The organism is Aurantiacibacter spongiae (assembly GCF_003815535.1).
GTDB classification, from domain to species: domain Bacteria; phylum Pseudomonadota; class Alphaproteobacteria; order Sphingomonadales; family Sphingomonadaceae; genus Alteraurantiacibacter; species Alteraurantiacibacter spongiae.
This window is the reverse complement of record NZ_RPFZ01000001.1, coordinates 1,751,218-1,866,018: the sequence shown is the minus strand read 5'-3', so window position 1 is coordinate 1,866,018 and position 114,801 is coordinate 1,751,218. Positions and strand designations below refer to the sequence as shown.

Sequence of the window (114,801 nt, the reverse complement as noted above, 5' to 3'; positions counted from 1 at the left end):
GCGGCATTTTCGCGGATCGTCCGGCTGTCACCGTGGCAGCTCGTCTCAGCGGGCGGAGCGAGAGTATCGGGAGACGCATTTTCGCTCATGCCAGCAAGGCCTCGTAGACGACCTCGAGCGACGACTTGGCCGGAACAGGGCGTCCGTGCATGTCCTCCTGCGAAGCCGGGACGAGAGTCACGTTGCCGCCGGTATCATCCGGACTGAAAAGACCCAGCAGACCGTCCTGATCGAGCGGAGTGGGGGCGACAGGCGGCGCGGTTGCCACGTTTTCGGAAAGCTGTTCGAACAGCGGCGCCCAGCGCGTGCCGGGCTTGCCGATGATCTGGTAATTCGCGCTCTTGCGGCGAATATCCTCATCGGCCGGTATGGCAGCCAGCACCGGGATGCCCGCCGCTTCGGCAAAAGCTGCGGCCTCGCCGGTACCATCGTCCTTGTTCACCACCATGCCGGCCACCCCGACATTGCCGCCGAGCTTGGAAAAATAGTCGACCGCAGAGCAGACGTTGTTGGCGACATAGAGCGATTGCAGGTCGTTCGATCCGACGACGATCACCTTCTGGCAAAGGTCGCGCGCGATCGGCAGGCCGAAGCCGCCGCACACCACGTCGCCGAGAAAATCGAGCAGCACGTAGTCGAAGCCCCAGTCGTGAAAGCCCAGCTTCTCGAGCGTTTCGAACCCATGGATGATACCGCGCCCGCCGCAGCCCCGCCCCACTTCCGGACCGCCCAGCTCCATCGCAAAGACGCCGTCGCGCTTGAAGCAGACGTCCTCGATGCGAACTTCGTCACCGGCCGCCTTCTTCTGGCTCGAGGTTTCGATGATGGTCGGACATGCCTTGCCGCCGAACAGCAGGCTGGTGGTGTCGCTTTTCGGATCGCAGCCCAGCAACAGCACGCGCTTGCCCTGCTGAGCCATCATGTAGCTGAGGTTCGACAGGGTAAAGCTCTTGCCGATACCGCCCTTGCCGTAGATCGCGATGATCTGCGTTTCCTTCGTGGCCGGGGTGGCGGAAGTGTCCTTGTCGAAGTCCAGCGTATCGCGGGAACGGGCGGGGGTATCGAGCATCAGCAATCGCTCCAATCGAGAACGATCTTGCGGCATGCGGGATCGGTAAAGGCCTGGGGGTAGGCGTCGGACATCTCGCAGGCGGAGCGCCGGTGAGTGACGAGCCCGTCGAAGGCAAGACGCCCATCGGCCAGCAGTCGCCGCACGGCAGCCATGTCGGGCGCAGACCATTCGGCGGCGATCCGCAGCCGCGCCTCGCGCATGAACGCGGGCGCGAAGGGAAACGCGATCGTGCCGCTGTAGAATCCGGCCAGCACGAGTTCGCCGCCCTTCTCAAGCCGATCGATGAGGCCGGGCACGAGCGTTGCATCGCCGGTACAGTCGTAGATCGCGCGGTAGGTCGCCCCTTCATCCTCGTGAGGCGCGATGACGGGATAATCATGGCTTCCCTCGCGGCGACCGGCATCGATTTCCCAGACCCGCGGCGGCGTCATTCCGCGCGCCACCGCTATGCGGGCAAGCAGGCGACCGAGAGTTCCGTGCCCGATGATCAGGTCCGGTGCCCGCGCGCCGTCGGCGCCCAGCGCATGATGCGCCGTAGCAGCCAACGCCAGCAGCACGCCGCGTTCGTCACCCAGAATGTCGTTGCGCACCAGTCGATCTTCGGGGACGAACAGATGCCGGGCGTTCGCACCGAAGAAGCTCCGCGCGTCAGTAAAGGCATGGGCGCCGGGGACGAAGACCTTGTCATTTTCGGTAAAAGAGGAGGAGCCACGGGCATCGACGACGCGTCCGACCGATTCGTAACCCGGCACCAGTGGATAGCCGAAACCGGGAAAGGCGGGCATCGCCCCGTCCCAAAGCAGTTTCTCGGTACCGGCGGAAATGCCGGCATAGTCGATCTCCACCAGCAGATCGCCATCTTTGGGTTCGCGAAGCTGCAGGGTCCGTGTGACGATCCGGCCTGGCCGTTCCAGAACTGCGGCAATGGCGTCCATCGGATCCTCCTGGCGGTGGTTCGAGGTAGCCAGTTGCCACTATAAAAGCGAATTGTCAAACCTATCTGACAGTCGTCAATGTCCAGTTTTCAGGACAGAACACGATGGATAGTGGAGCCAGCGCGGTTTCTCGTCTTTCCATCCGGCTGCTTTGCACAATGCCATGATTTCATCTGGACGGCGCAATCGCCCCGATCCCATCGCGGCGAAATAGGCGGTAAAGTACGCGGTCTGGGTGTCGCGCCCCTCCTTCGCGAGCGGCTCGGCAATCACCAGGCTCGCTCGGGGTGCCGCGAGTTCCCTGCCCCGGGCCAGGAGCGCGATCGCGGCATCATCGTCGAGATCGTGGAGGAGCCGGGATGCCATGACACAATCGAATGTGCCCCGCGCCGCGTCGGAAATGGTGCACGCGGAAAGACGACCATCGAGGCCCGCTTGCGCGATAGCAGCTCTCGCGAAGGGAAGAACATCGGGCAACTCGACAAGGGTAATATCCAGACGCGGGTGGCGGCGGGCGAGCGCGATCGCCAGGGCGCCGTTGCCGCCCCCGATTTCGCAGCAATGCCGCAAACGGGAGAAATCGACGGCTCGCAAGATCGGCTCGAGCGTGAACGGCAGCGATCTTCGCATGAGTTCGCCGTAGTCGCCGGGCAGTCCCGCATCTCCCCGATAAGGCCAGTATTTCGCAACAAGCCCGACTTCGTCGCCAGCAATCAGCGCCAGTGGGTCGCGCATGTCGGCGTAGAGCAGGTCGCCGTGCTCGATCATCGCCCTGACACCATCATCGTCGGCCACGACCAGGCCCTCCACGGTCAGGGCAAACGTATCGTCTGACAGACGCTCGATCAGTCCGGTCGCGACCAGCCAGGAAAGCAGGCGTGCCGTGACCGCAGTATTGAGCCCGGTAGCGCGCTCCACCTCTGCGGCGTTGCGCGGCTGCCCGGCCAAGGCATCGAAGATGCCGGCCCGCAATCCCGCGAGAAGGGCCTGCTGGCGCGCGGCACCTGCGACGATGTCGAACAACGCCTCTCGGTGATGGGCGGCGATTCGCGAACCGAACGGCAGTCGCTCCCACAGGCGGCGCTTCGCGGCCGATCCGAGAAAGCGATAGCGTAGTCGGGCTGAAAGTTTCGACACCAACACCGTTCCATCATGCCCCGCTGTCAATTGCAATGGACATCCAGGCTTCGCGTGATAGTCTAATCAAATGGACAAGTGCGAACTCGCCGTTATCGGGGCCGGCATTGCCGGGCTGACGACGGCGATAGCATGCGCCGGCCGCGGGCTCGATGTCGCGGTAGTCGAGATGGCTTCGGGTCCGGGCGGGAAGGTTTCCGCATCCTATCCCGCCGGACGACCTGTGGATGCCGGCCCAACCGTCCTCACCATGCTGGATGTGTTCGAGCGGATCTTCGACGAGGCGGGGCTTGCCTTCGCCGACTACGTCCGCACCAGTCGGTCCGACGTTCTCGCCCATCACTTCTGGCCGGACGGGTCGAGCCTTGCCCTCTACGCCGATCCGGAAGCCAGTGCCGCAGCGATCCGCGCCCTTGCCGGCCCTGCGGCCGAGCAGGGCTTTCGCGATTTCACCCGCGCTTCCGCAACGATCTTCCGGGCGCTCGACAGGAACTTCATGAGGGGGGACAAGCCGGCAAACCCGCTCGCGATGATGTGGCGCGGCGGCGTTTCGGGTTTGCCGGGCTTCCTCAAGCTCGATCCCTACCGATCGCTGCATCGCATGGTTTCGCAGCATTTCGCCGACCCCCGCCTGAGGCAGCTTTTCGGACGCTACAGCACGTATGCCGGCAGCTCTCCCTTCGCGACGCCCGCTACGCTTTCCCTGATCGCCGAAGTGGAACGGCGGGGCGTCTGGCAGGTCGAAGGCGGGATGACCGCCTTGGCCGAAGGTCTTGCGGCAGCCGCGAGAGATCTCGGCGCGCGGCTGCATTACGATCGCCGGATTACGCGCGTTCTCGTCGAGCGGGGCGAACTTCGAGGTATCGAGACCGCCGACGGTGACGTAATTCGAACAGGTCAATGCGTCTTCAACGGCGATCACGCGGCACTCGAAGCCGGGTGGCTCGGGGCGCCGACCGCACGGCGCACCCGCCGCCTTTATGGGGGAGCGCGAAGCTTTTCGGCTTTCACCATCGCCTTCGACGCACCGCTTTCCTTCGCCGCTGCCGGACATCACAACGTATTCTTCTCCAACGATGAGGCGGCGGAGTTCGCCGCCCTGGCGCGCGGTGAGATGCCCGATGATCCCACTGTCTATGCCTGTCTGCAGGATCGGGCGGCGGGCGGCGACGCGCCGAACGGGGCGGAGCGTGCGCTGCTGGTCTGCAATGCGCCCGCGCGCGGCGACACCCATCCCATGACGCAAGAGGAGATCGAATGGTGCCTGACGAAAGCCTGTCGCACGCTGGAACGGGCGGGCCTCAGCATCCCGTCGAATGCGCCCCATTCGATATCGACACCTTCGGATTTCGCACGCCGTTTTCCTGCGACCGGCGGGGCGCTCTACGGCCGGGCTTCGCATGGGTGGATGGCTTCGTTCCTGAGGCCCGGCGCCCGCACACGGATACCGGGCCTCTACTGCGCGGGTGGCAGCGTCCACCCCGGGGCGGGCCTGCCCATGGCGGCGCTGTCCGGCCAGACGGCGGCGCGTGCGGTTCTGCAGGACCGCGCTTCGACATCGCGCTTCCGCAGGGTGGCTATGCCTGGTGGTATGTCGACGCGTTCAGTCAGGACAAGCGCCACGGGCTGACCATCATTTGCTTCCTGGGAAGCGTTTTCTCGCCCTACTACGCTAGCGGATACCGGGCGGAACCGTGTGATCACGCGGCGCTCAACGTCGCGCTCTACGGGCCGGGAGCGCGCTGGACCATGACCGAACGCGGGGAGGAATGCGTCGAGCGCGACGAACGATCGCTATCCATCGGGCCGAGCGCGATGTGCTGGGCCGGGGATCATTTCGTCATCGACATCGCGGAGAGCACGCCCTGGCTGCGGCGCCGCGTCTCGGGCACGGTGCGGGTGTGGCCGGAGGCCCTCGTCGACCGGCCGCTTGCGCTCGGGCGCAGCGAACGACACTTCTGGTGGCCCCTGGCCCCCTGCGCCCGGGTGGAAGTGGAACTGAAGGAGCCTTTCACATCATGGTCGGGCAGCGGCTACTGCGACATGAATGTCGGAGCCGAACCGATCGAGAATGGTTTTTCCGAATGGGACTGGAGCCGGGCGACGCTGGCCGACGGGCGGACGGTCGTGCTTTACGACCTTTATCCGCGCGACGGCGCGCCGACCAGCCTAGCCGTGCAATTCGATCCCGATGCCGAGGTCAGCGAGATCGAACTGCCCTCCGCCGCCGACCTGCCCCGCACTCTGTGGCAGATGCCGCGTCGCACGCGTGCCGATTCCGGGGCCCGCCCGCGCGTGGTGCGTACGCTGGAAGACACCCCATTCTACGCTCGTACACAGCTCGCCACGCGCCTGTTCGGAGAGGAAGTTGAAGCCATGCACGAAAGCCTCTCGCTCGACCGACTGCGCTCCTCCGCGGTGCAGTTCATGCTGCCCTACCGCATGCCGCGCGTCGCGCAGCGGCGCACGAGACCGCGAGTGCCCTGGCCGATCGTCAATCGCCCTGGCTGGGATCGCTGATACCGGCGAGGTGGCGGATCACCCGGGCGACTCGCTCCGGCGCTTCCTCGTGCGCCAGATGACCCACGCCTTCGAGCCTGGTAATGCTGCTGCCGTGAACCAACGCAGCGACGCGGCGCGCGACGTCTGGTGCCACCATCGCATCCTTGTCGGCAAACACCAGATCGAGCGGCACCGGCAGGTCCGGCAGGTCCGCCGCCAGCGTATCCAGATCCCAGTTCGCCATCAGGGCGAGCGACGCGTCGACATGGGAGGAGTGGCGAAACAACCGGGCGTAGATCTCGCGCTGGGCGACCGGAAGGGTCGATCCCGTCTGCTCGAGCATCCTTTCCACCATGCCCTCTCCCCGGGCGCCCCAGGCCAGGAGCGATGGCACGAACGGGTTCAGAAAGAGAAGTTTCGCCGCGGCGGGAAACAGGCGGTTCGCCGCTCCACCGAAAGGTAGCAAGGCGCCTGCCAGAGATACGATCCGCTCCGGCACCGCGATCCCGTCGAGCGCCATCCGCACAGCGATGGCGGCCCCGGCGGAATGTCCGACGATCACCGCCGGGCGCATGTCGCAGGTCTCCAGCAATGCCCCGACCGCGCGGGCGACGAACGGCAGCGTTGCCCGTCCCCCGGCCCTTTGCGAGGAAAAACCGTGCCCGGGCAGGTCGGGTGCTACGAGGGTCCAGTCCGGGGCGAGGAAGGGCCGGAGGGGTGCCCAGCTGTGCGTTGAGGCGCCCGTCCCGTGAAGCAGCAGCATTACCGGCCCGCCCCCGTCTATCTGGAGGTGCCATTCGATACCGCCCGCGCGCACGAACCGGCTGCTCTCGCGCGCCGGCCAGTCGCGTCCGTCGACTTCCCAGCGCGGCCGGGTCATGGCGTTCTTGCCGCCCTGGCAGCCTGCGAAAGCGAGCCGCGATCCATGCGCGGCAAGGCGAAGTGACGGGCGTTCATCGCCGTTGCCAGTTCACGCGTGAACCCGCGCGGACGCGCAGCACAGTCGACGACGATGGCAGACAGGGACAGGCTGGCGATTTCCCGCGCGGCGACGAGCGCTTCACGCTTGGCCTCAGTGCGGTCGGTGGTCCCGGAAGTGGTCTGGTTCGCATCGCCGTCCGTGACCACGACCAGCAGGGGAGAGCGGCCGGCGGCGCGGGCGAGCAAAGCCTCCCTGGTCGCACGGCCGATCCCTTCGGCCAGCGGAGTCCCGCCTCCGCCGACAAGTCCGGACAGCAATCGGCTGGCACGTGCCAGCGATCGGGTGCGTGGCAAGACCAGTTCGGCGCCGGCATTGCGAAAGGCGATGAGCGCCGCTTCGTCGCGACGGACATAGCTTTCCGCAAGCAGGCTCTCGACCGCGCCCTTGACCTCCGCGAGCCGCGCCAGGGCGGCCGAGCCGGAAGCGTCGATGGCGAAGATCGTCGCCTGCCGCCGGCGCGGCTCGCGCGCGGCGACGCGAAGGTGGCGCGCGGCGATACGCAGGGGCGGTCCACCGCCAGACTGCTGATCCGGTGCGGCGGCGATCAGCGTGGCGACAAGGTCGAGCCGCATCCCGCCGCCCGGCCTGCCCCGCCGCGTCCGCAACTTGCGGCCGCGCTGGCCCGAACCGTTCTTCGCCCGCGCGCTCCCCCCACCGCCCTTCCCGCCCCTCGCGCGGTCCTGGCGCAACAGGGCCGGATCGATGAACGCGCGGGCGGCCTTGATCACGATTTCCGTATCCCCGGGCCGGGTTTCTTCCGATGCCGGACTTTCCGGGGAATTGTGTTCGGGTTCGGGAGGACTATCGCCGGGATCCGGCAACTGCACGGCGCGCGGTGCCAGCACCCGGCGCGCGACGAAAGCCAGAGCTTCCTCGCGGCCGAGCAGACCAGCCGCGACCCTGGCAGTCCTCAACGCGCCAAGGGCGATGCGGGGATCGGCGATGCCAAGATGCGCGGCGGCCTCGACGAGGGTCGGCAGGTCACCATCTGCAAGATTATCGGTTTCGATCCGATCGAAATGCATCCCGCGGCAAGACGCGAGCGTCAGGCCGTCGAGGTCCAGCACCAGTGGCAGTCGATGGTCGAGGGCGGATGGGATGCCGCGACCTTCCTCGCTTTCGTCGACCAGGACGATCGCGGAGTTTTCGGGCGGATTTTCGATCAGGTCCGCGATGATCGCGCCCAGTTCGGCTCCGATCCGTTCCGCACCGGGTACGAGCAGTACCCGTCCCGCACACCGTTCTCGCAGCTCTGCATGGTGAACGACGCGTTGCCTGGCCAGCGAGGCGAGCAGGTCGCGCGAACCGCGTAGCGGGGCCGCCTCGCTTTCGGGAGAAAGCCGGTAGATCGGACGCGCCGCATTGGCGAGCTGGCCGAGGAACCGTTCCAGCACCGGACCATGCCGCGCCCGAACGACGATCCCCGTCGGGGCCCGGGCCAGACAGGCGAGCGCCAGTTCGGCATCCTCCCAGGCAACGCAATCAGGCGCATTCATGCGAGGATTTCGGCGACCGCCCTTTCGACGCGCGCACCCTCCTGCCCACTCTCCAGCGGATCGCGCCGGAGGCGATGGCCGAGCGCCATGGGAGCGGCTTCGCGCAGGTCGTTCGTGTCGACCTCGTCGCGTCCGGCGAGGGCGGCGATCGCGCGTGCGGTCCGCATGAGTACGAGTTCGCCGCGCAGCCCGTCAGTCCCGAGCGAAAGGCACAGCCTGGCAACGCGTTCCAGCATCGCATCGCCGACCTCGACCTCCCCGATCCTGTCGCGCGCTGCCACGACCTTGCGTCGTACGGCGAGGTCGCGCCGCCGCCAGGCCTTTGCGAAGCCCTGCGGATCGCGGTCGTAGGAATCGCGGCGCCGCACGATCTCGATGCGCTGCGGCAGATCCTCCGGAGTCGACACATCCACCGACAGTCCGAACCGGTCGAGAAATTGCGGGCGGAGCTCGCCTTCCTCGGGGTTGCCGCTGCCGACAAGGACGAACCGCGCCGGATGGCGGACGGACAGTCCGTCCCTCTCGACGACGTTGGTACCCGATGCCGCCACATCGAGCAGGAGATCGACCAGATGGTCCTCGAGCAGGTTGACTTCGTCGATGTAGAGAAAGCCCCCGTTGGCGCGTGCCAGCAGGCCGGGTTCGAACGCCTTTTCCCCCTTGCCGAGCGCCCGCTCGAGATCCAGCGCACCGGTCACGCGCTCCTCTCCCGCGCCAAGCGGCAGATCGACCATCGGTACCGTCCGCCGGATCGTCTCGGGATCGGACATGGCGGCGCACCGCTCGCACTGGCTGGCGCCGTCGTCCTGTCGGCAACCGTAGGCGCAACCCGCAATGACGGAGATTTCCGGCAACAGGGCGGCCAGACCGCGGATGGCGGTGGATTTGCCGGCTCCGCGGTCGCCCATCACCAGTACCCCGCCGATGCTCGGGTCGACCGCCACGCACAGCAACGCCTGCTTCAGTCTTTCCTGGCCTACGATCGCGGAAAAGGGAAAGGGCAAGAATGCGGCTCCTGCGAGAGGGGAAGGTGCGCAATTCTCACATGCACGTGGCGAAAGGCAAGCCTCCCCTTCGCTCTACAGGCTGGCCCGGCGCGGGGCGAACGGGCCGTTGCGACGTACGATGGCGAGGTTGAGGATGGCAGCGAAGCTGACCCAGACGAGATAGGGGACGATCAGCCAGCTCGCGAGGACGGACATGGGACGAAGCGCGATGGCGAGCGCGAGTACCGAAGCCCACAGAAACGCCACCTCGACCAGCGCCCAGTCCGGTCGTTTCCATTTGAAGAAGAGCGGCGACCACAGCAGGTGAAAGACGCCGTTTATCGCATAGAGACCCAGCAGCAGGCCTTTCCCGCTCTCGTCAGTCCCGCGCCAGGCAAGGACGAAGGCCCACGCCGCAAGCCCGAGAATGACGGTCCATGCGGGACCGAACAGCCAGTCCGGCGGCTGCCAGGACGGCTTGCGCAGACCCGCATACCAGTCACCCACGTCGGTCAGCAGACCGCCGACCAGCCCAAGGGCCAGCGCCCATCCAACCGCGATGGCAACTTCCATGTGGCGTTCACTCCAGCGAGACGAACCGAACAAAGCACAAGACCGGCTTTACGGAAAGGGCAGAGGGCCCACGATACCCTGTTCAGATGGTGAGAACCGAGCCGGAAGATACGCTGCTTTCCGGCCAGGCACGGATCATCCGCGCGCAATCGGTCCGAGCCTTCGCGCGCAATATGATGGGGATGGAAAGAAGTGGTGCCAGAAGAGGCATCACATTCGAAATAATTTTTTACGTCTTATCAGATAGCTAGGAATTCGGTCGTCTCCAAAAAGCCCTCAAAAGGCCCTCAAAAGCCGTCTAATGCATTGGTTCGATGCCTTTTTCGGGACTCCAAATTCAATTTCTCCCTATGCGAGTTGGGCGATATCAATGTCAGCTTTACGCCCGTATTGTGTTGAAAAAGTCGGCCCCGCCGCGCCGGAGGTTAATTTCGGGCAACAAAAATTCAGAGTGAGCTTGCCGCTTGAATCATTGTTACACTACGAGGCGTGCCAAAGTTCTAGTGTTACCGACCAAAACGGGTGGCAGAGTTTTTCAACACAATACGCCCGGATTCTGGACGTAGCCCGCGCATAGCAAGGTGCCCGAAAGCGGACCGCTTGCTTTTCTGCTCTGGCAGGCTGAGTCAATTGTGAGTGTTGGATGGAACGTTGGTCCGTAGCTTGGATCTGCTGGATTAGCCTTCGCCGGCTAAGCTTTCCAATACCGGGCACCGATCATCACTGGTAGTGCCACACTGCCTGATCAATTTTGTCAGAGCAGTTTCCATGCGCGCGAGGTCCGCCAGCTTGGCGCGGACGTTCCCGAGATGCTGTTCCGCGATTGATTGCACTTGATCGCAATGCACATCGGGCCCCGGTGTGAGGTCGAGCAGCGCCCGCACCTCTTCAAGGGAGAAGCCGAGTTCGCGCGCACGCCGAACGAAACGCAGCCGCTCGATGTCCCGAGGACCGTAGTCGCGGTAAGCGCCCCTTCGTGGAGGCGGGTCGATGACTCCTATCCGCTCATAATATCGGATTGTCTCGATTTTGCATCCGGTCTGTTTCGATACATCACCGATTTTCACACGAAACCCCTTGAGTCTGTAGTTGCTACAGACTGTAAATAATTGCGGGAATCGGGTTTTGGAAAGGGACGACTGGTGCGCAGCTTCAGCACATGGTGGAACGGATTAGCGGCGGGCAGCGGTGTCTTTGCTGCCTTCGGAGCAGCTGCTTGCTGTGCACTCCCATTGACGCTTACGTCAGTTGGTGTGGGTTCCGCGTGGCTTGGCAGCATCTCGCCTGTCGTAGCCCCCTATCGCCTCCCCCTGCTGACCCTCGCGTCGGCTCTTCTCCTCGCTGCGACCCTCCGTTTGCTCTGGCAGTTTAGGCAGGCACAAACATGCCCGGCGGACAGTGCATGCGGATCACCGACCTATCAAGCGCTGACCGCCATAGGGATTGCCATCGGTGCTGCGCTGCTGACAGGTGCCTTCCTCTATGGCTGATCCGATCCTGATCTCGCGCTTGCGCTGCCCCGAATGCGGTCATGAAGAAGACATGGAAATGCCGACCAACGCCTGCATGTTCTTCTACACTTGCACGGGCTGCGGCGTGCGTCTCAAGCCGCTCCACGGCGATTGCTGCGTGTTCTGCTCCTACGGCACAGTTCGCTGTCCTCCGATACAGGAAGGGGACTGCTGCAATGGCTGAGGCTTTCGATTTCATTGCGATCGGATCGGGAACGGCTGCGCAGGTCGCGGTCCACCAGATGGCCGACGCCGGGAAGCGTTGCGCGGTTATCGATTACAGGCCCTACGGTGGCACATGCGCGCTCCGAGGGTGCGATCCGAAAAAGATGATGGTGAGTGGAGAGGAAGCGCTCGCTGCACACAGGCGATTGAAGGGGAAGGGTATCGAAGGTTCTGTTTCGATTGACTGGGGTGACCTCCAGGCATTCAAGCGCAGCTTCACCGACCCCGTCCCTGAAAAGCAGGAAGCTCGCTACGAGCGAAAGGGCGTCGCGACCTTCCACGGCACGGCTCGCTTCGCTGGCCCCGGCCGGATCGTGATAGGCGAGACCGAACTGTGTTTTTCCCACGCTCTTATCGCGACGGGGGCGGAGCCTCGATCACTTGGCATCGAAGGCGAGCCGTTGCTGACCCACAGCGATGCATTCCTAGAACTCGAATCCCTTCCAGATCGGATCGTATTCGTCGGCGGTGGATACATAGCTGCGGAATTTGCCCACCTCGCGGCGCGGGCAGGTGCAAAGGTGACCATCATCCAACGAGGCCGCATTCTGAAAGCCTTCGACCCTGACACGGTCGATTGGCTCATGCCGAGTTTCGACGATCTCGGCATTGAAATCGTGGACGCCGAGGTGAACAGCGTAGCGAAGAGAGGCGGCGTTCTGACCGTCCATGCTGGCGACCGCAGGATCGAAGGGGACTTGGTGGTGCACGCTGCCGGAAGAGTCCCTGCGATCGGTTCGCTCGATCTGGGGGCGGGAGACGTCGCCTGTGACGAGGGTCGCTTGGTGCTTACCGCTCAACTACGAAGCCAAAGCAACCCCAAAGTCTTCGCGGCGGGTGACGCTGCTGCAAATGGTCCGCCACTGACTCCGGTCTCCAGTCATGATGCCAAAGTGGTTCTTGAGAACATACTCGAAGATAGCGGCCGAGCTCCGAACTATTGTGGGGTTCCTAGTGCACTTTTCACGGAGCCGCCGGCGGCGCGGGTCGGAATGCTGGAAAGCGAGGCGCACGAGGCAGGTTTGGATTTCACGGTGAATGCTGGATCGCACCCAGGTTGGTTTTCGGCAAGGCGGCTGAACGAAGAGATCTACGGCCACAAGGTGCTGGTCGAAACTGGAACAGGACGCATCCTTGGGGCTCACCTGGTCGGCCCTGACGCTGACGAACTGATCAATATCTTCGGCTTAGCCATCCGACATGGGCTTAATGCGGACGATATTAAATCGACTATGTTTGCTTACCCTACAGCTGCCTCCGACGCCGGATCTATGTTGGGTTGAGCAGCACCCGATCGCCGGAGTTCTCTCCATTCCAACCCAACGACTGCTTTCACACAGCGGTGTAATGCGACCAATGTCCGCTCACGGGTCGCAAGCCGAATGTCCGCTATCTGCGCCTTGTCGACCAGGACCGGACTGACCACTAGCGGCCCCATCGCAGCCCAACTTAGAAGTCGGCAGAGATGCTGGCTTTGATTGTGCGCGGGGTTCCTTGCAGCAGTGCGGCAGAAAAGACGTCGAACGCGCTGGCCCAGTACTTTTCGTTCGTGATATTATCGGCCGAAAGGCGGAGCGTGACCGGCGTGTCGTCCGCCGCGAAGACGTAGCGCGCACCGAGATCGATACGCGTCCAGCTATCGAGTTCGAGCGTGTTGGCGGCATCGACCCACTGCGGACCCGTGTGCACTGCACGCGCTGTGATCGTCGCGCCAGGCACAAAGCCCAAGTCCCACTCCAAGTCTGCATTGGCGGTGTATTCGGAAACGCCAGGTACCTCGTTGCCGCTGACGAGCTTCGCATCGGTCAGAGCTGCGCCGCCGATCAGCCTCAGGCTGGGTGTCAGATCGCCGTTGACCGTGAACTCGATGCCTTGGTGCGTCTGATCCCCGAGGTATCCGAAGCTGCCGTCGGCAAGCACACCCTCTCCCGGTCGCTCAAGGCGGTAGGCGCCGAGACCGACGAAGACATCGCCCAGTGCCAGCTTGCCTCCAACCTCGTACTGCAGCGACTTGCGGGGCGCGAGCACCTCTCCCGGATTGCTGACGAGCGCCGGATCGAGGGGCGCTGTCGGACCTTGCTGGAGCGCCTCGATCCGGTTGCCATATAGCGACAGGCCATCGAAGGGCTTGAGGACCACGCCGATTACGGGCGTGACTGCGCTTTCATCGTATTCGGTCGCCAGGTCGCCGCCGAAATAGCTGTAGCTCTTCACATTGATGGATTGCAGGCGCAGGCCCGCCGTGACCTGCAAACGGTCTTCGATCATCCCGATCGTGTCCGATGCGAAAGCACTCCAGAGCCGCGTCCGCGAAATCGGGAAGGGATCCTCAAGGTCGCCGCCGACGAGGGCCGAAGACGGCAGTTCGACCTGCGGGGCGTCGTAGATATTGGTGGCGTAGCCGGCAAAACCAGGCCCGTAACGGAAATCATAGGCGTTGCGGTTCACCTGCCAGCTGGCATTGCCGCCGAAATTGAACTCGTGGGTGATCGCTTCGCCCAACTTCACGCGGATGCCAGCTTCGACCGCTTCGTTATTGTCGGTCCGCGGGACGAACAGCGCCGTGCCGCTGGCAGCACCGCTACCGGCATCGAGAACGGTAATGCCGCCGTAAATGCCTTCCTCGCGCCCGTCGCGCGCACCGGCCCTGAAGTATGCCAATGCATTGTCGGCAAGATCGTATTCCACGGCCAGCGCGCCGAAAACATCGCGCAGTTCGGTGTAGGTGAAATCCTGCGCATAGTTCGCATCGCCATCGGGAACGGCGGGGATCGTTGCGCTTCCGACGGTGACCTTCGGCCGCAAGGCGTCGATCCGGACATTCTGGAACGCCAGGTCGAGAGCTGCCCGTAGCGGGCCACTGTCATAATCGATCGCACCGCCCACGACCTGAGTGCGGCGATCTTCACGGTCGATCGACGTTTCGCCGTCACGATAGGCTGCATTCAGGCGAACGCCCCATTCGCCGTTCTGGCCAAAGCGGCGAGCGACATCGAAGCTGCCGCCGAAGTGGGCATTCTCGCTGGCTGAAACGGTTACGCGATTGAGGTCGGTGTCTCCGGCCCTCTTGAGCTGCAGATTGACGCTTCCGCCAAGTCCCGATCCGCCCGGTGCTGCACCGTTCAGGAAGGCGCTGGCGCCGTTGAGGACCTGGACGCTTTCAAACAGTTTTGGAGGGCGGTGCGCTTCTGCTCGTCGATATCCGTACAAGTGCCGATCCAGCGCTGTATCTCACCCTGCTCGTTGAGGATCGGCAGCGCACGACCGATCATCCAGCGATAATCACCGCTGTGATGCCTCAGGCGATATTCAACCTCGTACGGTTCGCCGGTAGCGAGGCTGTGGTTCCATTTATTCCATGCATCGGCCTGGTCATCCTCATGAAACATCCCGGCCCATCCTTCGCCGTCGGTTGATCCGACAGGGACACCCGAGAATTCATACCAGCGCGCATTGTAATAATCGTGGGAGCCGTCGGGAAGAGTCGACCAAACCATCTGCGGCATGGTGTCGGCGAGCGCATGGAAAGCAGCTCCGGCGGATTGCAGCGCATGCTCTGTAGCCAAGGGCAAGACATCCGGCGCCGAGGAGGATTCGCGGCTGCCAAGCTGGAAATTCGTGATGATTTTTGCATTCATGGCCAGCTTGTGACCTTCCCGGGATGAACAGAATCGGACCGATAGGATACCTGTCGTATCTTGTTGATTTTCAAACGCTGACGCTCATCGCACAGGTAGGATTGAGAGTAAATGCAGCGGATATCGCGAGAAGTGAGGTCCTACTTTTCGCAATACCAGATTCTCGGTCTGACTGACGGGAAGGAATTACTAGGTCCGAAATTCACCTCGGTCTCGGAGTCGAACGCTCCATTCAGGTTTCGCCCTTCCGTAATACCGATTATCAGCCTCGCATGCACCACGCCGTCTCTAAACCGCTCGCCCATGATCACAACTTTCTGAGCGCTTCGCACGACGCGCATGAGCAGCGCACGCGCTATGTTGTCGCGTTGACCGCCGCGATGATGGTGATCGAAATTGTTGCGGGGCTGTGGACTGGATCGATGGCGCTTCTCGCCGATGGTATCCACATGGCGACCCATGCAGGTGCCTTGGGCGTCGCGGCCTTCGTCTACTGGTTTGCCAAGCGCCATGCGAACAACCCGCGTTTCACATTCGGTACCGGCAAGGTGGGCGACCTCGCCGGCTTCGCGAGCGCGCTTGTCCTCGCCATCTTCGCAATCGGGATCGCGGTTGAATCGGCTCAAAGGTTCGTCAGTCCGCTCACGATTGCCTATACCGAGGCTATCTGGATCGCCGTGCTCGGCCTCGTGGTGAACCTCGCGAGTGCCTGGCTGCTTGGTGCCGATCATCACCATGGGCATGATCACGACCATCATCATCACCACGACCATGCGCATGCCGATAACAATCTGCGCTCCGCCTATTTCCACGTGCTTGCCGATGCCCTGACCTCCGTCCTGGCTATCGTGGCCCTTCTCGCCGGCATGTACCTCGGCTGGGCATGGATGGACGCGGCAATGGGGCTGGTGGGTGCTTTCGTGATCGGGCGCTGGTCATGGTCACTGCTGCGCGATACCGCTGCCGTGCTTGTCGACGCCGAAGCGGCCTCTGAACGGTACACAGAGGTGCGCGAGGCGCTCGAGGACCGGGACGCCGCGATCGGCGATCTGCACATCTGGCGGATCGGTCCTGGCAAGTATGCAGTCATCGCCTCGCTCATCGCCGATGATCCGCTCGCGCCCGACAATTATGCCAGCCGACTTTCAGAGCATGCAGAATATGTGCACGTCACGATCGAAGTTCATCGCTGCGAGCATCCGCATCCCGAGCTTCGCGCGGCCTGATCGCGCCGTTCTAAAAGACCGAAACAGTATTCGAGGACTGTTATACTGTAACAAAAGACTTATACTTCATCGTGTTACGGAACTTGCAATCTTGATGCGGTTTGCTAGGAGCCGTTGGAATCCATGACTACAAGCTATCGTCGCCTTGTGCTGCACCCTTTCGTCGTCCTGCTCATGCTGGTCGCGATGGTGTTCGTGACGGCGGCGGATGCTGCTGCTTGCGGTGCCGAAGTGGCGCCCGGAAGCACGCCCGTTCTGGCTTCGCTCGATAGCGCGTCTGCGTCATCCGCAGCCGCCGATGAAGTGCCGGGCGATCCGGATGCGCCGGCCGAGCAACACGGCGTGTGTGGACACGGCCATTGCCATCACGGGGCGAGCTTTGCCGGCACCGTGCAGAAGAATTCGGTCCCTCACTTGGTCGTGGTTCCCGATGCGCCTCCCGCCGAAGCGCTCGCTTCCGAAATTGCCGACCGACTGAAGCGCCCCCCTCGCGCCTGACGACCGTCACCGCGCTGCATGCCGCAGCGCAGTTCGGATCGTCAGCAGAGGAATTTTCGAAAAATGTCAGCCATTCATTGGCGAGGGGTCCTCCTTGGAGGGCTGTTCCTCGCCGCTCAAGCCACGACCGTGGCGGCGCAGGAGCGTGAGCTTCTGACGCTCGAAGCTGCGCTCGCTCGTGCGGGCATCGTCGACAGCGCAGATGAGCCCCCAGAAAATCCGCGCCTGATCGGACCGCGGGCCGAAGCCGACGCGGCGCGGGCCCTGGTCGACCAGGCGCGGCTGCGGCCCAACCCCGAAATTGCTTTCGAAGCCGAAAACATTGCCGGAAGCGGCGCATTTTCGGGATTGCAGGCCACCGAGTACACTTTGTCCCTGAGCCAGCGGCTCGAATTGGGCGGCAAACGGAGAGCGCGCGTCCGCGCCGCCCAGGCGGAAGCGCGCGTCGCGGCCCTTTCAGGAGCGCTCTCGGTTGCTCAGCTAGGGCGATCGGTACGCGAACGCTATGTCGAAGCCGTCTCCGCGGCAGCCCGATTGGAACTCGCGCGGGACATAGTCGAGCGCAATCGCGAGCTTGCCAGGATCGCAGGCGTACTGGTCGATGTCGGACGGGAGCCTCCCCTGCGCTCGCTTCGTGCCGAAGCGGCACTTGCGGAGGCGCTCGCGGAGCTTGAAGCGGCCCTGGCCGCCGACAGTGCGGCGAGGACTGCGCTCGCCGCGCTTTGGGGCGAGGCAACACCTGCTACGGACGTGCCTTCGGTGTTCCCCGAGATCGAACCTCCGGCGACGCTGCTCGCCTCGCCTTCGGCCTTACGTCTTCAGGTCGCCCGTGCCGAACGCGAGGCTGCAGATGCCGCGATCGCCCGGGAACGCTCTTTAGGCATTCCGGATCCGGCGATATCCGCCGGTGTCCGACGGTTCGAGGAAAGCAGAGACCAGGCGTTCCTCGTAGGCGTTTCGATCCCGTTTCCGTTCAGTAATCGCAACCAAGGAAACATCGCTGCTGCCGAGGCGCGGCTTCGCGCCGCGACGGCACGGGAGGCGATTGCCCGCACCGATTTCGAACTCGAAGTCACGCAGGCTCGCGGACAATTTCTGGCAGCCGAAGCGCGGGTCGAGACCCTCGCGGAGACGTCCTTGCCCCAAGCCGAGGAAGCCTTGCGCCTCGTTCGGATTGGCTACCGCAACGGCAGATTTCCGCTGATCGAAGTTCTGGCTGCGGCCGAAGCGCGCGACACCATCCGTGAAGCATTGATTCAAGCCCAGGAAGATCGTGGCCGCCTGGCGGCGACGCTGATCTGGCTCGGCGCACAATGAGGTATTTCCAAATGAACCGTAGACGTCTGGCCGTTTTTATCGGCGTGATCGTTTCAATCGCCGCTGCAGTGTTTATGCTGTGGCCAAGTGGCAGTGCCGACCAGCACATTGAGGAAACGAGCGAGGAGGCCGAGCTTCCCGAAGGGCTTGTCCTGCTTGGCGCCGAACAAATCGAAGCGTCCCAGATAGAGGTCGAAACCGTCGGTCAGGGATCGGCGGTCGAGCTGGTCTTTCCGGCCACCGTCGCGGCAAGCCCGACGGCAAGTGCCCGCATCGATGCCCGCGCAGCGGGCGTAGTCCGCAGTGTCGGCAAAACGCTGGGTGATTACGTGAGGCAGGGAGAGACGATTGCCCGCATCGAGAGCGCCGACGCCGCTGCTCTTGCGGCGCAACTCAGCGCAGCGGGCGCGCGGGTCAACGAATTGTCTGCTGCCTACGATCGAGAGCGCCGCCTTTTCGAAGCCAATGTCACCGCGCGGCAGGATCTCGAGGCCGCCCGAGCCAATCTGCAGGTTGCTCAATCGGAACTTGCGCGTGCCCAAGCGGCAGTCTCGGCGGCGGGTGTTAGCGGCGACGGGCGCTCCCTCGCGGTTACGAGCCCGCTCGCGGGCCGAGTGACCTCGGCGCCTATCGTTCTCGGGTCCTTCGTCGAGGCCGGAGAAGAACTCTACCAGGTCGTGAACCCGAGCGGCATGCAGGTCGAGGTTGCCCTCCCGTCGGCTGAAGCAAGCCGCATCCAGCCTGGCGACGAGGCCACGCTGGAAATCGCGGACAACCGGGAAGTGGGTGCGCGCGTGCGATCCGTCACTCCCTCGCTCGATCCCGAAAGCCGCAGCGCTACGGCGGTCCTGTCGCTGGCAAGGCCGATCCCCGGCCTGCAACCCGGTGCCTTCTTGCAGGCACGTATCCGCCCCTCGGGTGAGGTCGATACAGGCCGCATGTCGGTGCCGGAAAGTGCCGTCCAGACAATCGATGGCGCAGAGGTGGTCTTCGTTCGCACGCGCCGCGGGTTTCAAACCCGTCGAGTGGTCACCGGTGCGCGTTCGGGAGGACGGGTGGTCATCGAGTCCGGTCTCGAAGCAAATTGGCGGATAGCCACCGCCAACGCCTTCTTGCTGAAGGCTGAACTCGAGAAGGAGGAGGCCGAGCATGGACACTGATCACATGCAGGACGCGGATCGCCCCCACCGCCATGGCCTGATCGGCATGATCCTCGACGTCGCCGTGCGCTTTCGCTGGGCGATGGTCGTGCTGACCCTCGGTGTGGCAATCTTTGGCGTGGTGAATTTGCTCCGCCTGCCCATCGATGCTGTGCCCGATATCACCAACGTACAGGTGCAGATCAACACCGAGGCACCAGCCCTTTCGCCCTCGCAAGTCGAGACGCAGGTCACCTATCCTGTCGAAACCGGGCTTGCTGGCATCGAGGGTCTGGAAATGACACGCTCGATATCGCGCAACGGGTTCAGCCAGGTGACCGCGATTTTCGAGGAAGGGACCGACATCTATTTCGCGCGTCAGCAGGTCAACGAACGGCTGACGCCCATAAGCGCTTCGCTGCCCGAGGGTGCCGAACCGGTGATGGGACCCATCTCGACCGGCTTGGGCGAAGTGCTCATGTATACCATCGAGTACGAATATCCTGACGGCAAGGAAGCGCCGCGGGGCGGAGCGGTCGGATGGCAGTCCGACGGGAGCTTCGTGACCGAACGTGGCGACCGGCTCGACAGCGATGTTGCCAAGGCTGCCTATCTGCGAACCATTCAGGACTGGGTGGTTGCACCGCTCATGCGGTCGGTCGACGGTGTGGCAGGTGTCGACTCCATCGGCGGCTTCGAAAAGCAATATCTCGTCCAACCCGATCCCGCACGATTGACCGGTTACGGTTTGTCGTTCGACGAGGTGATCGACGCGCTGGAAGCGGCCAATCTCGCCGAAGGGGCCAATTTCGTCGAACGGGCCGGTGAAGCCCTCCTCGCCCGGGTCGATGCGCGCCTCGGCAGCGTCGAGGATATCGAGCAGGCGGTCGTTTCCACCCGCGAGGGAGTGCCTATTCGCGTAGGGGACATCGCCACGGTCAGCATCGGCGGTGACCTTCGAACTGGCGCGGCGTCGCTGAAGGGCGATGAAGCGGTCGTGGGCACCGTGCTCATGCGCGCGGGCGAGAATAGCCGCACCGTTTCGGCCCAGGCGGCCGAACGGCTTGAGGAAGTCCGCAGCTCCCTGCCGGAAGGAATTGTCGCGGAGATCGTCTACAACCGGTCTTCCCTGGTCGATGCGACGATCGCGACCGTCGAGAAGAACCTTGTCGAGGGCGCGCTTCTGGTCATTGCGATCCTGTTCTTGCTGCTGGGCAACATCCGGGCAGCGATCATCGCGGCGCTGGTCATCCCCTTTTCCATGCTGATGGCATCGATCGGAATGAACCGGCTCGGCGTTTCGGGCAATCTCATGAGCCTGGGTGCGCTGGACTTCGGCCTGATCGTCGATGGTGCCGTCATCATCGTCGAGAACAGCGTCGCGAGGCTCGCGGCTCGACAGGAACACGAGGGCCGACTTCTTACACTTGGTGAGAGGTTGACGGAAACGCGGCTTGCCGCGCAGGAAATGATCAAGCCAACCGTGTACGGCCAGGCGATCATTCTTCTCGTCTTCGCACCGCTTCTCACCTTTACCGGCGTCGAAGGCAAAACCTTTTCACCCATGGCGATCACGGTCATGCTCGCGCTCGCCTCGGCGTTCGTGTTGTCGCTGACCTTCGTCCCGGCAATGATCGCCATCCTGCTCAACAAAAAGCTGACCGAAAAGGAGGTCAAGCCGATCCGGATCGCCAAGGAGCGATACGGACCGCTGGTCCGCAGGGCGATCACCCGCCCCTGGCCGGTCATCGGCGTCGGCGTCGGCATCTTCGCCTTTGCGGCCTTCGTGTTCAGCTTCCTCGGGAGCGAGTTCACACCGCAATTGGACGAGCGCGACATCGCCGTGCAATCGCTGCGTATTCCTTCGACATCGCTCGAACGTTCGCTCGCGATGCAAAGGCGGGTAGAGGACCGGCTCGAGCAATTTCCGCAAGTCGAGCTTGTCTTTTCGCGGACGGGCACGGCGGAAGTGGCCAGTGACCCGATGCCGCCGAACGCTTCCGATGCGTACGTGATCCTCAAACCCCGTGAGGAATGGCCCGATCCCGACCTCGCCAAGGACGAGTTGGTCGCGCAAATGGAGAGCGCCCTCAGCAGTCTCGTCGGCAACCTTTACGAGTTCAGCCAACCGATCGAATTGCGGTTCAACGAATTGATCGCAGGCGTTCGCGGAGATGTTGCCGTCAAGATCTACGGAGACGATCTCAGCGCCATGACCTCAGCGGCAAACGAGGTTGCGGGCGTGCTGCGCAATGTCGACGGCGCCGCGGACGTCAAGGTCCAGCAAGTGACCGGGTTCCCCACCCTCGATATTGCCTTCGATCGGCCAGCGATTGCCCGTTACGGGCTGAAGGTCGAAGACGTTGCGCAATCGGTGGCGATCGCACTGGGCGGTCGGCCTGCGGGCCTCGTTTTCGAAGGCGATCGCCGCTTCGATGTGGTTGTGCGGTTGTCGGACGCGACCCGCGACGATTTCGACCAGTTGGGTGCTTTGCCGGTGCTGCTCCCGAACGGGGCAACCATACCGCTACGCTCGGTTGCCGAGTTCCGTGTGGTGGATGGTCTCGCGGAGGTTCGCCGGGAACAGGGACGCAGACTGGTGATCGTCTCGTCCAACGTGCGAGAACGCGACCTCGGGTCTTTTGTAGAAGAGGCCCAGGAAAGGGTTGCGGCGCAGGTCGAACTGCCCGCTGCCGCGTTTATCGAGTGGGGCGGTCAATACCAGAACCTCCAGGCTGCTCAGGAAAGACTTCAGATAGTCATTCCTATCGCTTTCGCGGTCATTCTCTTGCTGCTTTACATGGCGGTTGGGGGCTGGGTGCCGGCGCTCGCCGTATTCAGCGCGATCCCGTTGGCCCTGGCAGGCGGGATTTTCTCCTTGGCTCTACGCGGGATGCCATTCTCGGTATCTGCGGCGGTAGGCTTTATCGCCCTGTCGGGTGTGGCGACCTTGAATGGCCTCGTGATGGTGACTGCGATCCGTCAGCGGCTCGACAGGGGCATGGCGCTCGATGACGCCATCGTCGATGGTGGATTGGCGCGCCTAAGGCCGGTTCTCATGACCGCGCTCGTTGCATCGCTCGGCTTCGTGCCGATGGCCATTGCGACCGGGACCGGCGCGGAAGTGCAACGTCCCTTGGCGACAGTCGTCATTGGAGGGTTGATCACCGCCACCGCGCTGACCCTTTTCGTCTTGCCCGCAATCTTGAAGCTGGTTTTCGGGACCAGAGAAGATGACCGGACCTGGCGACAGCGTTGGTGGGACAGGCTGCGGCGCAATGTGACAAGCGATGAGCAGCGCGAGCTGAAGGACATCACATGACCGATCGGGAAAGGAGAATACGGTGCTGGCACTGAAGGAAAAGAACGGACTGCTCTGGATACGTGCCGGAGGCAGGCAGGGGGATGAAGCTTATGACCGCTTTGTTCCCCAATTCGAACATATCGCAGAGCGCGAGGCCGGTACCGTCCCGATGGTGATCGAGCTCGCGCCTGACTTTTCGGGTTGGAACTTCGGAGGTCTCTGGCGCGATCTTAAGTTCGACATCCGGCATAAGGATTGTTTCGGCCGGATCGCCATAATCGGCGACAGCGAATGGGAAGAGTGGGGCACGAAATTGTCATCCTCACTCTTCCGCGCCGAAATGAAGTTTTTCCGGCCATCACAGCGTAGTCATGCGGAAAGCTGGGTACAAACCGAGGAGGACGCAGCATGAGTGGCGGACATGAGGTCGATGTCGGGTCGCCTGAAAAGCGCAAGACCCTGTGGGTTGTCCTGTGGCTTAACGTGGCCATCGCGATCGGCTTTTTCGCGGTCGGGTATTTTGCCGATTCTAATGCGCTGTTGGCGAACGGCCTCGATAATTCATCCGATGCCATCGTTTATGCGCTCAGCCTGCTCGCGCTGACCCGCTCACGGACCTGGAAACGCGGGGCCGCACGTTTCTCCGGCATCATGCTGCTGATCTTCTCTGCTGGGGTTATCTTCGATGCTTACCGACGGTTTGTGGAAGGGTCCGATCCGGGCGGGATATTGATGATGGCGATGGCGTTCATCGCGGGGATGGTCAATCTCTATTGCCTGCGCCTGCTGCAGAAGATGGAGAACAAGGACGTCAATATGCGGGCGGCGACCACCTTCAGCTTCAACGACTTTATCTCTAATGGCGGGATCATTATCGCCGGCATCATTGTGATGCTGACCGGAACCAACTGGCCCGACCTCGTTGTGGGCATCGCGGTAGCTTGCATCGCTCTCTATGGCGGCATCGAGATTCTGCGCGACGCTCACATGGATAGCCACGACGATGCGGGAACCAAACACGGCGAGAAGAGGAATTGACCCTATTCGATCTTCCTGCACAATGTGTCCGATGCGCTGGCTTCGGCCGGTGTGATCGTGGCTGGCGTGCTCATTCTGCGATACGAACTTTATATCGCCGATCTGACCATCACGGTGGTCATTGGTGACTTTGTGATCTGGCAGGGCGTTACTTTGTTGCCTCGCACGGTGCGTCTCTTGATGGGCGCGGTGCCGGACGAAAGCGAGTTCGATCGCATTGTGAGCGACCTGCGTGACGCAGAAGGCGTGGCCGACGTCCATCACGTCCAAGTCTGGAGCATCAGCGAGCATTATCGCGCGCTTGAGGCGCATGTCGTTCCTGCCGAATCTTCGTTGCAGGCTTTCGAGGATGTGAAGGCGTGGGCTCGCGGTATGCTCGAGACGCGGCACGCCATCACCCATGCAACGTTCGAAGCCTGCCTCGCTGCCAACTGTGATCCGGTTATGGTCCCGGGCCATCAGGTCGAAAAGAACCAATGCCAAGACCATGATCACGACCATTGACAAGCGCGGCGATCAGGTCGGCCGCTGCAAGCAAGCAGTTTGGTAGCGCACGGCATGAACCGCCCTGCAACTCGTAAAAGAGGACCGACGAATGAAAGCTTCCGATCTTATGGTCGCCGCGCTCGAGGCCGAGGGCGTCGAATATGTTTTCGCCGTTCCAGGCGAAGAGAACCTGGATCTCCTGGAATCGCTGCGAACTTCCGCCATCACGCTGGTTCTGGCCCGTCACGAACAGGGCGCTGGCTTCATGGCGGCGACCTATGGCCGCCTGACCGGCAAGGCAGGTGTGTGCCTGGCAACGCTCGGGCCTGGTGCCACGAACCTGACCGCACCGGCGGCCTATGCCGCGCTCGGGGCCTTTCCGCTCGTCATTATTACTGGGCAGAAACCGATCAAGACATCGAAACAGGCCCAGTTCCAGATTGTCGACGTCGTTTCCCTGTTTACGCCGCTCTGCAAGGCTTCGACCCAGATCGTGAACGGCAATCGCATTCCCTCGCTCGTTCGCGAAGGTTTCCGTCTGGCGCAGGAAGAAAGGCCGGGCGCTGTACTGCTCGAGCTGCCGGAAGATATCGCTGAAGAGGAAACGATCGAACCGGTCATACCTCCGCATTACAGGCGTTATGCGGTCGCCGGAGATGCTGCGCTCGACGAAGCGGCCGAGCGCATCATCGCGGCTGAGCGGCCATTGCTCCTGATCGGTGCCGGAGCGAACCGCCGCCGCGCTTCGAAAGCGTTGCGCAAATTCGTGTCTGATACCGGCTTTCCATTCTTCGACACCCAGATGGGCAAGGGCGTGGTCGATGAAGATAGCGAGCTCTATCTGGGCACCGCGGCGCTATCGTCGGGCGATTATGTTCACTGCGCAATCGAAAAGGCCGATCTGATCGTCAATATCGGTCACGACGTGGTGGAGAAGCCGCCCTTCTTCATGGAGCCGGGCGGGCAGACCGTCATCCATATCAATTACAAGGCAGCCGAAGTCGATCAGGTCTACTTCCCGCAGCTCGAGGTCATCGGCGACATCGCCGGATCGGTCGAGCGGCTGGGAAACCGCCTGGATGGCAAGCTGCAGTGCGACCGCAGCTATTATACCGCCCTGCATCACGAGATTGCATCGCACATCTCCGAGACCAGCGACGACGAACGTTTTCCAATGGTCCCCCAGCGCGTGGTTGCCGACGTACGCAGCGTAATGGCGCGCGATGATATCGTTGCGCTCGACAACGGCATCTACAAGATCTGGTTCGCCAGAAACTACATCGCCCACGAGCCTGGCACCATCCTGCTCGACAATGCATTGGCGACGATGGGTGCTGGCCTTCCATCCGCCATGATGGCTGCGATGCTGGCGCCGGGGCGCAGAGTGCTCGCGGTATGCGGCGATGGCGGGTTCATGATGAACTCGCAGGAACTGGAAACGGCCGTCAGGCTTGGACTGAACCTTGTCGTTCTCGTTCTGAACGATGCAGCATACGGCATGATCCGCTGGAAGCAGGACCAGCTCGGCTTTCCGGACTACGGCCTGACCTTTTCCAATCCCGACTTCGTCACCTACGCACAAAGCTATGGAGCGACCGGTCACCGGGTCGAACGGAGCGCAGATCTTGTGGCGGTCCTGAACGACGCATTCGAGGCTGGCGGCGTGCATCTCGTCGATCTGCCCGTCGACTATTCCGAAAACAAGAAGGTGCTGATTGATGAACTCGGCGCAAAGGTGTGTGAGCTATGAAGACGATCGTTCACAATCCGTTCGACCGCGAGCCGGTTGCAGAAGTGCCGCTAATCGACTGGCCTCAAATCGATGAATGGCTGAGTGAAGCGCAGTTGCTCCACCGCGACCGCCATGGCTGGCTTGCCGTGCACGAGCGTATCGCCATCCTCCGGCGGGCTGCGGATATCATGCGCGAACGAGCCCAGGATCTGGCTCTCCAGATCGTCAGGGAGGGCGGCAAACCCCTGATCGATGCGCGCGTGGAAGCCGGTCGCGCGATCAGCAGCGTCGACTTGTGCGTTCAGGCGCTCAGCGATGGCGGCGGCCACGAGATCCCCATGGACCTGACAGAAGCGGGTGCGGGAAGGACGGCATATACCTTCCGCGAGCCGATCGGTCCTGTCGTGGCGATCTCGGCATTCAATCACCCCCTCAACCTGATCGTCCATCAGGTTGCACCGGCGGTAGCAGCCGGGTGCCCCGTTCTCATCAAGCCTGCGCTGGAAACGCCTCTGTCATGCCAGAGCTTCGTGAGCATTCTCCATGAAGCCGGCCTGCCCGAGGCCTGGTGCCGGTTCGCACCTTGCGGCAACGATATCGCCGAAAGAATGGTAACCGATCCGCGCACGGCGTTCTTCTCATTCATCGGTTCTGCGAAAATCGGCTGGATGCTTCGCTCGAAGCTGGCGCCGGGGACCCGCATTGCTCTCGAGCACGGCGGCGCGGCGCCGGTAATCGTGGACAACGGCGTGGAGCGCGCAGCAGTGATCGCCTCGTTGCTTAAAGGCGGGTTCTATCATTCGGGTCAGGTCTGCGTTTCCGTACAGCGCGTATTCGTCCCTGCTGCAGAATTGAAAGACTTCGCCAATGACCTAGGGCGAGCTGCCGAAAAGCTGGTCGTGGGCGATCCCGCCGATGCTCAGACCCAATGCGGACCCCTGATCCGAACGGAGGAAGTTGACCGCGTCGAACGCTGGGTCGATGAAGCCATCGCAGCAGGCGGCACCCTGGTGTGCGGGGGAAGCCGTCTGAGTGATACTCTTTTCTCCCCGACCGTCATTGTCGATCCTCCCGAAAGTTCCAAGGTATCCCAGGAAGAAATCTTCGGCCCCGTGATCTGCGTGTATGGCTATGACGATATCGACCTGGCTATCAAGCAGGCCAATGCCCTGCCTTACGCCTTTCAGGCCGCTGTATTCACGGATCGCCTGTCAATCGCCAATCATTGCATACAGTCTCTGGCGGGATCGGCTGTGATGGTGAACGACCATACGGCATTCCGCGTCGACTGGATGCCTTTTGCAGGGCTGCGCCGCTCCGGGCTTGGCGTCGGCGGGATCCCCTACACTATGGCGGATATGAGCATTGAAAAAATGGCCGTCTGGAACTGGCCGACAGCAGCATCATAACCCGTTCGACAGACCCGGGATGGCGACACGGGCAGCTTCGCACCCGTCGGCCTTTCCCGAAGTTAAGTCTCTTAGGGGCGGCGGACAAAAGCCGTGCATCGGCGAGCCTGACCGAACTGGCGCACGAGGCGCGGGCATCAAGGCTCGGTGGTACCGGCAAGTACATCGATGATGCGACAATCGCCTACCGTGTCTTGCTCGCAGGCAGCGATCATGCGCCCAAGCTCCGTCCGCAACGCCTCCAGGCTGGCGATCTTGCGCTCGACTTCGCCGAGATGGCTTCTGGCCAGAGCGTCAATGCCCGCGCAGGACCGGTCGGCATCATCGGAGAGATCGAGCAATTCCCTGATGCGTGCCATCGAGAAGCCGAGATCACGCGCGCGCCGTATGAAGTTAAGGCGCGCTTCCTCTGCAGGTCCATAGTCGCGATAATTGGCCTTCGTGCGCGGAGGGGCAGCGAGGATACCTTCGCGCTCGTAGAAGCGGATTGTTTCGGATTTGACGCCGGTTATCCGGGCAAGTTGACCAATTCTCATGACAAAGGCTCCTGCCGCTTGACCTTGTAGTTACTACAAGGTGCATAGGGCGGATCGACGCAAGGAGTCGAGTAAATGGGAAAGACCTGCTGCGGCCCCGATGAGGCCGGTGCAAACAACAACGATCCGACATGGCGGCGCATTCTGTGGATCGCGCTGGGCCTTAATGCAATCATGTTCGGTGTGGAGATCGTGGCAGGCATTGCTGCGGATTCGCGCGCCTTGCAGGCCGACGCGCTCGACTTTCTCGGTGATGCGGCAAACTATGCTATCAGTCTTGGCGTAGCGGGGATGGCGCTCGTCTGGCGCGCACGTGCGGCTCTCGTAAAGGCGGCGACCATGCTGGCTTTCGGCCTGTGGGTGCTCGGCTCGGCCATCTGGGGTTTCTTTGTCGGGGCGTCGCCCGACCCGGGAACGATGGGCGCCATCGGTTCTCTTGCTCTGGCGGTAAATCTCGCCGTCGCCGCGATGCTGTTCCGGTATCGCTCGGGCGATGCGAACATGCGCTCGGTGTGGATCTGTTCGCGCAACGACGCGATCGGTAATATCGCCGTGCTGGCGGCAGCGATTGGCGTTTTCGGCACCGGCCGTGCGTGGCCCGATCTGGTTGTGGCGAGCATCATGGCAGGACTGGCGGTGTGGGGAAGTGCCGAAGTCTTCAATCAGGCACGCGGCGAACTGCGCTCTACCTAAACTCCAGAATATCCCCGCGATCGGGGGTTGGAGGAAATACATTTCCGTCTACACCCTGCTATTGCGAATTAATTGCAACAGATATAGAGACCCCTCATGCATCGCATCGTCTCCGCCACCGTCCATCCGGCACTGCGGCTCATTCTGCTGGCGCTTGCGCTGTGTCTGTCCGTCACCGCGAACGCGGAAGAACCCGACGTGCGAACCACCTGGCGTCTGCTCGATTATATCGCGGTCGACTACGCCTCCGCCGTTTCCGAGGGACGTGTTGCCGACGAATTCGAATATCGCGAAATGGTGGAGTTTTCCGATGTCGTGGCGCGGCAGATCGCTGCATTGCCGGATACTAAAGACAATCAAGCACTCATCCGCCGATCGGACCAGCTGCGAGCTCTGATCGCCAATAAGGAACCCGCCGAGCGAGTTGGGCGCTTAGCGCGCGCGCTGGCAGCCTCGTTGCTGACAGCCTACCCGGTTCCGCTTGCCCCTTCGCAAGCGCCCGACCTTGACCGCGCCCGCACTCTCTTCGCGCAGAACTGCGCCTCGTGTCACGGCGCCGCCGGAAGTGCGCCACCGGCCGCAATGCAGGCACTTGATCCGCCGCCGATCGACTTCACCGATATCGACCGGGCGCGGCAGCGCAGTGCGTTCGGGCTTTACCAGGTCATCACGCAAGGGCTGGAAGGAACGTCCATGGCCAGCTTCGCATCGCTGTCCGACGAGGATCGCTGGGCGCTTGCATTCCATGCCGGCAGCATTGCTTTTGAAGATGTGGCCAAGGGCGAGCGTATTTGGCGGGAAGATGATGGCATACGCCAGCTTGTCCCCGATCTCGAGACGCTCGCCGCGCTCACTCCGGAAAGTCTGGCCGAGCAGATCGGCGAGGACCGTGCGCTCGCCGTCATGGCCTATCTTCGCGCCAATCCCGATGCGGTGGGACAGGCAAATGACGCAGGTTCGCTCGCCTTCGTTCGCGATACGCTCGATCGCAGCCTGTCAGCTTATCGGGCTGGCAACCGAGAGGAAGCGCGGCAGCTTGCCCTGTCTGCCTATCTCGACGGGTTTGAACCCCTGGAGGCCCTCCTGGCAACGCGCGATGGCGGTTTGATGCGGGAGGTAGAACAGGCGCTCGGGCAATTCCGGGCCGGAATAGAGTCCGGTGCGAATCCATCCGAACTACAGCAACTAAGGGCTCGCATCGATAGTCTGTTGGCAAGAGCCGAGGAAGCGTTGGCTCCTGAGGCGGCCAGCGAAATCTCGACCTTTCTCGGGGCGTTCACCATTCTCCTGCGCGAGGGGATCGAAGCAATTCTGGTTGTGATCGCCATGATCGCCTTTGTGAAAAAGTCGCAGCGCTCCGAGGTATTGCCCTATATCCATGGTGGGTGGATCGCTGCTCTTTTCGCAGGTGTCGCCACCTGGGTCGTAGCAACCTACTTCGTAAGCATCAGCGGGGCGAGCCGCGAGATGACCGAAGGGATCGGCGCGCTGCTTGCGGCTGTCATTCTCGTATCGGTCGGGATCTGGATGCACGGCAAATCCCAGGCCGAGGAGTGGCGGCGCTATATCCAGGAAAAAATGGGCAAGGCGCTTTCGCGCGGATCGGCATGGTTTCTCTTTGGTCTTGCATTCGTGGTCGTCTACCGGGAAGCGTTCGAGACTATTCTGTTCTACGCTGCCCTGTGGAACCCGCAGAGCAGCGGCATCATATTGGCAGGTGCCTTGTCCGCAGTCGCGCTGCTAGCGTTCATCGCATGGGTTATGCTGCGCTACAGCCGCAAACTGCCGATCACCCAGTTCTTCCGCTATAGTGCTATCCTGATTGCGATCCTTGCGGTCATTCTCGCGGGCAAGGGCGTGGGCGCTTTCCAGGAGGCCGGAGTTCTTTCCGCCACTTTCATTGCCGGCTTGCCGCGCCTCGCCGAACTCGGCTTCTTCCCGACTGTCGAGACGATCGGCGCGCAATTGCTCACGCTGCTCGCTCTGATTGCCGGATTTCGGATAAGTCGATCACCATCGGGACCGCAGCCGGCAGCTGTCGAGGGATAGGTGATCCCGGTTTGCGATCAGCGGGGTCCGGTGCCGAGACGGCGCGCGAGCCACAAGGAGGCTGTGGGAACCGCGACCCACATCGCGATCGGTATGAGACCGATTTTGGTTCCGGGCACAAGCGGCATGATTGCACTATAGGACCACCCCCAGTCGGCACCGACAGCCAGCACTTCGACCATGGCAGTAATGGCCAGGCCGATTCCCAGGAACACGACAAAACGCGAGATCGGCCAGTCTACGAGCCACGGCGTTTTACCACTGCCGACAGAGGCGCCGAGATAAGCGGCCACCATGATCCCGGCATCGCCGAACGAGGCCAGGCCGCAGCGACGTGCTGCCTCGGCAGGCGACAGACCTCCCGACTGGTAGAAAGGAAGCTGGAGCATCTCCCAGGCGAAAGCGATGAGAATTCCGAATATCGCGATCCAGAGGGCTGGATGAGCACCGCGCCATTCGCGCGATTCCTCAGAGATTTGGTCCTGATCCTGCATCGTCTGATTCGTCACTCCTGCGATCTCCGTCCCGTCCCCATCGCTCAGGTATCGAATTTGGGAAGAGCGAGGCCGCGCAGGCGCAGGGCGTTGCCGATCACCGATACCGAAGACAGGCTCATCGCTGCGGCCGCGATCATCGGGTTCAAAAGCAACCCGGTCCATGGATAGAGGACACCTGCAGCGACCGGAATTCCGAGCGCATTATACGCAAAGGCAAAGAACAGGTTCTGCCTGATGTTGCGCATAGTGGCCCGAGACAGGACGAGCGCCTGAACAACGCCGACGAGGTCGCCGCGCACCAATGTCACGCCCGCGCTTTCGATAGCGACATCGGTACCCGTTCCCATCGCGATGCCGACATGCGAAGCGGCAAGCGCGGGTGCGTCGTTTATGCCGTCGCCGGCCATAGCGACCCGGCGACCATCGCTCTTCAACTGCTCGATCTTGCGATGTTTGTCCTCGGGCGAGACGTTTGCTTCGACTTCGTCGATACCGACCTGGCTTGCTACCGCACGCGCGGTGGCTTCGCTGTCGCCGGTAAGCATCACGATCTTGATGCCGCGCTCATGCAACGCGGCAATAGCGGTGCGGCTGGTTGCCTTGATCGGATCGGCGACCGCGATAAGGCCTGCCGGTGCCCCGTCCACGGCCACGAACATCACCGTCTGTCCGAGGCTTCGGCCTTCGTCCGCCGTTGACCGCCAGCCTTCTTCGAGCGCCCCTATACGCTCCATCATCTTTTCATTCCCGATCGCGACCAGGCGCTTGTCGACATTTGCCTGGATACCTTCGCCGGTCACGGATTCGATATCGGAAGCGTCGAGAATGGCAGCGCCCCTGTTTTGAGCCCCTTCCACGATCGCGTGGGCGAGCGGATGCTCGCTTCCTCTCTCAACGGCAGCGACAAGGCTCAGCAATTCCTGCTCGTCGAAATTTGGCTGCGGTTTTACGTCGACAAGATCAGGCTTGCCCCGGGTCAGCGTTCCGGTCTTGTCGACGACCAGCGTATCGATCTTTTCCAGCGTTTCGAGCGCTTCGGCGTTCTTGATCAGGATCCCGTGCTGCGCGCCCTTGCCGGTACCGGTCATGATCGACATCGGCGTCGCCAGTCCGAGCGCGCAGGGACACGCGATGATCAGAACGGCGACCGCGTTGACGAGCGCGTAGGCAAGGGCCGGTGCCGGTCCCCAGATGGCCCAGACGACAAAACTCACGATAGCGACAAGGACGACGATGGGTACGAACCATCCGGTGACCTGGTCGGCGAGCCGCTGGATCGGTGCCCGGCTGCGCTGGGCCTCCGCGACCATCTGCACGATCTTCGAGAGCATGGTGTCCGCGCCGACCTGCGTCGCGCGCATGGTGAAGCTGCCGGTCTGGTTTACGGTGCCCCCGATCACGGGATCGCCCGCGCTTTTCTTGACGGGAATGGGTTCGCCACTGATCATGGATTCGTCGATGGCACTGCTTCCATCCTCGAGCGTGCCATCGACGGGGACCTTGTCGCCCGGACGCACGCGCAGCAGGTCCCCCGACGTCAATTCATCGAGCGGTACTTCGCGCTCGTCCCCGCGACCGAAGATCTTCATCGCGGTCGGGGGTGCGAGTTCGAGAAGCGCTCGCAAGGCGCTCGATGTCGATCCGCGCGCCTTGAGCTCGAGCACCTGCCCGAGCAGCACGAGGGTCGTGATAACCGCTGCGGCCTCGTAATAGACGCCGACCCGGCCCGCATGATCGCGGAATGCCTCGGGAAAGATGTCCGGGGCGAGGGTTGCCACAAGGCTGAACAGATAGGCGATGGCGACGCCGAAGCCGATCAGGGTGAACATGTTGAGGTTCATGGTCCGGACCGATTGCAGCGCGCGGGTGAAGAAGGGCCAGCCGCCCCAAAGCACCACCGGAGTTGCCAGCAGGAGCTGCAGCCACTGCGCGATAGCGGGTTCGATGACCTGATCGAACGGTCGCGACGGGATCATGTCGCCCATCGCATAGGCGAAGAGCGGCAGCGTGAAGAGCGCGCTCCACCAGAACCTTCGCCGCATGTCGACGAGTTCGGGATCGGGGCCCTCGTTCAGAGTGACCGTTTCGGGTTCGAGGGCCATCCCGCATATCGGGCAAGAGCCCGGCCCCGGCTGCCGGATCTCCGGATGCATCGGACAGGTGTATATCGTACCTTCCGGGACATCCTCGACAGCATCGAGGTGCGCCTTCGAAAGATACATCTCCGGATCCGCGCGGAACTTGTCGAGGCAGCGCGAGGAGCAGAAGTAATGGTCGCCACCCTCGTGTCGATCGACGAAGCGGGCGCCGTCCATCTTCACGCTCATTCCGCAAACGGGGTCGGTCGCCATACCCTCGATTGCATTGTGCCCATCGCTCATCTGTCGTTCTCCCCTAATTGGCCATCACCACGAACTGCCCCATCATGCCTGCGTCCTCGTGCTCGAGGATATGGCAGTGATACATGTAGGGAGTGTCGGGATCGGTATTTTCTTCGAACCGCAACAGCAGCCTGACCTGTTCACGCGGGTTGACGATTACGGTGTCCTTGAAGCCCGCCTCTTCCGCCCGCGGAGGCCGACCGTCCCGGTCGAGCAAGCGGAACTGCACGTTATGAATATGAAAGGGATGGGCCATCATCGATGCGTTGGCGATTTCCCATATTTCCCACTGACCCACCGGTACGCGCTGATTGATGACGTCCATGTCCATGGTTTCGCCGTTGATCGACATGCCCCGGCCCATCATGCCCATATCGAGCACGAAACGGCGGCTGCGAACGGCGAGTGAGGGGTCTGGCGCAGCAAGCGCGGCCAGAGTGGGCGGGAGCATTACTGGAGTTGACGCGCCTGAGGGGCGCATATCGAGGATCGAAAACGTGCGCCCCTGCCTCTCGCGATCGGCCCGGTTTCCCATCATTCCGCCGCCCATCATACCCCCGCCTTGCCCGCCCATCATGCCCATGGCGTTAGCAGGGCTGCTGGCAATCAGCCGGAGCGGGCGCCCTTCGGAAAGATCGACGATCACTTGGGCGCGTTCGCCTGGGGCAAGGGTAAGACTGCGAACCTCGCTTGGCGCGGCAAGCAGGCCGCCATCGCTTGCGATGAGTTGCATCGGACGATCACCTTCGAGCAAGAAGGTGTAGAACCGCGCATTCGATCCATTGAGAAGCCGCAGGCGCAGCGGACCGGCGGTGGCGTCGAAAACGGCATTGGCCGTTCCGTTCACATAGATGCGCTCACCTATCACCCCCATCATCCGCGAGTGCATGTTGAGCGGGTAAACGAGGCGGCCTGAGCTGTCGATCACGCGATCCTGCACGACGAGCGGGATATCATCTACACCGTACCGGCTCGGCAGATCGAGGCGATCCTCTTCCTCGTCGCGCACGTAGATCGGGGCAGCAAGTCCGGCATAGACCTGTGGTCCGGCCCGGCGATGCGTATGAGAATGATACCAGTATAGCGAAGCGCGCTGGCGTATTTCGAAGGACGGGCTCCAGCGTTCGCCGGGCCGCACGAGTTGGTGCGGTCCGCCATCCGCGGTGGCGGGAAGTTCGAAACCATGCCAGTGGACGGTCGCATCCTCGGCAAGCTTGTTGTCGATATGAAAGCGAACCTGTTCGCCGCGGCGCATTTCGAGGGTCGGACCGAGATAGGATGCGTCGATACCGATCGTCGGTGACGGCGTGCCGGGCACGAATTCTTTCTCGCCCAGTGTCAGGGACAGGCGAAAGACACGCTCGCCCCGTTCGATCGTTCCGGCCTGTAGCCGAGGTATGGCAAGAGGATTGCTTGCTCCTCGCTGATCGAGCGACACCCTGCTTTGCGTGTCGCAACCCACCAGCGGCAGCGCCGCGAAACCCGTCGCCGCGAGGCCGGCGCTTTTCATGAAGTCGCGGCGATCCTTAAAGTCGGGCCTGTCGATACCGGGCATATTCACCTGTTTTTGCGTGGGAGGCACCGGCGCAACCGCGCGCCTCCCACCCATCATGCTATCGCGGCGTTACCGAGGTAACGACGCTGCCTTCGGTTCCAGTACGAAATTCAAAGGCTATTCCCTCACCGACACTGACCTGTTCGAGGATTTGCGCGTCGGCTTCGAAGGTCATGGTCATCGCGGGCCATCCGATACTTTCGACCGGACCGTGCTCGATGGTCACGGTGCCCGCCCCGGGATCGATGTCTGTTACCGTTCCCTCCGCGCTGGCGCTCTGCTCGCCGCCGGTCTCCTCCGCCATCGGCATTTCGCCTGACATGGGCATACTGTCCGAGTTCGCCATCTCGTCAGACATCATGGTCCCGGTGCTGTCGTCTGCAGCGTCGCAAGCTGCAAGCGCCAGCGGTGCCGCGAGCAGGATCATGTAGGTTGGGGTACGCATTCTTCTTCTCCTTGAGGGTTCGCCGGTTTTTCCGGACGGGGACGCCGCAACAACAGATAAGCGGCGGGAAGCAGGAACATGGACAGGAGCGGGGCGGTGATCATGCCGCCGACCATCGGCGCGGCGATGCGGCTCATGACTTCCGAGCCCGCGCCGGTGCCGATCAGGATCGGAAAGAGACCCGCAAGGATGACTGCGACGGTCATCGCCTTGGGCCGCACGCGCAGGAGCGCGCCTTCCCGGATGGCCTCGTCCACTTCTTCGGCGCCCAGGTCAGCTTGCCGTCGCTCCAGTGCGGCTTTCAGGTAAATCAGCATCACCACGCCGAATTCGGCGGAGACACCGGCAAGCGCGATGAAGCCGACCGCAGTCGCCACCGACTGGTTGTAGCCCATCAGATAGAGCAACCAGTATCCGCCCGTCAGCGCGAAGGGCAGCGTGCCCATGATCAGCAAGGCTTCGTCCCAGCGCCGGAAAATGAGATAGAGCAGCAGGAAGATGATCGCGAGCGTCGCGGGAACCACGATCTTCAGTCGCTCATAGGCGCGCGTCAGATATTCGAACTGGCCCGCATAGGACAGGCTGACGCCGGGAGGCAGATCGACGCCCGTGGCGACGGCCTCCTGCAGATCGGCGACCACCGAGGTAAGATCGCGGCCACGGACATCGACATAGATGTAGCTGGTCAGACGACCCTGCTCGCTCTTGAGCATCGGCGGACCGTCGCTGACGGCGATACGGGCGACAGTGCCGAGCGTAATCTGTTGGCCGGACGGCGTCAGAACCGGCAGGGCCCTGAGTTCATCGACGCTGTCCCTGATTTCGCGGGGATAGCGCACATTGATCGGATAGCGCGCCAGCCCCTCGACGGTCCGTGCGACATTGGCGCCGCCTATTGCACCAGAGACGATCTGCTGGATGTCGGCAATGTTGAGTCCGTATCGCGCGGCCGCCATCCGGTCGATATCGACATCGACATAGCGACCGCCCGACAGCCGCTCGGCCAGCGCGGAACTCACGCCAGGCACGGTCTTGGCGATACGCTCCACATCGAGTGCAACGCGTTCCAGTTGATCGAGATCGTCGCCTGACACCTTGACCCCGATCGGGCTCTTGATTCCGGTCGCGAGCATGTCGATCCGGTTGCGGATCGGCGGCACCCAGACATTGGCGAGGCCCGGCACCTGGACGACCCGGTCGAGTTCCTCGACCAGCAGATCGGGCGTCATTCCCTCGCGCCATTCTTCGCGGGGCTTGAAGCGGATCGTCGTTTCGAACATCGTCAGGGGAGCCGGATCCGTCGCCGTATCGGCGCGCCCCGCTTTACCGAACACCGTTTCCACTTCCGGGACCGACTTGATCAGGCGATCGGTGCGCTGCAGCAGCGCCGACGCCTCGCCGGGGGAAAGGCCGGGCAATGCACTCGGCATATAAAGCAAATCGCCTTCATCGAGCGGCGGGAGGAACTCGCCGCCAAGCCGGGTGAAGGGGATCGCGGTGGTCAGAAAGATCAGCGCCGCGATCGCCAGCGTTGCCTTGGGGCGCCGCATGACCCAGTCGAGCCCCGGACGATAGATTTTCGTCAGCCAGCGGTTTAGAAAATTGGAATCTTCCGAAGGGATCTTCCCACGGATCAGCCAACCCATCATCACCGGCACCAGCGTTACCGAAAGAATGGCCGCGGCAGCCATCGCATAGGTCTTGGTGAAAGCAAGCGGTGCAAATAACCGCCCTTCCTGCGCCTGCAGGGTAAACACCGGTAGGAACGACAGCGTAATGATCAGCAGGCTGAAGAACAGCGCCGGTCCCACTTCCTTCGATGCATCGGCGATGATCCGCCAGCGTTCCTTCACCGCGAGCACGGTATCGGGATTCTCGTGTTCCCATCGCTCGAGATGCTTGTGCGCGTTCTCAATCATGACGACGGCGGCATCGACCATCGCACCGACCGCAATGGCTATTCCACCCAGCGACATGATGTTGGCATTGACGCCCTGAAAGCGCATCACGATGAAGGCCGCGAGCACGCCCAAAGGCAGGGAGATGATGGCGACAAGTGCCGAACGCGCGTGCCAGAGGAACAGCGCGCATACGAGCGCCACGACGATAAACTCTTCGATGAGCTTCGTGGTGAGGTTTTCTATAGACGCATCAATGAGCTGAGAGCGATCGTAGGTCGTGACGATCTCGACGCCTTCGGGAAGGCTTGCCTGCAAGTCGTCGAGTTTCTGTTCGACGGCCTGTATGGCGCTTCTTGCATCCGCACCCTGACGCAGAACGATGATGCCGCCGGCAACCTCGCCTTCGCCATTGAGCTCGGCGATGCCTCGGCGCAGTTCGGGTCCGACCTGGATCGTCGCTACGTCGCCCAGCGTGACCGGGACACCGCCACTCGCAGTGCGTAGTGGAATTTGCCGAAAATCATCGAGGTCGCCGAGATAGCCAGAAGCGCGGACCATATATTCGGCTTCGCCCATCTCGACGATCGAGCCGCCCGCTTCCTGGTTGGCGGACTGGATTGCGCTCACGATCTCGGCGTGAGTCACGCCGAGCGATGCCATCCGGTAAGGCTCGAGAACGACTTGGTATTGCTTGACCATGCCGCCGACGCTGGCGACCTCGGCAATGCCGGGGATCGTCTTGAGCTCATAGCGCAGGAACCAGTCCTGCAGGCTGCGCAGTCCTGCAAGGTCGTGCCCGCCGCTGCGATCGACCAGCGCATATTCGTAGATCCACCCCACACCGGTTGCATCGGGGCCAAGCGTGCTCGTGACGCCATCGGGCAGGCGGTTCTGCACTTGGTTGAGATATTCGAGCACGCGCGAGCGCGCCCAGTAGAGGTCGGTTCCGTCCTCGAAGATGATATAGACATAGCTGTCACCGAACATCGAATAGCCACGGACGGTTTTCGCCCCCGGCACCGAGAGCATGGTCGTTGCCAGGGGATAGGTGACCTGGTCCTCGACGATCCGGGGGGCCTGACCCGGATAGTTTGACCGGACCACAACCTGCACATCGGACAGATCGGGCAACGCGTCGACCGGCGTCGTGCGCACCGCCCAGAAACCGGCCAGCGTTACCGCGACGGCGGCGAGAACGATAAACAGGCGGTTGGCGATCGAGGCATCGATTATCCGAGCAATCATTGTCCGGCCCTCGTGATAGACTCGATCCGGGGGCCGGCATCCTCCTGGGTGAAGGTGAAGCGCACCCTGTCTCCCGTCTCGAGCCCGCGCATTTGCGCCGCGCTCTTCGTGCGGAAGGTCATGGTCATCGCGGGCCAATCGAGCCGGGGCACAGGACCATGCCGCAGCGTCACCGAACCATTGGCGATCGACTGGATCGTGCCGGTGGCACCGAAGGTCGCTGGTTCGTCCTCGCCGCCGGTGGAAGCGTCATCTGCCTGATCGACCGGACGGACGTCCAGTCCGGTGAGGCTTGCTTCGGAATCGAGCAGGAACTGACCCGATGTTACGACCTGCTCGCCTGCCGACAGACCGGCCAACACTTCGCTCCTTCCACCCGCTTCGCGGCCGATCCGGACCTCGGCGGGCATGAAACCGCCCTCGTCCTGCTTCACCATCACGATGGTTCGACGTCCGGTCCTGATAACCGCTTCGGAGGGGACCAGCAGCGCGCGGCGTGTGTCCGGGGTCAGCGAGACCTGTGCGAACATGCCCGGCTTGAGGCGCCCGGATGCATTGGGCAGTTGCGCACGAACGGTGATCGTACGGCTTGCATCCTGCGCGCTCGGCAGGATAGCGATGATGGGCCCGGAGAAGCGTTCCTCGGGGAATGCGGTCAGCGTCGCGCTGACAGGTTGCCCGACGCGGACAGTCGCCGCCTGCCTTTCAGGCACCGCGGCTTCGAGCCAGATCGGTGAGAAACCGGTTATCTCGGCGAGCGTCTGTCCGGCCATGACTGTCATTCCCGGACGCACGCCGAGCGATGTGATGGCACCTCCAATCGGCGCGGTAACGGTGATCGTGGACTGCGGACGTCCATTGCGCCCTACCGATGAGATCAGGCCTGGAGGCATGCCCAAAAGGCGCATGCGTTCGCGCATGGCCTGCGCAAGTTCTTCATCACCGCTGTTCAGGACGGCCAGATACTCCTGCTGCGCTCCGCCCCATTCGGGAACCAGGATATCCGCGAGCGGCGCGCCCCGTCCAACGACATCGTCGGGCGCGCGGCCGTAGGTTCTTTGTACATAGCCTCCGGCACGTGGCTGGACGATCGCGACGTCGCGTTCATTGTAGGCCAGAACGCCTGTGACGGTTATTTCCGGCTCGAGGACGCCGTACTCGGCTTCAGTGGTGCGGATGCCGAAATTCTGCACCAGGCCGGGATCTATCCTGACGCCTGCAGTGGCCTCCTCGCCCGCGCACTTGGGCACCAGCTGCATATCCATGAAGGGCGACTTGCCCGGCTCGTCGAAGTGCTGCCCCGGCACCATCGGGTCGTACCAGTAAAGGACCTCCTCGCATTCGGTCGCACTGCCGCCCGCGTCGCTTGCACCACCCTGGCCTTCGCCGAGCTGCGAGAGACCATAGCCGGCGGCAAGACTGATGAGCGCGACCGTGCCTGCCATCATCCAGGATTTCTGGCGCGGCGACAGCCTGTCCCACGCGGCTCCCATTGCGGGTCTCATCGGCCATACTCCCCATAAGTCAGTCGCAGGTTCGCGGCGGCCTCGACGGACGCCTCTTCGCGTTGCAGAATTTCCACCCGCAGCATGGCGAGCGTTTTGATGGCGTCGATGATGTCGAGCAGATCCGCGCGGCCTGCGGCAAAGCTCGCGCGTTCGAGGTCCACGCGGCTTTCGGCAAGAGGGAGCAGTTCGTCCGTCGCGCGCTGCCATTGTCGATAAGCGCTGCGCCATGCGGCGAGATCGGTCTCGAACTGGGCTTCGAGTTCACGGAGCCGGTCTGCTCTGGCCGACTGCGCCGCCGCCGCCTCGGCGTCGGCGGCGGCTACACGCGGGTTTTGGCGCCGGTCGGCGAAAATCGGGAGCGTGATCGAACCCATCACCGAGACGACATCGCCAAAGTCGGGATCGCGCCTTCCATAGCTCACATTGACGCCGAAATCCGGACGCCTTTCCGATCGGGCAAGATCACTTCGCGCTTCCGCTTGACGAACCTGCGCAAGCGCCACGACAAGCTCCGGATTGCTTTGGAGCATGGCCCGCAAACCTTCGGGATCGAGATCGGCCGAAGGGATGGTTCCGGTCGCGGTAGCGTTCGGCAGAGCCGTATAGCGCGACAGCATGGCCTGAGCGGTCTCTCGGTCGGCTTCGATCCTGGTCCGCATGTCTTCGACTTCGAGCACGGCACGGCGTACTTCCAGACTTTCGGCGGGTCTGGCCGAACCGGCGGCGACAGAACTGCGCGCGAGTGGTACGAGCCTCTCGATTTCAGCAAGTGCATCGTCGGCGACGGTCAGAGCCCGTTGGGCATAAGCCAACGAAATCCATGCCATTCCTGCTCCCACGCGCACCCTGTAACTTGTTTGACGCAACTGTGCTGCGGCAAGGTCGATGTCGGCCTCCGCCATTCCGAACCGGGCCCGACGTTTCGCGAGATTGGGGATCTCCTGTTCGATACCGACTTGGATCTGCGTTGGGAGCTGGCGATTCAGCTCGAACGCAGCCGGCCCGCTTACCGGCAGGTTCTGGATGCTCGCGCGAAGCCGCGGATCGGGCAATTCATCGGCAGCGTCGGCGATCTCGCGCCGGGCGTCCAGTCTTAGCTCGCTTGTTCGAACCTGGGGCTGGTCGCTCGTTGCTGCTCGCAAAGCTTCCTCATAGCCCACCGACTGGGCATTACTCGCCGGCGCGAGGGCCAGCAGGACCGGAAGCGCGGTCCAGCTTATTCGTTTCATGATCGTTCATCCGCAAAAGGAGCGCGTCAGACACGCGTTCCGGATCACCGGCCCGCGTCGAGCGCAGGCCGTTCATCCAGAGGCAGGAGCGCGCAGGCTTGAGCCTGCACACGGGTCATGCCGGAAGTTGCGGAGGTGGCGGCTCTGGCCCTAGTCCTGTGGCTGCGAGCGAATTGGAGACTAATCTGCTGAACTGAGAAGCCTGCGCCGGTATTTCACCGACCAGGGTCGCATCACCCCCTGGAACGAGGGGCGGGATGCAGCCGAATGCCACGAGACAATCCAGCCGAAGGTTCTTGCAAGGCACGCCGTCATGATCGTCCATGGAAGCTGCGCCCGCCATCATCTCCATCTCGGCGCAGGCCGGTTTGCCTGCATCGACCGCCTGAGGCAGGGCAGATGCATGCGCTGCCGACTGGACGAACAGCCCGCAGGCGATCAGTAGCAGTCCAAGGGTGCGCAAGACTCGCATAAAAAAGGCGTAAAGCTTTGAAGAGCGCAAGACAAGGACCTCGCATCGGGTGCGATGGTTCATCACGACGCGTGCTGCCAGGCACCCATCGAGCCCAGATATATATCGAGCTTTTCGAATCCTTTGCTTTGCAGCCAGCCCGCCGCCACACTCGCACGCATGCCACTGGCACACATGACGGAATAGGCGCGTTCGCGATCGAGCTCGGCGAAGCGGGAATTGAGTTCGCCCACGTAGATGTGTTCCGATCCCTCGATCGCGCTGCTGCGCCGCTCATCGAGGTCACGCACGTCAAGCAAGGTCCAGTTGTCGCGCTTGCGCTCGAGACGATCCTGAACCTCGCTCGTCCCGATCATCGGAAGGTTCGCCATGTCCATTCCTTGCGCTGCAGCCGGGACGATACCGACATAGCCGCCGTCGATCGAGTCGAGCCCGATCCTCACAAGGTGTGTCATGGCCGAAGCCAGCTGGTCTTCCGCCGATCCGACGAGGGCGATTGTTTCACCCTCCCTGATGAACCAGCCCGCAAACGCCGAGATCATGCCGACCGGAAGGCATATCGAACCAGGCAGATGCCCGCTTGCGTATGCAAGCGGATCCCGTACGTCGACGACATGATCGGGGTCGATTTCGCGAATGTCCGAGAGCATGAGACATTTTGGTCGCAAAATCCGTGGCGCAGGAGATGTTCCCTCGACATTCAGGCGCTCCATCAGCCTGAAATAGGGCGGTTGGTAATGATGCTCGGCGAGCTTGGCCTCGATAAATTCCTCGCGATGGGCGATCTGGAGCCGGGGATTGTTGCGACGTTCGTGGCCTATGGTCGAGAATTCCCGGTCCGCCATTCCCGAACCGCAGACCGAGCCTGCTCCATGCGCGGGGTAAATGATCGTCTGGTCACCCAGACCGCAAATCTTCTGCAGTGAATCGTACAGGAGGCCCGCGACCTCCCGCGCGCGCTCGGGATAGAAATCGGTGCGTCCGACGTCGCCAACGAAGAGCGCATCGCCGGTGAACACGCCGATCGGTCCTTCGGGAAAATCGTCGTCATGGAGGACGAAGGCGAGATGATCGTCGGTGTGACCGGGAGTTTCGAGCACCGAAATCCGCAACTTCCCGATCTCGAAAACGTCGCCCTCTCGCGCGGTGTCGGCGAAAACAATCTCGTCCGCAGGGTTTGGACCGTGCAGAACGCGGACACCGGTCATTTTGGCCAATACCGGCGATCCCGTGATGAGATCCTCATTCCTGTGCGTTTCGAAGATATGCGTGATCTCCAGCCCTTCGGCGCGGGCACGCTCGACATAAATCTCGCAGTCCCGGCGCGGATCGATGACCGCTGCCTTGCCCTGCGAACCAATCAGATAGGAAAGGTGGGAGAGGCCGGGGGTCTTTATCTTCTCGAGCAGCATGTTTTGCCTCGTTGTTGGAGTGTTTCCGTGAGACCGCGTCGATCTAGTCGATCCCGAGTTCGGCTTTGAGTGCCGAGACATTCTCGAAGCGGTCTGCTTCTGGCCGGGCGATAGCGGGCTTGGCGTTGACCCAGGTGTTCTCACAGACGAATTCGAGCATGGCTGCCGCGAGGTCGGCGTGCCGGCAACGAAAGCAACCCTCGGCAAGACGCTCGTCGGTAATGACGGCTTCACCCGTATAGGGTTCGTCGAGGAGCCAGCCCGGTCGCGCAGACGTCCAATTCAGGCCTTTCGCGCGCTCCAGAAGATCTTCCATGGCGCGCATCTGTTCGAGAATATTGTGCAAGGCTGGTCTTGCCGTGAGCTCGAACCATGCAGGAACGCTGGGCTGCGGCTCTACAAACGCCGCCGATATCACGACGATCCGGGAAATGCCGGTCGTCGACATCGCTTCCACCAGCTTGCGGGTTCCCTCCGTATAAAGCGGAGGCGGATCGATCGCCGTAGATGGACTAAACCCTATACCGAGTGCGGAAATAACAGCACGGCAACCTTCGAGCTCGCTGCTGAAGTCGTCACTGAGTACATCGCACTGGAGGTACTCGACATTGTCGGCCCGGTCCGATGGTTCGGGCAAGGTGTGCTCGAACGCTCGTACCGCGATGCCCTTGCGGACCGCATGGCGCAATATTTCCGTGCCGGTCTTTCCTCCGGCACCGAAGACCGCAAGGGGGGCTGCATCGCTCACAGGCTCAGCTTCCACTGTAGCACCTCATTATAAATTCGGCCGCGCGTGCCGGGCCGATCATGATCATGGAGCAGGCACCGACGGAAGCCGGCGCCCGCTCGCTCGTGTTCACGCTTCGCTGTTGCCGCAGGTCGTGTACCCCCAGAACCCGAACTCGTCCTTCATCCGGGGGCCGGCGACGATGAGCTCCTGCATTTGCAGGCCCGCGTCTCCTTCGTCATCGAGAAGGCGCGTACGGATACGAAGCTCACCATTCGCATACTCACCCGAGGCGCTTGCCGTGACGGGGATCAGTTTGCCATTGATCTTGATCGCCCCGCGACCGCTGTTGTCGTAGACGAATGACGGGAACGCGACCTCGGTCAGGCGGAACTGGCACGTGTTCTCGGCTCCCAGCGCGGCGAGGTCCGCGTCGCTCATGGTCTCGGGCAGCATGAGGCCGGGGCTGAGATTGGCAAGAGCGCTCGCAGTGCTCTCCATCGGAGCTGCCGTTGCCGGAGGATCGAGCTGTGCTTCGCGGTCATTACCGATCGCGGTGTTGGTATTGCAGGCCGCCAGCGGAAGGGCTGCAAGAGTCAGAAGTGCGATCTTGTTCATTGCTGCATCTCCTCGGGCAGGCGTTCTTCGGTGCGCGGGCCGTTCTCCTCGATGTCCTGGATGAGGTATTTCATCTCGGCGATCTCACGCCGCTGCGCGACGATGATGGCCTGAGCAAGTTCGCGGACACGCGGATCCTTCAGGCTCGCCCTTTCGCTGGTCATGATCGCGATCGAGTGGTGCGGAATCATTGCGGCCATGTATTCGGTGTCGTCGACCGTGGTCTGGCTGCGTACGAGCCATAGCGCGAGTGCGAAGACGACGGCTCCGACACCCAGGATGATGAAATTCTTGGTCCGGTCCTTGTACATGCCCCACATGAAGAGCAGCATGACCACCATCATCATCGCGCCCATGACGAACATCATCCAGAAGCGCGTTTCGCTCCAGAACACGTCGTCCATGTCGAAGCTGTTGGCATACATCAGGAAGAACATGATCACGGTCGAGGTGGATACCATGGCCATAAACCGCCAGTAGTTGCCGCCCCCTCCCTTGTCCGAGTGGGATGTACTTTCAGTCATGCGTTTTCTCCTTCCTTCATCATGGTCCAGAACAGTTGTGCCGAGCAGCTGATGAGCGCGAAGCCGGTCAAGGCTTCGACGCCGGCAATGACGCGCAGGTGCTCGGTCGGGTAGATGTCGCCGAGCCCCAGTGTGGTCACGTTGATCAGCGAGAAATAGAAATAGTCCATCGCACTCATCGCCGGCGTCTTGTCGAACCCGCCGAGGCCCAGCTCCGCGCCCAGCCAGAAACCGCCAGCGAAGAGCGTCGCGACAAGCAGGTGCGATGCCAGGACGAGAAGCGCGACCCCAAGCTTGGCAGAGAAATTTCGGCGTGCGTCGAGCATGCGATGCCCGACACCGAGAATCGAAAGATGCGCGCCGACCGAAGCCAGAAAAAGTGCAATGGCGAGCACAAGTGCGGCGATCATCTATAATCTCCATCGTGAGTGGCAGGCATTTCACGAAGCGCGGGATTTCGACGGAGATAGAACCATTCGGCTCCGAACACTGCGACGATACCTGCGACCGCATAGGCGACGACCGCAGGGTCGGTTTCGAGCTTGGCGAGGGCAAAAGCTGTCAGGACTACGCCGTCTGCCACCAGGGCCGACCAAAGGATCCAGGCGCGCGCGCCTATTTCTTCCCGCAAACCGCGCAGCACGCCCCAATGCACGAGCATGTCCATTACGAGATAGAAGAACGCTCCGAGCGAGGCGATCCGCGAAAGATCGAACAGGACCGCGAGCGTGCCGGCGACCACGACGGTATAGACCAGCATGTGACTGCGGATCGGTCCCTTCATCCCAAAATGGCTATGCGGGATCATCTTCATTTCGGTCAGCATCGTCAGCATTCGCGAAACGGCGAAAACGCTGGCGATGACACCCGAGGTCGTGGCTGCGATCGCGATTGCGACTGTGAAATAGAACCCAAGCTCTCCGAGCGCGGGGCGCGCAGCTGCCGCAAGCGAGTAATCGCGCGCTTGCGCTATTTCCGAAGTGCTGAGGCTGGCTCCGACCGCCACCGCGACCAGAAGGTAGACGACCACGCATACTGTGATCGAAATGATAATGGTTCTGCCAACATTTCGGTGCGGATCGATGATTTCGCCGCCGCTGTTGGTGATGGTGGTGAAACCCTTGAACGCGAGGATCGAGAAGGCGACCGACGCGAGCAACGCGTCGAGACCCGAAAGCGCGACTGGCTCTGAGAAGGCGCCGCCCGAAAATCCGCTGGCCCAGATCGCCGCAATCGCGAACAGGGCGATGCCGCCGATCTTGATCGCCGACATGACGAGAGAGAAACCGCTGACCGATTTGTTGCCTGCCGCATTCACAAAATAGGCGAAGACGATGAGCGCCAGTGCCGCGACGGAAACCAGAATGCCGCTGCTCTCGAGCCCAAAGGGCCGCAAGGCATAGGTCGCGAAGGTTCGAGCGACCAGGCTTTCGTTGATGACCATCGACAGCGCCATCAGGAGCGATGCCGAGGCTGCCACGACGCCTGGTCCGTAGGCTTTCTGAAGGATCATCGCGATGCCGCCCGAGGAGGGCCAGCGGTTCGACATCTTGATGTAGCTGTAGGCGGCGAGCGAAGTAACCAGCGCGCCGGCAATAAACGAAAGCGGAAATAGCGGTCCAGCCAGTTCGGCAATCTGGCCAGTCAGTGCGAAGATACCGGCGCCGATCATGACGCCGGTTCCCATCGCGACACCGCCCAGCAATGTTATCGAGGCCGCACTCTCGTTTTGTTGATCGTCGCCATCTGTCTGCAAGTCTTTCCCCTGTCGATGTCCTCCCGTCCGAGAAACATCACGCCAGACAGTACGTTAGGTAGTGCCTCACCCCTCAAAAAAGTTTCGACATGGTGCGCGCCTGCCCCAGGGGGCGGTTTGGCAAGATAGGGAGTCCGCTTTTCGCGAGGCTTCTCTTAGCACAAGGTGCGTCGATAGGAGGCGACGCGTATCGCCAGGGTGGCCCACTGTGAATTTTCTCTAGCAGGTCTCGCGAGAGGTAACTGGCCCTGTTCGATCAATCTGACGTGCCCAGCAGCCGGATTAAGCTCGACCGGGGGATCGATTGCGCAAATGTGCCTGCGCTTCGCGCACGTCGAGCTCACGCGTGCTGTTTCCGATACGTAACATCAGGCGCGCGGTACCTCCCTCTACGAGGTAGACAGGATCAGCGCTCCTTTCAGCAATGACCCGGCATACCGTCTTTTCTGTCATTTCGTGAAAACGGCAATGGACCAAAGCGCACGCGTGACCGCCGAAACCATCCTTCACGAGGTCCATCACAAGGCGCTCGAACCCATCCCGATTGGCATGTTTGAGTGTCTGCATATCGGCTTCAATGCCAGTGATGTTCCCATCGTCTCCAACCCCGATAAGCAGTGTTCCGCCCTCATGGTTGAGAAAGCCGGCAACCGTTTTGAGTACGACCTGCTGGAGTGACCGGTTGACCCGGTTCTCACGCCTGTCCCACCGCAAGGACGATTTGAATTCCAATCGCTCGCCCTCGCCGCGTGCGATAAGAAGCGGCAACTCCTCGTCGAGTTCGCGTTCGAGAAAAAGTACCTTGGACTGAGCTCGCGCCAACCGCATGTGATACATGCCAAATCCCAGACCAAGGGCGCCGCCGATCACCGCGTAGATGGCGCTCATGGGAAGCATTTCGAACGCGAAAGCATTTACCAGCCGGCCGATCATGAACCCAATGGCAGTATTGCTGCCGGTGTCGTGCGACGGACCGAACTCGTACCAGAAGACGAGGGTGGTTACCGGATGGAGGATCGTGATGCCGAGGGCAGCACCAAGGACCGCATGGGCGGTTAGCGTTCGAGCGCTCTGTGAAGGCTTTGTCCTGTAGATCGCGCATTCCCTTTTTTCGTTTTTTCAGGCTACCGGGCTAATGGCTTCGCGTGCAAAACGTCTTGTCCCGCGAAGGGCATCGGGAAATCAGACCGAATTACCAGTTCGTCTCCGGAAATACCGATAGAGCGGAACCGCGATGAGTGCGATGTACCAGCCATAGAGAAAGCTCCCCACCGCTCCGGCGAGGAACCCGCGCGGCGTTAGCCATTCGAACCATGGCAGCAACGGAGCCCAGGCTTCATGCATGTGAAAACGCTCGGGCGCGAGGACTCCAAAGGCAATGCAAAGGAGATAGCTGACAAGCAGGAACACGCTAAGCGTCCAGCCCCATGCGAATATCGAGCTCTTGATTGATCCTTTTACCATCGCATTTCTCCCACTTCGTGCGTGCTGAAATCATGCAATTGGACGGGTCCGGGGCGGTGGGGGCAGCCAGCCCCGGACCCTGCGAGAATTCGATAGGCTTCTTACAGCCTGTCCCGGTTTTACCGGGTTCTGTGTCGCTTCCCGCAAATAATCTTCATCACCTTCATCCCTTTCACGGTGACGCATGGTGTGGTTCCACACACTCACGGAAAGGACGCGAAGACGCTCCGTCCGGCTGAACCAAAGGCGATGACCTCGAAGGGCTGCACCCGGTCTCCTGCCTCCATGCCGGGAGATCCCAGCGGCATTCCCGGAACCGCGAGGCCGGCAACGCCGGCGGGCCGTTCGCGCAAAAGCTTGGCGACGGCTTCTGCAGGCACGTGACCTTCGATGATGTATCCATCGACCTCCATCGTATGGCATGACCATAACTCTTGGGGTACGCCCCGCGCGGTCTTGATCGCCGCCATGTCGTTGCTGTCGACCGATGCCACCTTCGTGTTCATCCCGTCTTCGACATGGCCTGCCCAGCTGAGACAGCACCCACATCCTGGATCCCGGAACATCGTATAGGTCGCTGCCTGTGCCACGTTCGAACAGGCTGCCAGCACGAGCAAGGCCGCGCCGCTAATCGATCGCCGGAACAGGGCAGGCTTTTTCCAGATCATTGTGCAATTCCTTTCTTGTATCCGCGCCATAGCGAGATCGTCCCGGTCACCGTCGGGAACCGGTGGAGCAGGCATGGCTCGGTGAAGATTTCGGCGAATAGTTTTTCGACCTCGCCGTCGGCGCTGGGCTGCGTGTCGCTTACGCCGTCAAGCGACTGGACGGTCGCCCGGAAGAGGCTCCGCATGAGTGGGCTATCCTGCTTCATATAATCGGAGATCAACACGGTTCCGCCTGGCACGAGCAAGCTTTCGATGGTTTCCAGGATTGCCTGCTTCTTGCGCAAGGGAACCTGGTGCAGGACGAGGCTGCTGACGATCTTGTTCGGCCGCCACCCTGCGGGCAGCTCGAGGCTTTCGAGAAAGCCATTGTGCCATTTCACGAGATCGGCTCCCGCGCCAAACTTGCGCCGCGCAAGCGCGAGCGCCTCCTGGTCGGGTTCGACACCGATCAGACCCGCTTCCGGACAATCCGTCATCAAGGCCTTGAGAAGAGTGCCGGTTCCGCTGCCAACATCGATCACCCGGTCGCCGGGGACAAGGTGCAGTTCTTCGACAATCCTTTGTCGCCAGAGATGTTCGCGGGTGAACAGACCGATCGCCCGGTCGTAAAGGGGCGTCAGAAAGCTCTTGCCAAGAAGAGGCGTAAATTCGCCGTGATCTTCAGGTGCGGTGATATTGTTCACGAGCTGGTTCCCATTCATCCCGGGTTCGACCCGATTCTGACAGACCCGTCTCGGTTACGTATGGCGGTGGACATTCCCTCAAAAAAAGAAGTTTAAGGGATTGTGCAGGCGAGCGCGTATAGGACACGTGCAACCCACAGGAGTTTTTCGGATGCGTGACAATCACTCTCTTGATGCGGTGCTCGGAACCCTTTCCGCCACCGGCACCAGCGAGGTCCCCGCCGACTTCATGGATGGCGTTTGGCAGCGCGCCGGACAGCTTGGCGAAATCGCCGACCGACGCCGCCGGACGGCTCTGTTCGTCGGTCTGTTCGTCGTCGGGCTTGGAGCTGGCGCCGGAACGAGCGGTTGGCCCGGCGGCTATGGCACGTCTTCCGCGTCATTTGGCGAGGGTCTTATCCTCGGCGAACAGCTGTCCCCATCGGCGCTCCTCCATGTGGAGCAATAGGGTTTGAAGACGACGCATATCGTTCTCGCGGTGCTTCTCGCAGCACTTGCAGGATGCCTCGGCGCGATTGCCGCGGATCGCTGGGCCAATCACGAGGCCGGCTCCGGCCTCCACGATTTCGTGCACGACGAGCTCACCCTGACGGCCGACCAGGAGCAGCGTCTCGATGCGCTCGAGGCCCGTTTCGCTGTCGAAAGGGCACGGCTCGAAGGATCGGCGCGCGCAGCCAATGCCCGGCTCGCCCAGGCGATGGAAAATGAGCACGAGTACGGTCCCGAGGTTTCGGCCGCGATCGACGAGGTGCATGCGCGTATGGGCGATCTGCAGAAAGCAACGGTACGGCATGTCTTCGACATGCGTGAAATTCTCGAACCCGAGCAGCAACGCCAGTTCGACCGCAAGGTCTCCGACGCCCTGACCCGCGACCCGCGCGACTGAAGCGCCATGTCGGGGGCGGGCGACACTCCGGATGAGGCCCTTGTCTCGCAGGTGAGGGCCGGTAACAAGCGGGCTTTCAGCAAGCTCGTCGAGCATGAAACCGGTCGGCTTCTCGCGCTTGCGACACGCATGCTTTCCTCTCCTTCTCAGGCCGAGGACGTTGTTCAGGACAGCCTCGCTTCGGTGTGGCTGACGCGCCATCGGCTCGATCCGGACAAGCCGATCGGACCCTATCTGACAACCGTCGTTCTCAACCGCTGCCGGGACCGTTTGCGCAGGCGCAAGGTCGCGGGCTTTTTCGGACTGTCGGGTGATGACGGACTCCATTCCATCGCCGACGATTTGCCGGGTCCTGAAGCGTTGGCCGTTTCCAGGGAAGAGCTCAATCTCGTTCAGGCCGAGATCGCACGAATGCCCGTAAGGCTGCGCGAAGCCCTCGTGCTCGTGACCATCGAGGGGCGTAGCCAGGCCGAGGCAGCCGATCTTCTCGGAACGACCGAAAAGGCGATCGAAACCCGCGTATACCGCGCGCGCAACAGGCTGAAGGAGCGCTTCGAAAAACTTTGAGGGGTTGGCTGGGCGCGCGCGTAAGTAACGGTAAACGCCACGTCAGGAGCCCTTTATGATCGCCGTCAATCGACGCAAGTTTCTCGGAGCCGGAGCAGGAGGAATGGGTCTGCTCGGCCTTGCCGGGGCGATGCCTGCCTGGGCACGGGGCGCGGACATCCTCGCAGGTAACGCCCGCAAGGGGCTGGACGAGATATCCGGCCCCAATATCGACCTCACCGTTGCCCGATCGGCCTTCGCGACCGGCAACAGGCGCGGCGGCGCGATCGCCGTCAATGGCACTATTCCTGGTCCGCTGTTGCGATTGCAGGAAGGCACGACCGTCCGGCTCAATGTCCATAACCAGCTCGAGGAAGATACCTCGATCCACTGGCACGGTCTGCTCGTGCCGTTTCAGCTCGATGGAGTGCCCGGCGTGAGCTTCCCCGGCGTCAAACCGGGAGAGACCTTCACCGCCGAGTTTCCGGTTCGCCAGTCGGGTACCTACTGGTGGCACTCGCATAGCGGCCTGCAGGAGCAGGCCGGGCATTACGGCGCGATCGTGGTCGACCCCGCCGGACCCGATCCGGTCCAGGCCGACCGCGAATATATCGTGGTGCTGAGCGAATTCAGCGAAATGTCGCCCCACACGATTTTCGACAAGCTCAAGAAGGGCGAAGGCTACTTCAACTACAACCAGAACACCTGGACCGACGATTACCCGCTTTCGGGCGAGGATCGCCGGATGTGGGCGAAAATGCGCATGATGCCGACGGACATCCTCGACGTGTCGAGCGCGGCTTATACCTATCTTCTGAACGGCCATGGCCCGCTCGACAATCTGGAATACCTCTTCCGCCCGGGCGAACGCGTGCGGCTGCGCTTCATCAATGCCGGCGCCATGACCTTCTTCAATATTCGCATTCCCGGCCTGCCGATGACCATCGTTCAGGCGGACGGGCAGAACGTCGAGCCGGTGGAGGTCGACGAGTTCCAGATCGGTGTGGCCGAGACATACGACGTCGTCGTGACGCCGGGCGCGCAACAAGCCTACACGCTGGTCGCGGAGTCGATGGACCGCTCGGGCATGGGTATTGCCACACTCGCGAGCGCACCCGGCGCTCGCGCCGCCATTCCGCCGCTGCGCGATCCGCCGCTTCTGACCATGGCCGACATGGGCATGAGCGGCATGGACCACGGCTCGTCTGGCGATGCCGGCATGTCGGGCATGGACCACGGAAGTGGCGGCGACATGGCGGGGATGGATCATGGTTCGTCCGGCCAATCCGAGATGGCAGGCATGGCCGGCATGTCGGGGATGCAGATGCGCGACACGTCGCTTCTGCCGCCCGATGTGAAGGTCGGGCCCGGTCTCGACATGGTCTCGATGAACCCGGTCGACCGCATGGGCGATCCCGGCATCGGTCTCGCCGATGTGCCGCATCGTACGCTCGACTATCGCAAGCTGCGCGCTCTGACTCCACACCGCGAGGGCCGCACGCCGTCCCGGCGAATGGAAATTCATCTGACCGGCAATATGGAGCGCTACATGTGGTCGTTCGACGGCAAGAAGTTCTCCGCCGTCTCAGACGAGCCGATCCGTTTCGCCTATAACGAGCGCGTGCGCGTGAAGCTCGTCAACGACACGATGATGGCGCACCCCATTCACTTGCACGGTCATTTCTTCGAGCTGGTCAATGGCGCGCCGGCCGATCGTCAACCGCTCAAGCACACGGTAATCCTGCAGCCGGGTGGCAGCGCGCAGTTCGACCTGACGGCGGACGAGCCGGGCGACTGGGCCTTCCACTGTCACCTTCTCTACCACATGCATGCCGGGATGTTTCAGATCGTCACGGTCGCCAATCCCGACGGGAGCGAAGCATGAAAATTCGTATTGTCAGCCTGCTCGCATCGGTCGCAGCCGGCTCAGTTCTCGCCTCCCCCGCGGCGGCGCAGCATGCCGGTCATTCGCCGGCGGAGCCGCAGCAAAGCGCCGAGGCGCAGGCTGACGCGAAGACGAAGTGCGAGGAAGAAGCCGAGCGCCATCGCGCGATGGGGCATCCGGTTGCAGATGGAGCATGCGAACCGGCTGCTCAACCTGAAGCCGCCATGGACCGCTCGCAGATGGATCACTCAACCATGGATCATGGTGCGATGACCGCTCAGGATGGCCATTCTGGCATGACAATGCCTGTGGACGCTGCCCGTCCACAGGCATCGCCCGAAAGTCATGAAGGAATGGATCACGGCTCGATGCCGCAGGGCAAGCCCGCCGAAGGCGCGATGGATCATTCGCAGATGAATCACGGCGAGATGGGTCAGGCGGAGGCCAGTTCGTCGATGGACCATGGGCAGATGGATCACAGCCAGATGAACCATGGGGAGACGCCTTCGCAGGACAGGCAGGGCATGGACCATTCGGCGATGCAGATGGGCTCGGACGATGATATCCCGCTGCTGCCGCCTCCTCCAGAAGCAGGGAGCGGCCCAGCGCGCGCGGCGGTCGCCATCTGGGGCGAGGAAGCCATGAACGAAGCGCGCCGCGAGCTTGTCCGCGAGACCGACGGAGGAATGCGCTTCTGGTTTCAGGGCGACCGGCTCGAGTACCGCGCCCGCGAGGGGAAGGATGGATATCTGTGGGACATCCAGGGATATTATGGCGGCGACATCGACAAATTCTGGTTCAAGTCCGAGGGTGAGGGCAGCTTCGGCGAACCCATAGAAGGCGCCGAGGTCCAGGCGCTCTGGAGCCGCGCCATTGCGCCCTTCTTCGATTTCCAGGCGGGTGTTCGCCAGGACCTGACCGGTCCGGAACGCACGCACGCGGTTATCGGTATCCAAGGGATCGCGCCTTACCAGTTCGAGGTCGATGCCGCGGCCTTCGTCTCCACCAAGGGCGATGTGACGGCGCGTTTTGAGGGCGAACTTGATCAGCGCATCACGCAGCGGCTGATCCTTCAACCGCGTGCCGAAATCGCACTTTCCGCTCAGGATATTCCCGAACTCGGCATTGGCGCTGGCCTCGACCGGATCGAGGCAGGTCTGCGTCTTCGCTACGAGTTCGCACGCGAATTCGCGCCCTATGTCGGCGTTTCCCAGGAATGGCGCATCGGCGACAGCGCGGATTTTGCGCGGGCCGCCGGAGAGGATCCGAGCGTCACCAATTATGTCGTCGGTGTGCGATTCTGGTTCTGAAATCTCAAAAAGGATAGAACTACCATGACCAAGACTTTGACACGCATCGCGGCGACTGCGCTTGTTGCCACGCTGATACCGCTGCCAGCCTTCGCGCAGCAGATGGGCCACTCTTCCCATGCGAACCATCAGATGCACGCGATGGACGCTTCGGCGGACGATGTCGCGGGCGCTGAAGAAACCCTCAAGGCCTATCGCACCGCTCTTGAAGCGCGCGACGCGCAGGCAATGCGCGCGCTCTTCGCCGAGGACTCGGCGATCTTCGAGAATGGCAAGGCCGAAGGAAGCTTTGCCAATTACATGGAGCACCATTTGGGCCCCGAGCTCGGCGCGATTGTGAGCTTCACCTTTACCGACCCCACGCTGACCGTCACCCGGATGGGGCACATGGCCCATGCCTATGAGACGTATGGCTATCGCATCGAACTTAGCGATGGCCGGGTGATCGAGCGCGACGGCGTGGCGACATCGGTGCTTGCTCACGATGCGGACGGGTGGAGAATCGTCCAGTACCATTCCTCGTCGCGCGCGCCGCGCAACTGATTACGGCTTTCGAAGAGGTAGCACCGGTTGGCAACGCCGTCGCTGAAGCTGCGCCTGCATGTGCTCGGCAGCAAGATCCACAAATGGCTGGCGATTTTCGTCGGTGTCCAGGTTCTCTTGTGGATGGGAACCGGCGCCCTCATGTCGTTTCTCGACCTGGAAGAAGTTCGCTCCGAACATGTCGTTTCGCGTGAACAAGAGGCGCTGCCCGCCGATGCCCCGCTCCCGGCCTGGGTCGCAAACGACGGTACTCTTGCAGCGGTAACGACACGTTCGCTCGACGGCGATGCCGTGACCGAGGTCCGCAAGGTTGACGGTAGCGTGAGCCTCCACGATCCGGTGACTGGGCGTAAACTCTCCCCCATCTCGGCGGCAACGGCAAAATCCATCGCCTTGCGCGCATGGACCGGGCCGCGCACGACCATCGAGGCCGCACGGATCGTCGATGACCCCATCGGAACCGAGTTTCGCGGCCCTTTTCCGGCCTGGCAGGTCACCTATGCTGACGAGGCTTCGACGCGCATCTACATCGATGCCGCCAGCGGCACGCTCGGGGCGGCGCGCAGCGATACATGGCGCCTGTTCGATTTCATCTGGGGCCTCCACATCATGGACTGGACCGAGCGCGACCGCATCAACAGTTGGTGGCTGCTGCTGTTCGGCATTGGCGGCACGATCATAGCCCTGTCGGGTTTCGTCCTGCTGGCGAACCGGATGCCGAGGCTGCGCCGCCGCGCAAAGAAGAGCAAGCTCGCCTGAGCCCATGGGGCTTATTCGCGTGGGCGAACGCCTTACCCTCGTTCGCCAGGCCGAACGCGGCCAGGAGCCGAATGCGTTCGACGATCGCGATGATGCCGCCAGCAAGCGTGACCACCCGGGCGCACTTCAGTCGCGCTGAACTATCAAATTAATGCGAGGGGCACGCGGCTGCCGTGCGTATCAGGCACATAGGTCGCACTTTAACTGCAGGGTCGGGAGACATACGAGACATGAAAGCCCCCTCATTTCTGGCGCTGCTCGCCGCAAGCCTGCTCTTCGTCGGACCCGTTCAGGCTCATGGCGACGAAAAGCACGGCGAAGAGGCGAGCGCCGCGCCTGCTGCCACCAATGGCGATGTGCACGACCAGGCGGCCATGGCGCAGATGGGCGAGACTGCGGATGCTGGCGAGTCCTCCGGCGCGCACGATGAAGCGGGCGCAGCCCATGACGAGGCCGGTGGCCATGCGGATGAGAGCGAAACCGGCGTCATGGCCGTACTGAAAAAGCTGCATCCGGCAACGATCCACTTCCCGATCGCCTTGTTTTTCATGGCTGCGGCCACCGAATTGTTCGTGATGCGCCGGAAAGGAGCGGGCCTGGAAAGTGCGGTGCGCGTACTCGTCTACGGCGGAGCAATCGGCGCAGTCGTCGCAGTTCTGTTCGGATGGATTCACACCGGTCTGTGGTTCGGCGGCGATACTGTCATGCAAGTCCATCGATGGACCGGTATGCTGATCGCGGTTCTCGGTATTGCGATGGCATACCTCGCGAGCAGGCCGAGCCAGAGCCGCGCATGGTTGCGCGCGTCGATCTTCTCCATGGCGGCACTCGTTCTCATCCAGGGGTTCCTTGGCGGCGAGCTCGCGCACGGACCGGACCATCTTGGCGTTTCGTGGCTCTGAAGGAGTTGAATAACATGCGAATTCTGAAATCGAACACCGCGATAGCATTTCTCGCGACCGCGCCATTGACGTTCGCTCTCGCCGCTTGTGACCAAGCGCAGGAGAGCACACCGGCTGCTGAGGTTTCGCCTATGGGCGAAGCTGCGGTGGTGGCTGGCACGGCACCCGAGGCGGGTCTTGCCGATCCGGCAGCCTCTCCCTCCAAAGATGAGGCAGCGACCGCTCGGGAGGACGCTCTTTCGACAATTGGCGCCGCCACGCCTGCGTCACGGCGCGCTGTCCCGCCCGCATCACGCGCAACCGCCACACCCGCACCTCCAGCAACACGCACGCAACCCGCGAGCGAGGCGACCCAGCCGGCCGATCCCCATGCGGGTCATGACATGTCCTCGATGGCCGATCACGACATGGAAGGTATGTGATCGGACGCGTTTCCCGGTGACACGGCTATCCAGGAGATACCCTCGGCAAAAACACAAACGAACATCGCAAGATCAGGAAAGGACGGCCCCGCCTCCCCCCGACGCCCTGCGGGTCGCAGGTGCCCCCAAGGGGCCGTTCAGGAACCCCGCGTGCAAACCAACCCGACGCGCGGGGTTCCGTTTGCCCGGCTTCGCTGTCGCCGTGCCAGGCGCGTCCCGGCATGGCTTTGTGCTATGTGAGCAGCGCGCAGACAATCGCCTCGGTGCTTATGAAAGGAACCGCATATGTCGGAAACGGGAAAAGCCGGTGCGCTGTCGCGCTGGGAAGACGAAGGCGGGGCATTGCCCTGCGGGCCGCAGGAAGCGCTCGCTGCCGATTGTGAGAAATGGGATATTCCGCCACTTTCCGATGCCGAAATGATCCAGTTGCGCATCAGGGTGATCGCCCTTGAGAACATGGTGCTCGGCCTTCTGTCGAAGGCCAGCGCCAATCAGCTGGCAGCAATCGAAGAAATCGCGGAATTCATATCCCCGCGTGCCGATGCGAAGCCGCATCCGCTTACCTTGCACGCTGCCACGCAGATGGAACACTTCGTCGAGCGCGCCCGCCGGCTTCGCGAGGCACCCTCCCCAGCTGATCAATCTACTGCACGGTAGCTAAGCGCTTTCTATTGGTCACAGGGGATACGTCGAGGTGGCTATGTCGAGTGCGTAATTCGATCGGCCACCCACCCGTCGATCTCGCTTTCCGCCCACGCAACCGAGTATCCTCCGAGCTGCACAGGCCTCGGAAACTTGCCCTCGCTCATCCAGCGATAAATCGTCGAACGGCCAAGCCCGACGCGGTGCTGCACTTCGGGCAAGCGAATAAGCCGCGTCACCCGGCGGGTTTCGGTCGCTCCCTTGTCGATCTCTTCACCCACGATGGCCTCCTTCGGCACCGGCGAAGACATCGCCAAGCAGGACGTCCTTGCGTTCAAGTTCATCGATGTGGTCGGAGAGGAGCCGTGCAACACGGTGCGCCGTGCCCTTAGCCCAGCGCGGCTTCACATCGTGAAGCTGGTTGCCCAGGACACGCTCGAGCGCCGAGGGCAGTTCGCCGGAAAAGTCCTCGAAGAATTGCGCGAGGTCAGACTGCAGCCACGCGATCGCATGATCGCCGCTGCTGACGAGGAACAGAAGCAGGTGTGCGTGCGGCGCGACGCCGCTCGCAGCAAGAATGCGCAAGGCTTCACCGAGGCTGGCCGAGCGTTCGCCGGCAAGGACGCGGCGCAGAGCATCTTTATGGATCTGCGCGTCGCGCGCGATGTCGCAGCGGGCACGGCCGCTGGCTTCGACAGCGGCCAGAAGCAGCCGGGCGAGGTCGGCGCGAACCTGTTGTTCGGCAAAGAGCGCCATGTTGGTCATCGACGAATCCTTATCTCTAGAGGTGATCGACTCACCGGCTACCCGCGAAGGAAGCCTGTAGGAAAACGAAAAGAACACTTGGAGAACATGGAGGAAGGGACGAATCAGCTTCCTTCGGTGATTCGCGCGAATTCCGGTCGTGTTCGCGCAGATCGCGGCTCCCTTCGCGCAGAAGTCGGCACAGTCGGCGCTGCTGTGCCATCAGCCTGCGCGAATCCCGTCCATCGCACCACCCGATGTCGATTTTCGCTTGGTCGGCAGCCCCAAAATCCAGTTCCCGATTTCCTACAGCCCGGCTCCGGGGAGAGGAAAGAACATACAGCGAACGCATCGCTGGCTGATGTTCAATCCCTCGGAGTTTCCATCCATGACCACCAAGACTGCCCTTCCGGTCCAGCAGCGCACGCTCAACCGCGTTCGTGGCCGCGACTACATTCTTCCCGCCTGCGTGGCGCTGGCCTGCGCCGGCGCCGCCTTTGCCGGCGCCGACACTACCTTCGATCCCGCGCTGACCAAGTTCACCGACTTTCTCGAAGGCTCGGGCGGCAAGATCATCACCGTGCTCAGCCTCGCGGGCGGTCTGATCGGTCTCGCCTCCGGGCGCTTCTCGCTCGGCCAGGTCGCTGTGCCGGTCGGCGTCGGGATCGGTGTCGGCACCGGCGTGCCGATCGTCACCTCGGTCGTGACCGCGGTCATCTGATCAGCGGATCCGGTCACGACAGGAGGGCGGCATCATGGCTGACAGGTACCTCGTTCCACGGCGGCTCGACGACCCGGAGCTCATCGGCTTCTGGACCATCGACGAGTTTGCAGGGATCCTCATTCCCTTCGCCTGGGGCATTCTCTCGCAGCATATCTTCATCGGTATCGGCCTGGCCGCCGGAGCTTGGCTTGCCTTGCGGAAGGCAAAGGCACGCGGCGCCGGTTCGGCACTCGTGCATGCTGCGTACTGGTACCTGCCCGGGAGCTTTCTCGGGCTGAAAGCCACGCCGCCCTCCCACTGCCGCCTGTTGGCGGGCTGAGGGAGACGACCCATGCGAGCAGAATTCGCGCACGAACAGGCGCAGACCTACCTTCGGCAACGCAACCGCTTTGCCGTGCTGGCAGGTGTCCTGGGCCTCACCACGCTGGTCAGCCTCGGCGCCGCGGTAACCCGCGACGAGCAGGTGGTGCTGGTGCCGATTACCGCCGAGCGGATCACCGTCTCGAGCGGCGGGATCGACGCGCCCTATCTCGAGCTCGTCACCCGCGACACGGCGCTGATGCTCCTCAACCGGGCACCGGAAAGCCTCGACTACTGGATGGCGAGCATCCTGAAGCTCGCCGATCCCGCCGCGCACGGCCGCCTCAAGGCCGAGCTCGTCAGAATCGTCGAGGAACAGCGCGGCTCGGACATCAGCCAGGCCTTCGTGATCGCGGAAATGCATGTCGATCCCAAGGCCCTGACCTCGACCGTCACCGGCACGCTCAAGACCTTCGTCGGCGCGCAGGTGATCGCGAGCCAGCGCCGCTCCTTCCGTTTCCGCTGGTCGAAGCGTGGTCTCAGCGTCGCGCTCGCCGGCTTCGAGCAACTTCCCACCGACAAGGAGGAACCCGGCCAATGAGCCTTCTCCCATCTCCCCTCGCTGCTGCGCTTGCCGGAACCGGCCTTGCCTGTTTCGCGATCGGCGCGACAAGGCGCCCCGATTCAGGGCTCAAGCTGACCGGCCTCGCCGTACTCGCCTTCGCGCTCGCGCCGGTCCCGGCACATGCCGATCAGTTCGTCGAAGCCGCTGACAATGCGACCATCGACTGCGAGCTCGCTCGCGGCGAACTCACGCGGATCGCGCTCATCGATGACGGCTTCGCCAATGTCTCGAAGATCGCGAGCGGCTTTCCCTACAACGACTTCCAGGTGACGCACGAGCCGGTGCGTGGAGACATCTATATCTCCGTGCCCCCGCAATTTGCCGCAGGTCGGGTCAGCTTCTTTGCGACCAGCAAGGCGGGCTACGTCTACAAGTTCGCCTGCCGCCTTGGCGGCGAGGAAGCGACCCAGCTCTTCATCACCAATCCCGCGCTCGCTAAAGCCGCGGCTACCGAATGGGAGGCCGAGACCGGACCCGAGGACGCTGCGATCCGCCTGATCGAGGCGATGGCGAGCGATGCAGTCCTGCCCGGGTTCACTGCTCGCGCTGAACTGTCTGCTCCGCGCCGTACCGGCGGGATCGAGGTCCAGCTCGTCGCCGAATACCAGGGCGATGAACTCACCGGACAGCGCTTCCTCGTACGCAACCTCGGCCAGGAGAGCCTTGCGCTTGGCTCCGAGCGCGAAGGTCCCGCAGGCGCGCTCGCCTTCGCCTATGGCCGCGATGCACTCGCTCCCGGTGAAGCGACCAGTGCCTTCCTTGTCTTCGCCAAGGGAGGGCTCGACTGATGGCCGAGGCAACACAGAAGGACGCCGAGAAGAGGCCTCTGCCGGGCTCGCCGGAAGCGCGAGAAAGCGGACGGCGCAACCTCAATTCGCAGATCGCGCAGCGCCAGAAGATGCTGCTCGCCGGGATCGGGGCCATCGCGCTTATCGGCGGCGGGATGTTCATCTTCGGCGGCGATGGCGACGAGGGCGGCAGTGATGTCAATGGTGCGGCGACAATCGACACCGGCGGCCTCGTCAATCGCAACCTCTCGCAGCGCGAATTCGTTGCGAGTTACGGCAACCGGCTCGATGCACAGGGCCGCGCGATCAAGGATCTGCAGCAAGCCCAGCTGCCGCGCCCCGAGATCGAGCAAGAGCTCGAAGCGCTGCGCAACGAGAACGCGCAGATGCGCTCCGACGGCCAGGCAGCGATCGACGCGATCTCGGCCGAGAATGCCAATCTGCGGTCACAGCTTAGCGACGCTGCGAAGGTGCCGGCCGCCGCGCCGCCGCTGCCGCCACCACCGGCCTATGGTCCCGGCGTCGGCACCGGCGGGGCTGTCCAGCCACCGCAAGGAGCGCCGGAACCGCAGGGCGGGCAGCTCAGCCTGATGAGTTTCGGCGCGGAGACGGGCAAGGACGGCAAGCCGCGTGCGGCAGAGACTGCGCCAGCCTTGCTGCTCGAAGCGAGCCGCGATTACCTGCCGCCTAACAGCTACGCACCGGCAACGGTCATCGTGGGCGTCGACGCCTCGACCGGCGTTGCCAGCCAGAGCGATCCGCTTCCCGTGGTGCTCCGGATCACCGGACCGGCCCGCTCGGTCATGCGCGGCAACAAACTGCTCACCACCGACATTACCGGCTGCCTCGTCAATGGCGCGGCGCGCGGCGATCTCTCGGCCGAGAAGGTCTACGTCAAGCTGGTGCGCATGACCTGCGCGCAGCCCGGTGGCCGCTTCGCGGTCAGCGAGGTCAAGGGGTTCATCTCCTTTGCCGGAAAGTCGGGTGTGCGTGGCCGCGTGGTCAGCCGCGAAGGCAGCCTTGTCAGCCAAGCGCTGCTGGCCGGGATCGTTGGCGGCTTCGGGCGCGGATTTTCCGCCAACGCCAACGGCATATTCACCGGCCAGGTCGGCGCCAACGGTCAGCGCGAGGCGCTGTCGCCGACCGACATCCTCGCCGGTGGCTTTGGCCAGGGTGCCGGCGAAGCCGCCGACACCGTCAGCCGATACCTCATCGAACGCGCCGAACAATACCAACCCGTCGTCGAGATGCCGACCGGCATCGAGGTCGAGATCGTCTTTCTCGACGGCGTCCACGTCAGGAGCCCCTCCAAATGATCTACAATGACTCGCCGCCAAGCCTGAAGGCCCGCGCCGCCCACCTTGCCCTTGCCCTCTCGAGCGCCGCCGCCGTGCTGACGCTCGGCGTCTCTGCCGTCACTGCGATGCCTGCGAGCGCTGCGGGCATGGCGAGTGATGTCGCGCAGGCACTGAAACTGCGGCTGCCCAAGACCCCGATCGATGCGATCAGCTGCGACACGCTTGGCCCCTGGTGCGAAGTCGTCTCGGGCGACACGCTGTTCTACATCGACGAGACCGCCCGCTATCTCTTCGTGGGCCGTCTCTACGACATGGAAGAGCGGCGCGACGTGACCGCCGCCCGCCTGCTCGAACTCAATCCCGACCTGCTCGCGGCCGGTGCGGCACGCGTAGCCAGCGATGCGCCGGCGGGACGCGACGAAGCGCCTGTCCAGGCGGCCGCCAGCCATGTCGACCTCTCGTCGCTTCCGGTTGCCGGCGCGATCCACTGGGGCAACCCCAAGGGCGAACGCCTGGTCGTCTTCTCGGATTTCCAGTGTGGCTACTGCCAGCGCCTGACCGCCGAACTCGTCAAGGCAAAGGTCTATGTCGAAGAGCGACCAATCTCGATCTTCGGCGCGGCAAGCCGCAAGATTTCCGAGGCCGTGCTATGCGCCAAGGATCCGGCAAAGGCGCTCCATGCAGCCTACGCCGGCCAGGCGCCGGCGAGTGCCAAGACCTGCAAGGACGCCAAGGCACTCGATGCCAACGAAGCCTTCGCGAAGGCCAACGGGTTTGCCGGAACTCCGGTCATCGTGCGCGCCCGCGATGGGGCGGTGCTTCATGGCTACCGCGATGCCGCGGCGATCCGCCGCTTCGTCGCCGAGGGCAAGGGAGAGGCGCAATGAACCGGCTCCCGATCCTTCGCGCCGTGGTACTCGCCGCGCCGCTCCTTTTGGCCAGTGGCTGCGCCAGCCTTGGCGGAAACGTCAAAGGCAGTTTCGCCTGCCGCGCTCCCGAAGGGACCTGCGCGCCGACCTCCGCGATCGATGCCGGGGCGACCGGCATCGAAAAGGCCAACACGTCTGACGTGCAGCGGGCGGTGACCACGACCGGCGAAGCGGTTCGCCGCCTGCAGGTCGTGCTGACGCCCTACCGTGACGCGGCGGGCCGCGACCATGAGGCGCGCGTCGTTCACCTGACGCTGCCCGAACAGGCAGGGACAGGCTGGCGCGCCCCGCAGGGCCGCCGCGAAGTCCTGCGCTCGCTGGCATCGACTATTGCCGCGACGCGCGAGAGCAACCCCGCAACCGATTTCCAACCAACAGACACATTGCCGGAACAGCTGTTCATCCCCTCGCAGCCCGTTCCGGCGATGCCCGGCGCTGACGTGCCGGAACCCGGGGGACCTGGCTCGTTTTCCCCTCCCCGCGAGCCGGTCCCCCACCCTGACATGACTGAAGGAGAGAGCCAGTGACGCTATCCCTTGCTGCCGCGCGCGACGCACTCTCGCGGGGCCTGTTTGCCGACACGGCTCGGCCTGAAAATCCGCAAGCACATTTCGGACTCGACATGCTTTCGGACTGGCTGCCCTACCGGGTCTATGACGAGGGGGCGAAGCTCTACCGCAACGCCCGCTCCAAGGGCTTTGTGCTCGAAGTCACCCCGCTGATCGGGGCCGACGAACGGACCGGCGAGATCCTCGGCCAGTTCTTCTCCGAGGGCCTGCCGCAGGGCGCCTGCCTCCAGGTCCTGAACTTCGCATCGCCGCGGATCGGCAGCGTGGTCGGCCCCTGGTTCGCTCCGCGCTACGAGCAGGGCGGGATCTACGAGGCCATCGCCAAGGCGCGCACCAGCCGCCTTTACGATCTCGTCTGGACTTCGGGCTCGGCGCATGCGCCCTTCCACGCGCGCAACGTCCGGCTGATCGTCTCGCTCGGCGTGCCGGTGCCCGGCAGCGTAACCGACGCAGAACTTTCCGAATGCCGCGAAGGGCTGATGGGCATGCTCCATTCGCTCGGCCTCTTCGCGCAAGAGCTGCGTCCAGGCGGGCTGCTGGCGCTGATCGACGAACTTACCTCGCCGACCACCGCGCACGAGACCGACATCCATGCGTGGAACCCGCACGATACGCTCCAGTCCCAAGCGATCCGCCGCGACATCGAACTCGAGGTCGGCGACGATCGCCTGATCCTCAGGACCGAGCGCTTTCGCGAGACCGGCCGAGACGAGGAGGGCAATCCCGAAGTCGGCGAATGCTATCCCGACCATTTCGACGTGCGGCATTATGCCGTGCGCTCTACCCCTGAGCGCTGGGCGCCCTGGGAATGCGCGCGGCTCATCGGCGACATGTTCACCGACAAGCTGCGCTTCCCCTGTCCGACGGCGACCATGCTGTGCCTCGTCTACCCCGACCAGGAAGCCGCCTCGGCGCGCGCTGGCTTCAAGTTCATGCGCACGACCAGCCTCAGCCAGACCAAGAGCGCGCGCTTTCTCCCCAAACTCGCCGAACAGTCGGCCGAATGGCGCCACGTCCAGGCCGAACTCCAGGCTGGCAAGAAGCTCGTCAAGCTGTTCTACGGGCTCACCAGCATCTCGCCGCTCGGCCAGGGCGACGCGCACGAACGCATCATCAAGGCGATCTACAAGGCGGCGGGCTGGGATCTGGCCGACGAGCGCTTCCTCCAGCTGCAGGGCCTCGTCGCTGCCTTTCCCCTGAGCCTCGCCGATGGCCTCGCCGACGACATGGCGCGGTTGAAGCGCCTCAAGACCATGCTCTCGACGACGGCGGCGCATATCGCGCCGATGCAGGGGGAATATCTCGGCGGCGTGATCCCGCACCTCCTGCTCGTTGGCCGGCGCGGCCAGCCCTTCTGGTGGTCGCCGTTCGAAAACACTGCCGGCAATCACAATATCGCGATCTGCGGCAAGTCGGGCTCGGGCAAGTCGGTGCTGCTGCAGGAGCTCTGCGCCGCCCTGCGCGGTGCGGGCGCCAAGGTCGTGGTGATCGACGACGGGCGCAGCTTCGAGCATTCGGTCAAACTGCAGGGCGGACGCTTCGTCGAGTTCACGCTCGCCTCGGGCTTCTCGCTGAACCCCTTCTCGATGGTCGATGATGCCCGCGCGCACGAAGACGAGGATTACCGCCTCGACTGCTTTGCCATGATCAAGGCGATTGTCGGCCAGATGGCGCGTCCGGGTACCGCGCCGAGCGACACCGAACGCGGACTGATCGACCGGGCCGTAACCGCGACCTGGGAGGCCCTCGGAAGCGGCGCATCGGTCGACGATGTCGCGCACGCGCTCCATGGCTCGGAGAGCGAGGCGGGCCGCGATCTCGCCACCGCGATCGCGCCCTTCTGCCGCGGTGGTAGCTACGGCGGGTTCTTTGCAGGCAAGGCGAGCTTCGCGCTCGACGATGATTTCACCGTCTTCGAGATGAGCGACCTTGCAAGCCGCGAGGAACTGCGCAGCGTCGTCCTCTCGGCGATCATGTTCATGACCAGCCAGGCGATGACGCGCTCGTCGCGAGCAACCAAGAAGCTGCTGCTGATCGACGAGGCCTGGGCCATGCTCAAGGGTGGTTCGATGGGCGAGTTCGTTGAGACCTACGCACGCACCGCGCGCAAATATGGCGGCGCGCTCGCCACCGCGACCCAGTCCCTCAATGATTATTACAAGTCGGATGGCGCGCGCGCCGCGCTCGAGAACAGCGACTGGATGCTGGTGCTCCAGCAGAAGGCCGAGACGATCGCCGATTTCAGGGCGAACGCTCGGCTCGACATGGACGACCGCACCGAGACGCTGATCCGCAGCCTCAAGCGTTCGGGTACCGAGTACAGCGAGGTCTTCATCAAGGGCCCCGAGACCGAGGCGGTCGGCCGGCTCGTGCTCGATCCCTTCTCGGCGACGATCTACTCCTCCGATCCGGACACCTATGCCGCGATCCAGGACTGCGAGCGGCGTGGGCACAGCCTCGCCGATGCCATTCGCATCGTGGCGGGAGGCGGACAATGATGGTCTCGCATCTCGCCGACCGGACCCCACCGGCAAACCTCCGCAGCCTGCTGCCGTTCCTGCAAGGGAGCTGCTTCGTCCTCATCGAGACCGCGCGCTTTGCCGCGACTTCGCTGCTGATCGTGCTGGGATTGCCGCTCGCGCTGTTCCTGTTCGTTGCAGGCTGGGACCTTGGCGGCCTCTTCACCCAGCTCGCCAATCTGTCGGACCGCTACCTTGAAGCCGACGGCCTGCGTCGCAGTCTGTTCAGCCAGGACCTCAAGGGCTGCTTCCTCGTCCTCGCTGGCGCGGTGACGCTGGTTCGCATGCCGCGCTTCCTGAAGCGGCTCGCGGCCGATCTCGACAACCATCCGGCCCGGGAGGCGAACCGTGACTGACACACGCAGATTACCATCCCTCAATCGCCCGCTTTTGCTCAGAATTCTCGGCGTGCTCGCGCTCGTGGCCGCGCTGCTCTGGACGGCCTGGGTCAGCCGCGAGCTGTCCGAGCCGCGCCAGCAGATCGTCACCGTCCGGCTTGCCGAAACCATCGCGGCTTTCGTCGATGCCGAAGCGCGAGCAGAGCAGGATCCCGAAGCCAGTCAGGCGCGCGTGCTCGCCTTCCTCCAGGCGTCCGAGCGTGCCGTTGCAGAAATGGGGGCCGATGGCCGCGTGGTGCTGGTCGGCGAAGCGGTGCTCGCGGGCGATGCCCCCGATGCTACCGATGAACTGCGCGCACGGATCGCCCGCCAGCTTGGGCAGGGAGGCGGTCAGTGACGCAGTTTGCCTCTCGTCTTGTCCGCACGATCAAACGGCCGCTCGTCCTGACCGGACTGGTGCTGCTGCCCCTCGGATGGGGCGCGGTCGACGCCTTCGCGAAAGACCATGCCTTGCTCATCAATGCCAGCCCGAGCCTGCCCAACTGGGCGTTCTGGCTCGACAAGCATGCGCGGATCGAGCGCGGCAGTCTGATCTTCTTCGAGCCGCCGGCAAGCGAGCTCGTCGAAGCGCATTTCGGGAAAGGCGCGCAGCTCTTCGGCAAGCGGGTGCTGGGCGTGCCGGGCGATGTCGTCAGCCACCGTGGCCACGAGGTTTTCATCAACGGTCAAAAGATCGCGGCGCGGCTCGATGAGACCCGTCTCGGCATTGCGCTTCATGAAGGCCCCGAAGGACCGATCCCCGACGGGTGCTTCTATACCGGGACCAGCCATCCCCGCGGCCTCGACAGCCGCTACGCCGAGATCGGCTTCGTCTGCCGCGGCCAGATCCTCGGCAGCGGAAGGGCGATCCTGTGAGCAAGCTCATCCTCCCTGCGGTCCTGCTTGCAGTCCTGCTCTGCCCTGCCGAGGCGCTGGCGCGCGACTATGGCCAGCGCGGCACGGTGTTTCCCGTGATCGAGCGCGACCTCCTCGAACAGATCCATTCCCGCCTGACGCAGATGGAACGTTCGGGCGAGACCGCGCGGCTCAATGAAGACCTGAAGCGCCGCACGATCGCACGGGTGGGCCGGCCCGACCCCGTCGCCGGGATCGTCCGGGCCAGCGAAGCCCGACGCTGGCACTTCGATCCGACGATCACGCTCGCTGCCGACATCCGCGGGGCAAAAGGCGAGCTGATCCATGCCGCTGGCACGAGGGTCAATCCGCTCGACAGCGTCGGCCTTCGCGCCGATCTCCTGTTCCTCGACGGCGACGATCCCGACCAGCTCTCCTGGGCGCTCAAGCAGGACGCCAATGCCAAGCTGATCCTGGTGAAGGGCGCGCCGCTCGAGCTGATGAAGGCCCGTCAGCGCCGCTTCTATTTCGACCAGGGCGGCAAACTCACGGAAAGGTTCGGGATCAGGTCGGTGCCCGCACGCGTGCGCCAGCAGGGCCGCCTGCTCGAGGTCAGCGAAATCGCGCTGCCACCGAAAAGGAGGGCAGCCCAATGACGCACTTAAGAAAGCTGGCGCTCGTTCTGGCCGCCATTCTTGGTCTCGCCACCGCAACGCCTGCCATGGCCGATGCCGGTCCCGGCCGCTGCACCGGGAGCTTCGTCAACCCGATCACCGACATCTGCTGGTCGTGCCTGTTCCCGATCTCGATCGGCGGGCTGGACATCTGGCCGTCGAGCCGGCCCGATCCCGACAACCCCGACCTGCCGGTGTGCCTGTGCGGTCTGAGGCCCGGGATCGCGATGGGCTTCTGGGAACCCGTGCGGCTTGCCGATGTCAGCATGAAGCCGTGGTGCTTCGTGAACCTCGGCGGCATGAAACTCGATCCGGGCTTCGATATCGGCTTCCGCTCGATCTCGGGTCCATCGGCGGTGGGCGGCGCGAGCCAGTATTATTCGAGCTGGCATGTCCACTGGTATGCCTATCCGCTGATCTACTGGATGGAGATCGTCGCCGATTTCCTGTGCCTGGAATCGGGCTCGATCGACATTCTCTACATCTCCGAGATCGATCCGCTGTGGCAGGATTCCGAGCTCACCGCGATCATCAACCCCGAAGCCGTGCTGTTTGCCAACCCGCTGGCGCTCGCCGCTTGTGCGGCCGACTGCGTCGCCTCGACCGCGAAGCTGCCGATCGACGAGATGTTCTGGTGTGCGGGCTGCCAGGGGTCGATGTATCCGATGAACGGCAATGTCTCGGCCTCGATCGGCCACGTCCAGGCCTCGCGGCTCGTGCTCTCGCGCTTTGCCTACAAGCTCCACCGCGAACTCGTCTCCTGGGGGACGATGGGGTCCAAGGGCCTGTGCGGCAAATATTTGATGCCGGTGATGCGCAAGCAGCAATACCGCTTCCAGGCCACCAACCCCAACCCGGCGACCTCGGGCCGTTATGCCTGCCCGCCCATCGGCGCCTCCACCACCTTTCAATCGGCCGGACAGGTCATCCCCGCCATCGGAGAAGACATGGGATACCTCGTCTGGCGCAAGCGGAACTGCTGCGCGCTATGACCAAACACCTCCTTCTTTTGCCCGTCGGCCTTGCCGTCACCCTCGGTGGCCTCGCTCTCGCCCAGAGCGCGCCCGAAGGCATCGATCTCGAAGCGATCCGCGAGCGTGCGGCCGAACACGCCGACGATGCGCAGGCGCTCAGCACCAATGTCCGCCAGCGCGCCGAGGCGCTGACCGAGGACGCACAGACTATCCAGGCGCAAGCGCAGGCCAATCGCGCAGCCTATGCGGACAGCATCGAGGCAATCGAGACAAACGCCGTCCTCGACTTCGACGCGATGATCGCGGAGCAAGCCGCCGCCGAGAAGGCATCGCTCGGAGGAGCCCCCCGCTTCATTGCCTTTGCCAGCCTGTCGATGCCGCCCGAGGCGCTGAAAGCACTGGTCCATGACATGACCAGGGCGGGAGGCGTCACCGTGCTGCGCGGTTTCCCGGAAGGAAACAGCGAGGCGTTCAAGAAGCGCCTGGCTGCCATCTGGAGCACCCGCAACGCGGCCGGCTCGCTCGGCATTGATCCAAGGCTGTTCCGCGCCTTTAACATCGAGGCCGCACCGAGCTTCGTCATGCTGAGCACCGAGTTCAGCCCATGCGACGGGTTCGATTGCACCAGCGAGGTGCCGCCACACGACCGTATCGCCGGCAACATCAGCGTAGGCGAAGTCCTCGAGACCTTTGCCTCGGGCAAGGGTCCGGGCGCCGAGCTTGCCCGCCTCCACCTGCGCCAGCTCTCCACGGAGGAACGGCCATGACCGGCAGAACCCTTGCCAATCTCCTTGCGGCACTCGTCGCCCTCGTAAGCGCGGCTTCCCTTCACGCTCAGACCCGCGATGCGGCAAGGGCTGACGGGAAGGACTTTGCCACCGAGCTGCTGGGCGAGGCGCGCGATGCCGCAACGACCAATCCCGACGCGGCGCGCGTTCCCAATTTCGATCCGCAAGCGACGCGCGACCTGCAGGATCTTGCGCGCGATCCCGACCAGATCGAGGCCCGCGGGCGCAGCGCTGCCACAACCAGCACGCCGATGCGGACGATCCGCGACAGCATGGCCAATCGCGCAAGGTTCGAGCCGAACGAGGTCGAGGACGTGATTGCCCGCAGCCTCGCGATCAACGAGACGCCGCTCGACTACACCAGCGGCATGGCAATTTCGGGCAGCCAGGGATCGTGCGTTCCGCTGCCGCCAGGTTCGGGCTCGGCGGGCACCTACACCGCCACCTGCAATACGGGCACACGGATCGATCAGTCGGCAGGCCAATGCACGGTGCCGCTCGTCGCCAGGGTCAGCCAGCAACCGCAATATCATTACCTTTGCAGCCCATTGGGCAGCTTCAACCTGTCAGGTGAGCCGGATTGCGAAGAATTCTCGGGCGCTCTTTGCCGGGTGACCGGACACCGCAATGGTCCTTGCTTGCAGTGGGGTTGGTCCGGCGGGCGCAAGTGGTGCACCGAACCCGGTGATCCGCTAACCGAGCTGACTTGCGACGAAGAGGTCGCAGGCCAAACGCCCTACCGGATAACGACCGCGACCGCCGTCACGACGACCCCGGACGAAAGCCAGTGCACAGGTCTCGCAGGCAATAGCGATTGTACGCTCGATGCCGAGATCTGCACCGATACCGATCCGCAGACCCGCGTGGTCGATGGCGTCGCTGTCACACGCCCCTGCTGGGAATGGCAACGCAATTACACCTGCATCGCCCGCGAAGCGGCGACCGACTGCTCCGACCTCGAAAGCCAGGGAACCTGCCGCTTTGTCCGTGAGGAATGCGTTACCGACGAAGACCCCTGCGAGACCTGGGAGCGCATCTACGAGTGCCCGCTTCCCGGTACCGATAGCTCCACCCAGTATGTCTGCGACGGCGATGTCTATTGCATTGACGGCAGCTGCGAGACGATCGAGCGCACTGCGAACGACGAGTTCAAGGATGCTGTTACCGCGCTCCATGCGATGGACGAGGCTCGCGGCCAGTTCGATCCTGAGACGCTGACGCTGTTCCGCGGCACGCGTAACACCTGCTCCTCCAAGGTCTTCGGCGTGCTCAACTGCTGCAAGGGCAAGGGCTTCCCGCTCATCCCCGGCATCAGCCTGCTCGTCGCGCTCGGCTGCAGCCGCGAGGAAGTGCTGCTCCACGAACGCGATGCGCAGGGGCTGTGCGCTTATGTGGGGACCTATTGCTCGGACAAGTTCCTCGGCGTCTGCCTGACCAAGAAGAAGGTCTACTGCTGCTTCGAGAGCAAGCTCTCGCGAATCCTGCAGGAACAGGGCCGGCGCCAGCTGCCCGAGCCCTGGGACAAGCCCAAGGAAGAGCAGTGCGAGGGGTTCACTCTCGACGAGTTCGCCCGGCTCGACCTCAGCCAGATGGATTTCAGTGAAGTCTATGCCGAGTTCACCGAGGCTGCGCGGCTCCCCGACGAGCTCGAGACCAGCATCCTCATCCAGCAGAAAATCGCAGACTATTACGCAAGGAGTGGCCAATGACGCGCCGCCAATCACTGCTGATGCTGGCGCTCCCAGTATTGGCCATGTGTCTCGCTGCACTGCTTCCCGTTCGGGCAGTCGCCCAGGAAGCGCGCCAGGCAGAGCCAGCTGCCTCGGCAGACAGCCTCTACTGCGAACAGCGCAGGCTCGGCTACTGGTTCTATTGCGTCAGGCCGGTGCCGGCAGAGGAGCCGCAGGTGGAGCAACCACCGGCACAGTCAACCGCCACGCAAGAACTCGACGCGGTCACGGGAGAATTGCGCGAACTTAAGGCGCGCGCGATCCTCTATCCGACGCCGGAAAACGTCACCGCCTATATCCGCTTCCAGCGTGCCCAGCTCGACCGGGCTTCGTTGTTCTCCGATGTCTGGCAGCGCGCGATCTGGCAGGATCCCGAGCTCGACTACACGCTAGAGAGACCGGTTGGCGCGCTCGCCAAGAAGCAATGGCAAGACGCGCGCGCTGCCGACCGGGATGCCGTGATGGCCAAGCTTTCCGAGCGCTATGGCCTGTTCTACTTCTTCGCCCAGACCTGCGGCGCCTGCGAAGTGATGAGCCCGATCGTGCGCTCGGTAGCGGACCGCTGGCATATCACTGTCCGGGCGATCTCGACCGATGGCGGACCGTCCCGGCACTTCCCCGACTACAAGGTCGAAAGCGGCCAGCGGCCGCGCATGGGGCTCGAGCCCGGCATTACCCCGGCGCTCGTGCTGTGGGACAGCGTGGCCAGGCGCCCGATCCCGATCGGATACGGCGTGCTCTCGGCCGACGAGCTGCAGGACCGCATCTACCTCCTCACCTCGAAGGAAGCCGGACATGATTACTAGCATCCGCAATGCGGCGCTCACCATAGCTGCCGCCGGCATGGTCGCGTCCCCCGTCGCCGCAAACGTCGGCGACAGCATGGACCGTTTCATGGACAACATGGGCGCTGCGGCCAATGTCACCGGGCCGAGCGCGTTCGAAGGCCAGTCGGCGGGCTATTACAGCCTCGGCAATGTCTGGACGCGCTTCCCGCAGAAGACGACCAACATCGCCAATCTCCAGCTGCCGCGTGCCCGCGCTGGTTGCGGCGGTATCGATATCTTCGCCGGGTCGTTCTCCTTCATCAACGCGAGCGAGATGGTCGCGCTCTTGAAGGCCGTCGCCAACAATGCGGTGGGGTTCGCCTTCAGCCTCGCGATCGACACCGTCTGCCCCGAATGCTCGAAGATCATGCAGGAGTTCAGCCAGAAGGCGCAGCTCATGAACAATCTCTCGATCAACTCCTGCGAGATGGCGCAGGGACTGGTCGGCGGCGTGTGGCCCAAGGGCGATCTCGCCGACAAGGCGATCTGCGAAGCAATCGGCAATTCCGAAGGCATCTTCACCGACTATGCCGCTGCCAAGCATGGTTGCGGTACGCGCGGTCAGCGTGCGTCGACCAACGAGGGTGCCGGCGCCGACTATGCCGACGTCAATCCCGGTGTGCCGCGCAACTACACCTGGCATGTCCTTAAGCAGAGCGCCTTCTTCAACCCCGGTGGCACCTTCGACCGCGATCTTGCTGAATATGCGATGACGCTGATCGGCACGGTGATATACGTGCCGCCCCGCGACGACGAGCCGGGCAAATTCGTGCCTTTCGCCGGTGACGCCTCCTCGACGCTGGTTACCGCGCTGCTCGACGGCACACAGGGCCAGTCGGTGCGGGTGTTCCAGTGCGACGAGCCCGACCAGTGCCTCAACCCGACTTTCCAGCAGATGAGCCTGTCGAACGCAAAGGCCATCCGGCCGCGCGTTGCCCGGCTCATCGGCAGCATGGTCGAGGCCATTCGCAGCGATACCGCGATTGGCGACGAGGAGAAGGAGCTGCTCCAGGTGGCATCGGTACCGCTCTACAAGATCCTCACCGTGCAGGCGGCCTATGGACGCGGGATGGCCACCGACGACCGCGACACGCTGGCCGAGATCGCCAGCATCGATCTCCTCTATGCCATCCTTGAACGCATCACCGCAGAGGCTGGACGCTCAATGGCGAGTTTCATTGCGGCTGACGAAGCCAAGCTCGCGATCTGGCGCGCGCAGGTCGCCGAGGTTCGCTCTAGCCTCGCCCAGCGGCAAGCCACCGGACAGGCGCGGGTCTCCGCGATCATGCAGATCATCGAGAAGACCGCGATGATCGAGAATATGCTCGCCGCCTCGATGTCGCCGTCGATGGCCGCCGCGCTCGACTGGTCGCGGGGGATGCAGTCCCGTTCCATCGTTCCATAAGGGTCAGGCAGCATGGTCGAGATTTTCACGGTCGGCGGCGGCGAGTATATCGTCAATGTCCTCAACGCCGTTGCCGCCTGGACCGGTGCGGGCGGCTACAAGAGCCTGATCCAGGTCGCGCTGGTGATGGGCATGGTGCTCGCGGTCATCGTGGTCGCGTTCAACCAGGACTGGCGTGCCTGGCTCAACTGGTTCCTCGGTGCGACGCTCATCTACATGTGCCTGATGGTGCCGCGCATGGACGTCCACGTGACCGACCGGGTCAATCCCAGTCTTGCACCGGCAACGGTAGCCAATGTCCCGCTCGGGCTTGCCCTGATGGCAAGTTTCACCAGCCAGGCGGGGGACTATCTGACCCGCTCGGCCGAGCTCGTATTCGGCCTGCCGGACGACCTCAACTACTCGAAGAATGGCATGATCTATGGCGCGCGCCTGCTCGAATCGACGCGGAGCTTGCGCATTTCCGATCCGGAGTTTGCTGCGAACTTCGACGAGCATGTCCGGCAATGCGTGTTCTACGATCTGCTGCTCGGCCGCTATTCGATGAAGGAGCTGTCCGAGAGCGATGACATCTGGACGACGATCGCACCGGGGAGCGCGGCGCGCGCGCAGAAATTCCTGACCCGGCAGGCCGACGACAGCGTGACGGCTTCGATAATAACCTGCCGCGAAGCCTACACCGCGCTTTCGGGGCAATGGGCGAGCCTCATTGACGAGATGACGCTTGTCGCGGGGCGTCAGCTCTATCCGCGACAAACCGAAGCGCTCGCCAAGGCCAAGCTCATGGCGGACCTGCCGATTGCTTACCAGTATCTCACCGGCATCTCGCGTAGCGCGAGCGACATCTTTCGTCAGGTGCTGACGATCAATGCCATGAACCAGGCCATGCACGGTTTTGCCGGGGCGAGCGGCACCGGCAGCATTGACGTCTTCGCGCAGACCCGGGCCGATATTCAGACCGAGCGGACCTATTCCTCGATCGCGCACAACGCGATGAAATGGGTCCCAATCCTCAATGTCGTGCTGACAGTGGTGTTCTACGCGCTGTTCCCTGTCCTGTTTCCGCTGTTCCTGATGCCGCGGACCGGACCCATTGCATTGAGAGGTTACGTCACCGGCTTCTTCTACCTTGCGGCGTGGGGACCGCTCTTCGTCATCCTGCACATGATCCTGATGTTCAAAGGCGCGGGCGATGTCGCCGCCGCTGGCGGCAGCACAGGCCTCAGCCTCGCGACCTTTGCCGGCATGAGCGACGTCAACAGCGATATCGGCATCTTGGCGGGCTATCTTGTCGCCTCGATCCCGTTCCTTGCCGGCGGGGTGGCACGTGGTGCGCTGTCGATCTCGGGCCAGGCAACGAGCTATCTCAACCCGAGCCAGAACGCAGCCGAGGAAGCCTCGCGCGAAGCGAGCACCGGCAATGTCTCGCTCGGCAATTCGAACATCGACAATTCGACAGTCTTTTCCCGCCAGTTTGCGCAGGGCAATCTTGCACCCAACATCGCCTATGGCGCGGCACAGACGCGTGGTTTCAGCGACAGCGGCACGCAAACCACCAGCTTCCCCGATGGCGAGTTCGCTGCTGTCCCGAATTCAAGCTATCCGTTCACGCCGACGCTGGGGCAGGACTTCACCGGCCGCCTCGGAACGATGGCGAGCCAGAGCCGGACGCAGAGCGAGACCTATGCCAACCTCGCTCAGCAATCGACGAGCTCTGCGCTCACCCGGTTCAGCGAAATCCGCAATGCCTACAGCCAGGGTCAGAGCTCCGACACAGTCAGCGGCGTCGGCACGAACGACAGCATCGGCACGGCATTCAGTGAAGTCGACAATGCTTCAAGGACGCTTCAGCAGCAGTTCGGCCTGTCCCGGCGCGCCTCCGACGACATTACTGTGTCTTGGTTCTTGAATGGTGACGCTGGAATTGGTCTGAAGGGAGAAAGGGGGCCGGTACAGGCGTCTGCTGGTTTGCGGGGTGGTCGCAATCAGACTTGGACGGACAGCGATATCGGGATCGCCTCGGAAGATCGCGGCAGGATCATGGGGACGCTGCGGCAGCTTTCGGATAGCCGCAACTGGTCGAATACGCGTGAAGGCTTTCTGCGCGAGACGAGCTCAAGCTCGGTATCGCAGGTATCGACCAGCTCGTCGGGTCTCAGCCGATCGCTGACCGAAGCCGAGAGCTATACGCGAGAGGCGCGTCGGGCCGAAGAGATGGCCAGTCGCCTCGAGAACCAGGCCAGCTGGTACGAGGCCAACAGCGCCGCAGGCACGCTGAACCTGAGCCAGGCCTATCGCGAATGGGGCATGGCCGAGATGGAAGCCAATCGCGACTATTACGGGCCGGTGCGCTTCGACGACATCGAGTTCCAGATGAGCGCGCGCGGCCAGCAGCTGCAATCTCGGTTTGTCGAAAGCTATGCCGATCGGCTGCAGGACGACATCGAAGCCGACCTTTCATTGCCGGACTTCGCTCCTGTCAGCCGCCCCGGGATCGGGAGTGCTGGACAGGTGCGAGCTAGGGGAGCTGTAGGTTCTGCGGGTGGTCCCTCAATGCCCGACGCTCCGGATCGGTCTGACATCACGGATGAGGTCGAGCGGGTTCGCCAGCAGGGTCGTGGAAGGATTGGTACCGTTCGAGGTTACCTGGACCGCCAAACGCAAGGCGCCACGGGCGCAAGCGAGGAAGCTGCCGACGACGTAAAGGAATGGTAGGTGGTCAAAGCACCAAGTCGTAGATCACCACATAGATGATGAATGCTATGAGAAGGATGGCGAATGCAATGAAGCCAACCCGCCCCCATGGGTCAGCCCAGGCCTTCTTCCATGAGTAGGACGTGAGGCGATTTTCGGAGATGGCACGGTCGATCTCTCGTAGGCCCTTCCAGTCCGTCTCGTCATTGTGACCCTTCTCATCATCCATTTCCATCACTCCGACCTAAATAAAGTAGCAATTTTGATGCATTATCGGTGATAAGCTAATTTAGGTCTCGATATTGACACATTAAGTGCCTTCATGTAAAGACGCAAAATCGCTACACAACGCTGCATATTGGAGATAATGTCTCGATAATGCCACATTATGATTCAGCAGATCTGCGCCCTCTCTCGGTACTGCTATCCGACCTCGGGAAGCAGATCGAAGCATATCGCATATCACGCAATCTCAAGCAGGCCGATCTTGCGGAAATGGCTGGCATCTCGCGTTCAACGCTCGCCCGCTTGGAAGCCGGCAATGGCGGGACCATCGATAGCCTTGCCAGGATCATGCGTGCGCTTGAAATTGAAGACCGCCTTCTGGATGTCATGCCGGACGCCAAGCTGAGCCCGCTTGATCCCCGGTCCGACACCGGCAAGGCGCGACAAAGGGTGCGCAAGTCTTCTGAACGTGAGGCTGGCGAGGAATGGAGCTGGGGTGACGAGGCCCCATGACGCGTGCCGTAGTCAATCTCTGGGGCCGTCAGATCGGCGCCGTCCTGTGGGATGAGGATCGCGATGTCGGGGTTTTCGAATACACTCCGGAATTCAGCCGCAGCGGTATCGAAGTCGCCCCGCTCGCAATGCCCCTGCGAAGTGGCGTCTACGACTTTCCCGCCCTGAATTACGAGACCTTCAAAGGTCTACCGGGCATGCTGGCAGACAGCCTGCCCGACAAGTTTGGCAACGCCCTGATCAACCGTTGGCTTGCCGAGCAGGGCCGCACAGCCGACAGCTTCGATCCGGTCGAGCGCCTTTGCTATACCGGTCGCCGAGGCATGGGCGCGCTCGAATTCGAGCCTGCTACCGGTGAGCGCCGTGAACAGGGCCGGCCGGTCGATATCGCTCCGCTTGTCGAGCTCGCCAACAGGGTCATTGCCGCGCGTGAAGAACTCGCCGGTGTGCTCAAGGGTGAAGATGATCATCGCGCACTTCAAGAAATCTTGCGCGTCGGCACATCTGCTGGTGGCGCCCGGGCCAAGGCCGTCCTCGCCTGGAATGAGGAGACCGGAGAATTCCATTCAGGGCAGCTGACTGCAGGGCCCGGCTATACGCAATGGCTGATCAAATTCGATGGCGTGTCGGGCAATGCCGACAAGGAACTCGCCGACCCGATGGGCTTCGGCCGGCTTGAATACGCCTGCTATCTGCTAGCCCGAGAGGCTGGCATCGACATGGCTCGCTCTCGTCTGCACGAAGAAGGTGGGCGGGCACATTTCATGACCCAGCGCTTCGACCGCACGCCTGACGGCAAGAAGCTCCACATGCAGTCGCTTTGCGCGATGCGCCATTTCGATTTCAACCTCGCTCGCGCATACAGCTACGAGCAGGCGATCGAGACAATCCGCATGCTCGGTCTCGGCCGCGAGGCGATCAAAGAGCAGGTACGCCGCGCGCTGCTCAATGTCTTCATTCGCAACCAGGACGACCACACCAAGAACATTGCCTTCCTCATGAATAGCGCGGGTCGCTGGAGCCTCTCGCCCGCATTCGATGTCGTCTACGCCTACAATCCTGATGGCGACTGGACCAACGAACACCAGATGTCACTTGCCGGGAAGACCGATGGCTTCGAACTCGAAGACCTACTGACTTTCGGAAAGTTCGGTGACCTAAAGACAGGCGAGATCAGAGCCATGATTGAAGAAATTAAAGCCGCAATCGGTCTTTGGGAGAAGTTCACAGCCCTAGCGGCCGTTCCCGTGGAAGTCGCAGAGCGAGTAAAAGCCCAGTTCCGGACTGAAGTCATATAGATTCGACGCCCCGGACGCAGCAGTTTGCGCGCCTTAGCGATCACGCGGCAATCGAAGCTGTAGCAGAAATAGGGTAGGCAATACAAAATATTATTTCGATGCCTTCCGAATGCCGCCGAAGTGACGGTAAAAACTATTCGTCTGCTTTCTCCTGAGATTGAAGATGTGTTCTGATCCGTTCAGCAATCACATCCGCTTTTGCCATGAGATCGAGGATCGTTTCGCGGATTTCGTCAAGCCTTCGGTGATCTTCAGTTCGAAGCTGAATCTGATCGATAGAGGAGTATGTGCTGAGATATCGCTCAATTCGAGCATGTCGGCGTCTAAAATCCGCTTTGGCGAGGGGGAGCGTAGCGAGATATGTCTCCCAAGCCTTGTTACCCTTTTTAGAATTGCAAGGCTTGCAACACGGAAGCAGATTTCCAACTCGGTGACCATGCCCACTGAACCGGCTGTCTTTCACAGTGGCAAATATGTGGTCCCAAGTCTCCGCATCGTCGCCGCAGTACGCACATTCCAAATCACCTTCAGGATCGTTCCCAAGCGTAGCCACCGCCGCACGAACTCGATCGACCTCGTATGGATCGTTTGGAGCGATTGAAGCAGCAAACATGTGATTCACCGTAGTACGTCTTTTGCGCACCATTCGATAGGGGCGGAGGTGTCGGGCGATGCTAGCATATTTCATTGAATTGTTTCCGGTTTCTCAGGTTTAAGCCAAGCTCGCCTCGTCAGAGACAATCGGCGCAAAGCGGGTCTTTTTGACGGCCACAGCCCTAAACCTAAGGTCCACCTCAGACTTGCCAAAATTTGACTTTCTACGCACTTTTGCACATTTATGCTAACGACTGCGCATAAGGAGACGCTACGATGCGAATATCGGTCATTCTGCCGGCACCGGATTCCACGCGCTTCCAAGCGTATTGCGATCAAAACGGGTACAAAAAGTCAACTTTGATTTGCCGTCTGATCCGAGAACATTTAGAGAACGAAAACTTCGCGCTTCAGTCTGAGATGAAGCTCGACCATCAGGCCGGGGATAATGAAAATGGATGACAGCGGAAAAGTTTCGAAACGAAAGCGGACCTTCAATTCGTTCTTCGCAGGCATCGGTGGATTCGATTTGGCGCTCGAGCGCGAGGGGTTCGCCGCCGCTGCCCAATGTGAGATCGACACGTTCTGCCAAGGTGTCCTCGCGTCACACTGGCCTCAAGTCACCCTGTTCGACGATATCACGAAGATTGATCCGTCAAACCTGCCTCAGGCGGAGGTATGGTGTGGAGGATTTCCCTGTCAGGACGTTTCAGTTGCGCGGGGGTCGAACAAGAGAGACGGATTGGCCGGCAAGAACAGCGGCCTCTTCTTTAGCTTTCTGGAGCTTGTGCGATCACGGAAGCCGGACACGATCCTGCTCGAGAACGTCGTCGGACTTCTCAGTTCGCACAATGGGCAAGACTTTCGAGTGGTGGTCGAGGAACTGACCTCACTCGGTTACGCTGTTGCCTGGAGGGTGATGAACAGCCGCTATTTTGGTTCGCCTCAGTCGCGACCGAGAGTTTTCGTTTGTGCCTCTCGCACATCCGCGGAACTTCCAATCAAAGTTCTTTATGAAAATAAGCCAGGACGTAAACCAGCAGGTGTGCGTGACGGCTTCCTCCGGGACAGCCGCTGCAATTCTTCGGGAGCAATTGTTGCGGAAGTCGCATACTGTCTGGCCGCGACATCGGGACGGCATACCGGCACCGATTGGAGCCGGACCTATGTTTCCTATGAAGATGCTGTTCGGCGGCTGACCCCGACAGAATGCGAGGGGTTGCAAGGTTTCCCAGTGGGTTGGACCACTAACACTGGTGCGTCGCCCATCCGTCCAGCAGATGAGGATAGTCTCAGGTACAAAGCACTCGGGAACGCGGTGTCTGTGCCTGTTGCCCAATGGATCGCTAAGCGATTGAAGGCGGAGCTGTCCAAGCCACGATCCAAAAATTGGAAAAGTGCGGTCAACCTTGCGCCAGACTTCAAGGGTAGGACACTCCGCAAATCGAGACTGAGCGAATTGCACCTTTCCGAAGATGGGGCAGTGCAGCAGCTCAAATGGCAATCTGGCGGCTACGCCATAGGTGACGACTGTTGGGATTTAGCTGCTCCGCCAGCCCCTAATCGGCCAACAGAGATGAAGCTTATTGAAGTGATCGAGAGGGTCGTTCCTGACGCAAGATACTTCTTGAGCGCAAACGCAGCAGAAGGGATCTTGCGTCGAGTTGACAGCCAGAACCGGACCCTTTTTGGGCCGATGGATCGGGCATTGCGCCATATGGTGCAATACGGCCCAGAAAGTGGAGTTTGCCTTCCCAAGAGCAGTAGGCGAGCTGCCGCCTAGCCAATCCTTACAATGCTTTGAGTTGCATTTGCGCTCAAGGTTCTGCAACTCCTTGGTTCTGACCTGACATGAGGCGGGAGCGAGGGGCTTTGCATGGGATTCGTTGTTGTTCGATTGGGAAAGGATAGCGTTCCGACAATTCGGCGGTTTTCGGACGGAACTTCCGAGCCGCCTTTCGACTTCGAGTTCACGTGCAAGCAGGTCGAGGAAACCATAGATGAGGGCGACTACGCTTTCATCTATCTAGGTTCGGACAACAATCAGGGCGTGGAAACCGCTTGGAAGCAGGGGCTTCGCGGGATCGCCAAGATTGTCGGCCTGGATCGCGGGGAAGGGTTTAATGACGAGAGCACGTTCACCCTTCGCGTAATCTCGGTGTTTCCAAAGAGCTTGGATCAGTTCGATTTTCTCGAACGAAGCGCGACACTTTATAAGTACTTTTCAAAGTACCCTGTTATCGGGATCAAATCGTCGAGGAACAACGCAGTCCAGCGAGTCCGGGATGATCCCCGCGAAAACACTAGTGCCCTCCTAACCGCGATCAAGCTGCTCTACCCGGAGCTTTCAGATAACCTAGTCGCTCATGCAGATGAGCTGCTCGATATGCTGGAGTTTATCCCAGAAAATGAGGTTCCCCAAAATGGGGGGATAGCATCGGCAGACGATCCTGTTCTGCGAATGGTAGAAAGAGCGATCAACGAGCGAAATGAGCTGAATTTTCTCTTTCTCGGCTCACCTGGTACTGGCAAGACATGGCATGCCCACAGAGTGGCGAACGCTCTGACCGGTGCAAATGGAAATCGCATCGCGTTCCTCCAATTCCACCCTTCTATGGCCTATGACGACTTTGTAGAGGGCTATTCTCCGACACTTGCTGCGGATCAGACCTCCATCAAATATGAGATCAAACCGAAGCACTTTTTGAAGCTTTGCGACGCAGCCCGCGCCGATGCGGATAACCACTACGTCATGGTCATTGATGAAATTTCCCGAGGCGATCCAAGCAGGGTTTTCGGAGAAATGCTGACTTATGTGGAGCCAGATTATCGCGACCGAACTTTCACTTTGGGATATTCGGGCAAACCCTACAGCGTTCCATCCAACCTCATAATCATTGCCACCGCCAACCCCTATGATCGATCTGTTGGCGAGATGGATGACGCATTTCTTCGACGGTTTGAAATTGTGGAGTTTGACCCCGACAAGGACGTCCTACGCCGTAGGTTGACCGAAAACGGTATGCCGGAAGACTTGCAGAGAAAGGTCTTGCACCTCTTTGACAACCTTAATGCAACCGTCCCGAATGGCGTAGGACATGCCCACTTTTTCGGGCTCAGAACGGTAGCAGATGTAGAGCAAGTTTGGCGCTCTCGCCTCCGCTTTATGGTGCAGCGAATGCTGCAATTCGAGCCCGAGAAATGGGAAGCTATCGTGCAGAAGTACGAGGAGATGTTTGGCAATGAGGCAGGAAATGCTGAAACCGATCAAGGCGAAACCGACCAAACCGAAGTTGACGCGGCTAACGACGCGGGTGATCAAACGGTGACCGAAGTCACCGGCAATGAGGAAACCAATGCCTAGCCGCCAAACGCCCTGAGAACTCGCGCAACGTGAGAGTCCTTCCCGCTCAAGAACGCAGCTCACTTGAGATACCGCACGAGTATCTATTCGATGACCGTGGCGAACTGAAATTCATACCTGACGCTACCGATCGGTCGCTCGTTCGCGTCACCCAAGGCAGGGATCATATGGTCCTGCAAATCGGCGGCGTAATCGGACGATTGCCAGTTACGGAGAGTCTGGCACTCGATATCTCTCCAAAGTTTTCGATATCAAATCTGGCCCGATTGTTAGCCCTGTCTGACCAATCCCTAGATCGAAGGGTCGGAGTGGATCGACTCTACGATTTCACTGCATGGACAGGTTATCTGCCAGAGCTGCTCTTGCGTAGTTTCGCGACCGAATTGAGAGCCATAAGGCAGGAAGGCTCCCACAGAAACTATCAGCGCGTCTCCCGCGAGGACATCCCCAAGCCAAAGCTGAACTTCCGGCGAAGCGAGCAGCAGTTTTGGGGACGAGGAATACCCACGCGAGCCGTAGTTGAGGGCTTCGATTTCACGATAGACAATCCGACAAATCGCATCCTGAAGGCAGCCCTGCGCCGCGCCATTCCCTTGGCAAGTGGCCAACGATCACTTGCTAATGAGTTGACGGTTTTCGCTGAAACGATCCGCACATACGGATTGGTTTCCGACGCGCCTAGGAGCACTATTGAACGCTCGTTTGCCGATGCGCTCGCCGAATTGCCGAGGTTCAAACCGCACCATAGCAGGGCAATTTGGATCGCTCGCGAACTGATAAATAGGTCGAGCGTGGTACTGGATTTCGCTGATCGAAGGCTGTCTTTGCCCTCCTATTTGATCAATCTGGACCGCGTTTTTGAGTCCTATATTCGCAACGTGCTGCGGAGCCAGCTGAATGCACTCGGTGCACAGATTCTTGTCCAGGATGGAAATCTCAAGGGGTTCACCAAACCACTGTTGAACGACAGCGATAGGTTCGTGGTGATGCCTGACATTCTGATATTTGCGGACGATCAGGTGGCACCAAGACTGGTTGCTGACGTGAAATACAAGACCCGACCCAAGGAAGAAGACCGCTATCAAATCATAACTCATTCTCTGAGCTATCACTGCCGCAAAGCGATGCTAATTTATCCCAAACGCCGGGGTGGCCCGTCGGGTCTAATCCGCCTTGGAGAGGTCGGGCCACCGTCGTTCCCCATTGAGCTATTCGAGTATCATTTCGAACTCGACGGGGTGTTGGAGAACAACGAAGATCAGCTTACTCATGCTGCAACTCGGCTTCTTAGCGATGACCTAGCCGCACCACCACTCATCCTTGCTGACGGCCAACCGATTGCAGTCTAAGGCCAGTCGGTACCCCAAGACTTCGACTGCTCCGATTCCAGAAACTGCCTGCAATATGAGAGTTGCTCTCGGTCCAAGAATGAGCCTCAAAATCTAGCGTATTGATCATTCGCTCTGTAAATTTGGGACCACACGCGCACATTGGGACCTGACCGCACACCGGGCGGAGCATTCGACCATCATTTTCGTATTCCTACGTGCTCGGCCAGGTAGCGCTCCAACTTTTCTACGGTTCGGCGGCGCGGCCTGCGACCAGCCCTCAGATCAAGCACAAAGCGCGGATCGCCAACGGCCCGACGACCAAACCGAGTCGCCGACATGTGCGATTCTTTCAAATGACGCTCAATTCGATCCAGCAATTTCATGGCCTTCCTCGACTCACTCCGCCCTTGTGTTCCTGTTTTGTTCTTAGTAGGAAGGTTCCATCGAGTCTAGGAGATTTCCTTCTCTCCCGAGACCGTCAGAAGGAACGACACGATGGAACATGTCAGAGAGGAGCTTGATCGCCTGATCCAGCAGCGACGGCTCGGATATTCCTCGATCTCGCGGATGATCGGACGAAACTCGTCCTACATTCAGCAGTTCATCAAGCGCGGCTCGCCGCGAAAGCTGGACGATGACGACCGGCGCACGCTTGCCAGCTTCTTCGGGGTCGACGAGCAAGTGCTTGGCGGACCGCCTGCACCCATGCGTGACGGGTTGATCGAAATACCCGTGCTCAATGTCGATGCATCGGCGGGCTTTGGAGCGATTGCCGAAAGCGAGACCGCCCATACCCGGTTCGGTTTCGACGAACGCTGGCTTAGCCGGTTGACCCGGGCAAAGAGCGCCAGTCTCTCTATCATCCACGTCCTGGGCGACTCCATGGAGCCGACACTCAGCGATGGCGATGAAGTGCTGGTCGATGCGTCGGACCAGGGTTCGCGGCTACGCGACGGCATCTACGTCCTGCGCGCCGACGATGCGCTGGTGGTCAAACGTGTGACGCTCAAGCCCGGTGGCCGCAAGATCACCATCAGCAGCGATAATTCGGCCTACCCCAGCTGGGACGATGTCGACCGGTCCGAAATTCAGGTGGTCGGGCGTGTCATCTGGTTCGGACGCGCGGTTTAGGAGCTCCCCTTGGCTTAGATCCCGATTTCGAAAGGCTTGACCCTTTCCTTGGTGAGTTCGGGCTTGTCACTTGCAGGCGAAGCGCTGGCGACATCCTTGTCTTGCGAAAGACCCTTGGCAGCTGCCGCCTTGAGCCTTTGCGTTACTTCAAGAGCCGAAGCTTTCTCGCCGCTGTTGGACTTGATGGCCCGGCCGAGTTTCTCGGCATTGTCTACAATCAGCGTAAGGCCGTCGCGAAGCCGGGTGACCGTAACCAGGAAGGTCTGCCGATTGGCGAGATTGCGTTCGCGGCTGTCCATTACCGCGATCCCGCGATCCGAGGTCAGTCCCTGCGCCATATGCGCATTGAGGGCATAGGCGAGGTCCATGCGTTTGAGCATGGGGTCGCCGCGGCTCAGGCGGAGCTCCTTCCCCCCTGATGTCTCCACCAAGACGCCCTTTGCGTCGATGGCCACGATCCTGGCCTGGTCGGCGTTGAAAAGCCCGCGCTTATGATCGTTGTCGGTCCAACGGATCTTGTCACCCCCAATGATGGACAGCGGTTTGCGTTCGAAGAGCGACAGCCGGCTATCGTCTGCGCCGGGGCGTAGACGCGCGGGATTGAACTTGCGAAGACCCCCCTTCCTGTCCTCAAGCACGAGCTGCTTGCGCGCATGGTCGATGGTTTTGACGGTGTAGTCGCCCTTGGAGAGTTTCTGGGTGCTGTCGCGCGAGCGAAAGTTGAGGACCATGCCCGGTTGGTATGTGCGAAGGTATCGCAGCTCCTCGTGTGTCACATTCACCCGCGAATGAACGGTCAGCCGGCCCGATCGTGGGCCGAGCTCGCCATTGGCCTTGAGTCCGCGCTGGACAGCTTCGTTGACCGCAGATCTCAAGGCCCGTCCCGACGCATAGATTGACGTCCGATCCCGATCCGCCGGGCTGAGCGAAAGCCACTTTTCGGCAGCCACAATCGCACTGTCCCCGCGTGCCTCGATGGTTGAAGGAGCAAGAGCCCGGAGCGCATCGTCGATGCGTCCTTCCTGCGCGGCGGCCTGGGCTCGCCGCAAGACGGGATCGCGGCCGCGCAAATTCACATCCATTTTGGCGCGCGCGATCCCTGCCTGTTGGACGAGGTCGAAGGGCTTACCGGCATCGACGGCGCCTAGCTGTTGCTTGTCGCCGACAAGAACAAGACGATGGACTTCGGCTAGGTTCGCCAGCCGTACCAGCTTGGCCTTGTCCTCGTTCGACACCATCGATGCCTCGTCGAGCAACAGGACATGGTCTCCGAGCGCGGTCCGAGCCTCATTCAGCAACGTGGCATTTCCCGGCTCGTGCAGAAGTCGGCCCCATTGCGCGAGAAAGCGGGCGATGGTCATCGAACGGATGCCGGTGTCGCGCTCGAGCATTTGGACGAGCGTGTTCTGCACCGCGAGCCCCAGCACCTGCTTGCCTTCCTCTCGGAGCAGCTGGGCAACCGGCTTCATCACGCTGCTTTTGCCCGCCCCGGCCATGCCCTGGATCGCTACGATCCTGTCACGCGATGAGAGCACAAGGCTCGCCGCATTCTCCTGCCCTTCGTTGAGCGAAATTCCGTGGTTGAGTGCGGCCACAGCCTGAACCCGCTGCGCGGCGTCCGGTCGATCCAGGATGGGCGACACCGCGCCTCGACCCTGGTCGACATTCGCGAGAATAGTGCCTTCAAGGTCAAGCGCCTCCCGGCTCGCCAGCCAGCCTTTATGTTCGCCTTTGCCGGGCTCGAGTGCGCCGCTTCTGACCAATGCGTTCACACGGGTTTCGATGTGGTCTACCGTCGTCGGCAGCCCGAAATCGAGCGCCGCCTTCAGCAATCCCTCACGGGGAAAGGCTGCCTCGCGCTGCGAGAGATGGCGCACCGCGGAAGCAACAGCCTGCGCGGCCGCGATGGTCGGTGCATCCTGCTTGAGGACATGGGCAGGGATCAGTAGATCCGCCGGATCGCCCTTGATCCGCTGCGCGAACTCTCTCAGCTTCGCAATTCCACGCTGAAGAAGGCTCGCTTCTTTGGAGCTGGGAATGTCCTTCGTTGCAGCCCGCATCTGCGACGCATCGATCAAACCGGCAAGGTCAATCCCGACTTCCTCGGCTTTCTGCCGCCAGGCATCGAGAAGGCCTTCCCGGTCCCTGACGGGCGCTTTGCTTTTCCTCGTATCGAGCACAGCAATGTCGCGGGTTTTCGGGGTGTTCTCACCCAGCTGGCGTACCGCGTCTAGGACTTCTTCGCGCCGCGTGGAAAAGGCCATGACCTGCTCGCGGGCAATGCTCGCGGCTTCGAAGTTGCCATGCTTTCCAACCGGCCCAGCCTCGTAGCACATCTTCTCGACTGCCAGACGAAAGCGAGCCATCGTCATCGAGTTGAGCAGCGTGTTGAACGACCAAAGTTTGTCGTTGCGAAGCGCGCGCCACTTCCCGTCGCTGCCTTGCGTGACATTCGCCACTACTGCGTGAAAATGCAGGTTTGGCTCCTGGTTACGGTTGGTGTCGTGCTGGAAAAGACCAATCGTCAGGTTATCTGTAGCGACCTTCCCGTAACCAGCCTGACTGCCCATCCGGGTCTGCGCCGCGTTCTTTTCTGCCCAGCGCAAGGTCTCGATGACGGCATCCCGATAGGCATCGATAATCCGCTGGTCGCCGCCCACCAGCGCGAGCAGCGACCAGCTTTTCGGGAGCGAGAACGTGAGGTCGGTTCCCGGCCTGTGGGCCTGGCCCGCGTTGCCGACCTGGATACCGCCGGGAAGTTCTCCCCGCAGCAAGGCATCGAACTGCTCGGTGCTGACGCGCCCCTCCAGACCAAGACGTTCCGCTCCCTTTCCGACCCAGGTTCCGGAACGATCGGCATCGGCGCCGGTGTAGTAATTGTCTGCCGCGAAATAGCTCGCAGCAGCCGAAGGGGAGCGCACATTGGCGACGGAAAGCATCCAGTCTAATCCTCGTCGGGCTCCCCTCGCGGCCAGGTAATTCCCTCCCCATTTGCCTTTCACATGTCGGGCTCGAACTCGCCGAAGTCCTTTTCCGGAGGATCTGCGACCGCGCCTTCGCGCAGGTCTTTTTCGACCGGCGTGAGCGACTGACGCCCGTTATCCGCCGCCCGGCCTCGTGGCGTCGAACCGCCCTTTCCAGCTGCATCATCGCCGGCGGTTCCTGGTTCGGACGGATGCTGTTCCGCGCCCATTGCTGGTGCATCCTCACCGGTTTGCACTGCGGCGAGAGGTAGCGTTGGACCTGCATCCAGATGCGTATCGGACCGGGTTTCGGCATCGAGATCACCAATAGCGCGCCCTGCATTTAGCTTTTCAAGCGGCACAGGCTCCTGCCGATCTTGCGGTTCATCGGCGACACGGAGCTGCCCCTCGAGGTCGAATTTGAGCTGCTTTGAATCGACAGGCTTACCGGCACCGTCGTCATTCGAAGCGGGATGCTCGTCATTCGGTTTCGAACACGGTTTTGCCTGGAGCGTAGCTGCCGCAGGACCTTGGGCAGGCTTTATGAGCGGTTTCTCGCGGGCGATAAAACCTTCGGCGATTCGACCACGCGTGCGCGGAATGAGCGAGACCGGCGCAGCGGGAAATCCGTCGGGGAACTTGATGTAGGCCGACAGCCGCGGAAGGTTCATGAATTGGTCGGGCAGGAGCAACGGCTCGATCTGCCGCCTGGGCGTCAGGCTGACTGCATCGCGCGCATTGTTGTACCCGTAGCTGTAGCCCTCTTCCATGTCGCGCACCTGCCGGTGGCCGATGAAATCAGAGCACCAGGTCGCTGTCTCGCGATCGGCCGTCGCCAGGATGAGTTTGGTGCGCGCAAGCGAGGACAATGTCGTGGCCATGTTCTCGCCGTAGACTTCCTTGAGCTTGGCAAACGCATGCACGCCGGTGACGATCGCCCCGCCAAAATTTCGCGCCGTTTGCAGCCCTTTTTCAAGGGCCGGCAGTCGGTGAAGGGCGCCGAGTTCGTCGATCAGAAACCACATCCGCAGGTCCTGCGTGCGCTCGAGCGTCATCAGCGTATTCATCGCCGTGTCGAGCCACAGCGTCAGCAATTGCGAGGAGATGCTCATGTCGACATAGCGGGCAGAGAGGAACAGGATCGAGCCTGCCTGGCAGTCGCCTTTAACCCAGTCGCGGACCGAAAAGCGCGGTCCGGTAGAGGGCAAAAGCTTCAGCACTTTCGCATTCGCATTGAACACTGCGCGGATCGATTCCGCCATGCGTGCCGCTTCCGGAGCGGTCAGCGGATCGGCCATGGTGCCGCGCATCAGCTTATGCACTTCGGACAGGTCAGCGGTCATCAGCCGCCGAGCCAAGGCCTCGTTGGTCGCTGTGCCGGCACGGGCAAGATGGAGACACATCTCCACGAACAACATGCGCGCCGCGAGCACCCAGAACTGTTCTGAACCACCTCCGTCATGGGGCACGAGCGCTTCGGCAGCGGCATGAAACTCAGCTTCCGTCGTGCAGTCGTTGAACACGCTCCACAGCGGACACCGAACATCAACAGGATTGAGAATGATGTCGCGCGCGGGATCATAAAAGGATTCGATAAAGGCCCCTGTCAGGTCGAAAATGACCGCGCGCTGGCCGCGTTCACGTGCTTCGGCAACGAGTTCGGTGAGCGCTACGGTCTTTCCGGTTCCGGTCGTACCGATGAGCATGGCGTGGCTCTGCTCGAGCCGCCACGGCCAGCTCACGCCGGCGAGATGTGCAGGTTGGTAATGGCCCGCCTCGGCGAGCGCCGACGAGCTCGCAAGCCGCCACTTCCAGCCGAACTTGCGTCCCAGTTCTTCGGCCCTGAATGCCTTGTTGTGACGCTCGATTTCTTCTTCGAGTTCGTCGAGCGAAACCAGCATTGCACCGCGTTCGTGTTTTCGTTCCTTCGACCGCCCGCCAAAGCGCTCGGCGAACCACCAGAAGAACACGAAGGCCGGGATCAGCAGTACCGCCGAGACCAGCAATCCCTGCTTCACTGCCGTACGAAATGCTTCGACCGCCTCGCGCATCGGCGGGAACTCGCGAACGATGCCAAACGGGAGGCCGACCCTTTCGCCGTCAAGCAACTCAAGGTTGACCAGCTTGGCAGGATCGAACTCCATGAAGGCATAGAGACTGGCGTAGATGTGCATCCAGACCAGGTAGATCTGGTGATCACTCAGAGCCGACCGCACTTCCCAGTAGCAGGTGCCGACAGCAACAAGGCCTGTGACAATTAGAGGCCCCTTCAGGCCGGCTGCAAACATGAAGCCGAAGTGGCCGAGCAGCTGGCTCCCGCGGGTGAAGTTCAGGAGATTATGCTTCATGGGAATGGCCTCCCATGTTCGCGTTGACGGGGAGGCCAAGACGCTCGAGGCGTCGCCGGTAAGCCTCGTGCGTACGGTCGCGCAAACTCGCGTCAGAATGGCTGGCTAGAAGCGCATCGAGCGCCACCGAAATGAAGATAGCCTGGCGCGCGGGATCGAGCCCTGCGGGGCGTTCTTTCGCCTCGTTATCGCGCTGCCACGCTGCGACGATGAGGTCACGAATAAAGACGCTGACACTCACGCCGTAGTCCGCGGCACACTGGCGAACCCAGTTACCAACCGAGAGAGATACGAATGTCTGAAGCCGATCTTGTCGGGTCATGAAACAGGTTCCTTGTCGGGCCGACGGAACCTGGCTCACCTTGCGGAAGGTGCTGATGAGAATAAATCGTGAACAACTCGCAGTCAATCGAAAGATTCAGACAATATTTCAGAGTGATAAATGGATGTGAGTTGTCTGCGGATCAGCGCAAAGCCGCTCTACTCGCAGACGGGTTGATTCCGCCCAAAACCAAATTCTTCAGCAATAACAGAGAGATAAATCCCGAAATCGCGGGGTAGGGTGTGCTCCCTTGTTCCCAAGTGCGCGAGGTGGTCCAGTCAGCAACGGGGATTGATCAAGGACGACCATTCCCGACCTCCACGATGGAGCGCGAGCAACCAGGCCTGGCACCTCTTCGGATGCAGATCGAGAGCATTTCGACGCTTCCAGCCAACGACAGCACCTGCGAAAAAGGCAGCGGCCAAGGGCGCGTGGGAAGCAAGGCAAACGGGGCATGTCGCGTGCCCAACTTCCCGCCGCCCGACCCGGTGCCGGTTCGCAAGTGCGCGCGGGGCCCAAGAACAAATTACGCCGCACCCTCAGGAGCGCATCGCAAGATGCGCGGGACAGAGTGCGTCCACAGCCCCGCTCCATTTATCGGGCGCCGCCGCATTGCGGTGGGCGACCGTCAGAGCAACCGACCGAACCTGATTCTTGTGCTTGATTGGACTACCCGGCGAACAAGAAAAAAGGGCAGGAACCGTTCCCGGTTCCCGCCCTGTCAGTAGTCTCAGAACTCGTCGAGCATGCCGCCGTGGACCGTGTGGACCACCCGCGCTGCGAGATGCGCTGGCAAGATGTTGTAGTCACCCTCGTCGAGGGCAAAGTACCCGAGTTCGTCATCCTCGATAACGTGCTGATCGAAGAAACTGTGCAGCGCTCTCTTCTCGGCTGTTTCCAGAGCCTCGAAATAGCTCCGTGACGGAAGGGCGCAATGCATCGAATAAGCCATGATAATCCTCCTGATTTCTGTCGCGAGACGACAGGAGGTGCGCGCGATGGTCTTGTGCATCCCGGGTCAGGGATCGCCCGGATGGGCGACCGCGCCAGCGGCGGTGGGGGTAACGATTTTGTTCGCTACCGGATGCAATCCGGTGGCGGGCAAAATGGTGGGGCCCCGCTGTCCTTGAGGCGGGAGGCGCAAGGCCATCATGCTGGGAGAACCGTGAGCAAGGACCCACCACCTCCGCCCCAATATCGAACGCCTGCTGGGTGCGAATTGCCTTTCCTACACCCCGATGACGCGGGCATGAAAACAACCGGGGAGCAGATCTGAGGGGGACAAAAGGATAAGTAACATGCCCCGAAACAGGAGCGCGATTGCAGCCCTGCAAAAACTCGAAGCGGACCGCGAGGCGCTCGACGCCAAACAACGCGAACTTGAAGTGCAAGCGGCCAGGGAACTCGGCGAGATCATCCTGGGAAGCGGCCTCGAAAGCTTCTCGAAGAAGGGTCTGAGGAAGGTTGCCGAAGAACTCGGGAAACTCGGCGAGGATGCCGCGATCGAGAAACTGACTGGGCGCGGTGCAACCCGTGCTTCGAATACAGCGCCGGGAACCCAGTAACCACAGAAGAAGAGGCCCTGCCGCTTGCGGCAGAGCCTCTTCGCAAGGGGAACGATCGAGATCGATGTCAGTCGATCTCGGGAGCGTCGGTGTTGTCGTTGTCGTCGCTCGAACCACTACCGCGGGAGAGGAAGTCGACCTTGTCGGCGAGGATTTCGGTACCGTAGCGCGTGACCCCGTCCTTGTCCTCCCACTGGGTGTAGTGGATGCGCCCCTGGACCGATACCAGCTGGCCCTTGGAGCAGTATTGGCCGACGGTCTTGGCGAGGCCGTTGAAGCAGGTCACCCGGTGGAACTCGCTTTCCTTGGCGGTGTAGCCGTTCTCGTCCTTGTAGGTCTTGCCGTCCTTGTCGCGCGCGGGGCGATCGGTGACGACGGTGATCCCGGTGACATTGGTGCCGCCCTTGGTCTCGCGGGTTTCCGGATCGCGGGCGATGCGGCCGGTGAGGATTGCGATATTGGTCATGATAGTAGTCCTTCAGTTCCTCAAACCGGAGACCATCTCCGGCTTGCGAACATCCAGAAGAAGCAGGGCATGGGAGGACTGCACCGCAGGGGCGAAGCTCCAAGGGAAACCTGTTCCTGACGGGTGGCGCGGGCAGGCAGCGCAGCTGCCAACACGGCCGTCAAAGGAACGGGTTGCCGTCCTCAGCTGACCTGGTTCAGGACTGTTCGCGAAGAAAGCCGGATGGGTATCGGGTGCGGGTCTGAAGGTGCCGTGACCGGCACTTGCAATCAGGCTTCGCCTTCGCCTTCCGATGCCGCCAGCAGATCCATGAAGTTGCGGGCTGCTTCCCGATCTTCTTCGTTCTCGAACGCCACATCGAGATCGGGGGCGGACCCGAACATGTGCAGGAACGACCACAGGGCAAAGCGCTTGCCCCGGTCCTCCTCAAGGCCGAGATCGACCCGGCAATGCTCGATGCCGGCTGCAAAGGTGTCGGGAGCAACCCCGGAGAGGACGGTGGTGGCAAAGTAGCGCTGCAGCAGATCGTCAAGTTGCATGACCGGTCCTTAGTCAGGTCGGTGCCGAATGCACATCCAGGCATTTCAAATATGGATGACGAAGCCCCCCTCAGGACCTTGGAGAGGTACCCAAGAGGCCGCGACGATCGACCACGGTGATACGGCGCGTCTTGGCATCGATCACCAGCCGTTCGGTCACGCCATTGCCCGGAAAGGCGACAACGTAACGCGGATTGAGCGCGAGCATCTGCTCGTTGCGCTTGAACCCAGCGCGGGCACCAAGCCGACGATCGAGCGAATATGTCAGCTGCTGCACTTCGCGGCGTTCAGCCCAGCTGGCGGCGAGGCGATCGGCACCCTTGCCGTCGCCGCCATGGACGAGGAAGAGATCGGGAACCACATCGCGAACCATGTCCAGCGTTGCCCAGACGTTGTCGGCATATCGCTTCGCATCCTCGGCGCTCTCGAAGCTCTGGCGACCACCGGCAAAGACGATTGGAGTGCCTTCCGGGATCAGGGCATGGCGCCGGTTCTCTGCGCGTGCGCGAAGGAAATCGCGGGCATCGATCACGGCCGATGTGAGGTTTCGCGAATGGCTCGTTCGCGAGCCGGACACGGGCTTCCAAGAGGAACCGGTCTCGTCACGGTAGAGTCCTGCTGCAGCCTCGCGCATCTGCTCGAAGACCAGCATGCTGGCTTCGGCGGCCTGCGCGCGTTCGACCTGCTCCTCCAGATTGCTCGAATGTACCTCGGAGCCATCAGCCGATGCGAGCAGGACCCGGATCTCGTCGCTGGCCCGGTCAAGCTGAGCGGATTTGCGGCTGGCGGCACGATGAAAAAGATTGACCACACCCCAGGCAATATCCTCGGCATCTGCTTCCAGGGCCGTGTCGGAAAACATCGCGAAGAGGTCGGACCATACGGCGCCAAGCGTCTGATCGATCGCATCCTCGCAGGGAAAGTCAGTCGCGTTGAAGGGGGCCGGCCTGATGCTGAGGCCTGAAAGGTCAAGGCCGCTCAACTGGTCGATGAAGCTGTCGTACATGGGGTGTCTCCTGATCGCAGGGACAAGGAGAGGAGGCACCATTGCCGCGACCCTGTCCGCCGGAGCCCGATCAGGGCCGGGAAAAGGGGCGAGACGCACCGCGTAGCGGGAAACCTGCGGCCCTAGGCTGGCGCGGGAAACACGGGCTGACGGGCCGCAGGTTGCGGCGCGCCCCGACCGGCCCAAGGGCCTCTCCCGGCGGACAGGGATGAGGCAGGATCAGAACCCGGTGACGCAAGCGGATCGGGAGCGCTCGAAGATCGCTTCGCCATTTGAGAACCGACCGATCAGGCGCAACTCACCAAACAGGTCGATGAACCTACCCGAGACCTGGCCAAGCCAGTGCCGCGCCCTCGCCGTTCGTGGGTTGTAGATGTCGGCTTCCCAGTACCGGGCATCGTCGCGTTCGGCGAGCCAGATCGCGGCAAGGCCGCAATAGGTCGATATGCCGCAATCGGCGAAGGTGTTGCGCAGGAGGATACGGTCTTCGCGGCCGCGCCATCCATCGAAGCGCTGAAAGGAAGGAAAGGCTGCCTTCGTGGTAACGATGACTTCGTCGACGAGGCACTCGTAGACCCAGTCGATATCGTCGTCTTCGCCGTCATCAAGCAGGCGAAAGGCCACCACGGAGCCGGTTGGATAGCTGACGGAACGTCCCATATCACTGCTCCTCAGGCTGCATCAGCGAGATCGACGTCGTCCTCGCTTTCACTGGATTGGTGACCACCCAGTTCGAGGAGCAGGCTGGCCGCTTCCTCGGCCTTGGCCGCAGCGCTCAGGATCGCGCGCTCGTCCGATTTGAGGATCTTGAGCCAGGATGCGATGTAACTGGCGTGATGGTCGAGGTGGGTGACCGGAAGGCCCAGTTCTGCCCCGAGAATGGCCGAGGACAGTTCTGCGATCAGTTCCTCGGCAGCATAGGCGTCGCTGCCGAAGCGGTTCTTGAGATCGCGGTCGAGCCGCGAAGAATGACCCGTCCAGTGCGACAGCTCGTGCGCGAGCGTCGCGTAATACTGGTCGTAGGCTTCGAAGAGTTCGGCTGGCGGCATGGTGACCCGGTCGCGCAGCGGCTCATAATAGGCTTGGGCGCCATGATGGCGCAGGTCTGCGCCCACTTGACCGAAGAAGGCATCGAGCCGGTCTTCGCGTCCTTCGGGTTCAAGCGCGGCAACCAGCGGCTTGGGATGATAGAATGCAGGGAGGCCGTCGCACTGGTCAGCGTTGAACACGGCGTAGGCCTTGAGCACGCGCCGGCTCTCGGTGTCTGCTTCACCTTCGGGGTTCTCGACCTCCTTGATGTAACTCTTGTAGAAGATCGCGATGGTCGATTTCTCACCCTTGCGGACCTGTCCGCCGAGCGCCTGACACTGGCGGTAGGTCATCCAGTAAGGCGAGTCGTAGCCGCAGCCATCGGCCACCATCCACAGCCAGAAGGTGTTCATGCCGCGATAGGGCGTCCCGCAGGAGCGCAAGGGCCGCGAGACCGGCACACCGCGCCACGGCTTTACCCAGGGTTTGGTGCCTTGCTCGAGCTTTTTGATAATGGCTGCGGTAAGGCGTTGGGCAGGCGAAGTCGAAGTAGCGCGGCGGGATTTGGTCATGGGAGTTCTCCTGATCGCCGGGACGAACATGCCCCGGTTCAGGCCGAGCAAAGCTCCCTCTCCTCTCGTTTAATGGAACGCTAAGCGCCCTCTCGCCGGCCATAGAAGAGATGCCGCTGATCTCCTGAATGTGGTCATCGGATCACTCGGCTCAATCTGTCCAAAATGTTGGACGGTCCGGAACGTCTGCTTTCAGCAGCGCTGCTTGGGATAGCAGACGCCCCCCGATGGCGAATCTGCGTCTCGGCTTCGCCTCGCCTCCAATCAGGTTCAGTGCCAGCAGCTAGGTGCCTAGATTGATCTTCGTGCTTCTATGGCAGCATCGCCGGCTAGCGCTCCTAGACCGGTGGCAGATTACGACCTTTTACTGAGTAGGTAGAGGATCCTAGAAGTAATCCAAGTCGGTAGGAATTTGACAAACGCCCTTGTCTTGCCGCTGCTCCTGATTCAATCACATGTCACCGGGGCATCACTTCGCCGCCGAACAATCAGGTGGGGATGATGCGGGTAGCACGGATCGTAATTCAGAACTTTCGCACCTTCGCATCGCTTGACGTGAACGTCTCTGATGATTTGTGCTGCATCATTGGCGAGAACAACACTGGTAAGACCGCTATCCTGCGAGCGATCCAGATCTGTCTCGACAACATGTTGCCCTCGAGCTTTCGGTCACTGCTGCGCGAGGACATCCACTCCGCGATCGATATTGCCGAGCCAAGCCAGGTTCTAATAGGCATTGAGCTGACAGGGTTCGAAGGCAAGGTAAACGAAGAAGCCCTGGTCAGCACTTGGAAGACCGCCGCAGATCGTGCGCGCATATTCTACCGCTTCCGTCCGCGCCCGGCTGTCCGGGAGCAACTTGCGAGTGGTGACATCGCACCCGGGACGCTGACACTTGAGGACTATCAGTGGGAAATCCGCGGTGGTGGTGATCCCGCGATCGACCTCACCGACATTGCCTGGGATGAAGAAGGGATCGGTGAATCCGTGCGCTTCGCTGACCTGCAATCCTACCTTCTCGTTCATCTCCCCGCGCTTCGTGATGTCGAGAACGACCTACGCAATCCTCGCCAGTCACCGCTTATCCGCCTCATTGAGGCGTTCGAGATCGATCAGGTCGAACAGGATGCCCTGATTGCCATCCTCGACCAGGCCAATCAGGCAATCGCGAACTCGGCGACTATCGCCGAGATAGCAGGGGCAATCGACGCGCGGTTCAAGGATGTCTCTGGCCCCGCGTTCGAGATGGACGCCACGCTCGGCCTCTCCGCCGCAACCTTCCGTGCGATCATTCGCAACCTGAAAATCATTCTGTCGGACCTGTCGCTCACCTCGTTCGAACCCGGCCGCAACGGTCTTGGCATGAACAACATCCTCTACATCGCGATCCTAATGGAATATCTCCAGCGGCGCATGGCGCTAAACCGCTCGGCCGGCCAGTTGATCCTGATCGAGGAGCCTGAAGCGCATCTCCATCCCCAGTTGCAATTTTCGCTGATCGCGGCCCTGCGCGCGATCGGCTTGCAGACCATCCTGACCAGTCACAGTACCCAAGTGACTTCACAAGTTCCGCTGAGCAGCATTGTATCGCTCACCAAGCGCGACGACGCGACCATTGCTGCGGGCAATCTCGCGCTCAATGCGGCGCTGACCACGCCAGAGATTGCCGATCTCGAACGCTATCTCGACGCAACCAAGAGCGCATTGCTCTACGCCCGCAAGGTCATGCTGGTGGAAGGGCCAGCCGAGATGTTCCTGATCCCGGCGCTGATCGAGCATGTGTACGGCGTGAAGCTTGAGCGGCTCGGCATCTCGGTTATCGCGATTCATGGCGTCCATTTCGACGTCTATGCCAAGCTGTTCCGCGCCGGCTCGCTCGAGAAGAAATGCGCCATCGTGGCCGACGCTGACATGAAGCCGTCCGACGCCGAGGACTTCGATCCGGAGACCGACGCCCCCGATCTGGTGGCACTGGAAAGCGACTTTGTGTCCACATTCGCGGGCGCCACTACTTTCGAACGTGAACTGGTATCGGTCGGGCGCCTGCCGATGCTGATCGAGACCGTTCGTGCTCTCGGCGCGCCGCAGATCCTTACGCAGATGGAGAATGGGCTCGCAACGCTCGCGCTCGGGGGACTGGGCCTCGCCGAAGAGACGGCGCTGCGCGTCGAGCTTGGCCGTATCACGCTCAATACCGCCAAGCGCTTTGGCAAAGCGCGCTTCGCGCAGATAGCAGCGCGCTACGCAAATCTCGCGTCCGATCTGCCGCCCTATATCGAGCAGGCCTATGAGTGGCTCACCGAATGATCCGGCTGACACCAGAACAGCGTGAGGCGGTCGAACATGACGGCAATCTTCTGCTGACGGCTTGCCCGGGCAGTGGCAAGACGCGGGTCATTCTCGCCAAACTACTGACGCTGGCCGATCAGGTCGTCGGCACGCCCCAATTCATCGGCTGCATCACCTATACCAATGCAGCGGTCGACGAGATCGAGGCCCGGTTGCGCACATACGGCAACAACGCAATCGCGGACCACTGTGAAATCTCCACGATCCACGCTTTCTGCCTGCAATTCATCCTGCGTCCCTATAGCTGGCTGATTCCCGAGGTACCGGCGTCGTTTCAGGTGCTTTCCCGCGAGAACAGCCTGTTCGAGCAGATCGTGACGGCGGTCGAGGATGCCTTCGGTCGAATGCCAGCCGGGCAGGTGTTCGAGGACTATGAATCGCTTCGCATTGACGTGAACGGCGAACCCTGCGGCCAAGGTATCGAGACCGGCATCGTCACGGACGAATCCGCCGCGCTCTATTGGGAACGGGTCCGCGCCCATGGACACCTCGATTTCGCGATGATCCTCTATTATTCTTGGAAGATTCTCCAACAGCACCCGTTCGTCGGACGGGGTATCGCGAGCCGCTTTGCCTGGCTGCTGATCGACGAATTCCAGGATACCACGGATATCCAGATCGCCATCTTTGGAGCGCTCCGGCATTTCCTCCACACCCGCTTCTTCCTCGTTGGTGACCAGAACCAGTCGATCATGCGCTTTGCCGGCGCTCGCCCCGAACTCGCCGAGCAGTTCGGCGATCAGATCGACGCGCACCGCGACACGGCCCTGACCGGCAACTTCCGATGCGGGCCGGCGATAGTCAGCACTGCATCAACACTCATCCCCACCCTGCCGGGGATGCAGTCGGCGGGCGATGCAGCCCAGCTCGCGGCGGAAGTGAACTACGTCCACGTCGACCGGCCGATCGACGCCATCACCGACCATTTCCTGCCCGCCCTGCAGGATGCTGGCATCCCGCTTGGCAAGGCCGCGATCCTAGCGCCATGGTGGACGCATCTCATCCCCGTTGCCCGCGCCCTCCGTGAATTCGACGTCCCGGTCTTCGGTCCGGGCGCGCGCCCCTATAAGCGTCGCCGTCTGCTTGCCGGACTTGCCGAGCAACTTGGGGCCTGCGCCGAAGCCGGCAATTACCTCGGACTCCCGAGTGTCGAGCGAGCACTGTTTCGGCTCATCAGTGATCTCACCGGGAACTCGCGCTATGATATGTTCAGCTATCAGGGGCGTCGCGCGGCACTCGGCCTTATCTATCTCGCTCGCGAACTTGCCGACCAACATCCCGGCGGTGTCGTATGGCTGCGCGCTATCGCCCGCGAGGCGGGCGACTATCTCGAACTCGAGGAATGGTTGCCGGGCAACGCCAAACAGCCGCTGATCGATTCCGCCGAAGAAATGTTATCCGATATGCAGGCCAGCAAGGTCGATCTCGCGAATCTGCAGATCTCCGATATGGGCCTATTCGCCAATCCCGAGCATGCGCTCAAGCTGATCACGCTGCACAATTCCAAGGGGCGCGAATTCGATGGTGTCGCTTTGATCTGCATGAACAACGGCAGTATCCCGCACTTCTCGACATCAACGCAGGAAGCCTATGATGAGGCACGACGGCTGTTTTATGTGGGGCTGACCCGAGCCAAGCGAGTCCTCGTCGTAGCGTCCGATCAGTCTCACTGGAAGAACACGCCAACCCCCTTCATCGCGGAGGCTGGCCTTGGATGAGCGCAGCTTGCTGCGCTTCGCTTGGCGGCCGATTTGTGGTCGGTGCGCGAAGCCTTGGGTACAGGGTAATGCGTTCCAAGATCTCGCCGTCGTGGTCGCGTTCGAAGCGCTCGGCCATGTCGTTACAGCATGCTGGCGACGCTAACTCTGCACTAATGATTTTGTAGATGGAATGGGGGGGAGAATGGCGGTCACGGCAGCAGCCTATGTCGGAGCCGCGGTGATTGCCGCGAGTGCCGCTTTCATCGGCGTGGTTCTAGGCAAGGAACAGAAGACCACCGAGTTTCGTCAGGATTGGATCAACGCGCAACGCAGCGACCTTGCACGCGTCCTCACCCTTGCCAGCAATGCCCGCACTCAGGCCTGTGACAAAAAAGCGGAAATCCTTATCGACTTCGACGAAGCACTGAATCGAATCCGTCTTCGCGAGAACCCCGAGAAGGAAGAGTGGAAATCGGTACTCGAGGCGCTCGATCGCTTACGCGACGCCGCATTCGCCCAAGAATACGGGGTCGATCCGATGAGCGATCAGAACCGTATCATTGCTCTGTCGCAAGTGCTGCTCAAGGCCGAATGGAGCCGCGTGCGCGCGGGCGAGACCTGGTTCAAGGCCGCCAAATGGCTGCTCCCACCCGCCGTCCTGTTCGTCGGACTTGCGCTGGCTTATGGCAAAGGTTTCATCCAACTAAGCTAGAGATTCCGTAGGCGGGCAGCTAGATCGGGGGCAGCCCAGCCCTGACCAGGACGCGACTCATGTCATCGACACAGCACTCGCGCAGGGTTTCGAGGTAGTCGGCAAGGCTTCTGTCTCGGATGTCGAGATATCCGCTGGTCCGCTGAATCGTGCCATCTTTGAGGCCCTGCTCAAGCGCTGACCGTAGCCGGCGGAGGCAGCGATCGATCTCGCCGAGCGTCTCGCGCGCGGAGACGTCGCTCAGTTCGCGATAGCCCCCGATCGCCTTGCGGATGACGTGGCGTGATTCGCGATCGACGAGTTCGCCAGTACGAACCGCTCGCTGCGTATCCTTGAGCGCATCGAGAAACTCGGTCGGCGATTCGCAGTGGAGCGGGATTTCGAAGGCGGGACGCTGAAACGCCATGGCGAAGGTCTGGAGAATGATTTCGTCAAGGTCGGCAGGGGCGCGAACACCGATGACGTCGCGGTAATAGTCGCGCTGGAGCCGGGGATAGTTGTTGAGCGCCGAGATGCACTCATCCCAAGTCCATACGATCGCGATACGGTCACGCTTGGCACGGTCCCATTCGTCGTTGAGCTCATCGACCCAAGCCTGCACGCGGGTGTCGCGGCGCACGGTCGTCGCTAGGATCCAGAGTCTAAGATCGGGCTGGAAGGCGAGCGCCGCATTGGCTTCCTTGCGCAGAAAGGCGCGGTTGATGGGCCCGCCGGGAAAGGGATTGTTGTTCTCGTCCAGTTCGGCGAGCCGCTTGCACTGGATGCCGATCATCCCGAAACGCGCCGACCTTCCGTAAATGTCTACGCCACTTTGCGCCTGGCCAGGTCGACCGACTTGCTGGGCGTTGGGCACATCATAGGTTTCGGTAAGCAGGCCGACGCAGAGCTCCTCGAATTGTTGCCAGTAGAGCGGCGGCTGAAAGAATTGCGAAACACTACCCATGATCGGTTCCACTTGCACGCGGGACCTTGTGCGACCCGCTCGGGATTTTGGCGGCTCCGGCCTTAGTTGTCGGGAAATGTAAATAGCGTTTGCCGTCCCATCGCCGGTAGACGAATTCACCGACGACGGCGGCGTTAATCGCTTTTAGCGTGGTCTTAAGCGCCGCAGGTTCGAAGCCATGGTCATAGAGGCGATTATAGAGAATGGACCAAGCTAGGCACGAATCGGAAAAGTGGACGGTGTCGGCGGTCGAGCCGAACACCCAGCCGAAGATCACGCCGGCCTTGGTAAGCGATTTCGTGAGTTCGCGGTCGCCCCCACCGCAGGTCGCCATCACCAGCGCATGATCCGCGCCCGCAACTGGAGCGATGAGTTCAACGAATTTGTCCCAAGTCAAGCGCTTGCCATTTGTGAGCGTGACGCCCGTGTTGCTCCCGTGCGAAGAAAAATGGAAGATCTTGAATTTCCGCCTCGCCGCTTCACGGATCGCACGTTCGGCAAGTTTGCGCGTGAAAGCCACGCGATATTCGGTCTTGGTTCCCAATATCCGCAGGATTTCGTTGGCGGCATGGCCGTCGAGCCGGCGCTCAAAGAAATCTTCAGGGCTTAAAGTCTCGAGAATGTAGACCCCGTCCAACATTGTAGGCTCCGTTCAAACCGTTGCTCGATCATAGACACGCGCCCGGGCTATTTTCGCAATATTGAAAGAACGACGCTTGGGATGTGCGGATGAACCCGCCTTCTCTTGGGGGCCTTTCGCCCATTGCTGCATCAGCGAGCAACTGAATTGTTGGCAGCTTTTCCAAATTTCCCACCCAAAATCCGACGGTCCGCTCGCGGCCCAATGGCCGCCTACCGGCTTCACATGAACCAACAACAGCTTTTGGCAAGCTGGGCTGAGGTGCTAAACGTCAGCTTTGTCGGCGGGATTGGGTTTTACATATGGTTGAGCTTATTTGACGACAAGCTGCCGGAGGTCCGCGATGCGCTGCTCGATCTCCTCGTCCGAGACCTCAACCTGCAGCTTCTTCTGGACGAACTGGAGCCGGGCCTCGTTCTCGCGTACGACCTCGGCCCAGGTCTTGATCCAGAACTTGAAGTTGTCGCCGTGGAGGAAGAGACCGTGGGGCCGATCCTTCTGATAGATTCGACTGTGAATGTCGGTCTCGAACTCGCTGGCGACTAGGAAGAAGTTCCAGCTGGTGTCGGTGTGGGTGAACTCGACCTCCTGGCGGATCGCATTTACATAGTCCTCAACCTGGTCGAGCTCCTTGCGGCCGAGCTTGAGCAAGGGACGCTTGAGCTCGATCAAAAGGTATTCGCGCTTGCCCTCGTCGGAATGCGGCACCGAGCGGCCGAGGAAGCAATCGACCCGCCCGGTGCTGCCGTCGAGCTTAGTGACCTTGCGCCGGCCCTTGCGTTTGGCGCCTAGGTCCTCCGCGACGCGGTTCATCACCTTCGTCAGGCCGCTCTCGGCCATGGTAATGTGGAACTGCTCGCCAAATAGCCATGTGTTGTCGCGAACCAGCGCGTCGAGCTCGCCGCGCTCCTTGACGGTTCGCCGGAACTTGGGGTCAAAGACCATGCCCTTCAGCACCTCAAGCGTCGTCACGCGATCGGAGATGAGGCTTGATGCGCCGATGATGTTGCCGAGCTGGGTCTTCTTGAGAAGCGCCGAGAACTCCGACTGCTTGGCCTTGCCCAGGTTCACCACGGCCTGGAGGATGGTCGAGAGGTCGTCGGGGTTGTGCTTGATCGCCTCCTTTAGGAGGGTCAGCGTCATGCGCTTGAGCGGGGTCTCGGCCCGCGAGAAGTCGCGCGAGTGCGAGTTGATCGCGTAGGTCGCGATGTCGAAGACCTGCCGCTCGCGTCGCTCGATCTCGTCGCGCGGCTCGCCCTCGTAGGGATAGGCGCCTTGGTCCTTGAGCTCCTGGATGACGCCGAGCGATTGCTCGCTCATCCGCGACCGGAAATAGTCGCCGAGCGCCTCGCGGATGTGGCCGACCACGGCCAGGAAATTCGGCTCGCCGAGATTATCGAGCTCGAGCAGATTGTCGTCGGCGATCTCCTGGAAGAAGGCGCTGTAGGCGTAGGCCGAGAACTCGAAGCCCGGCGCGGTGACGTGCGCGGGCTGCGAGCCGAGGACGATGCCGTCCTCGCCGCCGAAATGGATCTGGCGGGTCTCGCTCGCCGACTTCCACTCGATGACCTTCACCTTGAGGTCGTCAATCGTGCGGTCGGGAAGCTGGATGACCATGGGTGGCAGGTCCTGCCAGCGATGGATGGTGACGTCGGGATCGACCTTGAAGCCGTTGAACCAGATTTCGGCGTTTGGATATTGCAGGACATAGGGCGCGAACAGCGTGCTGAACTGCCGGTAGGCGTCGGGCGTCGAAAGCGCGTCGAACGTGTCCTTGAGCATGGTGAGGAGCACGGTCGTGCCGGTGTTCTCGCCCGTCGGCGCCTCGGCCTCGACCACCTCGCAGCGCTCGAGCGACTTTGCGTGTATCTCTAGCGTCCGCGACGAGAGACCTTCCTCCGAGCGGGTAGTCGTGAACCAGCGCGCCCGCTGCGCGAGCGAGTAGAAGCGCAGGCGGCCGCGGCCCTCCTTGCCGTGAATGGCGCGGCCAAGGCCGGTGCGGTGGGTGTCCCGCTTCCAGCTATCGCCAAGGTTGCCGAAGTCATGCTCAGCGCTCTTAGCCGATATGCCAGAGCCATTGTCGACGACGCGGATCGCGCCGAGGCCGCCGAGGTCATTGCGCTCCAGCGTCACCTGGATGCTGGTCGCGTCGGCGTCGAGCGCATTCCAGACGAGCTCGGCGATCGCGCGGACGGGATCGCGGGTCGCCGCGTCGCGTTCGAGAAAGTCTTGTTTTGCCTGGAGATTCAGTGTGGTCATGCGCGGACGGGTTTCCCTCTTCCTCGACCTTAGCCGAACGGCCACCATCGATAAAGCGAGAGCGGAAAACGAACGCAATGGGCGCTAACGACCGGGCAAGCAGCCCATTTGCGCTCCCTAGCTTCGCCGAACAAACGTCGGCTTTTAAGGAGAGCATCCGGCGGCCGGAACGTCGGCTATGTCAGCGACTACTGACACGCTTCCTCATCACTAGGAATGTCGCTTTCAGAAGTATCGTTTCGGACGCCGCACTGGAAGAACACGAAAAGGCGGCCCGTCGCGAGAGCGACGGACCGCCTGCCGAGTGACCTGGACCTGTCAGGAGGGGTCAGGCAGCCTGCTCGGCAATCTCATCGGTTGCTTCAGCGTTGACCGCCCCGTCTCCGTCGTGGTCAGCCAATTCGACTTCTTCGTAACTGGCGAAACGCATGATCGGCGGAACCCAAGCCTGCGCCCGCTCCTTGACGTCGGCCTCGCCGATGAAATTACCGGAGAAGATGCGCTCGGCTGCACTCGCAAGCTCAGCCTTCTTCGAAGCAGCGTACCGACTGACCAGTTCGGGACCGCCGGCGGCATCGAGCGCCTCGAGCGTGCGGGCCTTAGCCACCCGGTCGAAGTAGTTGTTCGCCGTGGGACGCCACCAATGCGCGGTCTCGATTTCGAGGAACGAGCCGAGCGCCTCGTGCAGCGGTACCGAGCGTTCGCCTTCGCAAGCCAGGCTGGCAACGAGTGTGCGCGAGACGACATGACCAAGCCAGGCCGAGCGCGCCTCATCGGAAAGCGCCCGGAACCTCGCAAACCGCTCCACGTCGCATTCGCCAGCACGCCAGCTTTCATCGAGCGACCCGGCAAACTCGGCCAGGGCATCGCTCGCCGGGGCATCCTTGGCCTCAAACCCGGTGACCGGGCCGGACGCTACCGATCCGACAAGCGTTGACGCCTTCTTCGCGCGCCAGTCATGTCCATCGGCATCTGCGAGCGTGAAGACCATGAAGTCGAGCGCCAGTGCCGGATCGTTGGCGAGATGGATCGCCAGGATATCGCGGCGTTGCATGGCCAATTCGTCGAGCAGGCGCTGCGACAACGAGCTTCCGTTGGGCTTCGCCGGACCGCTCTCTTCAATGGGCTCGACCACGCCTTCGTCGGTGATGACCTCGGTCTGGGTGTAGTACTGCGGGACCAATGTCGGCTCGCCATTGCGCGAGAGGACGAGGAAGGCACCGGCCTCGGGTTTCAGTTCGTCAGCGAGTACCGGCGGCCGATCATTGAGCGCGCGCATCGCGCGGTCGATCACCACGAGTTCCTGTTCGGCCTTGGCGACCTCGTCCTCGTCGCTGTCTTCGTCTTCCAGCACCGCGGCGACGCGGTCGTAATCGGCCTCAAGCTCGCCGAGCTCCTGCGCTTCCTGTTCGGTCATGGGCGCAGGCTCACAGGGCAAGCGACCCAGACCTTCAACAATGTCATGGCTGACATAGGTGCCAAGCGTCGGCCGCACCCAGGCAAGGCCATATTCGAGTGCGGTCTTTTTTGCCGCCTGTTCCATGGCCTTGTGTGCGAGGTCTTCGAGCAGCGCGATATCGATCCAGCTCTCGCTGGCATCATCGTCGAACAGTTCGCGCTCGATCCGGCCGCCTGCGGCGAGGTAGGCATCGCGTCCGACGAGCACAGCTCGCGGATCGGAGCCACGCACCGTGGCATCGAGCACCATGCGGCGGATCGTGTCGGGCGTGATCTGGTACCAGGCATCCTGCAGTTCGGCATAGACATGCGCCTGACGCTCGACGTCGGAAATCGCGCCATAGGCCTTGGCCATGTCGAGCGTGATCGTTCCTTCGGTGAGCGCTTCGAAGACGCATGGCGCAAGAGAGGCCAGGCGCAGACGTCCTTCGACGAACCGGACGGTGAGGCCAAAGCGGCGCGCCACGTCTTCGGTCGTGGCGCCTGCCTCGATGATTGCCGCGAAAGCCTGCGCCTCGTCGGCCGGATTCATCGCGAGACGCTGGAAGTTCTCGGCAAGACTGGCTTCGCGCACTTCGCTTTCTTCGCCTTCGATGACGAGGCAGGTGACCTCGTGGTTGTCGGACAATGTGCCCTCTTCAGCCAGCGCCTGCAACGCGGCGAGACGGCGACCGCCTGCTTCGACCTCGAACTTGCCGCGCTTTCCTTTGCGCACGACGAGGTTCTGCAGCAGGCCGCGCGCAGCAATGTCTGCCCGCAGCTGGAGGTCGGCCAGCACGTCGCTCGACTTGCGAACGTTGCGCGGGCTCGGGACGAGCTTCTTCAAGGGAATCGACTGGATCATGGGTGTTCTCCTGATGGAATGAAGGCGCAGGTGAGGATCACGAGGCCCACAAGCCCAAAGGCTCCCTCCACTCTCATTCTGAGATTGGGGTCTGACTGAGGGATCAGGCGGCCAGCGCGGGGAGGATCGACGCGGCTGCGGAGACTGGCACGAACAGCCGCGTGCGGTAGCGGATGATCTCGGTGAAGCAGCCCTTGTTCTTGTACCAGTCGAGGCGATCGGGCGTGAACCCGGTCAGTTCAAGGCGCTGCTCGCCGCCGACCAGCGAGCGTTTCACGGTGAGTGGATCGTGGCTCGCGAGGCCCAGCGGTTTGCCGCTGGCGAGGACCAGGTCGCCGATCTGCTCTGCAGCTGGCCCGGTAACTCCGCAAAGGCCAAAGGTATCGGCAATTGCCGCGAGATCGACATCGAGCACATCGCGCCCGATGATCGACTGGCCGTCCTCGGCAACGAGCCGGGTGACGCGGACATGATCGCCGGGAAGGCGCTTCCAGACCGGAAGCAGAAGTCCGGTGGCGAGATGGACGCGCTCGGTCACCGGTGACTTGGCCGCTTCTTCTTCCTCGGTCCGCCATGCGCTGGTGAACGCAGCGACGCCAATTTCTTCCCAGTGGCTTTCGCTGAGTGCCTCAAGCGTCCAGTTCGCTGACTTGAGCGGTCGAAGCAGGCGCCGACGTTCGATCACGGTGCCGTCGTCGGCGATGAGGCGCCGGGCAGGAACCGACAGTGCGACCGTTCCTGAGCGCGCATTGCGCATCGGGATTGCGTGTTGGCTACCGATCTCGTGCATACGCACCAGGCGCTGCAATCGCAGAGGCCGAAGGTGCCTCGTCACTTCGAGCGAGACGAGGCGGGTCTCGGCTCCAGTCACGGGATCGGTGCGCAGGAGTTCATCGGCGAGGACCGTGAAGCGATCGACCCTTACGGTCTCCAGTCCCTGGTCGAGCGTTCCGGCTTCGCGCGCAGCTTCGATCCGCGCTTCGACGAGGCCGAGATATTCGTCGAATATGGCGTTCTGGAGCGCGATCGGCAGCGCAAGAATGCGGTTCAGCCAGCGCTGGATGGTGGGGAGATTGTCGGTCAGCCCGCCATCGGGGTTTTCGAGACGGAGGCCGGTTCGCTCGACGAATTGGCCGAAGCTCGTGGCTTCGAGCTTGCCGTCATAGAGCAGCTGAAACCAGCGGCTGAGCGCATCGCGCGCATAGTCGCTTTCGAGATTGTCTGCCGGGTCGAACAGATTTTGTCCGCCGGTCTGGCGCTGGCCGCGCGTCAGTGCTCCCAACGCATCGAGCCTGCGCGCAATGGTCGAGATGAAACGGCGCTCGCCCTTCACATCTGTGGTGACCGGGCGGAAAAGCGGGGCCGAGGCCTGGTTGGTGCGGTTGGTACGGCCAAGACCTTGGATAGCGTTGTCGGCGCGCCAGCCCGGCTCGAGCAGGAAATGAACCCGGCGCTGCTGGTTTCTGCAGCCAAGGTCGGCATGGTACGATCGACCCGTGCCGCCGGCGTCCGAGAAGACCAGGATCCGCTTGCTTCCTTCCATGAAGCTTTGCGCTTCGGCGACATTGGCTCTGGGGCTTCGCCGTTCGAGGCGCTGTTGACCATCGCGGCCCAGGACAAGCCTGCGGGTCCGGCCCGTGACTTCGGCCACCGCGTCGGTTCCGAAATGTTCGATGATCGCATCGAGCGCTGTGGCGATGGGCGGCAGCGCGCAGAGCTGTTCGATCAGCGCATCGCGCGCGGCCATGGCGCGCGGGCAGAAAACGGGATTGCCCTCCCCGTTGCTCATCGCCTCGGAGCGAAGATTGCCTTCCTCGTCGGCGAAGACCTGCATCAGGCGCACCGGGAAGCTCTTCGCAAGGTAGTCGATGACATATTCACGCGGGGACAGATCGATATCGAGCGCTTCGCGTTCTTCCACGGTAAGGTCGGCGAGGCGCCGGTCGAGCATGGCCTCGGCGGTCGAAACCAGCTGCACGACTACCGAATGCTCTTCGCCAAGCGCCGCTTCCATCGCCGGAATCAGGCTGGGCAGCTTCATCGAGAGCAGGAGCTGGGCAAAAAATCGCTGCTTGGTACCTTCGAAGATCGAAAGCGCTGCCGCCTTGGCATTCCGGTTGAGCGTATCGCCGCTGTCCTCATCAACCACACGGGTCGCCTCGAGCGCGGCTTCGAGGTTGCGGTGAATGATCGCCCAGGCCTCGGCATAGGCATCGTAGATCCGCACCTGCGCTTCGGTCAGACTGTGTTCGAGGATCTCGTACTCGACCCCGGCGAAGGACAGCGCTCGGGCGAGGTAGAGTCCCTGGGCCTTGAGGTCGCGGGCGACGAGTTCCATCGCCGCGACGCCGCCAGCGCGGATCTCGGTCATGAACGCTTCGTGGGTCGGGAATGCGGTCTCGGGTCCCCATAGGCCAAGCCGGGAAGTATAGCCGAGATTGGCGATGTCCGAGGCACCAGTGGCAGACGCGTAGAGCACGCGGGCGCGCGGGAGATGGTTCTGCAGCCTGAGGCCCGCCATCCCTTGTTCAGAGCCCTTGACCTTGCCGCGGATTGAAGAGCCTCCGAGCGCATTGGCCATGGCGTGGGCTTCGTCGAAGGCGATCACGCCGTCGAATTCCTCTCCCGCCCAGGCAAGGATCTGGTCGAACCGCGTATCCTCGGCGCGGCCCGAGCGCAGCGTCGGATAGGTGACGAAGAGAATGCCTTCGGACATCGTTACGGGCTGGCCGAGTTTCCAGCGTGAGAGTGGCTGGAGATCGAGCGGCAGCCCGCCAAGCGCTTCCCAGTCGCGACGTGCATCTTCAAGCAGCGCCTCGTTCTTGGTGATCCAGACATGGCGGCGCTCGCCTGCGAGCCAGCGGTCCATGATGACCGCGGCGATCTGTCGTCCCTTGCCCGCTCCGGTTCCGTCGCCAAGGAAGAAGCCTTGGCGGAATGCGTGCCCGTCTTCGGACAGTTCCAGCGCGGTCCCTTCCTGGCTGACTTTGAACTGGCCCGGAAGATCGCGAGCAAATGCTTGGGCGGCGTAGACCAGTGTCTCGCATTGCGCATCGGACAAGAGACCATCAGCCTGCCAATTTGCGGGAAGGCGCGGGTTAACGTCCGGCTGCGGCGCCGCGACCGAACCCATGGCGACCGATTCCACGAGCGGGGTGGGATGGGCCGGCGCGCCTTCGAACGCAATGCGGCTGGGCCGGTAAGGCAGGTAGATGCCTGCCTGCTCGGGCACCGGCGCGGGGTCGGCGAGGACAGAATAGACCAGGTCGACCGCATTCGCTGTGGCTGGTGTTGTCGCTACAAACGGCGCCACCGGCCGGACCGGCGCGCGATGCGTTGAAGTCTTGCCAACGAGGCAGACTGGTTTCCCGATTGGCAGGCGATGGAGGCTGGCGGAGGTGTGTACGCGTGGCGGAAGCGCGTTGAGCAGCTCGTGGAGCGCGATCAGGTCGCAGGTATCTCCAGTGATCGCTGGCTGATGCGCAGCAGGCACTTTATCGATGACGACCAGGCGAACGGCGATCCCCGTCCCTGTCCGGCGAAACATCTGCTGCAAGCGAACATCGAGGAGCAATGAAGCCTCGTGTGCCGGGGAAAAGGTGGAAGCATCGAAGCCTTCGGGCATAATGGCGACGATCCTCGCCCCGTTAGCAGCGGCCCGGATTGCACCACGCAGGTGACGCTTGGCAGTCTCACCGTCTTTGCCGCGTTCCCGACTACGAGCGAATGGCGGGTTCATCAGCACCTCCGATGGGAGCGCGCCGCGATGCAGGTCGGCGATCAGTTCGCCGTCGTGCGCGGTGATCGTGGCCAAAGGGAAGATGTGACCCAGACTGTCTCGTCTTGCCGGATCGACCTCGTTGAGGGTCAATGAAGCGTTTTGGACACTGGCCCAAACGGCAAGCGCACCAATGCCTGCGGACGGTTCGAGTAGCGCGTCGTGCGCAGAGACTGCTGCGGCCTTCGCCATCAGCCAGGCCAGCATCGGCGGAGTCGAGAACTGCTGGAGTTCGACCTGTGCTTCGCTGCGCACGTGCCGCGGCGGCAAGGCGGCTTCGAGCCAGTCGAACCGCGCGTCGGCTTCGTGCACGCTTGTTGTCAGATCGATGCGTGAAGACTCGCGAAGCCAGAGCAGTGCGCCGATCTCGACCGCGTTGTTGTAGTCGTCGATGGTCCAGGCGCTTCCCCAGTCCATGACGCCGGTCTCTTCGGCGAACAGACCGGAAATGTCGGCACGGGAAAGGTGACGTCCCGAACCGAGAAGCTCGGCAATCCTGGTGCCGATGGCGTAGGCTAGGGGCTCTGACGGCAAGTGCTCGCCGGCGGGAAACAGGTCTGATTGAAACATGGCAATTCGTCCTCCTGATGAGGGCATCGGGACGCGCCCTCTGCCGGTTCAAGAATTCGAGAAGCCTTCTCTCCTCTAACGCGCCGCTTTGCGGCGCAGCCATGCCGTGAGTTCGTCGTTCCAATCGGAATCGTGGGAGGTTGGCTCGCGGACCTGGATCGTCCGCCCATCACGGGCATAAGCGGCCAGGCTACGCGACGCAGCCAGCTCGCCGCCAGCATCGTGATCGACGAAGAGGTGCAGCTCAGTCACGCTCTCAGGCACGCTGACGAGGCCGAAGCGCTCATTGCCCAGGGTCGCCCAGACGGGGATGCCGGAAAGCGCATAGGCCGACATCGCGCTCTCGATACCCTCGGCAAGGCCGAGCTTGCCGGAGGCCGGAGCGAAGAGGCGGACAGCAGCTTCACCGAGCGCGCCGAGCGCGCGTTTCGGCTTTTCGAAAGCGGCCTTGCCTGAAGCCTCGGTAGACAGGAACGTGCGGTGGATGGCGATCGGGCCCTCGTCGAGGCTGACTGCCGCGATCATGGCGGGCAGAAAGCGGGCCCGTCCTTTCGGGCCAAGCGGCGTTCGTGGATGGAAGCGGAGCGCCGGAGATGCGGCGAGGATGCCGCGGCTTTCAAGATATGCCTTTGCCGGACTGGCACGCAGTGGCTGTGCATCGCGCCAGATCCTCAGCGCTACCGCCGAGGGTTTGCGGGTGCTGGTCGATTCGGGTTCGTTGGTGGTCGCAGAACCTGAAAAGAGCACCGGTGCCTCGAAACCTTCACGCGCCAAAGCAGCCAGCACGCTCTGCTGATCGCATCCCGCGAAACAGTGGAAGAGGATGGCCTGTCGGCCGAGTGACACACCGAGTGAAGGCGTTCGGTCATCATGCGCAGGGCAGCGGGCCATGCCCTTTGTGCCGGACCATTTGCCCCCACGCGATTCGCAAATGCGACGGGCGGTCTCGGCAAGCGACCGGTTGGGATGAGTTTGGACAGACAGGGACATGCGAGCTCCTCAGCATGCAAAGTGGCCCCCTCATCAGCGTTCCTCTCCTCTCCCGAAGGCAGACATTCGCTGCTTTCCTACAGGTATAGGTTCTCCTTATGTTCTATCTCGATTCGAATCAATGGAGCACCACTCGAGATGACCTGCCTCAATCGTCAGACCGCGATAGCGGTCGCCTGTTTGGGAATGATCGCGACCTCCTCTCAGCAAGTCCGCGCCCAGGATTTCACCTTGTTCGAGCACGCGATCGTTCCACCGAAGACGGACCAGCAGCCGGCAAGGCAATATCTTCCTGCAATCTACCAAGCCGGGCCAGCGGACGTGTCCTACCGGGAGGGTCTGTATATGGCGGCAATAGCCGAGGCCGAGCGCCGGTACGGGCTTCCGACCAACCTGCTTCGGGCTCTCATCTGGGCTGAATCCCGCTTCAATCCGATGGCTGTGAGTCCAGCCGGCGCTGCCGGGCTGGCTCAGCTTATGCCGGCCACGGCGCGAGAACTGGGCGTCCGTAACCGTCATGACCCTCTTGCATCGATCGACGGTGGCGCCCGGTATCTTCGCGATATGTTGGACCGGTTCGACGCTGTCCACCTGGCCTTGGCTGCTTATAATGCGGGCCCAGGTGCCGTCTCCCGATCACGCGGCATTCCGAAGAATGGTGAAACGCCACAATATGTCCGGTCTGTGTTGGGACGTTGGCAAGCAATTGGTACATACAATTGACGAAATTGCCTGATTTCCGGCTATTATCTGAAATCATGTGCCGGAATGAAGACGGACAACGCTAGTGAATGAGACGCCCGGTGAACCGTTCGACTTTCGCAAGGCGTTGAAGGCACAGAAGCGCCGGAAGCTGAGAAAGGAGATCGCGTTGGGTCTGGGAGCATTCGCGATCGTATTTGCTGGAGGGATGCTGGCACTCAACTGGCCAGTCCATGTTGCCAGCCTTGCTAACGACGATCAGCAGCCTCAGGCTTTATTCCAACACGCAAGCACCCCAGAATTCGACATCTGCGGATCCATCCGGCGCACATGCGTCGTGGATGGAGATACTTTCTGGCTCGATGGCGTGAAGATCCGCATTGCCGACATCGACACTCCCGAGATCAGCGAGCCACGTTGCGACTATGAATACCAACTCGGCATGCGCGCGACGCATCGCCTTGTCGAACTGCTCAATGGCGGACCCTTTGAACTCAGAACCATCGGTAGCAGAGATGAGGATCAGTACGGCCGTAAACTGCGGGTCGTAACGCGCGGCGGCCGCTCGCTCGGCGATCAGCTGGTCAGCGAAGGGCTGGCGCGGACCTGGACCGGGAGACGCGAACCATGGTGTTGAACCGCGACCAGGAATTGTGGGCCGTCGCGCTCTGGGTCGAAAAGAACCATGGCGAAGAGGGAACCGCGTATATCGCGCAGCAAATCCAGCGGCTATCCAACGAAGGGGACGATGCAGGCATAGCAACTTGGAAAACTGTTGCTGAGCGCTTCGATCAGCTTGGCTGCCAAAGCTCGACGAACTGAGGCTCGGCACAATGCGGAATTGGCTTCGAATCTGGGGCATCAGAATTGAGTTCGCCTTGTTGGCTTCTGTGTCCCTGGCGGGACTGATCCTAAGCCTCCAATCCTGCATTGGGTGAGAAGAAATTCGTTCTCTCGATCAACCCTTCGCAAACTTGCCCTGGATGACCTTTCCTCCTGTCCGGAGCTCATCGAGGTAGTCGCTCCACCATTGAGCCATCCGCACACGCTCGTCCCAATGTTTGCCGCGATGGTAGATGCCACGCACAACATTGCTGTCGCCATGTGCCAGGGCACGCTCGATTGCATCCGGATTCCAAAGTCCCGACTCGTTCAGGAATGTTGATGCTGTCGCCCGGAGTCCGTGCGCGGTGACCTCTTCCTTCGAGTATCCCATGCGACGGAATGCGGCATTGAGCGTGTTTTCACTCATGGGACGCTTGGAGCTGCGCGCAGATGGGAAAACATATCCTTCGCGGCCGAGCATCTCGCCCAGATCAGAGAGATAGCCTCTAACCTGCTTGGAAAGCGGGACGGCATGCGCTCTGCGCGCTTTCATTTTGCCGGCAGGAATCTTCCAGACCCCATCGACGAGGTCGATCTCATGCCATTCGGCGTGCCGCAGTTCGCCGGGGCGCACGAACACATGCGGCGCGATCTGCAAAGCTAACTTCGTCACCATGTAGCCAGTGAAGTCGTCGATTGCGCGCAACAGCCCGCCTAGCTCGGTGGGCTCGAGGATGGCTGCATAATGCGTGGCTCTCGGCGTTACGAGAGCACCCTTCAGCATACTGGTCGGATCGGATTTGCAGCGGGTGGTAGCAACACCGTAGCGAAACACGCGGCCTGCGAACGACCGGCATTTCTTCGCAGTCTCGTGTTTACCAGTGGCTTCCAGTCGTTTGAGGGGAGCCAGGACTTCGAACGGCTCGATCTCGTGGATGGGTCGGTTCCCGATGGCAGGCGCAAGCTTGTCGAGGAAATAGTTGGCCTTGACGATCGTGCCATCGGCGCGGCCATTCTGGACCATCATCTGTTCAATATACTCACGCGCGACTGCTCCGAACGTCTGAGCAGACAGGAACTCGGCGCGGATTTTCCGCTTCCGCTTCTCAAAGGCAGGGTCGCCCCCAGAAGCAACTGCTCGTCGCGCCTCGTAGGCCGCGTCTCGCGCCTGCTTGAGGCTGATGTCGGGATAGCTGCCGATGCAGAGTTTCTTTTGCGCACCGCCGATCCGGTATCGGAACCGCCAAAGCTTGCTGCCGGTCGGCGTGACCTCAACATAGAGGCCGCGCTCATCGGTTACCTTGTATGGCTTATCCTTGGGCTTGAGAGCGCGGAGGCGAGTATCTGTCAGCGGCATGTGGGGGCCTTTTTATCTGGGCCTTTGCGAAACGGCCTCAAAAGGCCCACAAAAGTGTCTGGAACCCCCGAGAACAGGTGGGACGATCCGGAACGATCCAAGGGCCAAATCCCTAGGATTTCTG

Annotated in this window: 108 protein-coding genes and 1 pseudogene (1 of these 109 only partly in view); 59 read left to right on the top strand and 50 right to left on the bottom strand. The window is 61.9% G+C overall.

Going from position 1 to position 114,801, the window contains the following annotated elements; genetic code table 11:
* The 4 genes from bchY to EG799_RS09090 form a co-directional block, all read right to left on the bottom strand.
* Window positions 1–89, bottom strand: the beginning of a protein-coding gene (gene bchY / locus EG799_RS09105) for a chlorophyllide a reductase subunit Y (protein ID WP_123880489.1). Its footprint begins 1,318 nt before the window's first position; 89 of the gene's 1,407 nt are visible here — the first part of the coding sequence; it begins with the start codon at window positions 87–89; its stop codon lies beyond the left edge, outside the window.
* A complete protein-coding gene (locus tag EG799_RS09100) occupies window positions 86–1,075 on the bottom strand; it encodes a chlorophyllide a reductase iron protein subunit X (RefSeq protein WP_234029191.1) in 990 nt (329 codons plus the stop codon). The genes bchY and EG799_RS09100 overlap by 4 nt, the downstream gene beginning before the upstream one ends.
* The gene (gene bchC / locus EG799_RS09095; RefSeq protein WP_123880485.1) at window positions 1,069–2,007 is read right to left on the bottom strand and encodes a chlorophyll synthesis pathway protein BchC; all 939 of its coding nucleotides are present in this window, start codon (window positions 2,005–2,007) and stop codon (window positions 1,069–1,071) included. The genes EG799_RS09100 and bchC overlap by 7 nt, the downstream gene beginning before the upstream one ends.
* 75 nt (window positions 2,008–2,082) lie before the next feature.
* Complete coding sequence (locus EG799_RS09090; RefSeq protein ID WP_158611049.1) at window positions 2,083–3,144, bottom strand: methyltransferase; 1,062 nt, start codon at window positions 3,142–3,144, stop codon at window positions 2,083–2,085.
* Between the two features lie 70 nt (window positions 3,145–3,214).
* On the opposite strand from EG799_RS09090, the gene crtD reads away from it, so the two are divergent.
* Together crtD and EG799_RS09080 are read left to right on the top strand one after the other, a co-directional pair.
* Window positions 3,215–4,774 carry a 1-hydroxycarotenoid 3,4-desaturase CrtD gene (crtD, locus tag EG799_RS09085; protein ID WP_123880481.1) on the top strand — a complete coding sequence of 520 codons (1,560 nt, stop codon included), beginning with the start codon at window positions 3,215–3,217 and terminating at the stop codon, window positions 4,772–4,774.
* Between the two features lie 119 nt (window positions 4,775–4,893).
* On the top strand, window positions 4,894–5,664 hold the full coding sequence (locus EG799_RS09080; RefSeq protein WP_181950890.1) for a carotenoid 1,2-hydratase: 771 nt from the start codon (window positions 4,894–4,896) through the stop codon (window positions 5,662–5,664).
* Here EG799_RS09080 and bchO read toward each other — a convergent pair.
* The 5 genes from bchO to EG799_RS09055 form a co-directional block, all read right to left on the bottom strand.
* Window positions 5,639–6,526, bottom strand: a complete 888-nt coding sequence (bchO, locus tag EG799_RS09075; RefSeq protein WP_123880479.1) for an alpha/beta fold hydrolase BchO — start codon at window positions 6,524–6,526, stop codon at window positions 5,639–5,641. The genes EG799_RS09080 and bchO overlap by 26 nt on opposite strands.
* The gene (locus EG799_RS09070) at window positions 6,523–8,124 is read right to left on the bottom strand and encodes a VWA domain-containing protein (RefSeq protein WP_123880477.1); all 1,602 of its coding nucleotides are present in this window, start codon (window positions 8,122–8,124) and stop codon (window positions 6,523–6,525) included. Before EG799_RS09070 ends, bchO begins: the two co-directional genes overlap by 4 nt.
* A complete protein-coding gene (gene bchI / locus EG799_RS09065) occupies window positions 8,121–9,128 on the bottom strand; it encodes a magnesium chelatase ATPase subunit I (RefSeq protein ID WP_123880475.1) in 1,008 nt (335 codons plus the stop codon). Before bchI ends, EG799_RS09070 begins: the two co-directional genes overlap by 4 nt.
* A 75-nt stretch (window positions 9,129–9,203) precedes the next feature.
* On the bottom strand, window positions 9,204–9,683 hold the full coding sequence (locus EG799_RS09060; RefSeq protein ID WP_123880473.1) for a TspO/MBR family protein: 480 nt from the start codon (window positions 9,681–9,683) through the stop codon (window positions 9,204–9,206).
* Between the two features lie 677 nt (window positions 9,684–10,360).
* Window positions 10,361–10,750, bottom strand: a complete 390-nt coding sequence (locus EG799_RS09055) for a MerR family transcriptional regulator (protein ID WP_046903606.1) — start codon at window positions 10,748–10,750, stop codon at window positions 10,361–10,363.
* Window positions 10,751–10,825: 75 nt separating this feature from the next.
* On the opposite strand from EG799_RS09055, the gene EG799_RS09050 reads away from it, so the two are divergent.
* From EG799_RS09050 to EG799_RS09040, 3 genes are read left to right on the top strand one after another with little or no spacing between them, the layout of a single operon-like run.
* The gene (locus EG799_RS09050; RefSeq protein WP_123880471.1) at window positions 10,826–11,173 is read left to right on the top strand and encodes a mercuric transporter MerT family protein; all 348 of its coding nucleotides are present in this window, start codon (window positions 10,826–10,828) and stop codon (window positions 11,171–11,173) included.
* The gene (locus tag EG799_RS09045) at window positions 11,166–11,378 is read left to right on the top strand and encodes a GDCCVxC domain-containing (seleno)protein (protein ID WP_053833516.1); all 213 of its coding nucleotides are present in this window, start codon (window positions 11,166–11,168) and stop codon (window positions 11,376–11,378) included. Before EG799_RS09050 ends, EG799_RS09045 begins: the two co-directional genes overlap by 8 nt.
* Window positions 11,371–12,702: a dihydrolipoyl dehydrogenase family protein gene (locus EG799_RS09040; RefSeq protein WP_123880469.1), complete on the top strand. Its 1,332-nt coding sequence runs from the start codon at window positions 11,371–11,373 to the stop codon at window positions 12,700–12,702. The genes EG799_RS09045 and EG799_RS09040 overlap by 8 nt, the downstream gene beginning before the upstream one ends.
* Before the next feature lie 166 nt (window positions 12,703–12,868).
* Here the strand turns inward: EG799_RS09040 and EG799_RS09035 are convergent, their stop codons facing one another.
* Both EG799_RS09035 and EG799_RS09030 read right to left on the bottom strand, forming a co-directional pair.
* On the bottom strand, window positions 12,869–14,629 hold the full coding sequence (locus EG799_RS09035) for a TonB-dependent receptor (protein WP_229660415.1): 1,761 nt from the start codon (window positions 14,627–14,629) through the stop codon (window positions 12,869–12,871).
* Window positions 14,605–14,946: pseudogene (locus EG799_RS09030) on the bottom strand (PAS domain-containing protein); the annotation flags it as partial. The gene EG799_RS09035 and the pseudogene EG799_RS09030, both read right to left, overlap by 25 nt.
* A gap of 383 nt (window positions 14,947–15,329) precedes the next feature.
* Here EG799_RS09030 and dmeF point away from each other — a divergent pair.
* The 10 genes from dmeF (at window position 15,330) to EG799_RS08980 (ending at window position 27,206) form a co-directional block, all read left to right on the top strand.
* Window positions 15,330–16,283, top strand: coding sequence for a CDF family Co(II)/Ni(II) efflux transporter DmeF (gene dmeF, locus EG799_RS09025; protein ID WP_123880467.1), 954 nt, complete (start codon window positions 15,330–15,332; stop codon window positions 16,281–16,283).
* A gap of 123 nt (window positions 16,284–16,406) precedes the next feature.
* Window positions 16,407–16,781, top strand: coding sequence for a hypothetical protein (locus tag EG799_RS09020; protein WP_123880465.1), 375 nt, complete (start codon window positions 16,407–16,409; stop codon window positions 16,779–16,781).
* Window positions 16,782–16,844: 63 nt separating this feature from the next.
* Window positions 16,845–18,098 (top strand): TolC family protein, encoded by a 1,254-nt coding sequence (locus EG799_RS09015; RefSeq protein ID WP_123880463.1) that lies wholly within the window; start codon window positions 16,845–16,847, stop codon window positions 18,096–18,098.
* Between the two features lie 11 nt (window positions 18,099–18,109).
* Window positions 18,110–19,258, top strand: a complete 1,149-nt coding sequence (locus EG799_RS09010; protein WP_123880461.1) for an efflux RND transporter periplasmic adaptor subunit — start codon at window positions 18,110–18,112, stop codon at window positions 19,256–19,258.
* A 37-nt stretch (window positions 19,259–19,295) separates the two neighbouring features.
* Window positions 19,296–22,559, top strand: a complete 3,264-nt coding sequence (locus EG799_RS09005; protein WP_148085436.1) for an efflux RND transporter permease subunit — start codon at window positions 19,296–19,298, stop codon at window positions 22,557–22,559.
* Window positions 22,560–22,581: 22 nt separating this feature from the next.
* Window positions 22,582–22,953, top strand: a complete 372-nt coding sequence (locus EG799_RS09000; protein ID WP_123880457.1) for a SpoIIAA family protein — start codon at window positions 22,582–22,584, stop codon at window positions 22,951–22,953.
* The gene (locus EG799_RS08995) at window positions 22,950–23,579 is read left to right on the top strand and encodes a cation diffusion facilitator family transporter (RefSeq protein WP_008603820.1); all 630 of its coding nucleotides are present in this window, start codon (window positions 22,950–22,952) and stop codon (window positions 23,577–23,579) included. The genes EG799_RS09000 and EG799_RS08995 overlap by 4 nt, the downstream gene beginning before the upstream one ends.
* A gap of 24 nt (window positions 23,580–23,603) precedes the next feature.
* A complete protein-coding gene (locus tag EG799_RS08990) occupies window positions 23,604–24,083 on the top strand; it encodes a cation transporter dimerization domain-containing protein (protein ID WP_230782970.1) in 480 nt (159 codons plus the stop codon).
* Between the two features lie 91 nt (window positions 24,084–24,174).
* Window positions 24,175–25,815: an acetolactate synthase large subunit gene (locus EG799_RS08985; protein ID WP_123880456.1), complete on the top strand. Its 1,641-nt coding sequence runs from the start codon at window positions 24,175–24,177 to the stop codon at window positions 25,813–25,815.
* Window positions 25,812–27,206, top strand: a complete 1,395-nt coding sequence (locus EG799_RS08980; protein ID WP_123880454.1) for an aldehyde dehydrogenase family protein — start codon at window positions 25,812–25,814, stop codon at window positions 27,204–27,206. Before EG799_RS08985 ends, EG799_RS08980 begins: the two co-directional genes overlap by 4 nt.
* A 137-nt stretch (window positions 27,207–27,343) precedes the next feature.
* On the opposite strand, the gene EG799_RS08975 is transcribed toward EG799_RS08980, so the two are convergent.
* Window positions 27,344–27,742, bottom strand: coding sequence for a MerR family transcriptional regulator (locus EG799_RS08975; protein WP_088712478.1), 399 nt, complete (start codon window positions 27,740–27,742; stop codon window positions 27,344–27,346).
* Between the two features lie 75 nt (window positions 27,743–27,817).
* On the opposite strand from EG799_RS08975, the gene EG799_RS08970 reads away from it, so the two are divergent.
* Both EG799_RS08970 and EG799_RS08965 read left to right on the top strand, forming a co-directional pair.
* Window positions 27,818–28,435 carry a cation transporter gene (locus tag EG799_RS08970; protein ID WP_119511747.1) on the top strand — a complete coding sequence of 206 codons (618 nt, stop codon included), beginning with the start codon at window positions 27,818–27,820 and terminating at the stop codon, window positions 28,433–28,435.
* Window positions 28,436–28,531: 96 nt separating this feature from the next.
* Window positions 28,532–30,484, top strand: coding sequence for a cytochrome c/FTR1 family iron permease (locus EG799_RS08965; protein WP_054522849.1), 1,953 nt, complete (start codon window positions 28,532–28,534; stop codon window positions 30,482–30,484).
* A gap of 17 nt (window positions 30,485–30,501) precedes the next feature.
* On the opposite strand, the gene EG799_RS08960 is transcribed toward EG799_RS08965, so the two are convergent.
* The 17 genes from EG799_RS08960 to EG799_RS08880 all read right to left on the bottom strand — a co-directional run bounded on the left by EG799_RS08960 (window position 30,502) and on the right by EG799_RS08880 (window position 49,587).
* Window positions 30,502–30,993 carry a hypothetical protein gene (locus EG799_RS08960; protein WP_230782967.1) on the bottom strand — a complete coding sequence of 164 codons (492 nt, stop codon included), beginning with the start codon at window positions 30,991–30,993 and terminating at the stop codon, window positions 30,502–30,504.
* 29 nt (window positions 30,994–31,022) lie between these two features.
* Window positions 31,023–33,362 carry a heavy metal translocating P-type ATPase gene (locus EG799_RS08955; RefSeq protein ID WP_010240409.1) on the bottom strand — a complete coding sequence of 780 codons (2,340 nt, stop codon included), beginning with the start codon at window positions 33,360–33,362 and terminating at the stop codon, window positions 31,023–31,025.
* Between the two features lie 13 nt (window positions 33,363–33,375).
* Complete coding sequence (locus EG799_RS08950) at window positions 33,376–34,872, bottom strand: multicopper oxidase family protein (RefSeq protein ID WP_234029092.1); 1,497 nt, start codon at window positions 34,870–34,872, stop codon at window positions 33,376–33,378.
* A 103-nt stretch (window positions 34,873–34,975) separates the two neighbouring features.
* Window positions 34,976–35,362, bottom strand: a complete 387-nt coding sequence (locus EG799_RS08945) for a copper-binding protein (RefSeq protein WP_234029091.1) — start codon at window positions 35,360–35,362, stop codon at window positions 34,976–34,978.
* Complete coding sequence (locus tag EG799_RS08940; RefSeq protein WP_123880450.1) at window positions 35,341–38,508, bottom strand: efflux RND transporter permease subunit; 3,168 nt, start codon at window positions 38,506–38,508, stop codon at window positions 35,341–35,343. The genes EG799_RS08945 and EG799_RS08940 overlap by 22 nt, the downstream gene beginning before the upstream one ends.
* Window positions 38,505–40,001 carry an efflux RND transporter periplasmic adaptor subunit gene (locus EG799_RS08935; protein WP_123882996.1) on the bottom strand — a complete coding sequence of 499 codons (1,497 nt, stop codon included), beginning with the start codon at window positions 39,999–40,001 and terminating at the stop codon, window positions 38,505–38,507. Before EG799_RS08935 ends, EG799_RS08940 begins: the two co-directional genes overlap by 4 nt.
* An 8-nt stretch (window positions 40,002–40,009) precedes the next feature.
* On the bottom strand, window positions 40,010–41,245 hold the full coding sequence (locus tag EG799_RS08930) for a TolC family protein (protein WP_123880448.1): 1,236 nt from the start codon (window positions 41,243–41,245) through the stop codon (window positions 40,010–40,012).
* A gap of 534 nt (window positions 41,246–41,779) precedes the next feature.
* On the bottom strand, window positions 41,780–43,129 hold the full coding sequence (locus EG799_RS08925) for an MBL fold metallo-hydrolase (RefSeq protein WP_123880446.1): 1,350 nt from the start codon (window positions 43,127–43,129) through the stop codon (window positions 41,780–41,782).
* A gap of 43 nt (window positions 43,130–43,172) precedes the next feature.
* Complete coding sequence (locus EG799_RS08920; protein ID WP_123880444.1) at window positions 43,173–43,877, bottom strand: NAD(P)-dependent oxidoreductase; 705 nt, start codon at window positions 43,875–43,877, stop codon at window positions 43,173–43,175.
* A 108-nt stretch (window positions 43,878–43,985) separates the two neighbouring features.
* The gene (locus tag EG799_RS08915; RefSeq protein ID WP_123880442.1) at window positions 43,986–44,474 is read right to left on the bottom strand and encodes a DUF6692 family protein; all 489 of its coding nucleotides are present in this window, start codon (window positions 44,472–44,474) and stop codon (window positions 43,986–43,988) included.
* Window positions 44,471–44,998 (bottom strand): DUF305 domain-containing protein, encoded by a 528-nt coding sequence (locus tag EG799_RS08910; protein WP_181950889.1) that lies wholly within the window; start codon window positions 44,996–44,998, stop codon window positions 44,471–44,473. Before EG799_RS08910 ends, EG799_RS08915 begins: the two co-directional genes overlap by 4 nt.
* Window positions 44,995–45,408, bottom strand: a complete 414-nt coding sequence (locus EG799_RS08905; RefSeq protein WP_123880440.1) for a potassium channel family protein — start codon at window positions 45,406–45,408, stop codon at window positions 44,995–44,997. Before EG799_RS08905 ends, EG799_RS08910 begins: the two co-directional genes overlap by 4 nt.
* Entirely contained in the window at window positions 45,405–46,754 is a 1,350-nt protein-coding gene (locus EG799_RS08900) for an APC family permease (RefSeq protein WP_123880438.1), read from the bottom strand. Before EG799_RS08900 ends, EG799_RS08905 begins: the two co-directional genes overlap by 4 nt.
* A 282-nt stretch (window positions 46,755–47,036) precedes the next feature.
* Window positions 47,037–47,687, bottom strand: a complete 651-nt coding sequence (locus EG799_RS08895; protein WP_123880436.1) for an AlbA family DNA-binding domain-containing protein — start codon at window positions 47,685–47,687, stop codon at window positions 47,037–47,039.
* Window positions 47,688–47,936: 249 nt separating this feature from the next.
* The gene (locus EG799_RS08890; protein WP_054527892.1) at window positions 47,937–48,218 is read right to left on the bottom strand and encodes a DUF5676 family membrane protein; all 282 of its coding nucleotides are present in this window, start codon (window positions 48,216–48,218) and stop codon (window positions 47,937–47,939) included.
* 203 nt (window positions 48,219–48,421) lie between these two features.
* Window positions 48,422–48,886, bottom strand: coding sequence for a DUF411 domain-containing protein (locus EG799_RS08885; RefSeq protein WP_123880434.1), 465 nt, complete (start codon window positions 48,884–48,886; stop codon window positions 48,422–48,424).
* The gene (locus tag EG799_RS08880) at window positions 48,883–49,587 is read right to left on the bottom strand and encodes a class I SAM-dependent methyltransferase (RefSeq protein WP_123880432.1); all 705 of its coding nucleotides are present in this window, start codon (window positions 49,585–49,587) and stop codon (window positions 48,883–48,885) included. The genes EG799_RS08885 and EG799_RS08880 overlap by 4 nt, the downstream gene beginning before the upstream one ends.
* Window positions 49,588–49,720: 133 nt before the next feature.
* On the opposite strand from EG799_RS08880, the gene EG799_RS08875 reads away from it, so the two are divergent.
* The 10 genes from EG799_RS08875 (at window position 49,721) to EG799_RS08835 (ending at window position 57,479) form a co-directional block, all read left to right on the top strand.
* Window positions 49,721–50,017 (top strand): hypothetical protein, encoded by a 297-nt coding sequence (locus tag EG799_RS08875; protein ID WP_123880430.1) that lies wholly within the window; start codon window positions 49,721–49,723, stop codon window positions 50,015–50,017.
* Between the two features lie 3 nt (window positions 50,018–50,020).
* Window positions 50,021–50,455, top strand: coding sequence for a Spy/CpxP family protein refolding chaperone (locus tag EG799_RS08870; protein ID WP_008603940.1), 435 nt, complete (start codon window positions 50,021–50,023; stop codon window positions 50,453–50,455).
* A gap of 6 nt (window positions 50,456–50,461) precedes the next feature.
* A complete protein-coding gene (locus tag EG799_RS08865) occupies window positions 50,462–51,022 on the top strand; it encodes an RNA polymerase sigma factor (RefSeq protein WP_123880428.1) in 561 nt (186 codons plus the stop codon).
* Between the two features lie 55 nt (window positions 51,023–51,077).
* Window positions 51,078–52,886, top strand: coding sequence for a copper resistance system multicopper oxidase (locus EG799_RS08860; RefSeq protein WP_054522842.1), 1,809 nt, complete (start codon window positions 51,078–51,080; stop codon window positions 52,884–52,886).
* Entirely contained in the window at window positions 52,883–54,196 is a 1,314-nt protein-coding gene (locus EG799_RS08855; protein WP_066761575.1) for a copper resistance protein B, read from the top strand. Before EG799_RS08860 ends, EG799_RS08855 begins: the two co-directional genes overlap by 4 nt.
* Before the next feature lie 24 nt (window positions 54,197–54,220).
* Window positions 54,221–54,739 (top strand): YybH family protein, encoded by a 519-nt coding sequence (locus tag EG799_RS08850; protein WP_123880426.1) that lies wholly within the window; start codon window positions 54,221–54,223, stop codon window positions 54,737–54,739.
* Window positions 54,740–54,766: 27 nt separating this feature from the next.
* Window positions 54,767–55,498 (top strand): PepSY domain-containing protein, encoded by a 732-nt coding sequence (locus tag EG799_RS08845; protein ID WP_009823988.1) that lies wholly within the window; start codon window positions 54,767–54,769, stop codon window positions 55,496–55,498.
* A 4-nt stretch (window positions 55,499–55,502) separates the two neighbouring features.
* Window positions 55,503–55,637, top strand: a complete 135-nt coding sequence (locus EG799_RS14280; protein ID WP_267900630.1) for a hypothetical protein — start codon at window positions 55,503–55,505, stop codon at window positions 55,635–55,637.
* A 91-nt stretch (window positions 55,638–55,728) separates the two neighbouring features.
* Entirely contained in the window at window positions 55,729–56,400 is a 672-nt protein-coding gene (locus tag EG799_RS08840; protein ID WP_009823986.1) for a DUF2231 domain-containing protein, read from the top strand.
* Window positions 56,401–57,107: 707 nt separating this feature from the next.
* Entirely contained in the window at window positions 57,108–57,479 is a 372-nt protein-coding gene (locus EG799_RS08835) for a hypothetical protein (protein ID WP_098104451.1), read from the top strand.
* Window positions 57,480–57,520: 41 nt separating this feature from the next.
* Here the strand turns inward: EG799_RS08835 and EG799_RS08830 are convergent, their stop codons facing one another.
* Together EG799_RS08830 and EG799_RS08825 are read right to left on the bottom strand one after the other, a co-directional pair.
* On the bottom strand, window positions 57,521–57,745 hold the full coding sequence (locus tag EG799_RS08830; RefSeq protein WP_123880424.1) for a helix-turn-helix transcriptional regulator: 225 nt from the start codon (window positions 57,743–57,745) through the stop codon (window positions 57,521–57,523).
* Window positions 57,738–58,229 (bottom strand): hypothetical protein, encoded by a 492-nt coding sequence (locus EG799_RS08825; protein ID WP_123880422.1) that lies wholly within the window; start codon window positions 58,227–58,229, stop codon window positions 57,738–57,740. Before EG799_RS08825 ends, EG799_RS08830 begins: the two co-directional genes overlap by 8 nt.
* Before the next feature lie 367 nt (window positions 58,230–58,596).
* On the opposite strand from EG799_RS08825, the gene EG799_RS08820 reads away from it, so the two are divergent.
* From EG799_RS08820 to EG799_RS08735, 18 genes are read left to right on the top strand one after another with little or no spacing between them, the layout of a single operon-like run.
* On the top strand, window positions 58,597–58,929 hold the full coding sequence (locus EG799_RS08820; protein ID WP_039280257.1) for a hypothetical protein: 333 nt from the start codon (window positions 58,597–58,599) through the stop codon (window positions 58,927–58,929).
* A 34-nt stretch (window positions 58,930–58,963) separates the two neighbouring features.
* The gene (gene traL, locus EG799_RS08815; protein ID WP_006834208.1) at window positions 58,964–59,251 is read left to right on the top strand and encodes a type IV conjugative transfer system protein TraL; all 288 of its coding nucleotides are present in this window, start codon (window positions 58,964–58,966) and stop codon (window positions 59,249–59,251) included.
* 12 nt (window positions 59,252–59,263) lie between these two features.
* On the top strand, window positions 59,264–59,833 hold the full coding sequence (locus tag EG799_RS08810; RefSeq protein ID WP_123880420.1) for a type IV conjugative transfer system protein TraE: 570 nt from the start codon (window positions 59,264–59,266) through the stop codon (window positions 59,831–59,833).
* The gene (locus EG799_RS08805) at window positions 59,830–60,645 is read left to right on the top strand and encodes a type-F conjugative transfer system secretin TraK (RefSeq protein WP_123880418.1); all 816 of its coding nucleotides are present in this window, start codon (window positions 59,830–59,832) and stop codon (window positions 60,643–60,645) included. The genes EG799_RS08810 and EG799_RS08805 overlap by 4 nt, the downstream gene beginning before the upstream one ends.
* Window positions 60,645–61,961 (top strand): TraB/VirB10 family protein, encoded by a 1,317-nt coding sequence (locus tag EG799_RS08800; RefSeq protein WP_123880416.1) that lies wholly within the window; start codon window positions 60,645–60,647, stop codon window positions 61,959–61,961. Before EG799_RS08805 ends, EG799_RS08800 begins: the two co-directional genes overlap by 1 nt.
* The gene (locus EG799_RS08795) at window positions 61,958–62,830 is read left to right on the top strand and encodes a DsbC family protein (RefSeq protein ID WP_123880414.1); all 873 of its coding nucleotides are present in this window, start codon (window positions 61,958–61,960) and stop codon (window positions 62,828–62,830) included. The genes EG799_RS08800 and EG799_RS08795 overlap by 4 nt, the downstream gene beginning before the upstream one ends.
* Entirely contained in the window at window positions 62,827–63,399 is a 573-nt protein-coding gene (locus EG799_RS08790; RefSeq protein WP_123880412.1) for a hypothetical protein, read from the top strand. Before EG799_RS08795 ends, EG799_RS08790 begins: the two co-directional genes overlap by 4 nt.
* The gene (gene traC / locus EG799_RS08785) at window positions 63,396–65,939 is read left to right on the top strand and encodes a type IV secretion system protein TraC (RefSeq protein WP_123880410.1); all 2,544 of its coding nucleotides are present in this window, start codon (window positions 63,396–63,398) and stop codon (window positions 65,937–65,939) included. Before EG799_RS08790 ends, traC begins: the two co-directional genes overlap by 4 nt.
* Window positions 65,936–66,316, top strand: a complete 381-nt coding sequence (locus EG799_RS08780; protein ID WP_123880400.1) for a hypothetical protein — start codon at window positions 65,936–65,938, stop codon at window positions 66,314–66,316. Before traC ends, EG799_RS08780 begins: the two co-directional genes overlap by 4 nt.
* On the top strand, window positions 66,309–66,695 hold the full coding sequence (locus EG799_RS08775; protein WP_234029088.1) for a type-F conjugative transfer system protein TrbI: 387 nt from the start codon (window positions 66,309–66,311) through the stop codon (window positions 66,693–66,695). Before EG799_RS08780 ends, EG799_RS08775 begins: the two co-directional genes overlap by 8 nt.
* The gene (locus EG799_RS08770; RefSeq protein WP_123880398.1) at window positions 66,692–67,213 is read left to right on the top strand and encodes a S26 family signal peptidase; all 522 of its coding nucleotides are present in this window, start codon (window positions 66,692–66,694) and stop codon (window positions 67,211–67,213) included. Before EG799_RS08775 ends, EG799_RS08770 begins: the two co-directional genes overlap by 4 nt.
* Window positions 67,210–67,848, top strand: coding sequence for a type-F conjugative transfer system protein TraW (traW, locus tag EG799_RS08765; RefSeq protein ID WP_407641223.1), 639 nt, complete (start codon window positions 67,210–67,212; stop codon window positions 67,846–67,848). Before EG799_RS08770 ends, traW begins: the two co-directional genes overlap by 4 nt.
* Window positions 67,845–68,858, top strand: coding sequence for a conjugal transfer pilus assembly protein TraU (traU, locus tag EG799_RS08760; protein WP_039279362.1), 1,014 nt, complete (start codon window positions 67,845–67,847; stop codon window positions 68,856–68,858). Before traW ends, traU begins: the two co-directional genes overlap by 4 nt.
* Window positions 68,855–69,607, top strand: a complete 753-nt coding sequence (gene trbC, locus EG799_RS08755; protein ID WP_123880397.1) for a type-F conjugative transfer system pilin assembly protein TrbC — start codon at window positions 68,855–68,857, stop codon at window positions 69,605–69,607. The genes traU and trbC overlap by 4 nt, the downstream gene beginning before the upstream one ends.
* Window positions 69,604–71,337 carry a conjugal transfer protein TraN gene (locus EG799_RS08750; protein WP_123880395.1) on the top strand — a complete coding sequence of 578 codons (1,734 nt, stop codon included), beginning with the start codon at window positions 69,604–69,606 and terminating at the stop codon, window positions 71,335–71,337. Before trbC ends, EG799_RS08750 begins: the two co-directional genes overlap by 4 nt.
* Window positions 71,334–72,164, top strand: coding sequence for a conjugal transfer protein TraF (locus tag EG799_RS08745; RefSeq protein ID WP_181950888.1), 831 nt, complete (start codon window positions 71,334–71,336; stop codon window positions 72,162–72,164). Before EG799_RS08750 ends, EG799_RS08745 begins: the two co-directional genes overlap by 4 nt.
* Complete coding sequence (locus tag EG799_RS08740) at window positions 72,154–73,590, top strand: conjugal transfer protein TraH (RefSeq protein WP_123880393.1); 1,437 nt, start codon at window positions 72,154–72,156, stop codon at window positions 73,588–73,590. The genes EG799_RS08745 and EG799_RS08740 overlap by 11 nt, the downstream gene beginning before the upstream one ends.
* A 12-nt stretch (window positions 73,591–73,602) precedes the next feature.
* Window positions 73,603–76,305, top strand: a complete 2,703-nt coding sequence (locus EG799_RS08735) for a conjugal transfer protein TraG N-terminal domain-containing protein (RefSeq protein WP_123880391.1) — start codon at window positions 73,603–73,605, stop codon at window positions 76,303–76,305.
* A gap of 4 nt (window positions 76,306–76,309) precedes the next feature.
* On the opposite strand, the gene EG799_RS08730 is transcribed toward EG799_RS08735, so the two are convergent.
* Window positions 76,310–76,519, bottom strand: coding sequence for a hypothetical protein (locus EG799_RS08730; RefSeq protein WP_089217199.1), 210 nt, complete (start codon window positions 76,517–76,519; stop codon window positions 76,310–76,312).
* A 143-nt stretch (window positions 76,520–76,662) separates the two neighbouring features.
* On the opposite strand from EG799_RS08730, the gene EG799_RS08725 reads away from it, so the two are divergent.
* Both EG799_RS08725 and EG799_RS08720 read left to right on the top strand, forming a co-directional pair.
* On the top strand, window positions 76,663–77,022 hold the full coding sequence (locus tag EG799_RS08725) for a helix-turn-helix domain-containing protein (protein WP_123880389.1): 360 nt from the start codon (window positions 76,663–76,665) through the stop codon (window positions 77,020–77,022).
* On the top strand, window positions 77,019–78,320 hold the full coding sequence (locus tag EG799_RS08720) for a type II toxin-antitoxin system HipA family toxin (RefSeq protein WP_123880387.1): 1,302 nt from the start codon (window positions 77,019–77,021) through the stop codon (window positions 78,318–78,320). Before EG799_RS08725 ends, EG799_RS08720 begins: the two co-directional genes overlap by 4 nt.
* 133 nt (window positions 78,321–78,453) lie before the next feature.
* On the opposite strand, the gene EG799_RS14225 is transcribed toward EG799_RS08720, so the two are convergent.
* Window positions 78,454–78,942, bottom strand: coding sequence for a hypothetical protein (locus tag EG799_RS14225; protein WP_123880385.1), 489 nt, complete (start codon window positions 78,940–78,942; stop codon window positions 78,454–78,456).
* A 248-nt stretch (window positions 78,943–79,190) separates the two neighbouring features.
* On the opposite strand from EG799_RS14225, the gene EG799_RS08710 reads away from it, so the two are divergent.
* From EG799_RS08710 to EG799_RS08695, 4 genes are all read left to right on the top strand, one after another.
* Window positions 79,191–79,376 carry a hypothetical protein gene (locus EG799_RS08710; RefSeq protein ID WP_123880383.1) on the top strand — a complete coding sequence of 62 codons (186 nt, stop codon included), beginning with the start codon at window positions 79,191–79,193 and terminating at the stop codon, window positions 79,374–79,376.
* Window positions 79,363–80,697: a DNA cytosine methyltransferase gene (locus EG799_RS08705; protein ID WP_199798279.1), complete on the top strand. Its 1,335-nt coding sequence runs from the start codon at window positions 79,363–79,365 to the stop codon at window positions 80,695–80,697. Before EG799_RS08710 ends, EG799_RS08705 begins: the two co-directional genes overlap by 14 nt.
* A gap of 93 nt (window positions 80,698–80,790) precedes the next feature.
* Window positions 80,791–82,278 (top strand): McrB family protein, encoded by a 1,488-nt coding sequence (locus EG799_RS08700; RefSeq protein ID WP_123880381.1) that lies wholly within the window; start codon window positions 80,791–80,793, stop codon window positions 82,276–82,278.
* 29 nt (window positions 82,279–82,307) lie between these two features.
* Window positions 82,308–83,627, top strand: a complete 1,320-nt coding sequence (locus tag EG799_RS08695) for a 5-methylcytosine restriction system specificity protein McrC (protein ID WP_123880379.1) — start codon at window positions 82,308–82,310, stop codon at window positions 83,625–83,627.
* A gap of 179 nt (window positions 83,628–83,806) precedes the next feature.
* On the opposite strand, the gene EG799_RS08690 is transcribed toward EG799_RS08695, so the two are convergent.
* On the bottom strand, window positions 83,807–83,992 hold the full coding sequence (locus tag EG799_RS08690; protein WP_123880377.1) for a hypothetical protein: 186 nt from the start codon (window positions 83,990–83,992) through the stop codon (window positions 83,807–83,809).
* Between the two features lie 112 nt (window positions 83,993–84,104).
* Between EG799_RS08690 and EG799_RS08685 the strand changes: the two genes are divergently transcribed.
* Entirely contained in the window at window positions 84,105–84,740 is a 636-nt protein-coding gene (locus tag EG799_RS08685; RefSeq protein WP_123880375.1) for a S24 family peptidase, read from the top strand.
* A gap of 14 nt (window positions 84,741–84,754) precedes the next feature.
* On the opposite strand, the gene mobF is transcribed toward EG799_RS08685, so the two are convergent.
* The 4 genes from mobF to EG799_RS08665 all read right to left on the bottom strand — a co-directional run bounded on the left by mobF (window position 84,755) and on the right by EG799_RS08665 (window position 91,325).
* The gene (gene mobF / locus EG799_RS08680; RefSeq protein WP_123880373.1) at window positions 84,755–87,679 is read right to left on the bottom strand and encodes a MobF family relaxase; all 2,925 of its coding nucleotides are present in this window, start codon (window positions 87,677–87,679) and stop codon (window positions 84,755–84,757) included.
* 59 nt (window positions 87,680–87,738) lie between these two features.
* Window positions 87,739–90,051 (bottom strand): type IV secretion system DNA-binding domain-containing protein, encoded by a 2,313-nt coding sequence (locus EG799_RS08675; RefSeq protein WP_123880371.1) that lies wholly within the window; start codon window positions 90,049–90,051, stop codon window positions 87,739–87,741.
* On the bottom strand, window positions 90,041–90,373 hold the full coding sequence (locus EG799_RS08670) for a hypothetical protein (protein WP_123880369.1): 333 nt from the start codon (window positions 90,371–90,373) through the stop codon (window positions 90,041–90,043). Before EG799_RS08670 ends, EG799_RS08675 begins: the two co-directional genes overlap by 11 nt.
* Before the next feature lie 730 nt (window positions 90,374–91,103).
* Entirely contained in the window at window positions 91,104–91,325 is a 222-nt protein-coding gene (locus EG799_RS08665; RefSeq protein ID WP_050599527.1) for a hypothetical protein, read from the bottom strand.
* Window positions 91,326–91,671: 346 nt separating this feature from the next.
* Here EG799_RS08665 and EG799_RS08660 point away from each other — a divergent pair, with 346 nt between their 5' ends.
* A complete protein-coding gene (locus EG799_RS08660) occupies window positions 91,672–91,938 on the top strand; it encodes a DUF6437 family protein (RefSeq protein ID WP_123880367.1) in 267 nt (88 codons plus the stop codon).
* Between the two features lie 67 nt (window positions 91,939–92,005).
* Here EG799_RS08660 and EG799_RS08655 read toward each other — a convergent pair whose 3' ends face one another.
* The 5 genes from EG799_RS08655 to EG799_RS08635 all read right to left on the bottom strand — a co-directional run bounded on the left by EG799_RS08655 (window position 92,006) and on the right by EG799_RS08635 (window position 95,550).
* A complete protein-coding gene (locus EG799_RS08655) occupies window positions 92,006–92,404 on the bottom strand; it encodes a single-stranded DNA-binding protein (RefSeq protein ID WP_123880365.1) in 399 nt (132 codons plus the stop codon).
* Between the two features lie 269 nt (window positions 92,405–92,673).
* Window positions 92,674–92,943, bottom strand: a complete 270-nt coding sequence (locus tag EG799_RS08650) for a hypothetical protein (RefSeq protein WP_123880363.1) — start codon at window positions 92,941–92,943, stop codon at window positions 92,674–92,676.
* 70 nt (window positions 92,944–93,013) lie between these two features.
* Entirely contained in the window at window positions 93,014–93,949 is a 936-nt protein-coding gene (locus tag EG799_RS08645) for a DUF2493 domain-containing protein (RefSeq protein ID WP_123880361.1), read from the bottom strand.
* Window positions 93,950–94,168: 219 nt separating this feature from the next.
* Window positions 94,169–94,609, bottom strand: a complete 441-nt coding sequence (locus EG799_RS08640) for a hypothetical protein (RefSeq protein WP_123880359.1) — start codon at window positions 94,607–94,609, stop codon at window positions 94,169–94,171.
* 11 nt (window positions 94,610–94,620) lie between these two features.
* Window positions 94,621–95,550, bottom strand: a complete 930-nt coding sequence (locus tag EG799_RS08635; protein ID WP_123880357.1) for an ArdC family protein — start codon at window positions 95,548–95,550, stop codon at window positions 94,621–94,623.
* A 498-nt stretch (window positions 95,551–96,048) separates the two neighbouring features.
* Here EG799_RS08635 and EG799_RS08630 point away from each other — a divergent pair, with 498 nt between their 5' ends.
* The 3 genes from EG799_RS08630 to EG799_RS08620 all read left to right on the top strand — a co-directional run bounded on the left by EG799_RS08630 (window position 96,049) and on the right by EG799_RS08620 (window position 100,311).
* Window positions 96,049–97,857, top strand: a complete 1,809-nt coding sequence (locus EG799_RS08630; protein ID WP_325051124.1) for an ATP-dependent nuclease — start codon at window positions 96,049–96,051, stop codon at window positions 97,855–97,857.
* Entirely contained in the window at window positions 97,854–99,617 is a 1,764-nt protein-coding gene (locus EG799_RS08625) for a UvrD-helicase domain-containing protein (protein ID WP_123880353.1), read from the top strand. Before EG799_RS08630 ends, EG799_RS08625 begins: the two co-directional genes overlap by 4 nt.
* 184 nt (window positions 99,618–99,801) lie before the next feature.
* Entirely contained in the window at window positions 99,802–100,311 is a 510-nt protein-coding gene (locus tag EG799_RS08620) for a hypothetical protein (protein WP_123880351.1), read from the top strand.
* Between the two features lie 19 nt (window positions 100,312–100,330).
* Here the strand turns inward: EG799_RS08620 and EG799_RS08615 are convergent, their stop codons facing one another.
* From EG799_RS08615 to EG799_RS08590, 6 genes are all read right to left on the bottom strand, one after another.
* Entirely contained in the window at window positions 100,331–101,266 is a 936-nt protein-coding gene (locus EG799_RS08615) for a PDDEXK family nuclease (RefSeq protein WP_123880349.1), read from the bottom strand.
* Entirely contained in the window at window positions 101,247–101,891 is a 645-nt protein-coding gene (locus EG799_RS08610; protein ID WP_158611048.1) for a hypothetical protein, read from the bottom strand. Before EG799_RS08610 ends, EG799_RS08615 begins: the two co-directional genes overlap by 20 nt.
* Window positions 101,892–102,206: 315 nt before the next feature.
* The gene (locus EG799_RS08605; protein ID WP_123880345.1) at window positions 102,207–104,153 is read right to left on the bottom strand and encodes an ATP-binding protein; all 1,947 of its coding nucleotides are present in this window, start codon (window positions 104,151–104,153) and stop codon (window positions 102,207–102,209) included.
* 328 nt (window positions 104,154–104,481) lie between these two features.
* Window positions 104,482–106,455 (bottom strand): ParB/RepB/Spo0J family partition protein, encoded by a 1,974-nt coding sequence (locus tag EG799_RS08600; RefSeq protein ID WP_123880343.1) that lies wholly within the window; start codon window positions 106,453–106,455, stop codon window positions 104,482–104,484.
* A 103-nt stretch (window positions 106,456–106,558) separates the two neighbouring features.
* Window positions 106,559–110,803, bottom strand: a complete 4,245-nt coding sequence (locus tag EG799_RS08595; protein WP_123880341.1) for a strawberry notch family protein — start codon at window positions 110,801–110,803, stop codon at window positions 106,559–106,561.
* A gap of 75 nt (window positions 110,804–110,878) precedes the next feature.
* Window positions 110,879–111,793, bottom strand: coding sequence for a DUF7146 domain-containing protein (locus EG799_RS08590; RefSeq protein WP_234029086.1), 915 nt, complete (start codon window positions 111,791–111,793; stop codon window positions 110,879–110,881).
* 138 nt (window positions 111,794–111,931) lie between these two features.
* On the opposite strand from EG799_RS08590, the gene EG799_RS08585 reads away from it, so the two are divergent.
* The 3 genes from EG799_RS08585 (at window position 111,932) to EG799_RS08575 (ending at window position 113,317) form a co-directional block, all read left to right on the top strand.
* Entirely contained in the window at window positions 111,932–112,516 is a 585-nt protein-coding gene (locus EG799_RS08585; RefSeq protein ID WP_022673624.1) for a lytic transglycosylase domain-containing protein, read from the top strand.
* Between the two features lie 64 nt (window positions 112,517–112,580).
* Window positions 112,581–113,132, top strand: a complete 552-nt coding sequence (locus EG799_RS14080) for a thermonuclease family protein (protein WP_181950887.1) — start codon at window positions 112,581–112,583, stop codon at window positions 113,130–113,132.
* Window positions 113,123–113,317 carry a DUF6961 family protein gene (locus EG799_RS08575; RefSeq protein WP_123880339.1) on the top strand — a complete coding sequence of 65 codons (195 nt, stop codon included), beginning with the start codon at window positions 113,123–113,125 and terminating at the stop codon, window positions 113,315–113,317. Before EG799_RS14080 ends, EG799_RS08575 begins: the two co-directional genes overlap by 10 nt.
* 136 nt (window positions 113,318–113,453) lie before the next feature.
* On the opposite strand, the gene EG799_RS08570 is transcribed toward EG799_RS08575, so the two are convergent.
* Window positions 113,454–114,677: a tyrosine-type recombinase/integrase gene (locus EG799_RS08570; RefSeq protein WP_123880337.1), complete on the bottom strand. Its 1,224-nt coding sequence runs from the start codon at window positions 114,675–114,677 to the stop codon at window positions 113,454–113,456.
* Window positions 114,678–114,801 lie beyond the last annotated feature (124 nt).

Excerpts from the sequence above, each read along its gene's own strand:
- EG799_RS14280 (WP_267900630.1), top strand. The coding sequence starts at position 55,503 with ATGGGGCTTATTCGCGTGGGCGAACGCCTTACCCTCGTTCGCCAGGCC.
- EG799_RS09010 (WP_123880461.1), top strand. The coding sequence starts at position 18,110 with ATGAACCGTAGACGTCTGGCCGTTTTTATCGGCGTGATCGTTTCAATC.
- EG799_RS08950 (WP_234029092.1), bottom strand. The coding sequence starts at position 34,872 with ATGAAAAGCGCCGGCCTCGCGGCGACGGGTTTCGCGGCGCTGCCGCTG.
- EG799_RS08625 (WP_123880353.1), top strand. The coding sequence starts at position 97,854 with ATGATCCGGCTGACACCAGAACAGCGTGAGGCGGTCGAACATGACGGC.
- EG799_RS08935 (WP_123882996.1), bottom strand. The coding sequence starts at position 40,001 with ATGGGAGCCGCGTGGGACAGGCTGTCGCCGCGCCAGAAATCCTGGATG.
- EG799_RS08855 (WP_066761575.1), top strand. The coding sequence starts at position 52,883 with ATGAAAATTCGTATTGTCAGCCTGCTCGCATCGGTCGCAGCCGGCTCA.
- EG799_RS09060 (WP_123880473.1), bottom strand. The coding sequence starts at position 9,683 with ATGGAAGTTGCCATCGCGGTTGGATGGGCGCTGGCCCTTGGGCTGGTC.
- EG799_RS08645 (WP_123880361.1), bottom strand. The coding sequence starts at position 93,949 with ATGTACGACAGCTTCATCGACCAGTTGAGCGGCCTTGACCTTTCAGGC.
- EG799_RS08865 (WP_123880428.1), top strand. The coding sequence starts at position 50,462 with ATGTCGGGGGCGGGCGACACTCCGGATGAGGCCCTTGTCTCGCAGGTG.
- EG799_RS08915 (WP_123880442.1), bottom strand. The coding sequence starts at position 44,474 with ATGAACAAGATCGCACTTCTGACTCTTGCAGCCCTTCCGCTGGCGGCC.
- EG799_RS09070 (WP_123880477.1), bottom strand. The coding sequence starts at position 8,124 with ATGAATGCGCCTGATTGCGTTGCCTGGGAGGATGCCGAACTGGCGCTC.
- EG799_RS08795 (WP_123880414.1), top strand. The coding sequence starts at position 61,958 with ATGATCTACAATGACTCGCCGCCAAGCCTGAAGGCCCGCGCCGCCCAC.
- EG799_RS08860 (WP_054522842.1), top strand. The coding sequence starts at position 51,078 with ATGATCGCCGTCAATCGACGCAAGTTTCTCGGAGCCGGAGCAGGAGGA.
- EG799_RS08790 (WP_123880412.1), top strand. The coding sequence starts at position 62,827 with ATGAACCGGCTCCCGATCCTTCGCGCCGTGGTACTCGCCGCGCCGCTC.
- EG799_RS08905 (WP_123880440.1), bottom strand. The coding sequence starts at position 45,408 with ATGATCGCCGCACTTGTGCTCGCCATTGCACTTTTTCTGGCTTCGGTC.
- EG799_RS08985 (WP_123880456.1), top strand. The coding sequence starts at position 24,175 with ATGAAAGCTTCCGATCTTATGGTCGCCGCGCTCGAGGCCGAGGGCGTC.
- EG799_RS08925 (WP_123880446.1), bottom strand. The coding sequence starts at position 43,129 with ATGCTGCTCGAGAAGATAAAGACCCCCGGCCTCTCCCACCTTTCCTAT.
- EG799_RS08705 (WP_199798279.1), top strand. The coding sequence starts at position 79,363 with ATGAAAATGGATGACAGCGGAAAAGTTTCGAAACGAAAGCGGACCTTC.
- EG799_RS08890 (WP_054527892.1), bottom strand. The coding sequence starts at position 48,218 with ATGGTAAAAGGATCAATCAAGAGCTCGATATTCGCATGGGGCTGGACG.
- EG799_RS08975 (WP_088712478.1), bottom strand. The coding sequence starts at position 27,742 with ATGAGAATTGGTCAACTTGCCCGGATAACCGGCGTCAAATCCGAAACA.
- EG799_RS08810 (WP_123880420.1), top strand. The coding sequence starts at position 59,264 with ATGCGAGCAGAATTCGCGCACGAACAGGCGCAGACCTACCTTCGGCAA.
- EG799_RS08650 (WP_123880363.1), bottom strand. The coding sequence starts at position 92,943 with ATGCAACTTGACGATCTGCTGCAGCGCTACTTTGCCACCACCGTCCTC.
- EG799_RS08805 (WP_123880418.1), top strand. The coding sequence starts at position 59,830 with ATGAGCCTTCTCCCATCTCCCCTCGCTGCTGCGCTTGCCGGAACCGGC.
- EG799_RS08570 (WP_123880337.1), bottom strand. The coding sequence starts at position 114,677 with ATGCCGCTGACAGATACTCGCCTCCGCGCTCTCAAGCCCAAGGATAAG.
- bchC (WP_123880485.1), bottom strand. The coding sequence starts at position 2,007 with ATGGACGCCATTGCCGCAGTTCTGGAACGGCCAGGCCGGATCGTCACA.
- EG799_RS08660 (WP_123880367.1), top strand. The coding sequence starts at position 91,672 with ATGCCCCGAAACAGGAGCGCGATTGCAGCCCTGCAAAAACTCGAAGCG.
- EG799_RS08930 (WP_123880448.1), bottom strand. The coding sequence starts at position 41,245 with ATGAAACGAATAAGCTGGACCGCGCTTCCGGTCCTGCTGGCCCTCGCG.
- EG799_RS08750 (WP_123880395.1), top strand. The coding sequence starts at position 69,604 with ATGACCGGCAGAACCCTTGCCAATCTCCTTGCGGCACTCGTCGCCCTC.
- EG799_RS08575 (WP_123880339.1), top strand. The coding sequence starts at position 113,123 with ATGGTGTTGAACCGCGACCAGGAATTGTGGGCCGTCGCGCTCTGGGTC.
- EG799_RS08640 (WP_123880359.1), bottom strand. The coding sequence starts at position 94,609 with ATGGGACGTTCCGTCAGCTATCCAACCGGCTCCGTGGTGGCCTTTCGC.
- traU (WP_039279362.1), top strand. The coding sequence starts at position 67,845 with ATGACGCACTTAAGAAAGCTGGCGCTCGTTCTGGCCGCCATTCTTGGT.
- EG799_RS08730 (WP_089217199.1), bottom strand. The coding sequence starts at position 76,519 with ATGGAAATGGATGATGAGAAGGGTCACAATGACGAGACGGACTGGAAG.
- EG799_RS08710 (WP_123880383.1), top strand. The coding sequence starts at position 79,191 with ATGCGAATATCGGTCATTCTGCCGGCACCGGATTCCACGCGCTTCCAA.
- traL (WP_006834208.1), top strand. The coding sequence starts at position 58,964 with ATGGCTGACAGGTACCTCGTTCCACGGCGGCTCGACGACCCGGAGCTC.
- EG799_RS08665 (WP_050599527.1), bottom strand. The coding sequence starts at position 91,325 with ATGGCTTATTCGATGCATTGCGCCCTTCCGTCACGGAGCTATTTCGAG.
- EG799_RS08685 (WP_123880375.1), top strand. The coding sequence starts at position 84,105 with ATGGAACATGTCAGAGAGGAGCTTGATCGCCTGATCCAGCAGCGACGG.
- EG799_RS09045 (WP_053833516.1), top strand. The coding sequence starts at position 11,166 with ATGGCTGATCCGATCCTGATCTCGCGCTTGCGCTGCCCCGAATGCGGT.
- EG799_RS09040 (WP_123880469.1), top strand. The coding sequence starts at position 11,371 with ATGGCTGAGGCTTTCGATTTCATTGCGATCGGATCGGGAACGGCTGCG.
- EG799_RS08875 (WP_123880430.1), top strand. The coding sequence starts at position 49,721 with ATGCGTGACAATCACTCTCTTGATGCGGTGCTCGGAACCCTTTCCGCC.
- EG799_RS08735 (WP_123880391.1), top strand. The coding sequence starts at position 73,603 with ATGGTCGAGATTTTCACGGTCGGCGGCGGCGAGTATATCGTCAATGTC.
- EG799_RS08970 (WP_119511747.1), top strand. The coding sequence starts at position 27,818 with ATGGGAAAGACCTGCTGCGGCCCCGATGAGGCCGGTGCAAACAACAAC.
- EG799_RS08690 (WP_123880377.1), bottom strand. The coding sequence starts at position 83,992 with ATGAAATTGCTGGATCGAATTGAGCGTCATTTGAAAGAATCGCACATG.
- EG799_RS08605 (WP_123880345.1), bottom strand. The coding sequence starts at position 104,153 with ATGACCACACTGAATCTCCAGGCAAAACAAGACTTTCTCGAACGCGAC.
- EG799_RS08980 (WP_123880454.1), top strand. The coding sequence starts at position 25,812 with ATGAAGACGATCGTTCACAATCCGTTCGACCGCGAGCCGGTTGCAGAA.
- EG799_RS08585 (WP_022673624.1), top strand. The coding sequence starts at position 111,932 with ATGACCTGCCTCAATCGTCAGACCGCGATAGCGGTCGCCTGTTTGGGA.
- EG799_RS08955 (WP_010240409.1), bottom strand. The coding sequence starts at position 33,362 with ATGAGCGATGGGCACAATGCAATCGAGGGTATGGCGACCGACCCCGTT.
- EG799_RS08725 (WP_123880389.1), top strand. The coding sequence starts at position 76,663 with ATGCCACATTATGATTCAGCAGATCTGCGCCCTCTCTCGGTACTGCTA.
- EG799_RS08850 (WP_123880426.1), top strand. The coding sequence starts at position 54,221 with ATGACCAAGACTTTGACACGCATCGCGGCGACTGCGCTTGTTGCCACG.
- EG799_RS08910 (WP_181950889.1), bottom strand. The coding sequence starts at position 44,998 with ATGACTGAAAGTACATCCCACTCGGACAAGGGAGGGGGCGGCAACTAC.
- EG799_RS08745 (WP_181950888.1), top strand. The coding sequence starts at position 71,334 with ATGACGCGCCGCCAATCACTGCTGATGCTGGCGCTCCCAGTATTGGCC.
- bchO (WP_123880479.1), bottom strand. The coding sequence starts at position 6,526 with ATGACCCGGCCGCGCTGGGAAGTCGACGGACGCGACTGGCCGGCGCGC.
- EG799_RS08720 (WP_123880387.1), top strand. The coding sequence starts at position 77,019 with ATGACGCGTGCCGTAGTCAATCTCTGGGGCCGTCAGATCGGCGCCGTC.
- EG799_RS08965 (WP_054522849.1), top strand. The coding sequence starts at position 28,532 with ATGCATCGCATCGTCTCCGCCACCGTCCATCCGGCACTGCGGCTCATT.
- EG799_RS08700 (WP_123880381.1), top strand. The coding sequence starts at position 80,791 with ATGGGATTCGTTGTTGTTCGATTGGGAAAGGATAGCGTTCCGACAATT.
- trbC (WP_123880397.1), top strand. The coding sequence starts at position 68,855 with ATGACCAAACACCTCCTTCTTTTGCCCGTCGGCCTTGCCGTCACCCTC.
- EG799_RS09020 (WP_123880465.1), top strand. The coding sequence starts at position 16,407 with ATGACTACAAGCTATCGTCGCCTTGTGCTGCACCCTTTCGTCGTCCTG.
- EG799_RS08635 (WP_123880357.1), bottom strand. The coding sequence starts at position 95,550 with ATGACCAAATCCCGCCGCGCTACTTCGACTTCGCCTGCCCAACGCCTT.
- mobF (WP_123880373.1), bottom strand. The coding sequence starts at position 87,679 with ATGCTTTCCGTCGCCAATGTGCGCTCCCCTTCGGCTGCTGCGAGCTAT.
- EG799_RS08895 (WP_123880436.1), bottom strand. The coding sequence starts at position 47,687 with ATGATCGGCCGGCTGGTAAATGCTTTCGCGTTCGAAATGCTTCCCATG.
- EG799_RS08630 (WP_325051124.1), top strand. The coding sequence starts at position 96,049 with ATGATGCGGGTAGCACGGATCGTAATTCAGAACTTTCGCACCTTCGCA.
- EG799_RS08880 (WP_123880432.1), bottom strand. The coding sequence starts at position 49,587 with ATGAATGGGAACCAGCTCGTGAACAATATCACCGCACCTGAAGATCAC.
- EG799_RS08620 (WP_123880351.1), top strand. The coding sequence starts at position 99,802 with ATGGCGGTCACGGCAGCAGCCTATGTCGGAGCCGCGGTGATTGCCGCG.
- EG799_RS08670 (WP_123880369.1), bottom strand. The coding sequence starts at position 90,373 with ATGACCCGACAAGATCGGCTTCAGACATTCGTATCTCTCTCGGTTGGT.
- EG799_RS08675 (WP_123880371.1), bottom strand. The coding sequence starts at position 90,051 with ATGAAGCATAATCTCCTGAACTTCACCCGCGGGAGCCAGCTGCTCGGC.
- EG799_RS08800 (WP_123880416.1), top strand. The coding sequence starts at position 60,645 with ATGGCCGAGGCAACACAGAAGGACGCCGAGAAGAGGCCTCTGCCGGGC.
- EG799_RS08940 (WP_123880450.1), bottom strand. The coding sequence starts at position 38,508 with ATGATTGCTCGGATAATCGATGCCTCGATCGCCAACCGCCTGTTTATC.
- EG799_RS08840 (WP_009823986.1), top strand. The coding sequence starts at position 55,729 with ATGAAAGCCCCCTCATTTCTGGCGCTGCTCGCCGCAAGCCTGCTCTTC.
- EG799_RS09015 (WP_123880463.1), top strand. The coding sequence starts at position 16,845 with ATGTCAGCCATTCATTGGCGAGGGGTCCTCCTTGGAGGGCTGTTCCTC.
- EG799_RS08600 (WP_123880343.1), bottom strand. The coding sequence starts at position 106,455 with ATGATCCAGTCGATTCCCTTGAAGAAGCTCGTCCCGAGCCCGCGCAAC.
- EG799_RS08945 (WP_234029091.1), bottom strand. The coding sequence starts at position 35,362 with ATGCGTACCCCAACCTACATGATCCTGCTCGCGGCACCGCTGGCGCTT.
- EG799_RS08820 (WP_039280257.1), top strand. The coding sequence starts at position 58,597 with ATGACCACCAAGACTGCCCTTCCGGTCCAGCAGCGCACGCTCAACCGC.
- EG799_RS08740 (WP_123880393.1), top strand. The coding sequence starts at position 72,154 with ATGATTACTAGCATCCGCAATGCGGCGCTCACCATAGCTGCCGCCGGC.
- EG799_RS08885 (WP_123880434.1), bottom strand. The coding sequence starts at position 48,886 with ATGATCTGGAAAAAGCCTGCCCTGTTCCGGCGATCGATTAGCGGCGCG.
- EG799_RS08995 (WP_008603820.1), top strand. The coding sequence starts at position 22,950 with ATGAGTGGCGGACATGAGGTCGATGTCGGGTCGCCTGAAAAGCGCAAG.
- EG799_RS08595 (WP_123880341.1), bottom strand. The coding sequence starts at position 110,803 with ATGTTTCAATCAGACCTGTTTCCCGCCGGCGAGCACTTGCCGTCAGAG.
- EG799_RS09080 (WP_181950890.1), top strand. The coding sequence starts at position 4,894 with ATGACCGAACGCGGGGAGGAATGCGTCGAGCGCGACGAACGATCGCTA.
- EG799_RS08780 (WP_123880400.1), top strand. The coding sequence starts at position 65,936 with ATGATGGTCTCGCATCTCGCCGACCGGACCCCACCGGCAAACCTCCGC.
- EG799_RS08835 (WP_098104451.1), top strand. The coding sequence starts at position 57,108 with ATGTCGGAAACGGGAAAAGCCGGTGCGCTGTCGCGCTGGGAAGACGAA.
- EG799_RS08590 (WP_234029086.1), bottom strand. The coding sequence starts at position 111,793 with ATGTCCCTGTCTGTCCAAACTCATCCCAACCGGTCGCTTGCCGAGACC.
- dmeF (WP_123880467.1), top strand. The coding sequence starts at position 15,330 with ATGCACCACGCCGTCTCTAAACCGCTCGCCCATGATCACAACTTTCTG.
- EG799_RS08825 (WP_123880422.1), bottom strand. The coding sequence starts at position 58,229 with ATGACCAACATGGCGCTCTTTGCCGAACAACAGGTTCGCGCCGACCTC.
- crtD (WP_123880481.1), top strand. The coding sequence starts at position 3,215 with ATGGACAAGTGCGAACTCGCCGTTATCGGGGCCGGCATTGCCGGGCTG.
- EG799_RS08655 (WP_123880365.1), bottom strand. The coding sequence starts at position 92,404 with ATGACCAATATCGCAATCCTCACCGGCCGCATCGCCCGCGATCCGGAA.